General features: G+C 60.7%; 82 protein-coding genes, 1 pseudogene and 1 riboswitch (2 of these 84 running past the window's edge). Of the genes and pseudogenes, 53 read left to right on the top strand and 30 right to left on the bottom strand.

Annotated features, from left to right (window positions below):
- Together selO and JOE29_RS22155 are read right to left on the bottom strand one after the other, a co-directional pair.
- A protein-coding gene (selO, locus tag JOE29_RS22160) for a protein adenylyltransferase SelO (RefSeq protein ID WP_210079868.1) crosses the window boundary here: on the bottom strand, positions 1 to 462 show its start. The gene continues 1,002 nt to the left of window position 1, outside the view; 462 of the gene's 1,464 nt are visible here — the first part of the coding sequence; its start codon is at positions 460 to 462; its stop codon lies beyond the left edge, outside the window.
- Between the two features lie 138 nt (positions 463 to 600).
- Complete coding sequence (locus JOE29_RS22155; protein ID WP_103694232.1) at positions 601 to 1,266, bottom strand: GntR family transcriptional regulator; 666 nt, start codon at positions 1,264 to 1,266, stop codon at positions 601 to 603.
- Between the two features lie 253 nt (positions 1,267 to 1,519).
- Between JOE29_RS22155 and JOE29_RS22150 the strand changes: the two genes are divergently transcribed.
- The 5 genes from JOE29_RS22150 to JOE29_RS22130 are packed head-to-tail and all read left to right on the top strand — an operon-like array spanning position 1,520 to position 7,674.
- Positions 1,520 to 2,752 carry an NRAMP family divalent metal transporter gene (locus JOE29_RS22150; RefSeq protein WP_003345192.1) on the top strand — a complete coding sequence of 411 codons (1,233 nt, stop codon included), beginning with the start codon at positions 1,520 to 1,522 and terminating at the stop codon, positions 2,750 to 2,752.
- A gap of 16 nt (positions 2,753 to 2,768) precedes the next feature.
- Positions 2,769 to 3,533 (top strand): 5-oxoprolinase subunit PxpA, encoded by a 765-nt coding sequence (locus tag JOE29_RS22145; RefSeq protein ID WP_003422431.1) that lies wholly within the window; start codon positions 2,769 to 2,771, stop codon positions 3,531 to 3,533.
- 2 nt (positions 3,534 to 3,535) lie between these two features.
- Positions 3,536 to 4,330 (top strand): putative hydro-lyase, encoded by a 795-nt coding sequence (locus JOE29_RS22140; protein WP_074954017.1) that lies wholly within the window; start codon positions 3,536 to 3,538, stop codon positions 4,328 to 4,330.
- A gap of 9 nt (positions 4,331 to 4,339) precedes the next feature.
- Positions 4,340 to 5,944, top strand: a complete 1,605-nt coding sequence (locus JOE29_RS22135) for a 5-oxoprolinase/urea amidolyase family protein (RefSeq protein WP_210079867.1) — start codon at positions 4,340 to 4,342, stop codon at positions 5,942 to 5,944.
- Complete coding sequence (locus JOE29_RS22130) at positions 5,941 to 7,674, top strand: biotin carboxylase N-terminal domain-containing protein (RefSeq protein WP_044312585.1); 1,734 nt, start codon at positions 5,941 to 5,943, stop codon at positions 7,672 to 7,674. Before JOE29_RS22135 ends, JOE29_RS22130 begins: the two co-directional genes overlap by 4 nt.
- Before the next feature lie 86 nt (positions 7,675 to 7,760).
- Here the strand turns inward: JOE29_RS22130 and mscK are convergent, their stop codons facing one another.
- Positions 7,761 to 11,150 (bottom strand): mechanosensitive channel MscK, encoded by a 3,390-nt coding sequence (mscK, locus tag JOE29_RS22125; protein WP_210080032.1) that lies wholly within the window; start codon positions 11,148 to 11,150, stop codon positions 7,761 to 7,763.
- Between the two features lie 38 nt (positions 11,151 to 11,188).
- Entirely contained in the window at positions 11,189 to 12,931 is a 1,743-nt protein-coding gene (locus tag JOE29_RS22120; RefSeq protein WP_003422423.1) for a potassium/proton antiporter, read from the bottom strand.
- Between the two features lie 249 nt (positions 12,932 to 13,180).
- On the opposite strand from JOE29_RS22120, the gene JOE29_RS22115 reads away from it, so the two are divergent.
- Both JOE29_RS22115 and JOE29_RS22110 read left to right on the top strand, forming a co-directional pair.
- Positions 13,181 to 16,312: a DUF6543 domain-containing protein gene (locus JOE29_RS22115; RefSeq protein ID WP_210079866.1), complete on the top strand. Its 3,132-nt coding sequence runs from the start codon at positions 13,181 to 13,183 to the stop codon at positions 16,310 to 16,312.
- Positions 16,313 to 16,448: 136 nt separating this feature from the next.
- A complete protein-coding gene (locus JOE29_RS22110) occupies positions 16,449 to 19,070 on the top strand; it encodes a DUF6543 domain-containing protein (protein WP_210080031.1) in 2,622 nt (873 codons plus the stop codon).
- Between the two features lie 22 nt (positions 19,071 to 19,092).
- On the opposite strand, the gene JOE29_RS22105 is transcribed toward JOE29_RS22110, so the two are convergent.
- The 3 genes from JOE29_RS22105 to JOE29_RS22095 all read right to left on the bottom strand — a co-directional run bounded on the left by JOE29_RS22105 (position 19,093) and on the right by JOE29_RS22095 (position 25,403).
- Complete coding sequence (locus JOE29_RS22105) at positions 19,093 to 20,895, bottom strand: acyl-CoA dehydrogenase (protein WP_210079865.1); 1,803 nt, start codon at positions 20,893 to 20,895, stop codon at positions 19,093 to 19,095.
- 226 nt (positions 20,896 to 21,121) lie between these two features.
- A complete protein-coding gene (putA, locus tag JOE29_RS22100; RefSeq protein WP_103694241.1) occupies positions 21,122 to 25,075 on the bottom strand; it encodes a trifunctional transcriptional regulator/proline dehydrogenase/L-glutamate gamma-semialdehyde dehydrogenase in 3,954 nt (1,317 codons plus the stop codon).
- 157 nt (positions 25,076 to 25,232) lie between these two features.
- Entirely contained in the window at positions 25,233 to 25,403 is a 171-nt protein-coding gene (locus JOE29_RS22095; RefSeq protein ID WP_154218214.1) for a hypothetical protein, read from the bottom strand.
- A gap of 130 nt (positions 25,404 to 25,533) precedes the next feature.
- Here JOE29_RS22095 and putP point away from each other — a divergent pair, with 130 nt between their 5' ends.
- On the top strand, positions 25,534 to 27,021 hold the full coding sequence (gene putP, locus JOE29_RS22090; RefSeq protein WP_010419844.1) for a sodium/proline symporter PutP: 1,488 nt from the start codon (positions 25,534 to 25,536) through the stop codon (positions 27,019 to 27,021).
- 83 nt (positions 27,022 to 27,104) lie between these two features.
- On the opposite strand, the gene JOE29_RS22085 is transcribed toward putP, so the two are convergent.
- A complete protein-coding gene (locus tag JOE29_RS22085) occupies positions 27,105 to 27,776 on the bottom strand; it encodes a polysaccharide lyase family 7 protein (protein WP_003318160.1) in 672 nt (223 codons plus the stop codon).
- Between the two features lie 318 nt (positions 27,777 to 28,094).
- On the opposite strand from JOE29_RS22085, the gene JOE29_RS22080 reads away from it, so the two are divergent.
- From JOE29_RS22080 to JOE29_RS22070, 3 genes are read left to right on the top strand one after another with little or no spacing between them, the layout of a single operon-like run.
- The gene (locus JOE29_RS22080) at positions 28,095 to 30,233 is read left to right on the top strand and encodes an EAL domain-containing protein (protein WP_044312579.1); all 2,139 of its coding nucleotides are present in this window, start codon (positions 28,095 to 28,097) and stop codon (positions 30,231 to 30,233) included.
- Positions 30,234 to 30,265: 32 nt separating this feature from the next.
- The gene (locus JOE29_RS22075) at positions 30,266 to 30,790 is read left to right on the top strand and encodes a M48 family metallopeptidase (RefSeq protein WP_003392171.1); all 525 of its coding nucleotides are present in this window, start codon (positions 30,266 to 30,268) and stop codon (positions 30,788 to 30,790) included.
- A 26-nt stretch (positions 30,791 to 30,816) separates the two neighbouring features.
- Entirely contained in the window at positions 30,817 to 31,113 is a 297-nt protein-coding gene (locus JOE29_RS22070) for a winged helix-turn-helix domain-containing protein (RefSeq protein ID WP_210080030.1), read from the top strand.
- 7 nt (positions 31,114 to 31,120) lie between these two features.
- Here JOE29_RS22070 and JOE29_RS22065 read toward each other — a convergent pair whose 3' ends face one another.
- Positions 31,121 to 31,579, bottom strand: a complete 459-nt coding sequence (locus JOE29_RS22065; protein ID WP_003305636.1) for a GNAT family N-acetyltransferase — start codon at positions 31,577 to 31,579, stop codon at positions 31,121 to 31,123.
- A 228-nt stretch (positions 31,580 to 31,807) separates the two neighbouring features.
- Between JOE29_RS22065 and JOE29_RS22060 the strand changes: the two genes are divergently transcribed.
- Positions 31,808 to 32,548 carry a transporter substrate-binding domain-containing protein gene (locus tag JOE29_RS22060; RefSeq protein WP_058444653.1) on the top strand — a complete coding sequence of 247 codons (741 nt, stop codon included), beginning with the start codon at positions 31,808 to 31,810 and terminating at the stop codon, positions 32,546 to 32,548.
- Here JOE29_RS22060 and yccS read toward each other — a convergent pair.
- From yccS to aceE, 5 genes are all read right to left on the bottom strand, one after another.
- Entirely contained in the window at positions 32,526 to 34,724 is a 2,199-nt protein-coding gene (gene yccS, locus JOE29_RS22055; protein WP_057445400.1) for a YccS family putative transporter, read from the bottom strand. The genes JOE29_RS22060 and yccS overlap by 23 nt on opposite strands.
- 137 nt (positions 34,725 to 34,861) lie before the next feature.
- On the bottom strand, positions 34,862 to 36,040 hold the full coding sequence (locus JOE29_RS22050) for an NAD(P)/FAD-dependent oxidoreductase (RefSeq protein ID WP_058444657.1): 1,179 nt from the start codon (positions 36,038 to 36,040) through the stop codon (positions 34,862 to 34,864).
- Positions 36,041 to 36,321: 281 nt separating this feature from the next.
- Positions 36,322 to 37,701 (bottom strand): ATP-dependent RNA helicase DbpA, encoded by a 1,380-nt coding sequence (gene dbpA / locus JOE29_RS22045; RefSeq protein WP_004409408.1) that lies wholly within the window; start codon positions 37,699 to 37,701, stop codon positions 36,322 to 36,324.
- 315 nt (positions 37,702 to 38,016) lie between these two features.
- Positions 38,017 to 39,663: a dihydrolipoyllysine-residue acetyltransferase gene (gene aceF / locus JOE29_RS22040; RefSeq protein WP_137983906.1), complete on the bottom strand. Its 1,647-nt coding sequence runs from the start codon at positions 39,661 to 39,663 to the stop codon at positions 38,017 to 38,019.
- Between the two features lie 142 nt (positions 39,664 to 39,805).
- Positions 39,806 to 42,451: a pyruvate dehydrogenase (acetyl-transferring), homodimeric type gene (aceE, locus tag JOE29_RS22035; protein WP_003392156.1), complete on the bottom strand. Its 2,646-nt coding sequence runs from the start codon at positions 42,449 to 42,451 to the stop codon at positions 39,806 to 39,808.
- A gap of 384 nt (positions 42,452 to 42,835) precedes the next feature.
- Here aceE and glnE point away from each other — a divergent pair, with 384 nt between their 5' ends.
- From glnE to JOE29_RS21995, 8 genes are all read left to right on the top strand, one after another.
- Positions 42,836 to 45,793 carry a bifunctional [glutamate--ammonia ligase]-adenylyl-L-tyrosine phosphorylase/[glutamate--ammonia-ligase] adenylyltransferase gene (glnE, locus tag JOE29_RS22030; protein ID WP_116827012.1) on the top strand — a complete coding sequence of 986 codons (2,958 nt, stop codon included), beginning with the start codon at positions 42,836 to 42,838 and terminating at the stop codon, positions 45,791 to 45,793.
- Between the two features lie 129 nt (positions 45,794 to 45,922).
- A complete protein-coding gene (gene waaF, locus JOE29_RS22025; protein ID WP_210079864.1) occupies positions 45,923 to 46,957 on the top strand; it encodes a lipopolysaccharide heptosyltransferase II in 1,035 nt (344 codons plus the stop codon).
- Between the two features lie 2 nt (positions 46,958 to 46,959).
- Entirely contained in the window at positions 46,960 to 48,024 is a 1,065-nt protein-coding gene (gene waaC / locus JOE29_RS22020) for a lipopolysaccharide heptosyltransferase I (RefSeq protein ID WP_003318175.1), read from the top strand.
- Positions 48,024 to 49,145, top strand: a complete 1,122-nt coding sequence (locus JOE29_RS22015) for a glycosyltransferase family 4 protein (RefSeq protein WP_210079863.1) — start codon at positions 48,024 to 48,026, stop codon at positions 49,143 to 49,145. The genes waaC and JOE29_RS22015 overlap by 1 nt, the downstream gene beginning before the upstream one ends.
- Positions 49,145 to 49,951 carry a lipopolysaccharide core heptose(I) kinase RfaP gene (gene rfaP / locus JOE29_RS22010; protein ID WP_003392144.1) on the top strand — a complete coding sequence of 269 codons (807 nt, stop codon included), beginning with the start codon at positions 49,145 to 49,147 and terminating at the stop codon, positions 49,949 to 49,951. Before JOE29_RS22015 ends, rfaP begins: the two co-directional genes overlap by 1 nt.
- Entirely contained in the window at positions 49,951 to 50,685 is a 735-nt protein-coding gene (locus JOE29_RS22005) for a lipopolysaccharide kinase InaA family protein (RefSeq protein ID WP_003346826.1), read from the top strand. Before rfaP ends, JOE29_RS22005 begins: the two co-directional genes overlap by 1 nt.
- Positions 50,682 to 51,461, top strand: coding sequence for a lipopolysaccharide kinase InaA family protein (locus JOE29_RS22000; RefSeq protein WP_003318178.1), 780 nt, complete (start codon positions 50,682 to 50,684; stop codon positions 51,459 to 51,461). Before JOE29_RS22005 ends, JOE29_RS22000 begins: the two co-directional genes overlap by 4 nt.
- Positions 51,461 to 52,906 (top strand): lipopolysaccharide kinase InaA family protein, encoded by a 1,446-nt coding sequence (locus JOE29_RS21995; protein ID WP_210079862.1) that lies wholly within the window; start codon positions 51,461 to 51,463, stop codon positions 52,904 to 52,906. The genes JOE29_RS22000 and JOE29_RS21995 overlap by 1 nt, the downstream gene beginning before the upstream one ends.
- A gap of 186 nt (positions 52,907 to 53,092) precedes the next feature.
- On the opposite strand, the gene JOE29_RS21990 is transcribed toward JOE29_RS21995, so the two are convergent.
- Positions 53,093 to 59,218, bottom strand: a complete 6,126-nt coding sequence (locus tag JOE29_RS21990) for a membrane-targeted effector domain-containing toxin (protein ID WP_210079861.1) — start codon at positions 59,216 to 59,218, stop codon at positions 53,093 to 53,095.
- 301 nt (positions 59,219 to 59,519) lie between these two features.
- Here JOE29_RS21990 and JOE29_RS21985 point away from each other — a divergent pair, with 301 nt between their 5' ends.
- From JOE29_RS21985 to JOE29_RS21955, 7 genes are read left to right on the top strand one after another with little or no spacing between them, the layout of a single operon-like run.
- Entirely contained in the window at positions 59,520 to 61,277 is a 1,758-nt protein-coding gene (locus JOE29_RS21985) for a carbamoyltransferase (RefSeq protein ID WP_003431977.1), read from the top strand.
- Positions 61,261 to 62,391: a glycosyltransferase gene (locus JOE29_RS21980; protein ID WP_210079860.1), complete on the top strand. Its 1,131-nt coding sequence runs from the start codon at positions 61,261 to 61,263 to the stop codon at positions 62,389 to 62,391. The genes JOE29_RS21985 and JOE29_RS21980 overlap by 17 nt, the downstream gene beginning before the upstream one ends.
- A complete protein-coding gene (locus tag JOE29_RS21975; protein ID WP_054994355.1) occupies positions 62,391 to 63,287 on the top strand; it encodes an antimicrobial resistance protein Mig-14 in 897 nt (298 codons plus the stop codon). The genes JOE29_RS21980 and JOE29_RS21975 overlap by 1 nt, the downstream gene beginning before the upstream one ends.
- Positions 63,284 to 64,693 carry a PIG-L family deacetylase gene (locus JOE29_RS21970; protein ID WP_137983911.1) on the top strand — a complete coding sequence of 470 codons (1,410 nt, stop codon included), beginning with the start codon at positions 63,284 to 63,286 and terminating at the stop codon, positions 64,691 to 64,693. Before JOE29_RS21975 ends, JOE29_RS21970 begins: the two co-directional genes overlap by 4 nt.
- A gap of 30 nt (positions 64,694 to 64,723) precedes the next feature.
- The gene (locus tag JOE29_RS21965; protein ID WP_057407581.1) at positions 64,724 to 65,680 is read left to right on the top strand and encodes a glycosyltransferase; all 957 of its coding nucleotides are present in this window, start codon (positions 64,724 to 64,726) and stop codon (positions 65,678 to 65,680) included.
- 31 nt (positions 65,681 to 65,711) lie between these two features.
- Positions 65,712 to 66,485 (top strand): glycosyltransferase family 2 protein, encoded by a 774-nt coding sequence (locus JOE29_RS21960; RefSeq protein WP_003392119.1) that lies wholly within the window; start codon positions 65,712 to 65,714, stop codon positions 66,483 to 66,485.
- Positions 66,475 to 67,644 (top strand): hypothetical protein, encoded by a 1,170-nt coding sequence (locus JOE29_RS21955; RefSeq protein ID WP_004414793.1) that lies wholly within the window; start codon positions 66,475 to 66,477, stop codon positions 67,642 to 67,644. The genes JOE29_RS21960 and JOE29_RS21955 overlap by 11 nt, the downstream gene beginning before the upstream one ends.
- Before the next feature lie 48 nt (positions 67,645 to 67,692).
- On the opposite strand, the gene JOE29_RS21950 is transcribed toward JOE29_RS21955, so the two are convergent.
- Entirely contained in the window at positions 67,693 to 68,331 is a 639-nt protein-coding gene (locus tag JOE29_RS21950) for a toluene tolerance protein (RefSeq protein ID WP_210079859.1), read from the bottom strand.
- 115 nt (positions 68,332 to 68,446) lie between these two features.
- On the opposite strand from JOE29_RS21950, the gene msbA reads away from it, so the two are divergent.
- Together msbA and hldE are read left to right on the top strand one after the other, a co-directional pair.
- Positions 68,447 to 70,249 (top strand): lipid A export permease/ATP-binding protein MsbA, encoded by a 1,803-nt coding sequence (gene msbA, locus JOE29_RS21945; protein WP_010419706.1) that lies wholly within the window; start codon positions 68,447 to 68,449, stop codon positions 70,247 to 70,249.
- Between the two features lie 128 nt (positions 70,250 to 70,377).
- The gene (gene hldE / locus JOE29_RS21940; protein WP_003404685.1) at positions 70,378 to 71,802 is read left to right on the top strand and encodes a bifunctional D-glycero-beta-D-manno-heptose-7-phosphate kinase/D-glycero-beta-D-manno-heptose 1-phosphate adenylyltransferase HldE; all 1,425 of its coding nucleotides are present in this window, start codon (positions 70,378 to 70,380) and stop codon (positions 71,800 to 71,802) included.
- A 142-nt stretch (positions 71,803 to 71,944) separates the two neighbouring features.
- Here hldE and JOE29_RS21935 read toward each other — a convergent pair whose 3' ends face one another.
- The 4 genes from JOE29_RS21935 to JOE29_RS21920 are packed head-to-tail and all read right to left on the bottom strand — an operon-like array spanning position 71,945 to position 75,306.
- A complete protein-coding gene (locus JOE29_RS21935; RefSeq protein WP_074955279.1) occupies positions 71,945 to 72,901 on the bottom strand; it encodes a metal ABC transporter ATPase in 957 nt (318 codons plus the stop codon).
- Positions 72,902 to 72,937: 36 nt separating this feature from the next.
- Complete coding sequence (locus JOE29_RS21930; RefSeq protein WP_017278688.1) at positions 72,938 to 73,753, bottom strand: aldo/keto reductase; 816 nt, start codon at positions 73,751 to 73,753, stop codon at positions 72,938 to 72,940.
- Positions 73,750 to 74,925: an FAD-dependent oxidoreductase gene (locus tag JOE29_RS21925; RefSeq protein ID WP_210079858.1), complete on the bottom strand. Its 1,176-nt coding sequence runs from the start codon at positions 74,923 to 74,925 to the stop codon at positions 73,750 to 73,752. The genes JOE29_RS21930 and JOE29_RS21925 overlap by 4 nt, the downstream gene beginning before the upstream one ends.
- A 48-nt stretch (positions 74,926 to 74,973) precedes the next feature.
- Complete coding sequence (locus JOE29_RS21920; RefSeq protein ID WP_074997461.1) at positions 74,974 to 75,306, bottom strand: SMR family transporter; 333 nt, start codon at positions 75,304 to 75,306, stop codon at positions 74,974 to 74,976.
- A 69-nt stretch (positions 75,307 to 75,375) separates the two neighbouring features.
- Here JOE29_RS21920 and waaA point away from each other — a divergent pair, with 69 nt between their 5' ends.
- Positions 75,376 to 76,656: a lipid IV(A) 3-deoxy-D-manno-octulosonic acid transferase gene (gene waaA, locus JOE29_RS21915; protein WP_210079857.1), complete on the top strand. Its 1,281-nt coding sequence runs from the start codon at positions 75,376 to 75,378 to the stop codon at positions 76,654 to 76,656.
- A 192-nt stretch (positions 76,657 to 76,848) separates the two neighbouring features.
- Here the strand turns inward: waaA and JOE29_RS21910 are convergent, their stop codons facing one another.
- A complete protein-coding gene (locus tag JOE29_RS21910; protein WP_003392099.1) occupies positions 76,849 to 78,288 on the bottom strand; it encodes a TolC family outer membrane protein in 1,440 nt (479 codons plus the stop codon).
- A 167-nt stretch (positions 78,289 to 78,455) separates the two neighbouring features.
- A riboswitch (TPP riboswitch) is annotated at positions 78,456 to 78,560 on the top strand.
- A 154-nt stretch (positions 78,561 to 78,714) separates the two neighbouring features.
- Between JOE29_RS21910 and thiC the strand changes: the two genes are divergently transcribed.
- On the top strand, positions 78,715 to 80,604 hold the full coding sequence (thiC, locus tag JOE29_RS21905) for a phosphomethylpyrimidine synthase ThiC (protein ID WP_010407496.1): 1,890 nt from the start codon (positions 78,715 to 78,717) through the stop codon (positions 80,602 to 80,604).
- 396 nt (positions 80,605 to 81,000) lie between these two features.
- Here thiC and JOE29_RS21900 read toward each other — a convergent pair whose 3' ends face one another.
- Positions 81,001 to 81,948, bottom strand: coding sequence for an IS110 family transposase (locus JOE29_RS21900; protein WP_024648092.1), 948 nt, complete (start codon positions 81,946 to 81,948; stop codon positions 81,001 to 81,003).
- Between the two features lie 396 nt (positions 81,949 to 82,344).
- On the opposite strand from JOE29_RS21900, the gene cytX reads away from it, so the two are divergent.
- Positions 82,345 to 83,634: a putative hydroxymethylpyrimidine transporter CytX gene (gene cytX, locus JOE29_RS21895; RefSeq protein ID WP_210079856.1), complete on the top strand. Its 1,290-nt coding sequence runs from the start codon at positions 82,345 to 82,347 to the stop codon at positions 83,632 to 83,634.
- Here the strand turns inward: cytX and JOE29_RS21890 are convergent.
- Positions 83,603 to 84,349, bottom strand: a complete 747-nt coding sequence (locus JOE29_RS21890) for an RsiV family protein (RefSeq protein WP_003402864.1) — start codon at positions 84,347 to 84,349, stop codon at positions 83,603 to 83,605. The genes cytX and JOE29_RS21890 overlap by 32 nt on opposite strands.
- A 207-nt stretch (positions 84,350 to 84,556) precedes the next feature.
- Between JOE29_RS21890 and JOE29_RS21885 the strand changes: the two genes are divergently transcribed.
- The 9 genes from JOE29_RS21885 (at position 84,557) to JOE29_RS21845 (ending at position 93,893) form a co-directional block, all read left to right on the top strand.
- Positions 84,557 to 85,174, top strand: coding sequence for an NUDIX domain-containing protein (locus JOE29_RS21885; RefSeq protein ID WP_003342963.1), 618 nt, complete (start codon positions 84,557 to 84,559; stop codon positions 85,172 to 85,174).
- On the top strand, positions 85,165 to 85,617 hold the full coding sequence (locus JOE29_RS21880) for a DUF1249 domain-containing protein (RefSeq protein WP_003393560.1): 453 nt from the start codon (positions 85,165 to 85,167) through the stop codon (positions 85,615 to 85,617). The genes JOE29_RS21885 and JOE29_RS21880 overlap by 10 nt, the downstream gene beginning before the upstream one ends.
- Positions 85,618 to 85,762: 145 nt before the next feature.
- Positions 85,763 to 86,569: a 3',5'-cyclic-AMP phosphodiesterase gene (gene cpdA, locus JOE29_RS21875; RefSeq protein ID WP_074955258.1), complete on the top strand. Its 807-nt coding sequence runs from the start codon at positions 85,763 to 85,765 to the stop codon at positions 86,567 to 86,569.
- An 88-nt stretch (positions 86,570 to 86,657) separates the two neighbouring features.
- Positions 86,658 to 87,275 (top strand): YqiA/YcfP family alpha/beta fold hydrolase, encoded by a 618-nt coding sequence (locus JOE29_RS21870; RefSeq protein WP_003366268.1) that lies wholly within the window; start codon positions 86,658 to 86,660, stop codon positions 87,273 to 87,275.
- A gap of 76 nt (positions 87,276 to 87,351) precedes the next feature.
- Complete coding sequence (parE, locus tag JOE29_RS21865; protein WP_003342973.1) at positions 87,352 to 89,256, top strand: DNA topoisomerase IV subunit B; 1,905 nt, start codon at positions 87,352 to 87,354, stop codon at positions 89,254 to 89,256.
- A complete protein-coding gene (locus JOE29_RS21860) occupies positions 89,253 to 90,230 on the top strand; it encodes an esterase-like activity of phytase family protein (RefSeq protein ID WP_058446022.1) in 978 nt (325 codons plus the stop codon). The genes parE and JOE29_RS21860 overlap by 4 nt, the downstream gene beginning before the upstream one ends.
- Before the next feature lie 38 nt (positions 90,231 to 90,268).
- Positions 90,269 to 90,748, top strand: a complete 480-nt coding sequence (locus JOE29_RS21855; protein ID WP_161421471.1) for a TIGR02281 family clan AA aspartic protease — start codon at positions 90,269 to 90,271, stop codon at positions 90,746 to 90,748.
- Positions 90,749 to 90,758: 10 nt separating this feature from the next.
- The gene (gene parC, locus JOE29_RS21850; protein WP_210079855.1) at positions 90,759 to 93,014 is read left to right on the top strand and encodes a DNA topoisomerase IV subunit A; all 2,256 of its coding nucleotides are present in this window, start codon (positions 90,759 to 90,761) and stop codon (positions 93,012 to 93,014) included.
- Between the two features lie 183 nt (positions 93,015 to 93,197).
- Positions 93,198 to 93,893 carry a PqiC family protein gene (locus JOE29_RS21845; RefSeq protein ID WP_016567056.1) on the top strand — a complete coding sequence of 232 codons (696 nt, stop codon included), beginning with the start codon at positions 93,198 to 93,200 and terminating at the stop codon, positions 93,891 to 93,893.
- Between the two features lie 396 nt (positions 93,894 to 94,289).
- On the opposite strand, the gene JOE29_RS21840 is transcribed toward JOE29_RS21845, so the two are convergent.
- Positions 94,290 to 95,834 (bottom strand): HAMP domain-containing protein, encoded by a 1,545-nt coding sequence (locus JOE29_RS21840; RefSeq protein WP_003317180.1) that lies wholly within the window; start codon positions 95,832 to 95,834, stop codon positions 94,290 to 94,292.
- Between the two features lie 130 nt (positions 95,835 to 95,964).
- Here JOE29_RS21840 and serB point away from each other — a divergent pair, with 130 nt between their 5' ends.
- Positions 95,965 to 97,179 carry a phosphoserine phosphatase SerB gene (gene serB, locus JOE29_RS21835; RefSeq protein ID WP_017278683.1) on the top strand — a complete coding sequence of 405 codons (1,215 nt, stop codon included), beginning with the start codon at positions 95,965 to 95,967 and terminating at the stop codon, positions 97,177 to 97,179.
- Positions 97,180 to 97,245: 66 nt separating this feature from the next.
- Here serB and JOE29_RS21830 read toward each other — a convergent pair whose 3' ends face one another.
- The 4 genes and pseudogenes from JOE29_RS21830 to JOE29_RS21820 all read right to left on the bottom strand — a co-directional run bounded on the left by JOE29_RS21830 (position 97,246) and on the right by JOE29_RS21820 (position 102,710).
- Complete coding sequence (locus JOE29_RS21830) at positions 97,246 to 99,030, bottom strand: hypothetical protein (RefSeq protein ID WP_004414828.1); 1,785 nt, start codon at positions 99,028 to 99,030, stop codon at positions 97,246 to 97,248.
- A 254-nt stretch (positions 99,031 to 99,284) separates the two neighbouring features.
- Entirely contained in the window at positions 99,285 to 100,148 is an 864-nt protein-coding gene (gene asd / locus JOE29_RS25525) for an archaetidylserine decarboxylase (protein WP_003317183.1), read from the bottom strand.
- Between the two features lie 168 nt (positions 100,149 to 100,316).
- Positions 100,317 to 101,129, bottom strand: a pseudogene (locus JOE29_RS25520) (rhodanese-like domain-containing protein); the annotation flags it as partial.
- Between the two features lie 45 nt (positions 101,130 to 101,174).
- A complete protein-coding gene (locus tag JOE29_RS21820) occupies positions 101,175 to 102,710 on the bottom strand; it encodes an HDOD domain-containing protein (protein WP_003342990.1) in 1,536 nt (511 codons plus the stop codon).
- A gap of 207 nt (positions 102,711 to 102,917) precedes the next feature.
- Between JOE29_RS21820 and motA the strand changes: the two genes are divergently transcribed.
- Together motA and motB are read left to right on the top strand one after the other, a co-directional pair.
- The gene (gene motA / locus JOE29_RS21815; protein WP_003342993.1) at positions 102,918 to 103,769 is read left to right on the top strand and encodes a flagellar motor stator protein MotA; all 852 of its coding nucleotides are present in this window, start codon (positions 102,918 to 102,920) and stop codon (positions 103,767 to 103,769) included.
- 3 nt (positions 103,770 to 103,772) lie between these two features.
- On the top strand, positions 103,773 to 104,813 hold the full coding sequence (gene motB, locus JOE29_RS21810; RefSeq protein ID WP_003393549.1) for a flagellar motor protein MotB: 1,041 nt from the start codon (positions 103,773 to 103,775) through the stop codon (positions 104,811 to 104,813).
- Positions 104,814 to 104,874: 61 nt separating this feature from the next.
- On the opposite strand, the gene rsgA is transcribed toward motB, so the two are convergent.
- On the bottom strand, positions 104,875 to 105,906 hold the full coding sequence (rsgA, locus tag JOE29_RS21805; protein ID WP_103694268.1) for a small ribosomal subunit biogenesis GTPase RsgA: 1,032 nt from the start codon (positions 105,904 to 105,906) through the stop codon (positions 104,875 to 104,877).
- A gap of 108 nt (positions 105,907 to 106,014) precedes the next feature.
- On the opposite strand from rsgA, the gene orn reads away from it, so the two are divergent.
- Both orn and JOE29_RS21795 read left to right on the top strand, forming a co-directional pair.
- Complete coding sequence (gene orn / locus JOE29_RS21800) at positions 106,015 to 106,551, top strand: oligoribonuclease (RefSeq protein WP_003342999.1); 537 nt, start codon at positions 106,015 to 106,017, stop codon at positions 106,549 to 106,551.
- Positions 106,552 to 106,647: 96 nt separating this feature from the next.
- Positions 106,648 to 107,259 (top strand): trimeric intracellular cation channel family protein, encoded by a 612-nt coding sequence (locus JOE29_RS21795; RefSeq protein ID WP_003343002.1) that lies wholly within the window; start codon positions 106,648 to 106,650, stop codon positions 107,257 to 107,259.
- A gap of 201 nt (positions 107,260 to 107,460) precedes the next feature.
- On the opposite strand, the gene queG is transcribed toward JOE29_RS21795, so the two are convergent.
- Positions 107,461 to 108,549 carry a tRNA epoxyqueuosine(34) reductase QueG gene (gene queG / locus JOE29_RS21790; RefSeq protein WP_003317191.1) on the bottom strand — a complete coding sequence of 363 codons (1,089 nt, stop codon included), beginning with the start codon at positions 108,547 to 108,549 and terminating at the stop codon, positions 107,461 to 107,463.
- A gap of 63 nt (positions 108,550 to 108,612) precedes the next feature.
- Here queG and JOE29_RS21785 point away from each other — a divergent pair, with 63 nt between their 5' ends.
- The 7 genes from JOE29_RS21785 to hflX all read left to right on the top strand — a co-directional run.
- Complete coding sequence (locus JOE29_RS21785; protein WP_074955247.1) at positions 108,613 to 110,103, top strand: bifunctional ADP-dependent NAD(P)H-hydrate dehydratase/NAD(P)H-hydrate epimerase; 1,491 nt, start codon at positions 108,613 to 108,615, stop codon at positions 110,101 to 110,103.
- Positions 110,091 to 110,561 (top strand): tRNA (adenosine(37)-N6)-threonylcarbamoyltransferase complex ATPase subunit type 1 TsaE, encoded by a 471-nt coding sequence (gene tsaE / locus JOE29_RS21780; protein ID WP_024660843.1) that lies wholly within the window; start codon positions 110,091 to 110,093, stop codon positions 110,559 to 110,561. Before JOE29_RS21785 ends, tsaE begins: the two co-directional genes overlap by 13 nt.
- Before the next feature lie 2 nt (positions 110,562 to 110,563).
- Positions 110,564 to 111,991 (top strand): N-acetylmuramoyl-L-alanine amidase, encoded by a 1,428-nt coding sequence (locus JOE29_RS21775; RefSeq protein WP_198710878.1) that lies wholly within the window; start codon positions 110,564 to 110,566, stop codon positions 111,989 to 111,991.
- Positions 111,991 to 113,937 (top strand): DNA mismatch repair endonuclease MutL, encoded by a 1,947-nt coding sequence (mutL, locus tag JOE29_RS21770; protein WP_016567066.1) that lies wholly within the window; start codon positions 111,991 to 111,993, stop codon positions 113,935 to 113,937. The genes JOE29_RS21775 and mutL overlap by 1 nt, the downstream gene beginning before the upstream one ends.
- A complete protein-coding gene (gene miaA, locus JOE29_RS21765; protein WP_003393538.1) occupies positions 113,938 to 114,909 on the top strand; it encodes a tRNA (adenosine(37)-N6)-dimethylallyltransferase MiaA in 972 nt (323 codons plus the stop codon). It begins immediately after the preceding gene.
- Positions 114,910 to 115,002: 93 nt separating this feature from the next.
- Positions 115,003 to 115,263, top strand: coding sequence for an RNA chaperone Hfq (gene hfq, locus JOE29_RS21760; protein ID WP_002551819.1), 261 nt, complete (start codon positions 115,003 to 115,005; stop codon positions 115,261 to 115,263).
- Positions 115,264 to 115,275: 12 nt separating this feature from the next.
- Positions 115,276 to 115,343, top strand: the beginning of a protein-coding gene (gene hflX / locus JOE29_RS21755; protein WP_002551820.1) for a ribosome rescue GTPase HflX. The gene runs 1,234 nt beyond the window's last position; only the first 68 of its 1,302 coding nucleotides appear in the window; it begins with the start codon at positions 115,276 to 115,278; the stop codon falls past the right edge of the window.

The following is a 115,343-nucleotide window of genomic DNA, read 5'->3' as shown; positions in this document are numbered from 1 at the left end:
CCCCGCGCGGCTGCTGGGGATGCCCAGTGCGTGCAGGGCTTCGGAGGCCAGAAACTCGCGGATCGACGAGCGCAGTACGGCACGCCCGTCACCCATCCGTGAGTACGGCGTTCGGCCGGCGCCCTTGAGGTGCAGGTCCCAGTGCTCGCCGGCGTCGTTGTACACCTCGCCGAGCAACAGCCCGCGACCGTCGCCCAGGCGCGGGTTGTAGGAGCCAAACTGATGCCCGGAATACACCATCGCCCGCGGTTCTGCCTCGGACCACAGCTTGTGGCCGCTGAAGATTTCCGCGAACAACGGCAGATCGGCCTGTCCAGGCGCCAGGTCCAGCAGTGCCAGTGCTGACTGGCTGGCAACCACAAGCTGCGGCGCATCAATGGGCTCAGGCAGCACGGAAGTAGAAAACGCATCGCCCAGACGGGCAAAGCGGTTGTCGAAAATGAGTTCGTCGAGTGCTTTCAAAGCGTATCGCCTCCAGAGGGGAATTTCAGGCTTTCAACGAAGCGGCGGCCTGCCTGGCTCGTCGGGCGTGTTGCAACGGTCAGAACCCGTAGACCGGGTCCCTGGGTGGTAGTTCTGGTGATCGGGCCTGCGCCCGGACTACCGGTTCCGGCTTCGCTCGAAGGCGGCCAGAATCGTTCGTTCCGATTGCACCAGATAATCCTCGAGCATGCGCGTCGCCTCATCGGTCTTGCCCGCGTCCAGGCGCCCGAGTACCGCAGCATTCATGTCCAGATAAGGCGAATGCAGCAGCTCCGGATTGTTGAGCAAGCCGAAGGCCAGCCGCAACTCTGCCGATATCTGCGCATAAAACGCCACCAGTCGCGGGCTGTCGGACAGCTCGACGATGGCCTTGTGAAACATCATGTTGGCGGTGCCCACGACAATCCAGTCCTTCGCTTGACGCGCCTGCACGCCGGCCTCGACCGCATTGCGCATGTGCAGCACACCGGGATGCTGTGGATAAGCCTGGGCAATCGCTCCACATTCGATGAAGCGTCGAATGCGGTAGATATCGATGATCGAAGCCATATCAGGCTTGGCCACGGTGACCCCGCGATTGGGCTCGTGGGTCAGCAGCCCTTCGCGGGTCAACACTCTGAAGGCTTCTCTCAGGGTGTTACGGGAAATATCCAGACTCTCGGCGAGAGCGGCTTCCGAGAGGCGCTGACCAGGTACCAGCTCGCCCTCGACCAGCATTCTGCGAAGCTCAGTGGTGATCGATTCTCCGAGGGTGCGAGGGAGGGCAGAGGCAGCGTCGTTCATAAAGGGTCCAGAGAAAGAAAAGCCAGGTCGATATTCCACGACAGCTCATTGGCTGGCAAGGACGAAGGTCAGCAGATGCATCATCAGGTAGCACACCTGAGTCCCTGCGTAACAACATGGTGCATATGGTTGATTCATATCGCATGTATTGTTCAACAATATTATCGTTATGTATCTACAAGTTGGCGTACTTGAATGACCTTTGGCATGGTCATTGCTCTGGCAGAATACCTCTCACCTCAGGAATGCCGCCGTGACACAGACTGCCAATGAGTTCACCAAGGCGCGCCGCGCCTCTTTGATCGCCGCGATCTTCATGATGGCGACGTCTGCCATCGGTCCTGGCTTTCTGACCCAGACAGCTACGTTTACTGCGACGCTGGGGGCAGCGTTCGCTTTCGGCATCCTGGCCTCGATCCTGATCGACTTCGTGGTGCAGCTGAATGTTTGGCGCATCGTCACGTTGACCAAAATGCGCGCGGCCGATCTGGCCAACGCGGCGATTCCGGGCAGCGGTTATCTGCTCGCGGTACTGGTCATCTTCGGCGGCCTGGTGTTCAGTCTGGGCAACATCGCCGGTGCGGGCCTGGGTTTGAATGCGTTGACCGGTCTTGACCCCAAATGGGGTGGCGCCTTGAGCGCGCTGATCGCCATTGCGATCTTCTCGTCGCACCGCGCCGGCATCGCCATGGACCGCATCATGATGGTGCTGGGCACCCTGAAGGTCTGCCTGATTCTGTTCGCTGCCTTTGCCTCGCACCCGCCGCTGGGTGAAGCGCTGCGCCAGACCATCCTGCCGGACATGGTCGATTTCGCGGCCATCACTACCATTGTCGGTGGCACGGTCGGCGGCTATATCACTTACGCCGGTGCTCACCGATTGCTGGATCGCGGCACCGTCGGGGTCGAGAACATCGATGTGGTGTCCAAGGCGGCGCTGACCGGTATTCTGGTCACCGGGGTTGTTCGTTACATACTGTTTCTGGCGATCCTCGGCGTGGTCGCCAGCGGCGTCGTCATCGATGTGTCCGGCAAGGGCGCAAACCCTGCGGCCCAGGCGTTCACCGCTGCCGCTGGCAACTTCGGCCTGATCATGTTCGGCCTGGTGCTCTGGGCGGCCGGCATCAGCAGCGTGATCGGCGCGTCCTATACGTCGATGTCGTTCATCACCGTGTTTTCCAAGCGCATCACCGAACGCGCGCGCAACCTCGCGACTGTCGGCTTTATCCTGATCACCGTGGTCGTATACGTCATGTGGGGCAAACCACCGGCCGCGCTGCTGGTCTTTGCCGGGGGCTTCAACGGCTTGATCTTGCCACTGGGCCTGAGCATTTTCATGTACGTCGGCTGGCGCCGGTCCGACATGATGGACGGCTACCACTACCCGCGCTGGCTATTAGTGCTGGGCGTGCTGACCTGTCTGCTGTCGTGGTACATGGCGTTCAAATCAGTCGGTCCCATCTTTGCCTTCATCAATGCAGCCTGATTTCGGAGAACAAAAAATGCCTGCGATAGACCTCAACAGTGACCTCGGTGAAAGCTTCGGCGCCTGGAGCATGGGCGATGACGAGGCGATTCTCGATGTGGTCAGCAGCGCCAACGTGGCCTGCGGTTTCCATGCCGGTGACCCGGCCGGGATCCTGCGCACCCTCGAGGCCGCTGCGGCACGGGGCGTTGCCATCGGCGCGCATGTGGCCTACCCGGACCTGGTAGGGTTCGGCCGCCGCAACATGGACATCCCGAGCGACCAGCTGACCGCCGATGTCATTTATCAGATCGGCGCACTGCAGGGCCTGGCTCGCAGCGCCGGGACGAGCGTGAGCTACGTCAAGCCTCACGGCGCGCTGTACAACACCATTGCCGGTGATCAGCGTCAGGCCGCGGCGGTCATTCAGGCGCTGCTGCGCATTGATCCCGCGCTGAAGCTGGTGTGCCTGGCCAACTCGCCGCTGCTCGACTGGGCACGCGAAGCCGGGCTTTCCTGCGTTGCCGAAGCATTCGCCGACCGCGCCTATACCGCTGAAGGCACGCTGGTCTCGCGCTCGCGGCCCGGTGCCGTGCTGCACGACGCCGAACGGATCGCCGAGCGCATGCTGCGCCTGGTGCGCGAAGGCGTCATCGAGGCTGAAGATGGCCGCGAAATCAGCCTGCAGGCCGATTCGATCTGCGTGCATGGCGACAGTCCGGGCGCGGTGAACATCGCGCGTATTCTGAAAGACCGTTTGCACGACGCAGGCGTCACTGTCCGCGCATTCAATCGAGGCTGATCATGAATTCACTGCAACTCGCCCGCGAGGCAGCCAGCGCCGCCCGTGCCCGTTATCGCCAGGGATTCGTCGCGCCGACCGCTGGCCAGGCGCCCGGTCTGACCCAGTGCAACATGATCACGCTGCCACGTGAATGGGCGTATGACTTTCTGCTGTTCGCGCAGCGTAACCCGCAAGCCTGCCCGGTGCTGGATGTGACCGAGCCCGGCAGCCACACCACGCTGTTGGCCGAGCAGGCTGATCTGCGCACCGACCTGCCGCTGTACCGGGTCTGGCGCGACGGGCAACTGGCCGAAGAACTGAGTGACGTGAGCCACATCTGGGCGCAGCACACTGATCTGGTCAGCTTTCTGATTGGCTGCAGTTTCACCTTCGAAACCGACCTGATGCACGCCGGCATCGATGTGCGCCACATCAGCGAAGGCTGCAATGTGCCGATGTACCGCAGCAACCGCGTCTGCCGCCCGGCCGGACGCCTGCAGGGCAACATGGTGGTGTCGATGCGCCCGATCGCCGCGGACCGGGTTGCCGAAGCGGCGCGCATCACCGGTCGCTACCCCGGTGTGCACGGCGCGCCGGTACATGTCGGCGAGCCTGGACTGCTCGGCATCACCGACCTGGCGAGCCCTGATTTTGGTGATGCGGTGACGATCAGGCCCGGCGAGATTCCGGTGTTCTGGGCCTGCGGTGTGACCCCGCAGGCAGTAGTCATGGCGTCCCGTGTGCCGTTTGCGGTTTCCCACGCGCCGGGCCACATGTTCATTACCGATATTCCGGACAGCTACTACCACGTATAGGAGAGGCTCATGCGTTTCTACCCGGCCAACCTGGATGCACTCCTGGTTGAACTGTCGAATCTGGACGAGACCCTGGCCCTGTTCGAATCGTTACAGCAGATGCCCATCGCTGGCGTCGAGGAAATCGTCCCGGCCGCCCGAACCTTGCTGGTGCACTTTCGTCCGTCAGCCATCGGTTTCGAAGCGCTCGCCACACAGATCGCCTCGCGCGACATTCGTGGCAAGGCACGCGAGGCGGGCAAGCTGATCGAAATACCTGTGCATTACAACGGCGAAGACCTGGCCGATGTCGCCCGCGAGCTGGACATCAGCGTCGAGGAAGTGATCAAGCGCCATACCGGCAGCGACTACAACGTTGCCTTCTGCGGCTTTGCACCCGGTTTTGCCTACCTCAGCGGCGGTGCCGGGTTCGTGGTGCCACGGCGCAGCACGCCGCGCACGCGTATTCCGGCTGGCGCCGTGGCGCTGGCCGGTGGTTTCAGTGGCATTTATCCACAGGCCAGCCCCGGCGGCTGGCAGATTATCGGGGTGACCACCTCAACCATGTGGGATCTGGGCCGCGACGAGCCCGCCTTGCTCCAGCCTGGCTACCGCGTGCGTTTCCAGGATGCTGGTCCGCTCCCGGAGACCCGTGTGCAGGTTGCTGCACCTGTCCGACCGCAGGCGACGACGGTCAGCGAAGACTATCTGCAGATCGAGACGCCAGGTCTGCAAACCCTGTTTCAGGACCTGGGGCGTCCCGGTCGGGCGGGGCAGGGTGTGTCCGCATCGGGCGCGCTGGATCGCGGCGCCTTGCGCGCTGCCAACCGCGCGGTGGGTAACGATCCGGCGACGGCGTGTCTGGAAATTCTCATGGGCGGCCTGACCTTCACCTGTCAGGGGCAGACCGTTGTGGCGATTACCGGTGCTCAGGCCCGCGTCGAAGTGCAGACCGCCGAAGGGCAAAAGTTGCAGGCGCCCTTGTATGCACCGCTGGCTTTGCAGAGCGGCGATCAGGTGAGCATCGGTTCGCCCAGCGCCGGCCTGCGCAATTATCTGGCGGTTCGTGGCGGTTTCATTCATGAACCGGTGCTTGGCAGCCTGTCCACCGACACGCTGGCCCAGGTCGGACCTGCGCCGCTGGCGGCGGGTGATCGACTTGGTTTTCAACGCAGGTCCGGTGGATCGGCCGTGTCGGTCAGTGAACAGCCTGCCTTCGAAATGCCGCGTGCCGATCAGGTCATCACCCTGGATGTGGTCATGGGCCCGCGCAGTGACTGGTTCAGCGCCGAAGCCCAGCAACTGCTGGCGCAACAGACCTGGCTGGTAACGCCGCAATCCAACCGTATCGGCATTCGCCTGGCAGGCGAGCAATCGCTGCAACGTGCCGTCGATGGCGAGTTGCCCAGCGAGGGCACCACGGTCGGCGCCATTCAGGTGCCGCCCAGTGGCCAGCCGGTGCTGTTTCTGGCCGATCACCCGTTGACCGGCGGTTACCCGGTCATCGGCGCAGTTGCCACCTACCACCTGGACAAGGCCGGGCAGATTCCGGTCAATGCCCGCATTCGCTTCAACCCGCTGAGCGCCTTCGAGCCAGTGCGCCCCGCCACTTCAGACGAGACCAAGAACAGATGAAAAAGGTTCTGATTGCCAATCGTGGCGAAATTGCCGTTCGTATTGCCCGTGCCTGCCGTGACTACGGAGTCGCCTCGGTGGCGGTGTACGCCGATGCCGATATCGACGCGCTGCACGTGCGTCAGGCCGATGAAGCCTATGGCCTGCAGGGTGAGCGCCCGACCGACACCTACCTGAACATCGAAAAGCTGCTGGCGGTTGCCGCGCGCGCCGGTGCCGATGCGGTTCATCCGGGCTACGGCTTCCTCTCGGAGCGCGCCGAATTCGCCCGCGCGGTGATCGACGCCGGTCTGATCTGGATCGGTCCCGATCCTGCGACCATCGACGCACTGGGCGACAAGGTCCAGGCCCGGCGCATTGCCCTGAAAGTTGGCGCACCGCTGGTGGCCGGTACGGAAGACCCGGTAAACGATGCCTCCGAGGTGGTCGCGTTTGCCGAGCAGCACGGCCTGCCGATTGCCATCAAGGCAGCCTTTGGCGGCGGTGGTCGCGGCCTGAAAGTTGCCTGGAAGCTCGATGAAGTCAGCGAGCTGTACGAGTCTGCGGTGCGTGAAGCGGTTTCGGCGTTTGGCCGTGGCGAGTGCTTCGTCGAGCGCTTTCTGGACCGCCCACGGCACATCGAAGCGCAGATCATCGCCGATCGTCATGGCCGGGTGGTTGTGGTCGGCACCCGTGACTGCTCGTTGCAGCGTCGCAACCAGAAGCTGATCGAAGAAGCGCCAGCGCCTTATCTGAATGACGAACTGCGCCAGCGCATTCACGAGTCGGCTCGCGCGGTCTGCGCCGAAGCGGGCTATGTCGGTGCCGGTACGGTGGAGTTCCTGCTCAGCGGCGATGGCACCCTGTCGTTCCTGGAGGTCAACACGCGCTTGCAGGTCGAGCACCCGGTGACGGAAGAAACCAGCGGCGTGGACCTGGTCATCGAACAACTTCGCGTCGCCGACGGCCTGCCGCTGTCGTTCGATGGCACGCCTGTGCCACGCGGCCATAGCTTCGAATTCCGTATCAACGCTGAGGACGCGGGCAACGGCTTTCTGCCGACGCCGGGGTCTATCACTTTATTTCAGCCGCCGTCCGGTCCGGGCGTGCGCCTGGACACCGGCGTTGCAGAAGGCTCAAGGGTCTCACCGAACTTCGACTCGATGATCGCCAAGCTGATCGTCACCGGCGCAACCCGCGAACAGGCTATCAGCCGCGCCCGCCGTGCGCTGGCCGAGTTCAAGGTGGAAGGCGTGGCCACCGTGCTGCCGTTCCACCGGGCGGTCATGGACCATGACGACTTCACCGCGGCCAATACCTTCGCCGTCCACACCCGCTGGATCGAAACCGACTTCGCCGAGCACGTCACCATCGCCCCGCGCAACGCAGAACCGGTCGACCCCGGCGTGCTGCGTACCTTCGTTGAAATCGACGGCAAACGCCACGAACTGGGCCTGCCTGCTGCGCTGCTGGCTGGCATGAGCCTGAACGCTGCCGCCCCGGCTGACGCCAGCCAGCCAGCGGCCGACGCCCCGGACCCGCACGCAGTGCTGACGCCGGTCGCGGGCAACCTGCATGCCTGGGCGGTTGAAGACGGTGCGACGGTAGAGAAGGGACAGGTGATCGCGATCATGGAGGCGATGAAGATGGAAACATCCATACTGGCGCCGTGTGCCGGAACCGTGCAGATCAGCAAGGAGCCTGGGGGGTATCTGGAGGCGAAGGTGGTGATTGGGCGGGTTGAGGCCTGATTTAATCGCTAATCGCTAATCGCTAATCGCTAATCGCTAGCGTGTCGACCGTGCTGTAGCCCGGTCGACACACACTTTCACTCTTCTCAATCCAGCCGCAACTCAGGCGGCTCGGGCGCATCTTTGGTCGCCGGGGTCACTTGGGTATTCACCGGTTGCAGGGTCGTCTGCCCAGCCGGTGCGCCGTGCTTGTCACCGGGCTCTGCGGGCACCAGTTTGTATTCCAGGCCCTGGGTGTTCTTGAGGTAGATCTCCATCTGGCGGAACGAGATGTTGATGTGCTGCTTCTTGAACTCGCGATTGATGAAGCGGTTGATCTCGTCGAGTACCGGGTTGCGGTCGCCCAGGTCACGTACGTGCATGCGCAGTTCGTGGTCGAGGGTGCTTTCGCCGAAGTTCAGGAAGTAGACGATCGGTTCTGGCTCCTTGAGCACCCGAGGGTTTTCCCGGGCGGCTTGCAGCAGCAGGGAGCGCACCAGGTCCAGGTCCGAGCCGTAATCCACGCCCAGCTTGAGGGTTACGCGGGTGACGGTGTCGGTCAGCGACCAGTTGATGAGCTGGCCGGTGATGAACGTCTTGTTCGGGACGATGATGTCCTTGCGGTCGAAGTCGGTGATGGTCGTGGCACGGATGCGGATCTTGCTGACCGTCCCCGACAGGGCGCCGATGGTGATGGTGTCGCCGATCCGCACCGGACGTTCGAAGAGGATCATGATGCCGGAAATGAAGTTGGCGAAGATTTCCTGCATGCCGAAGCCCAGGCCCACCGACAGTGCCGCGACCAGCCACTGCAATTTGTCCCAGCTCACGCCCAGCGTCGACAGCGTGGTGACGAAGCCGACGCCGGCGATGGTGTATGACAGCAGCGTGGTCGTCGCGTAGGCACTGCCCTGCGCGAGGTTCATGCGTGACAGCACCAGCACTTCCAGCAGGCCGGGCAGGTTGCCGGCGAGTACGAAGGTGATGACGATGATCACCCCCGCACCGAGGAAGTCGCTCAGGCTGATCGGCACCATGCTCATGTTGGCCCCGGTGCCACTGGTGTATTCGTAGAGAATGATGTTGTCCAGGTAGGCGAAAACCGTGATCAGCTCGGCCCACACCAGGTACAGCGCGCCGACGAATCCGGCCAGCAGGGCCAGACGGATCAGGCGCAGCGACTGCTGGTTGACCTGTTCGATGTCCAGCTTGGGTTCTTCGACCGGAATGTCGCTGTCGCCGTTTTCTCTGGCTGCCTGACGCTTGGCCAGCGCGCGCTGATAGGCCAGACGCCGGGCGGCCACGCTCAGGCCACGGACGAACGTCGCCTCGACCATCAGCCAGATCATCATCAGGTACAGGGTGTCGATCAGGCGGTCGCTGAGCTTGAGCGCGGTGTAATAGTAGCCAAAGCAAACCGCGAGGAAGAGCGCGACCGGCAATGCCGTGAACACCACGCCGACGGTTTTGCGGAACAGTGAGGCATTGTGATGCGTGGGGCTGGAGATCAGCAGGCGGGCGAGCAGCCAGGTCATCAGGGCGTAACAGGTCAGAACTACGCCGATCCCCAGTACGTCGTCGGCCAGTGCGGCAGGCTGGTGTTCAGCAACGGCCACCACCGCCACCAGGGCCAGAACGACCAGCCCCAGACGCCGTACCCAGCCACGCAGGAACTCGACCTGCGCGGTCTCCCAGCGGAAGTGCAACTGCGCAACGCCTTGCGGTGCAAGTACGCGATAGGCGGTGTAGAACACCAGCCAGGCGAGGGCGATCTGCAGCAATGCTTCGCCGAGGTTGGCGTTTTGACCGCGGGCGTCGATCTGCAGGGCGTAGCCGCACAGGGCCAGTCCCAGTGCGACGGGCATGGCCAGCAGTACGTTGAACAGCAGCGCCAGTGGCGTTTTCCATTGACTGTCACGCTTGAAGTGACCGATATCGGCGTGCAGGCGATTGAGCTTCTGGTACAGCGCCTTGCGTCTCCAGGTCAGTATGCCGATCAACAGCAGTAAGGGCAGGAACAGCAGCGGTCGCTGGGTCAGGCCGTCTGACAGTTCGCTTAGGCTGGACGTCCAGGGCAGGGTGGAGACCTGCTTTTGCAGGCGTGGCCAGATATTCTGAAACCATTCCACGTCCAGCGGCTTGTTGCTGGGGATCCAGAACATTTGCTCGTCGAGTGTGGCGCGCAGCCCCTGAGCGGTGCTGGTCAGCTGCTTCTGGTTCAATTGCAGCGTGATGGATTCGTTGAGCAACGCGCTCAGCTCGCGATTGAGGCGCTCCAGCAAGTCACTGCGGGTGATGGCCAGGTCCAGCAGCGTCCGGCGCAGTTGCGGGGTGACGTTTTCAGGCGGCTGGGTAGCGAGCAGCCGCTCGACGTAAGCGGTCGGCGTGCTCATCTGTTCGCGTTGCTGGTTGATGTCGAACTGATACAGGCGGATGTTGGCGATTTCGTCGGCCAGGCCCTTGTCCAGCTCCAGATGCGGCAACGCCTGCTTCTGCTTGTAGAGAATCTTGGACAGCAGCAGGCTGCCGCTCAGCACATTGATCTGCTCGCTGAGGGCTTGATCGGTCTGGGTCAGGTTGTCGAGTTGCTGCTTGGTCTTGAGGTTCTGCTGAGTTAGCTCGTTGAGGCGATCGGTGCCGCGCAACAGGTAGTCCGACAGCTTGAGGTTGGCGGCGCTCTCGGTGGCCAGCAGGCTGCTGCCGCCGGACTTCTGCGCTTCCAGGGACAGGTCGGCGACCGTTTTTTGCGACTGGGCACGACGCTTGTCGTTGATCAGGGTCTGCAGGTCCTGAATTTCCTGCTCCTGGCGCGCGACCTTCTCGGTCAGCAAGTCATGCTGGCTGTTGCCCAGGTCTTGTAATTGGCTGTTGCCGGCCAGTTCCTGGCGACGCAGCAGGTTGAGGGCGTTGATCAAGGCCAGCTCTGCATTGAGCAGATTGCGCTGGTCGGCGCTCAGGGTCTTGCCGTTGTCCTTGCCATTCTTGAGGATGGCGTTGATCTGCTGGATGCGAGTCTGGTTGGCGCTGATTTCTGTCTGGGCGCGCTCCGGCCGCGTTTGCGCGGTAATGGCCAGGCTGTTGGCGTCGTTGAGTTCGCTCTGCAGATCACTTTGCTGGGTGCTGCGCTGACTGAGCAGTTGCTCCAGCTGCGGTACGTCGAGGCCGCCATAACGCTGGGCCACGGGCACCACTTTGCTTTCTTTCAGGCGGGCCAGTTCACGCTGGTTTTCCGACGTCTGTTTTGGCGCCTGGGCAAGCTGCTGTTTGAGCGCTTCGAGTTTCTGTTCGCTGTCCTTCTTGCTGGCCAGAAAAGCCAGTGTCTGCTCGAGCACTTGTTGCAGTGCCTTTTGCTCGGCGTCTGGCAGCTTGCGGTCGGCAATCTTGTCGAGGCTTTGCTGAACAGCGTCGCTGCTGGGCGGGTCGGCGGCGAGCACCGGGAAGGAAGACAGGCAGAGCGCAAACAGTGCGGCAGCACAAAAGGAACGCAGGGAAAACATAGACACCGGTCGCATGATGATACGTGTGGGTTGGCAGTTTAAAGGAACAGTCCGGGGCCCGGGCGGGTTCCTTCGGGGAATTTGACGCCCACTTTCTGGATCTTGTTCCCGTCCATGACGGCAACTGTCCAAATAGTTCCATTCCATTCAATCTGGTCGCCCACCACCGGCTCGCCACGGTTCTTCTGCACAATGAACTGGCTGAGCGGCATGCCTGGGTCGATGCCGTCGAGTTTCAGGCCATACAGGGCCGCCACTTCACCCAGCCTTGCGTCGCCTTCGAGCACGAAGTCGCCGAAGAAACGCAGGTCCAGCCCACGCTGCGGTGCCTGGCTGAACAATTTGCCCAGCGCTGGAAGGTCATGTTCGTGGCCTATCACGCACAGCAGATCACCCACTTCCAGCGTCGTGCTGCCGGACGGATGGAGCAGTTGCTGGCCGCGGAACAGTGCCGCGATACGCGTGCCTTCCGGCATCTTCAGTTCACGCAGAGCCGCGCCAATGCACCACTTTTCGGCGCCCAGGCGGTAGACGAACAACTCCCATTCGCTGGTGACGTGCACCTCCAGCGCGGCCCGGGAAATCGGCGCGGGATCAGGCGGAACCGTCACTTTGAGCAGTTTGGCCATCCACGGCAGGCTGGTGCCTTGCAGCAACAGCGAAACCAGCACGATAAAGAACGCCAGGTTGAAGTACAGCTGTGCGTTGGGCAGGCCGGCCATCAGCGGGAACACCGCGAGGATGATCGGTACCGCGCCACGCAGGCCGACCCAGGCGATAAAGGCTTTTTCGCGATCATGGAAGGCCTTGAACGGCAGCAGGCCGACCATCACCGACAGTGGACGTGCCACCAGAATCATCCACAGCGCCAGACCCAGCGCCGGTATCGCAATCGGCAGCAGATCGTGCGGCGTGACCAGCAGGCCCAGCACCAGAAACATGCCGATCTGCGCCAGCCAGGCCATGCCGTCGAGCATGTGCAGGATGCCGTGGCGACTACGAATCGGCCGGTTGCCGAGCACCAGACCGCACAGGTAGACCGCGAGAAAGCCGCTGCCGTGGATGGCGTTGGTCAGGGCGAAGATTGCCAGGCCACCGGCAATCACCAGAATCGGGTAGAGGCCGGCGGCCAGATTGATGCGGTTGACCAGCTGCAGCAGGATCCAGCCGCCGCCCAGACCGATAAAGCTGCCGATACCGAATTCCTGGATCAGGTGCCCCAGCAGTCCCCAGTGCAAGCCGGTCTGCCCACTGGCCAGCATGCCGATCAGGGTGACGGTCAGGAATACGGCCATGGGGTCGTTGCTGCCCGACTCGATCTCGAGGCTGGCGGTAACGCGCTCGTTCAAGCCTTTGCCGCCCAGCAGTGAGAACACCGCCGCGGCGTCTGTGGAACCGACGATCGCGCCGATCAACAGGCCCTGAATAACGCTGAGATTGAACAGCCACGCAGCCATCATGCCGGTCAGTACCGTGGTGATGAGCACGCCCACCGTCGCCAGCGACAAGGCCGGCCATAGCGCAACCCGGAAACTGGCCACCCGCGTTCGCAGCCCGCCGTCGAGCAGGATGACCGCCAGCGCAAGGTTGCCGACCAGGTAGGCGGTCGCGTAGTTATCGAAGATGATCCCGCCGCCATCGACGCCTGCGACCATGCCCACTGCGAGGATGATGACCAGGATCGGAATGCCGAGGCGTGACGAAAGAGAACTGACCAGGATGCTCGCGGCTACCAGCAACGCGCCGATCAGGAACAGGCTGTTGATGGTGGTGGCGTCCAAAGGCGGTACTCCGTAGAAAACTGAATTGAAGCGGGAAGGGCGAAAGCTGACCATGCAGTCCGCGTGCCAAGGGATTTAACCTGTTGAATTGCTTGGCTGTCAAAGAGCAATTTCGAGCGATTGACCCAGACCGGCGCTTCCGGGCTCACGATTGGTTGCAATCCAGCGGCTGACACATAGTTATATACCGCAGACCAGGCCTTCTTGCCCCCTACTGTAGGGGCTCCAACCACCAAGAAGGTTTTCATCATGGACGATGAATTTGCAGCACAGTACGACTTCGGCGATGACGACAGGGCTGGCGATGATGACTCTGACGCAGAGTTCTGGGCGCGGGTAGACGAAGACTATTCGGTCAGCGATTACTTCCGCCTCAACCCGATCAGCCTGCAGTCACCTGCTGCCCTTGCTGCGCGGGATGTGGCACAGGAATGCCAGTCAAGGTGGGGTATCGAGATCGATCCGGACGACACTTTGATCGCCACGCTGTATATCGAGGACCCGAAGCTCTATCCCGCTCCTCACCGCGCCAATGTCGCTCACTCGATGACGCTGACCGAGGCGCTGCTGCGCAACTGGCAGCAAAACGGTAATGGTGACTGGTTTGATCACCTCGGGCATTTGCAGCCCCATCATGAGGACGGTCTCGACTGTCAGGTCGTGGATGAAAAACTGCCGTCCTATGACTGCGTCGCTTATGAGGCGGTGTACCGGAAAACCGCTCCGCAGCACTACAATTCGACGACGCAACTGCGCCTGACTGCCGAGGCGTTCAAGCAGTACATCTGGGATCACAACCTGCAAGCCGGCTATCTCGCCTACCTGAAACAGTTCTGGCAGGCGCACGCCGACGACTACAACCTGATGCTCAAGGCCGGTCTGTTCAGGGCGGCCTGGCTGCAAGCCGAGGAAAACACGCTTAAGGCCGAGCACAAGGACATGGTGCTGGAGGCGCTCGGGCTGCCTGCCGATCAGGGTTGGAAACAGCTGAGTTTCGACGCTTTTGTCGCCGCGCCGATTTCCACTCGCGTGACGATTTCCGAGTTGCAGGTGCATGGCTACAGCGCCGCCGACATCATGGTCATACGCAGTGCCGATTCGCCGACCGTGCTGCTCTACATCCCTGGCAACTCGTCACCGATTCATACCTTCGCCAACGCCGACGCGCTCAAGGACTGGATCGCGCTGATGTGCAAGGATCCAGGCAAACGTCGGTCTTTCGAGGGGCATTTCAGTGCTGCGGATGACGTCGATGGCTTTTTCTACAGCGGCGTTGCCACCGCCCTCAGAGGCTTCGCTGTCTACCCCAAACTGCTGGACGCGGCGACCGGCGCGTGGAACCCGCGCAAACTGGTGCAGTTCGGCGAGCCGCTACAGCCCTGGCCGTTCTCGCACTTCAAGCATCGGGTCAAGGCGAAGTCTGAAGCGGACGCGCTGCAAAAAATACGCAGCCATAGCGATTACTGGAAAGAGGAAGCCAGCAGCGGCTTGAGTGAGTGCGTGTCTGTCCTGGGCGGCGTCGCGATCGTCTTTCCTGAACTGATTCCGGTCATCGCGGGGCTGTCTCTCGCGCTGGTCGGGCTGGGCGTCGATGCCGCGGTCAATGGCCGTACGCTGGACGCGCGCCAGACGGGGCTAGGGCGGATTGCCTTCGGGGTATTGAACGCGTTACCGATTATTGCCGAGGGGGGCGCTGCGGTCGAGGCTGGTGCCGAAACCGGGCTGATTGACGAGGCGCGAGGCGGTTATGAGGTTTCTGGCCCCACCACACCGATCGACCCTGTTATCGAGGTCGAGCCGATTCCGGTGTTCAGGGAAGAGCCGCCGGCCTTGCGTTCGCTCGATGCCAAAATGCGCCGCCTGTTGCGCGCGCTCGAAGTGACTCAAGACCTGCCAGGACTGGCCTCGGGCGAAGTGGCGGGTATTTATCCGCTGCAAGGCAAAAGTTACATCGAGCTGCATGATCAGGCGTTTCGGGTCAAGTGGGTGCCACAGGAAAAGCAGTACCGGATTCGCTCTGATTCTGATCCGCGTGTCTGGGGGCCTTACGTGAAGACTATCGACACCGGCTATTGGGATCTGGACCTCAAGCTTGGTTTGCGTGGCGGGGAAAGCTTCGATGGCTCGCGATTACCGCCGGCCAGTGAGGCAGACAGCGCGGTGGTGGCGGTCATACCTGACGAGCCCGCAATCGAGGTGCAGCGCTGGGGCCCCAAGGTACAGATCGAGTTGCCACTGGATCAGATCATGGTCGAGGAGGTACAGAGCCAGGCAAAAGGGACGGTCGTAGAGAAGTACTTCATTCAGATCGGAGGGATCAGGAAGAACGTCTATTACGATGCCGATATTCCATGCTGGCGCACTGACTCGTCTTCAAACGGCCTGGTCTGGCTGGACCGCAACGGTTTCTGGAACAGTGGGTCGGAGGATGCATTCAGGAAGGTAGAGGCAAAACTGCCACAGAGCCGCCGGTTCGAAATCTATTCTTTCCCTCGCGTGCCCAGGTTGCCTGCAGATGCCGAGCCCATCAGCCGAGTGATTCATCACATATGGCTGGGCGAACGCATGCCGGGCGATAACCTGCTGGAAAAGATGCTGGATAACATGCGCACCAGCCCGGACTTGCGCTTCGAACTGCATATCGATATCAACCACCCGACGGCGCATCAGCAGTTGCTGGATTACTTCAGCGAACATCCGCAGATGCGGATTTCCAGGCTCAAGGAAGAAGCGTTTTTCCCCACGTTCCTGAAGGGTGAAAATGGCGAGGCGTTCAACTATTTCATGCACTCGGAGAATCGTAATTATGCGGCGGCGTCGGACATTCTGCGTTATCGACTGATCAACGAATACGGCGGCATTTATCTGGATTGCGATGACACCATTAATGTCCCTTTCGCAGGCACGCCATTGAAAGCAGGGCCCAATGATGTATTGCTGGGCAGGCGTCTGGATGCGCAGCAACTGAGCTACACCGGGCCGGGTAACAGCCATTTTGCCAGCCACCCGGAAAACCCGGTCCTGAAGAGGATCCTGAAGGAAATAAACACGCGTTTCCAGAATGAAAAGCAGACTAACAAGGCGTTTTTCAGTACGCGCAGACCCTTCACTGACCACAGCAGCGAAGCCTCGCGTAGCGCCTCCAGAGACCGAATGACACCGTACATGACGCGCATTTCCGACCTGACCGGTCCCAAACTCATGTCAGACGTCTTGAGAAGGCTGCGACCTGACTATTTCGATCTGCTGGAGCGTTCCTATTTGCCGGTCGATGAGGTCTTGTCCGTGTTGTACATCGAACACCTGAACGAGGCCGTGGACTTTTATTTTCCATTCAAGGGCAGGGCAAAAATTACACCAGGCTCCGAGAATGGTTGGTAAGGCATTCAGGGTTTGCAGCGGTTCGTCGGCTGAGCCGCCACCTGCATTCATGCGTCCGTGAAGGTATAGATAGTTAGCACCACGAACGCCCTGATGAATGATTACGTGCATGACTTCTCTCATACAGGAAGACGTCATGCCACTGAGTTCTCTGAAAACACCTGAAACCGACCAGCAACGGCTGCGCGCCTGTGCGCAGCAGTTCGTTCTCGATTATCCCGATCTTTACGATTTGGCCCATACCGCCGCCAGCAGGATCATTCTTCAGCACACCCACCGCGTGTTCGCCCCGGAGCAGGTGTATTGGCATCGTTTCAGCAGTGCCAGCAGCAGTCCGCGCACGTTTACCGGCTGGCAGCATTCCGGAGCGCCGGTGCAGTCGATGACCTTGATCGAGCTGCTCATGCGGCACTTCAGCGCCCACGATCAGGAAGCCAGCGACGAGCTTTCCCTGTACGGCGGTTTCTACACCGATGGCCCGGATCATGGGGTTTTCGACGAGCGCAATGAGGTGCCCATGCTGCCTCAGGACGTGCTCAAAGACATGTGGACACTTGATTTCAGCACGCTGTACACCCGCCGTATGGAGCGATTCTGGAGCCTGCACAGCGAGAACTTCTGCACCCTGGCCAAGGCGCGCTATCTGGTTGCAGCCAGTCATTGTCTGCGCAAGGGCCAGCTTTCAACCGTCGATTTCAAGCATGTCACGAGCGTCGTCATCGCCGACCCCTTGCAGCCCCCTACGCTGAAAGCCTTGCTGGCCCCGCTTCCTGCAACTCCCGGTGTTACGGTACACACGTTGGATATCGATGGCCTCAAGGCCCATGACATGCTGCGTATCGTCACCGCCGCTGGCCGCGAGATCATCTACTGGCCCGATGCCGAGCAGCCGTTCATGGCGTTCGATAGCGAGCGCGCGGTGTACCGCTGGCTCAAGGCCCGGTTCATGGGCGAGCACGCCGACAAGGCGATAACACGTCAGTTTCTGCGTGGTGAGACGTCCCGTAAAAAGGACGGTGAGCGATTCTTTCGCGCGGTGAGCCAGTTGCTCGCGCACGACTGGCGTGCCGACATCCCACTCGTCAACCTGGGGCAGGCACCTATTGTGGGTGACCCCTTCGTGTATCTGCGAGACGTCGTTCGACAGGGCATGACCGCCGATGCGCGTGAACGGCTGACTTCCAACGCGGATCTGCGCAAGCAGATGTGGATCGGCTACCTGGGCGCGTTCATGCAGGCGTTTGGCGGGCTTGCGGCTTTGGGTTGGCCGATCGCCTTGACGCTGGTTGGCGCAAGTCTCGCCAATACCAGTTTGAACATTGATCAGGCGGTCAATGGCAAGACCGCGGCGCAGCGCAAGGCTGGCGTGTTGGGCGCGATCAACAACATTATTTATCTGCTCTTCAACCTGCCGCTGTTGATGTCCCTGCGTGCCGTCCCTCAGCCTGTGCCGGTGGCCGCAACCGAAGGCCTACCTATCTCCAGCGAGGTGCTGGAAAGCAGCAGCGCGCCGGCCCATCCACTGGAAAATATGGAAGGCAACCTGCTGCTCGACAGCCTGACGCCTTCAGCTGCGGAGGGCAGGTTTCGCGGCATCTACACGCTGGGCAATGGCGAAACCTGGATCAAGCTTGCGCAACTGCCCTATCGCGTGATGTTCAATGAGCAGCAGCAATGCTGGCTTATCGTCAACCCAGACAACCCGTTTGCATTCGCAGGCAGCAAGCCGGTGCGTCTGAGTACCGACGGGGAGTGGGCGTTACTTGACTCGCCCGGTCTGCAGGGCGGTGCCCCGATGGATGTGCCGATGCCGTCAAGCAGCGCATCCACCGCGACGGGCAAGCCTTATGTGACCGTGCACTCGGCCTTTTGGGACAGGTATCTGCAAACGGATCTGTTCAGTGAGCAGCACTATGCCGAAGTGGCCTTGGCCCGGCAGAAAGGCGTCATGAGCATTTGGCAGCCAGACCCTGAAGAGGCTCCCGTGTCGGACTCATCACCTGACGGCGACGAAGTGTACAAAGACCCTTGGCATGGCAAACATCGGGTTTTCAGGCTCGGTGAGGACGACTATTACGGCAGAAATATCATGCTCTATACCCAGGATGACGCTGAATTCAATCAGTTCCTGCGCACGGGCGAGAGCAAAAGGGCCAATCAGGTACAACTCATCGAACGACTGGCCGATGACATCCATGTGGTGGGGTACAACAATGATGTCGAGTTGTACCGCGGCGGCAGCGGTGATCGAGGGACTTCGGGCGCCGTGTTTCGCAACGGGCAGATCAAGGTGGGTGATGTGCTGGTCAATACCGATGTCACCTCGTTCAGCGAAAATCCCTATGTGGTCAGCGCCTTCGCCAGCAGTCGGGCCGGTGCGCCCATTAACGCCATGATTGGCCCGGTAACTTTCGATGACACGTCGGTGGTCTTCGTTTTGCCCAAGGGCCGATACCTGCGGGCCACACCGATTGCACCGTTTTCAGCTTCGCCCGAGGAAGCCGAATCGATCTTTTTGCCCGGCTGCTACTTTCAGATAGACAGCATCGAAGAGGTGAGCGGCGAGTTTTACCGCATCATGAAAATCCAGATGCAGGAGGTCGATCGCCCTCATCCGGGGCGGGCGCTTTACGACATGCGCACGGGCGAGCCCTTCAGCCGAGAGCAGTACGCAGTCAAGCTGGGTAACGATGCCAAGCCACTGGTCGACCGGTTTTTCCCGCAGGAGCCACTGGCTGACCTGTTCGGCTTTCACTGATCAAACGCTAGCCAGGTTTTCATCAGAACCAGTTGTCGCGCATTGCCAGGCAGGTGTCATCACGGTTTTCCAGAATCGCCAGTTCGTGATGGCAGCCCGGTACTTCCCACGTCAGGAAGTACCGGGCTGCCTGCAGTTTGCCGCGATAAAAGTCGCCGTCGGCCTGATTGCCACCAATCAAACCTTCTTCTGCGCGGACCGCCTGTTCGAGCCATCGCCAACCGACTACCGTGTGGCCGAATGCCTTGAGATACAGCGCCGAGTTGGCCAGCGTGCTGGTGATTCTGCCCTGTGCCAGATCGGTCAGCAGCCCGAGGGTGACGGCCTGCACGCGTGCGACCAGTTGCTGCAGGGGCTGGCGCAGTTCGTCGAGTGTCTGATGGGCCTGTGCGCGTTCGCAGGTCGCGGAGATCAGGCGCAGCAGTTGCTTGAGGCCAGTGCCGCCATTCTGCGCCAGCTTGCGGCCAAGCAGGTCGAGCGACTGGATACCGTGAGTGCCTTCATGAATCGCGTTGAGGCGGTTATCCCGGTAATACTGCTCGACCGGGTATTCGCGGGTGTAACCGTGGCCGCCCAGGACCTGGATCGCCAGTTCGTTGGCCTTCAGGCAGAACTCCGACGGCCATGACTTGACCACCGGGGTCAGCAGGTCCAGCAATTCATGCGCGTGCTTGCGATCGTCTTCGCTTTCGCCGGTCTGTGTGTCATCGAACAGCCGCGAGGCGTACAGGCACAGGTCAAACGCGCCTTCCACGTAGGCTTTCTGGGTCAGCAGCATGCGCCGCACATCAGCATGCTCAATGATGGATACCGGTTTGCTGTCCGGGCTTTTGCTATCCGGCAAGCGCCCTTGCGGCCGCTCACGGGCGTACTCCAGTGAATAAAGGTAGCCGGAATAACCCAGCATTGCCGCGCCAAGCCCGACGCCGATGCGCGCTTCGTTCATCATCTGGAACATGTAATTCAGGCCGTGATGAGGCTTGCCCACCAGATAGCCGACACACTCGCCGTTATCGCCGAAATTGAGCGCGGTGGAGGTGGTGCCTTTCCAGCCCATCTTGTGAAACAGACCCGCCAGCAGCACATCATTGCGTTGGCCGAGGCTGCCGTCATCGTTGATCAGAAACTTGGGCACGATGAACAGCGAGATACCTTTGACCCCGGCCGGCGCATCCGGCAGTTTTGCCAGGACCATGTGCACGATGTTCTCCGACAGCGAATGATCCCCGCAGGAAATGAATATCTTGTTGCCACGCAGCCGATAAGTGCCGTCGCCTGCCGGTTCGGCGCGTGTGCGGATATCTGACAGCGACGAACCGGCATGCGGCTCGGTCAGCGCCATGGTGCCGAAGAAGCGGCCTTCGATCATGGGTTGCAGAAAACGCCGCTTCTGCTCGTCGTCGGCAAAACTCTCGATCAGATTGGCCGCGCCCATCGTCAGAAACGGGTACGACGTGGTCCCGACATTGGCCGCCTGAAAGTGGGCAAAACAGGCTTGCGACAGCAGGGTAGGCAACTGCATGCCGCCTGCGTCGAAATCGCGTGATGCATTGAGAAAGCCGGCCTCGAGAAACGCGTCTATCGCGGGTTTGACTTCCGGTATCAGGATGGCTTCGCCATTTTCATAGCGTGGCTCGTTTTCGTCAGCCTTGCGGTTGTGCGGTGCAAAGTACTTTTCCGCAATGGCGCGCGCCGTTCCCAGCGCCGCATCAAAGGTTTCCCGCGAATGCTCGGCAAAGCGCTCGCGACGCGTCAGACCTTCGGCGTCCAGAACTTCATACAGCTCGAAAGCCAGATTTCGGGAACTGAGCAGCGACTCGGACATGATGGCGTACCTGTTCTTGGAATGGCTCAAGTCTAGGTCGGGTTGAGGGGGGAGGGTAGCAAGATTGATTCGGGTGATGGTCGAGCGTGTGCAGGGGGTATCGAGAGCGGACGCGGATAGTCCAGAGCATGGGAGCGGTCGGTGTCTTTCGGACACCTCTCGTTCCGCACGCTCCAGCGTGGGAATGCCGTTCGTGACGCTCCGCGTCATCTGTTACCGAGCGGCATCAGCCGATCGTCATCAGGCTCGCATTGCCACCCGCCGCCGCAGTGTTGACGCTCAATGCCCGCTCGATCACCAGGCGTTCCAGTGGCACGTTGGTTTCGCCGTGGGACAGGCCGTTGACGCCGACGATGGCACCGCTGCGTTGTGCGATCTGCTGGCAGATGGCACGTAGCTGATCGGAGTCGCCGTGGTGCAGGACGGCGTCGAAGGTGACTTCGTCCTTGGCCCAGTCAGGTACCAGCTTGATGCGCGCTTGAACGTCCTTCGGCAGGCGAGCCCGGAGCGGTTTGCTGATGTCGGTTTCCGGCCACACGGCAGAGCTGCCGACCGCCAGTACGGCTGCCAGTTGAATCAGCAGGTCGTTCTCGTCGTCAGCCAGGCAAAGTACGTGTTCACGCGGCAAGATCGCATAGCTGTTGCGTTCGCCGGTCGGGCCCGCCAGCTGGCGGGTGATGCCGCTTTGCGATTGCTCGGCGTATTGACTGCACAGGGCGTCCAGATCGCTTTGCTGGTTGCTGGCAGCCCAGGCCTTGAGTGCCTGCAACGGCTTGCCCAGAACTTCACGCAGGCGTGTATCCGGTGCAGACAGCGCGTCGCTGCGGACGAACGATTTCTCGATAGCGTCCTGCGGGCGCGTCGACAGCAGGCGATACAGGTACAGCGGGCCACCGGCTTTGGGGCCGGTGCCGGACAGGCCTTCGCCGCCGAATGGCTGAACACCCACCACCGCGCCGACGATGTTGCGGTTGACGTAGACGTTGCCGGCATTGACGTTGTCGATGACCTTGGCGATGGTCTCGTCGATGCGGGTGTGCACGCCCAGGGTCAGGCCATAACCGGAAGCGTTGATCTGATCGATCAGCAGGCCAAGCTCCTTGCGCTTGTAGCGCACCACGTGCAGCACCGGACCGAAGATTTCGCGTTGCAGCTCATCGAAGCTTTCCAGTTCGATCAAGGTCGGCATCACATAAGTGCCGCGCTTGAGTTCGGCGCTGTCGGCAATGGCCACCTGATAGACCGTGCGGCCCTTGTCGCGCATGGCCTGGATGTGTTTTTCGATACCTGCCTTGGCCTCTGCGTCGATCACCGGGCCGATGTCCACGGACAGGCGCTCCGGATTGCCGAGGCGGTTCTCGGCCATCGCGCCCTTGAGCATTTCGATGACGCGGTCAGCAGAATCTTCCTGCAGGCACAGCACGCGCAGTGCCGAGCAGCGTTGACCGGCGCTGTCGAACGCCGAAGACACCACGTCGATCACCACCTGTTCGGTCAACGCCGAAGAGTCGACAATCATCGCGTTCTGGCCACCGGTTTCGGCGATCAGCGGAATGGGGCGACCCTGAGAGTCGAGGCGACCTGCCACGTTGCGCTGCAGCAGCCGGGCGACTTCGGTGGAACCGGTAAACATGACGCCTTTGACACGCTCGTCGCCGACCAGACCGGCACCCACGGTTTCGCCGCGACCGGGCAGCAATTGCACCACGCCTTCCGGGATGCCCGCTTCAAGCAGCAGGCGTACGGCCTGTGCGGCGATCAGCGGTGTCTGCTCGGCAGGTTTGGCCAGCACTGGGTTTCCTGCAGCCAGTGCAGCAGCCACCTGACCACTGAAAATCGCCAGCGGGAAGTTCCACGGACTGATGCAGACCACCGGACCCAGCGGACGATGGCCGTCGTTGGTGAAGTCGTTGCGCGCCTGCACGGCGTAGTAACGCAGGAAGTCCACGGCTTCGCGCACTTCGGCGATAGCGTTGGCGAAGGTCTTGCCCGCTTCACGGACCAGCAGGCCCATCAGCGGCTGGATTTCAGCCTCCATCAAGTCAGCGGCACGCTCCAGAATCGCAGCGCGCTCGCCAGGCGGAGTGGCCTGCCAGATCGGACCGGCGCTCAAGGCGCACTGGATGGCGTTATCGACATCTTGCAGGGACGCTTCCTGCACATGACCGACCACGTCGCGCAGATCCGATGGGTTCAGCGCAGCACTCAGCGTGCCAGCGCTGGCCGGGCAGCCCAGCATCGGGGCGGCTTTCCAGTCGTTGTGCGCGGTAGCCAGCAGGGCCGAAGACAGCGAAGCCAGACGATGCTCGTTGGCCATGTCGATGCCGCTGGAGTTGGCGCGTTCGGTTCCGTACAGATCACGCGGCAGCGGAATGCGCGGGTGCGGCAGACCGAAACCGCCTTCCTGGGTCGCCATGCGTTCGATCTGGCTGACTGGATCGGCCACCAGTTCCTGAATGGAGATCGAGTGGTCGGCAATCCGGTTGACGAACGACGTGTTGGCGCCGTTTTCCAGCAGGCGACGCACCAGATAGGCCAGCAGTGTTTCATGAGTGCCGACCGGGGCGTACACGCGGCAAGGGCGATTCAGTTTGCCGTCGGCGACTTTGCCCACGACCTGCTCGTACAACGGCTCGCCCATGCCATGCAGGCACTGGAACTCGTACTGACCGGGGTAATAATTCTGACCGGCAATCTGGTAGATCGCCGCCAAGGTATGGGCGTTGTGCGTGGCGAATTGTGGATAGATGACTTCCGGTGCCGCGAGCAACTTGCGGGCGCAGGCAATGTAGGACACGTCGGTGTACACCTTGCGCGTGTACACCGGATAGCCTTCCAGGCCTTCGACCTGGGCGCGCTTGATTTCGCTGTCCCAGTACGCGCCCTTGACCAGGCGGATCATCAGACGATGGCGGCTGCGGCGTGCCAGGTCGATCACGTAATCGATCACATAAGGGCAGCGCTTCTGATACGCCTGAATGACGAAGCCGATGCCGTTCCAGCCGGTGAGCTGTGGCTCGAAACACAGGCGCTCGAGCAGATCCAGCGACAGCTCCAGGCGATCGGCTTCTTCGGCGTCGATGTTCAGACCGATGTCGTATTGCTTGGCCAGCAGGGTCAGCGACAGCAGGCGCGGGTACAGCTCATCCATCACCCGCTCGTACTGGGCGCGGCTGTAGCGTGGATGCAGTGCCGACAGCTTGATGGAAATCCCCGGACCTTCGTAGATGCCGCGACCGTGGGAGGCTTTGCCGATGGAGTGGATAGCCTGCTCGTAGGACGCGAGGTACTTCTGCGCGTCATGTTCGGTCAGCGCCGCTTCACCCAGCATGTCGTAGGAATAGCGGAAGCCTTTGGCTTCGAAGCGGCTGGCGTTGGCCAGGGCTTCACCGATGGTTTCGCCCGTGACGAACTGCTCGCCCATCAGGCGCATGGCCATGTCGACGCCCTTGCGGATCATCGGTTCGCCGCTTTTGCCGATAATGCGGCTCAACGAGGACGTAAGGCCCGCCTCATTGTGAGTGGCAACCAGCCTGCCGGTAAGCAGCAGGCCCCAGGTGGCGGCGTTGACGAACAGCGACGGGCTGTTGCCCAGGTGCGGCTGCCAGTTGCCGTTGCTGATCTTGTCGCGAATCAAGGCATCGCGGGTGCCCTTGTCCGGAATACGCAGCAGCGCTTCGGCCAGACACATCAGCGCAACGCCCTCCTGAGAGGACAGCGAAAACTCCTGCAACAGGCCTTGAACGATGCCTGCGCGACCGCCCGCGCTTTTCTGGTTACGCAGTTTCTCTGCAATCGACGCGGCCATCTTGTTGGTTGCTTCGGCAACAGGCGCGCTCAGGCGGGCCTGTTCGAGCAGCATCGGCACCACTTCCTGCTCGGGGCGGCGGTAGGCGGAAGTGATGGCTGCACGTAATACGGACTGCGGTTGAATGCTCTCGGCAAAATCCAGAAAGCATTGCAGCCCCGCGTCTTCTGCCAGCTCGCCGCGGTCTTCGTTTTCCTTGCCGGCAGCACCGTCGAGCTCCAACAGGGTTGCACCACTCTCGAGCTTTTCCAGGTAATTGAAGATCGCCTGCTTGATCAACCAGTGCGGTGTACGGTCGATAGAGTGGGCTGCGGCTTTCAATCGCTCGCGGGTCGGGTCGTCAAGTTTGACGCCAAGAGTGGTGGTGGCCATGTGTTGTCCTCTTTATAGGCTTTATAGGCACGCGAAGGTGGCATCGGCTTTGGCGCAGATTAGCCTCGGGACGGGGCGAGGTGCAACCGGGTGCAACCCTATTTGCAGAATATTTTGTGACGTTTCCGGCGAGTGGCCGATAAAACCAGCACGACGCTCAATGCTGGTGCGTGATTTTTTGTAGATTGCGCGGAAAACGCCCTAAAATGGCGCGTAAATGCACCTGCGCCGGGTTTTTTGTAACAGGTGTAACTTGCATGATGAAATGGGTTGCACCTTGTTTGCTTTGTTTAATAGGATTCGTTCCCGCGGTGCAACCGCCAGTCATTGATTGCCAATCCTTGCGGAGCGATCAGTCAACGCGGTGTCGGGTGCAAAAGCAGGGATGTGCCGAATTTTCGGTCGCTATTCCCTTTGGCATCGGGTGCCAACATAAAAATAATGCCAAGGCAGAACTCATGAGTGTCAGCAACCCTACCTTGATCACGTTCGTGATCTATATAGCGGCAATGGTATTGATCGGCCTGATGGCCTATCGCTCTACCAACAACCTTTCGGATTACATCCTCGGCGGACGCAGTCTTGGCAGCGTGGTCACCGCTCTTTCAGCAGGTGCCTCTGACATGAGCGGCTGGCTGTTGATGGGCTTGCCCGGTGCCATCTATATGTCCGGCCTGTCGGAAAGCTGGATCGCCATTGGCCTGATCATCGGCGCCTACCTGAACTGGCTGTTCGTGGCCGGCCGTCTGCGCGTGCAGACAGAGCACAACGGCGACGCACTGACCCTGCCGGATTACTTCAGCAGCCGTTTCGAAGACAACAGCGGCCTGCTGCGCATCATCTCGGCCATCGTGATTCTGGTGTTCTTTACCATCTATTGCGCATCGGGCATCGTTGCGGGTGCGCGTCTGTTTGAAAGTACCTTCGGCATGTCCTATGAAACCGCCCTGTGGGCCGGTGCTGCGGCGACCATCGCCTACACTTTCGTCGGTGGTTTTCTGGCAGTGAGCTGGACAGACACCGTGCAGGCCACGCTGATGATCTTCGCGCTGATCCTTACGCCGATCATCGTTCTGCTGGCAACGGGCGGTGTCGATACCACCTTTCTGGCGATTGAAGCGAAAGATCCGACCAGCTTCGACATGTTCAAGAACACGACTTTCATCGGCATCATTTCCCTGCTCGGCTGGGGCCTGGGTTATTTCGGCCAGCCGCACATCCTGGCGCGTTTCATGGCGGCCGATTCGGTCAAGTCGATTGCCAGCGCCCGACGCATCTCGATGGCCTGGATGATCTTGTGCCTGGGCGGCACCGTGGCGGTGGGTTTCTTCGGCATCGCCTATTTCTCGGCGCACCCGGATGTTGCCGGGCCGGTGACTGAAAACCCGGAGCGGGTGTTCATCGAGCTGGCCAAGCTGCTGTTCAACCCTTGGGTTGCGGGCGTGCTGCTGTCGGCCATTCTGGCTGCGGTGATGAGTACGCTGAGCTGCCAGTTGCTGGTGTGCTCCAGTGCGTTGACCGAGGACTTCTACAAGGCTTATCTGCGCAAAGACGCTTCGCAGGTCGAACTGGTCTGGGTAGGTCGGGCAATGGTACTGCTGATCGCGATCATTGCCATTCTGCTGGCGGCCAATCCTGAAAACCGCGTGCTGGGTCTGGTGAGTTACGCCTGGGCCGGTTTCGGCGCAGCTTTCGGCCCTGTGGTGTTGATTTCGGTACTGTGGAAGGGCATGACCCGTAACGGCGCACTGGCCGGGGTGATTGTGGGGGCGGCCACTGTGGTGCTCTGGAAACAGTTCAGTACGATGGGGCTGTATGAAATCATCCCCGGGTTCATCCTGGCCAGCATCGCTATCGTGGTGTTCAGCCTGATCGGCAAGCCCGCTTCTGCGTCCATGCAGACCCGTTTCCTGGCAGCCGAACAGGATTTCAAAGCTAACCGCTGACAGGTCTGACTGAAACACAAACGGCCCGTTCTTCTTCGTGAAGCGCGGGCCGTTTTGTATGCGGGCTGTGAACAGCGTGCCGATCAGCTCTGGTTGTGATCGATGTCGAGGTTGTAGAACGTCGCCTTGCCGCCCTCCGAGGTGTACCCGGTATTGTCCTGGGTATACACCCCCGCCTTGAAGTACAGAGGCTTGTCCCGCCAGGTCTCGCTGATGCGCGTGCTCCAGTCCTTATCCTTGGCGCTGACGGACAGTTTTCCGCCCTTGCTCAGGTTGATCACGTAATTGAATGTCTCATTCAGCTTCACACCTTCTACGATGGTGTAAACCTTGCTTTCGTCGTCGTCATAGCGGTTGCGGACTTTTGCAACGATATCGCCGGTCTTGGTGTCTTCCTTGTATTGGAACTCGACTTTCAGGAGCGGCTCTGTGCTTTCGTATGCATGTATTTGTCCGATGACAATCTTGCCGCTGGACGGCACCTGGTCGACTTCCAGTTTGGCGTTCAGATAGTTGTCGGCGTCCGGATAGACCCAATTATGCAGAGAGCCGTCTGCCCATGTTTCCCGAAGTTCGCTACGGGAATATTTTGCGTTCTCGGTTTTACTGCCGGTGACGGGCGACCAGAACACAATGGCGTCGGTTTTGGATTTGAAATATTTACCGTCGTAGCCTTTTACTAACTGAGCGGTTTCGATGGTCTTGGGGGGTGACCCCACCGGGATGCTGAGATTCCACGATCCAAGATCTACCATTTTTGTCTCCGTCCCTAAATGTCTTTGTATCGCTCATAGAAAAAGCCTCTGGCGCGAGGCTTCAGCCGACTTTTATACGACTTGTAGGACAATTTGTTAATAAAAAAATGTCGAACGGATGGCGTCAAAGTGCTGTCACTTCTTCTGCAGGGCAGAGCCTGCAAGGGGTGTAGAGAATGACCGTTAGTCGGCTAGATCGAACTTTGACAGTAGGGAAGAGGCGCCTTGCTTCTGCTTTTGGCGAGACGAGGCTAGAGTTATTCCAAAGTATGACGGTCGTCCTGAGTCTCAGGCGTCATGCCCACAAAGAGAAGCAGCATGGAACGCGTGCCAAACCAGCCAGATGATGGCTCTTCAGTTTTACTTGTTGTAGACGATTACCCGGAAAATCTGGTGACGATGTGTGCTGTTCTGCAAAGAACGGACTGGCACATTGTGACTGCAAGTTCCGGAATAGAAGCATTGACCGTACTTCTTGAGCAGGAAGTCGACCTGGTTTTGCTGGATGTGCAGATGCCGGGCATGGACGGCTTCGAGGTCGCGCGACTGATGCGCGGCAGTCAGCGCACCCGTCTTACGCCGATTATCTTTCTCACCGCCAATGAGCAGACCCAGGATGCGGTGCAAAAGGGCTATGCGAATGGTGCGACGGATTATCTGTTCAAACCTTTCGATCCGAATGTGCTCAAGCCCAAGGTGCAGACCCTGCTCGAGCAGCAGCGCAACCGCCGTGCGCTGCAACAGCTGTCGCTGGAGCTGGAGTCGGCCCGTGCGTTCAACGCATCGGTGCTGGCCAATGTCGCCGAAGGCATTCTGGTCGTTGACGAAGCGGGCACCATCAGCTTTGCCAATCCGGCTATCTGTCAGTTATTGAACACTTCAGTCGATCACCTACGCGGCACCCAAGTGCTGGACTACATCATCGAACCGAAGGTGGGGCACTGGCTGGACTCGGGTTTTTATCAGCACTATCGCAAGTCCGACACCTATCGCGTGCACGATGCCATTCTGCGTACGGCGCAAGGCACGCAACTGCCCGTAGCGTTGTCCTGCGCGGCGCTACCTGCCGAACAGAAGGCAATGGTGCTGACGGTTCTCGATATGTCGGTGGTCCGTGATCTTTATCAGCAGCTTGAAAAGCAGGCTGTCACCGATGCATTGACTGGCCTGCTCAATCGCCGAGGGCTTTATCAGGCCGTTGAAAGCATGCTTTTGCGCAACGAGCGTGCCGATAAATACCTGGTCGTGCTGTTCATGGATCTGGATGGCTTCAAGCAAATCAACGACTCACTGGGCCATGAAGCGGGTGATCAGGTATTGCTCTGGGTCGCCGAGCAGTTCAAGGACAGCATGCGCCCCTATGATGTGCTGGCACGCATCGGCGGCGATGAATTCACTGTCGTGATCGACGGGCTGGATTACCCCGAACAGGCGGCCAAGATCGCCGAAAAGCTCATTGAGCGGGTATCCGGAAGACGCCAGGTCGACGGCGTCGAGATCACGCTGGGTGCCAGCGTCGGTATTGCAACCTTTCCGGACTGCGGCTCGAATCTGGACGGTCTTCTGCGCGCGGCAGATATCGCCATGTACGAAGCCAAGCGTGCCGGGCGGCAGCAATATCGATTCTATGATCAGAACATGAACGGGCGCGCCCGCTCGCGCCTGATGCTTGAGGAAAGCGTGCGTACGGCCATCGACGGTCGGGATTTTTCAGTGGTGTACCAGCCCCAGATTCACGTGGCGGATGGTCGCTTGCGTGGTTTCGAGGCCTTGCTGCGCTGGCAGCATCCTGCGGTCGGAGAGGTCCCGCCTGCGCTGTTCATTCCGCTGCTGGAAGAGACCAGGCTAATCAACCGGCTCGGCAGCTGGATCTTTGATCAGGGCGCCGAGCAGCGTCAGGCATGGAGCCACATCTTCGCGCCCGACATGGTGCTGAGTGTCTGCGTCAGTCCCACGCAATTCTGTCTGCCCAATCTGGCTTCGGAATTAAAACGCGCCATGGATCGCTTCGAGCTGAAACCTGGGCAAATAGAGGTGGAAATCACTGAAACCGCGTTGGTCAACAACCTGACACACAGCCACAAACAGCTGAAGTTGCTGCATGAGGCCGGTGTGCGCATTGCGCTCGACGACTTTGGTACGGGCGAATGCTCGTTGTCGCACCTGCGCAATCTGCAACTCGACACCTTGAAGCTGGACAGGCGTTTTGTGGCCAACATCGTCGGGTCAAAGCGCGAGGCGGCGATGGCCAGCAGTATCATCGACCTGAGCCGCAACCTCGACATGCTGGTTATTGCCGAAGGCGTCGAGACAGCCGAGCAGTATCAGTGGCTGGCCGACAACGGCTGTCAGGTCATACAGGGCTTTCTGATCGCTCATCCGATGGTGCCGGAGGACGCGTTGCGCTTTCCCGGGCACTTTGACGTGGCGGGCTTGAGGCAGAGCGGATTGTTGTAGAATGGCGTTTTTCGATCTCACGCAAAGGCCCTATGACTGCATCCAGCCATGCTCCGCTCAAATACCTGCAGGCCTATCCGCAGGCCCTGCAGGATCAGGTGCAGCAGCTGATTGCCGAGGATCGCCTGGCGGATTATCTACAGCAGCGCTACCCCGCGCGGCATCAGGTCCAGAGCGACAAGGCCCTTTACGCCTATGCGCTGGCGCTCAAGCAGGATCACCTGCGCAACGCGCCAGCCATCAAGAAGGTGCTTTTCGACAATCGCCTGGACCTGACCCATCGCGCGCTGGGCCTGCATACCAAGATATCCAGAGTGCAGGGCGGCAAGCTCAAGGCCAGTAACGAAATTCGTGTGGCCGCGCTGTTCAAGGAAGCACCGCCGGAATTTCTGAAAATGATCGTTGTGCACGAGCTTGCACATTTTCGTGAGTCGGACCACAACAAGGCGTTCTACCAGTTGTGCGAGTACATGTTGCCCGGTTATCACCAACTGGAGTTCGATTTGCGCGTTTACCTGACGTACCGTGATCTGCAGGCCGCACGAGCGCCATGCTGAGCCAGGCACTGAAAAAGGATTCGAAGATGCAGGTCAGCAAGACCAAAAGCAGTTTCTATCGCCGCCTGTACGTGGCTTACCTGATCGATTCACAGATCGCCAGCAGCGTTCCGGAGCTGATGGCGGCAACCGGCATGCCGCGTCGTACCGCGCAGGACACCATCAGTGCGCTCGCCGATCTGGATATTGTGTGTGACTTCGAGCAGCTCGAAGGCGGCCGCAATCACGCCGGCAGCTACCGGGTCCGTGACTGGGGCGCCGTTGACAAGGGCTGGATTGCCGACAATCTGCTGCGCATCAAGGCTGTGCTGGAGTACCCCTGAGCGGTTTTCAGTCCAGATCGCGACGCATGCCGATATGCGGAATGTCGTCTTCCAGGTAGACCTCGCCCACCGGATTGAAGCCGTAGCGGCTGTAATAGCCTTGCAGATGCGCCTGGGCCGATAGATAGATGGGCTGGTCGGGCCATTTGCGTTCGGCGTTTTCCAGGGCCTGCTCCATCAGCTCATGGCCGATGCCCCTGCTGCGAATCGAAGGCGCTGTCACCACCCGGCCGATGGTCACGTCGCCGCCTTGCTGGATGGGGTCGAGCAAACGCAGGTAGGCGACCAGCTTGTCTTCCTGCCAGGCCATCAGGTGGCAGGTATCGCCCGTCAGGTCCTGTCCGTCGACGTCCAGATACACGCATTGCTGCTCGACCACAAACACTTCGGCACGCAGTTGCAGCACGGCATAGAGTTGCTCGATGCTTAGCTCGGTGTGATGTTTGCAGATCCATTTGATAGACATGTCGCAGACTCGCAGGGAAACCAGAAGCGAAGTCTAAACGTATCCGGCGACATTCCCAATAAACGCCGTCAACGTTCTAAAGGGTGCGCCGGTTGATCATGTTGCTTGCCCGGCTTGTCTACTGCCTGCTTGAGGTCTTCAATTAAAAACGGCAGGCGCCTTAACGCGCGAGCGTTTCCCTGCCGATAGGATTAAATTGGGTATGCCGCCCCTTTCAGGAACCTGAGCATGTCGCAGTCGCTTCGAGCGGTGGGGTTGCTGGTCGTTCTGCTGATGGCGCAGGCCAACGCAGCTGAAAAGCTGCGTCTTGTCGCCGACCCCTGGCCTCCCTTTACCGACGCGCTGCTGCTCAACGGCGGGCTGGCGACCGATATCGTCAATACGGCGCTGCGCCGTGCTGGATACACCACGCTGTACGAGCAAGTGCCATGGGCGCGAGCGATGTTGGGCTTGAGTGAAGGGCGTCACGATGTGCTGATCAATGCCTGGTTCAGCGAGGAGCGTACGAAAGTTGGCCAGTTTTCTGCGCAATACCTGCTCAATCGGGTGCGCTTCATCAAGCGCAAGGAATCGCCGATTGGTGCCCTGACCCATGAGCAATTGCACAAGTACGTCATCGCTGTGGTGCGCGGTTACGCTTATACCCCTTCTTTTGACAGCGACACCCAGTTGCAGAAAGTCCCTGTGCAAAACTTCTCCACCGCCATACGCATGCTTGCTGCCGAGCGTGTCGACCTGACCCTGGAAGACGAATACGTCGCCCGTTACAACCTGGCGATGGAACCGGACGAGGTTCGTGACCGGGTCGAGTTTCTACCGGGCTCGCTGAGCGAGAACAGCCTGCATATTCTGGTCAGCCTGAAAAATCCCCACCACGACAAGATCGTCGCCGACTTCGATCGCGAAATTACCGCCATGAAAGCGGATGGCACCTATGATGAACTGCTCAGACTGCATGGGTTGCAGTAGCCTCCGGAGCTTTGATCAAGTGCGCGGCGAGGGTGCGCAGCGGGGCCAGCTGGCGGCAGATCAGCGCCAGTTGGGCTTGCACCAGTCGCTGACTTTCGTCCATGTCTTCGGGCAGTTGCTCCAGTTGCGCGGCTAACCCTTCCTCGACATCGCTCTGCACCGCAACCGGCTTTTTCTCGGCCAGCCCTGCAGCGATCTCGTCGATGCTGGCGGCCAGCGTGGCACCGACGTGATCGATCAGGTGTTCGCGCACATCACTCGGCAATTGCGTATCACGATGCGCGCCGAGGCCTGAAAGGTAGCTGAGCAGCGTGTGCGACAGCACCAGAAAGCGAAAGCCCACGTCGGCCTCTTTGCGGAAGTGACCGGGCTCCATGAGCATGTTGGCCAGCGTGGTCGACAGCGCGGCGTCGGCGTTGTGGGCATTGCGCCGCGCCAGTCGGTAGGCCAGATCGTCACTCTTGCCCTTGGCGTACTGTTGCATGATCTGCCGCAGGTAGATGCTGTTGCAGGTCAGGGTGTTGGCCAGCACCTTGTTCAGGCGCCGCCCCTGCCAGTCCGGCAGAAACAGGAACACTGCCAGGCCAGCAATAAGGCTGCCCAGCAACGTATCGAACAGCCGGGGCAGGAACAGGCCGTAACCGTCGCCGACCTGGTTGAAGCAGAACAGCACCATCACCGTGATGGCGGCAGTCGACAGGGTGTAGCGCGTGGTCCGATTGACGAAGAACACCACCCCGGCCAGCACGGCGCACATCGATTGCAGAATCGGGCTGGTGACCAGATCGAACAGCACCCAGCCGACCGTCAGGCCAATCGCGGTGCCGATGATCCGCTGGCCGAGCTTGAGCCGGGTAGCACCGTAGCTGGGCTGGCAGACGAACACCGTGGTCAGGATGATCCAGTAGCCCTGTGACGGGTGAATCAGGTGCACCATCGCGTAACCGATGGTCAATGCCAGCGGCAGGCGTAGCGCGTGACGAAACAGCAGCGAAGTCGGGGTCATCTGCAGGCGCAGGCGTGTCCAGACATCCTTGAGGTTGCGCGGCGAGCGGTCCAGCAGGCTGCTGTCGGTGGCATCGGCCACGGCGTCCGGGTTGCTGGCGTCGCTGATCAGACGATCCAGAGTGCCAAGGTTGGCGGCCAGCGCGCGCAGCGAACGCAGCAGGCCGCGCCACGCAGGGTTGCTCTGGATGCGCAGGTGCTCAAGGGACGCGTGCAGGTCTTCCATGGCTTCGGCGAAGCTTGGGTCATACACGAACGGCTGCCGCAGCTGGATGGATTCCGACAGCGCCTGGCAGGCAACGCCCTGTTGACGCAGCAGGCGCTGGCAGCGGAACAGCACGTCGCTGTGGAAAAACGCATCGGCCAGTGAGTTGTAGGGGTAATGCGACGAGCTGGCGCGCTCGTGGATGTCCTGGGCGATGAAGTACAGCTTCAGGTAGCGGCTGACTTTGGAGCCGGGACGGCCGCTGCCGACGCGGTGCAGGATGATTTCCTTGGTGGAGTTCAGCGCGGCGACCACTTTGCCGTTCTGCTGCGCCAGTTCCAGGCGACGGGCCTCCACGTTGAGTGTGCGAATCGGTTCAAACAGGGTCGACTTGAGTTTCAGATACTGGCCCAGCTCGCGAAACAGTCGCGCCAGCGCCTGTTGCACCGGCTGGTTGGAAAACAGCATCTGCCACAGCACCGACAGCAGGCCGTACCAGGCTGCGCCCGCCACCAGCAGCATCGGTTCATGCCAGAAGTCCAGCACTTCACCGCCACGCTGATCGACGCCGATCATGGTGTAGACCGAAAGGATCAACGTGCCGTAGGCAATCGCGCCATAGCGTTCACCCAGCGCACCCAGCATGGTCAGGCAGAAGCTGGCCAGCGCCAGTGAACAGACAAACAGGATGGGGTAGGGGAAGAGCAATTCGACGGCGAGGGCGGCGATGCTGAAACACACCAGTGTCACGGCCAGTGCGTTGAGTCGGCCCTGCCAGCTGTCGTCGGTCTCGGCCAGGGCGCAGGCGATAATCCCCAGAAACAGCGGGATCAGTAACGCCATTTCGTTTTGATACCAGCACAGCGCCATGCTGCCGGTCAGTGCGATAAAGACTCGAACGCTATAGCTGAATTTATCCAGCGCCCACAATCGACGGAATGTATGACGGAGAGATTTCGATGCCATGGGTTAGCTTGACGGCCCTGTTCGCAATTGATCGATCGTGCAGGAGGATATGTACAGACCAAATGACTGGCTGTACATCCGCCGCGCAAAATTTATACCGGTTTGTAGTGTGGTGATGTTGCGTATCAGCGACTACGTCACACGTAGTGTGCGGCAGCATAGGCCGAGGCCCACGCCCACTGAAAGTTGAAGCCGCCCAGATGACCGCTCACGTCCAGCACTTCGCCCACGAAATATAGGCCAGGGGATTTCAGCGATTCCATGGTCTTGGACGACACTTCGCGGGTGTCGATACCGCCCAGCGTCACTTCGGCCGTGCGATAACCCTCGGTGCCCGCCGGGACCACCTGCCAGCTCGCCAGCTTTTCGGCGATTTCGGCCAGTTCGGCGTGGGTGTACTGCTTCATCGGTTTGGAAACGAACCAGTGTTCGGCGATCAGGTTGGCCATCTTCTTGGTGAACATCTCGCCCAGCAGGGTTTTCAGTTCACTGTTGGGGCGCTCGGCCTGCTGCTGGTTGAGCCAGGCGGGCACGTCATGATCGGGCAGCAGGTTGATCTCCACGGTGTCACCGGGCTGCCAGAACGAGGAGATCTGCAGGATCGCCGGGCCACTGAGGCCGCGGTGGGTGAACAGGATGTTTTCGCGGAAGCTGGTGTCGTTGCAGCTCACCAGACAATCCACCGAGGTGCCTGACAGTTCGGTGCACAGCTCCTTGAGCTGATCGGTGATGGTGAACGGCACCAGCCCGGCGCGGGTCGGCAGCAGCGTGTGGCCGAACTGCTTGCCGACCTGATAGCCAAAGCCGGTGGCGCCCAGCGTCGGAATCGACAGCCCGCCCGTGGCAATCACCAGCGACTGGCAGTTCAGGGTGCCCAGCGTGGTCTGCAGGCTGTAGCCGGCGTCGGTTTTTTCGATCTGCTGCACGGAGGTGTCCATGTGCAGGCTGACACCGGCCTGGCGGCACTCTTCCAGAAGCATTTCCAGAATGTCGCTGGACTTGTTGTCGCAAAACAGTTGGCCGAGCTTTTTCTCGTGATAAGGCACGCCATGTTTGGCGACCATCGCGATGAAATCCCATTGGGTGTAGCGGGCCAGGGCCGATTTGCAGAAATGCGGGTTCTGCGACAGGAAGTTGGCCGGTTCGGTGTACATATTGGTGAAGTTGCACCGCCCGCCACCGGACATCAGGATCTTCTTGCCGGGTTTGTTGGCGTGGTCGATCAACATCACCTTGCGCCCGCGAGCGGCAGCGGTGAACGCACACATCAGACCGGCAGCGCCGGCGCCAATGATTACAACGTCAGTAACGGGCACAGCGTGGTTCCTCGATCTTCAGGTCACGATCGTTCCCATGCTCCGCGCCAAGCTATGCACAAGCCTGTTTTTGATTCTAGCCGAAGGCCGTGGGAGCGAACGTGTTCGCGAAAGGGCCGGTAGGTTCTCCGAAGATTTATCGTCTGAACTACCGTCTTCGCGAACAAGTTCGCTCCTACGCCCTGCGGGCAGAAGCCTGAAAACCGCGTTTTCAGGACCTTCGGGGCCTGTATATGACGCTCGGCGCGGCGTGTAGGGACTATCAGGGTCAACGATAAACTTTACAAAATCCGCACGCGCAACGACTTGCCCTTGATCTTGCCATTGTTCAAACGTTCCAGGGCCTGTTTGGCCATGCTGCGCTCGACGGCAACGTAGGCCTGGAAGTCGAAAATCGCGATCTTGCCGACCTGAGTGCCCGGAATGCCTGCCTCGCCGGTCAATGCGCCGAGGATGTCGCCTGGACGCAGCTTGTCCTTGCGGCCCGAGCCGATGCACAGGGTGGTCATGGCGGGCAGCAGCTTGCCGCCTTCCTTGATGCTCAGTCTGTCGTATTGCTGCCAGTTCAACGGCGCTTTCTGCAACTCTTCGATGGCACGGGCGCGCTGGCTTTCCGACGGGGCCACCAGGCTGACCGCGATGCCTTTCTCGCCTGCACGACCGGTACGGCCGACACGGTGGATGTGGATTTCCGAATCACGCGCCAGCTCGACGTTGATCACCATGTCCAGCGCGTCGATATCCAGACCGCGCGCGGCCACATCAGTGGCGACCAACACCGAAGTGCTGCGGTTGGCGAACATCGCCAGCACTTGATCACGGTCACGCTGTTCCAGATCGCCATGCAGGCCGACGGCAGACATGCCCTTGGCGGTCAGGTGATCGACCACTTCCTGCACCTGCTGCTTGGTGAAGCAGAACGCCACGCAGGAGGCAGGACGGAAATGGCCGAGTACCTTGACCACGGCTTCCAGGCGCTGCTCCGGGGAGATCTCGTAGAAAATCTGCTCGATCTGGCTGTCGGCGTGCAGTGCCTCGACTTTTACGGTCTGTGGATCACGCATGAATTTCGAGGACAACTGCTTGATGCCAACCGGGTAGGTCGCCGAGAACAGCAGGGTCTGACGGCGCTGCGGGGTCTGCTCGATGATGTCGGCGATGGCGTCGTAGAAACCCATGTCCAGCATGCGATCGGCTTCATCGAGAATCAGCGTGTTCAGGCCGTCCAGGACCAGCGAGCCCTTGCGCAAATGCTGCTGTATGCGACCCGGAGTACCGACGATGATGTGCGCGCCATGCTCCAGCGAGCCGATCTGCGGGCCGAACGAAACGCCGCCACACAGGGTCAGGACCTTGATGTTGTCCTCGGAGCGCGCCAGGCGGCGGATTTCCTTGGCCACCTGGTCCGCCAGTTCGCGGGTCGGGCACATGACCAGTGCCTGGCAACCGAAGAAACGCGGGTTGATCGGGTTGAGCAGGCCGATGCCGAACGCAGCGGTCTTGCCGCTGCCGGTCTTGGCTTGCGCGATCAGGTCCATGCCCTTGAGGATCACCGGCAGGCTCTGCGCCTGAATCGGTGTCATTTCGGCATAACCAAGCGACTCCAGGTTAGCCAGCATGGCAGCGGACAGAGGCAGAGAATTGAAAGCGGTGTTAGTCACGACGGTGAACCTGCAAAACAAAAATGTCGCGTAGTGTATCACCCGCCAGTCAGACCTGGCACCGCGATAAAGGGCGTGGGAACGAGCTTGCTCGCGAAGGGGCCCGTACAGCCCCAGAAGATGGGGCGTCTGGACCATGGTCTTCTTGAGCAATGCGGATCGCCGCCCCGGTCACACAGGATCCAACAATGAGCGCGGAGCATGGGCGCGATATCCAGGGCAAAAAAATCCCCGCTGGAGGGCGGGGTTGAGGTTCGAGCGTGGCAGCTCGCAAAGGTGTACAGCAAGGCCCGTCCGGGGACGGGCCTGCAGGGCTTACAGCAGGATTGTGCGGATATCCGCCAGCAATTCGCTCAAGCGCTTGGTGAAGCGGGCAGCAGCTGCGCCGTTGATCACGCGGTGATCGTAGGACAGCGACAGCGGCAGCATCAGTTTCGGCTGGAAGGCTTTACCGTCCCAGACGGGCTGGATGGTTGCCTTGGACACACCGAGGATCGCCACTTCCGGCGCGTTGACGATCGGCGTGAAGCCGGTGCCGCCAATGTGGCCGAGGCTGGAGATGGTGAAGCACGCGCCCTGCATGTCGTTCGCAGTCAGTTTCTTGTTGCGCGCCTTTTCCGCCAGTGCGGCGGCTTCGGCAGCCAGTTGCAACAGGCTCTTCTGGTCGACGTCGCGGATGACCGGGACCAGCAGGCCGTCCGGGGTGTCCACGGCAAAGCCGATGTGCACGTACTTCTTGCGAATCACTGCCTTGCCGCTAGGTGCCAGCGATGCGTTGAAGTCCGGCAGCTCCTTGAGCAGGTGGGCGCAGGATTTGAGCAGCAGCGGCAGAACGGTCAGCTTGACGCCAGCCTTCTCGGCAGCGCCTTTCTGCGCCACACGGAAAGCTTCCAGGTCGGTAATGTCGGCCTGGTCGAATTGCGTGACGTGAGGAATGTTCAGCCAGCTGCGGTGCAGACCGGAAGCGCCGAGTTGCATCAGTCGCGTCATCGGTACTTCTTCGATCTCGCCGAAACGGCTGAAATCGACTTCCGGAATCGGCGGGATGCCCGAGCCGCCGCTTGCGCCGCCTGCTGGAGCTTCCTTGGCCTTCTGCATCATGGTTTTGACGTAAGCCTGAACGTCTTCTTTCAGCACGCGGCCGTGCGGGCCGGTGGCGCTGACTGCGCTCAGCTCGACGCCGAATTCGCGAGCCAACTGACGAACGGCCGGGCCTGCATGAACCTTGGTACCGTCTTTTGCCGGAGCCGCTGGAGCGGCCGGCGCAGGTGCTGCCTCTGCCTTGGGAGCAGGAGCTGCGGCCTCAGCCTTGGCCGGGGCAGCAGCGGGTGCGCTGGCGGCATGGGCCGGAGCTGCGGCAGGCGCGGCGCCTTCGACTTTCAGTTTCAGAATCAGATCGCCGGTACCGACTTCCTGGTCCAGCTTGACTTCGATGCTCTCGACAACGCCTGCTGCCGGAGAAGGGATCTCCATGCTGGCCTTGTCGGATTCCAGGGTGATCAGCGACTGATCGGCCTGGATGCTGTCACCAACCTTGACCATCAGTTCGATGATCTTGGCCTTGCCCGACGAGCCGATGTCCGGCACGTGGATGTCCTGAACGCTGGCGCTGGCTGCCGGAGCAGGCTCGGCGGCGGCCGCAGGTGCAGGTGCCGCTTCAGCCGGCTTTTCCGCAGCAGCAGGGGCTGCGGCAGGTTCGGCAGCAGGCGCCGGGGCCGCAGCCGCTTCGCCTTCCACTTCCAGTTCGAACAGCTCGTCGCCTTCTTTCAGGCGGTCGCCCAGCTTGACCTTCATGGTCTTGATGACGCCAGCCTTGGGCGCAGGGATTTCCATGCTCGCCTTGTCCGACTCAAGCGTCAGAACGCTCTGGTCGGCTTCGATGCGATCACCGACCTTGACCATCAATTCAATGACTTCGCCTTCACCGTTGCCGATGTCGGGTACACGAATTAACTCACTCACTATGTCTCTCCTTAGGAGAACCTGTTCACTCACGAATACGCTGGTTCAGTTACAACGAAACAGCGTTGGATGCTCATTTACGTCGAGTAAATTCCGCATCCTCGGCTGTTTACGCTCTGATCAGCGCTCTTGAAGCAGACTCTTAGCAGTCCAGTGGATTGCGTTTTTCAGGATCGATGCCGAACTTGGCGATGGCTTCAGCCACGACTTTAGGTTCGATATCGCCACGATCAGCCAAGGCTTCCAGGGCTGCCAGCACCACGAAGTGACGATCGACTTCAAAGAAGTGACGCAGCTTCTTGCGGCTGTCGCTACGGCCGAAACCGTCGGTGCCCAGGACTTTGTATTCCTTGGTTGGAACCCACTGACGAATCTGATCAGCGAACAGCTTCATGTAATCCGTGGATGCGATGACCGGACCTTTGCGACCGTTCAGGCATTCCTCGACATAGCTCAGTTGCGGCTTCTGGCCAGGGTGCAGGCGGTTGTTGCGCTCTGCAGCCAGACCGTCGCGACGCAGCTCGTTGAAGCTGGTGACGCTCCACACGTCGGCACCGATGTTGAACTCGTCACGGAGAATCTTCGCCGCTTCGCGAACTTCACGCAGGATGGTGCCCGAGCCCAGCAACTGGACGTGGTGCGCCGCTTCCTTGGTGTCTTCTTCGAGCAGGTACATGCCCTTGACGATGCCTTCTTCCACACCGGCCGGCATGGCTGGCTGGGCGTAGGACTCGTTCATCACGGTCAGGTAGTAGAAAACGTCCTGCTGCTCTTCGAACATCCGGCGCATGCCGTCCTGGATGATCACTGCCAGTTCGTAACCGTAAGTCGGGTCGAAGGTGCGGCAGTTCGGGATGGTCGATGCCAGGATGTGGCTGTGACCGTCTTCGTGCTGCAGGCCTTCACCGTTCAGCGTGGTACGGCCGGCGGTGCCGCCAACCAGGAAGCCACGGGTGCGGCTGTCGCCAGCGGCCCAGGCCAGGTCGCCAATACGCTGGAAACCGAACATCGAGTAGAAGATGTAGAACGGAATCATCGGCTGGTTGTGGCTGGAATACGAAGTACCGGCAGCGATGAAGGAGGACATGGCGCCCGCTTCGTTGATGCCTTCTTCGAGGATCTGGCCTTTCTTGTCTTCGCGATAGAACATCACTTGTTCTTTATCGACTGGCTCGTAGAGCTGGCCGACCGATGAGTAGATGCCCAGCTGGCGGAACATGCCTTCCATACCGAAGGTACGCGCTTCGTCCGGGATGATCGGCACGATGCGCTGACCGATTTCCTTGTCCTTGACCAGTTGCGTCAGGATGCGCACGAAGGCCATGGTGGTGGAGATTTCGCGATCGCCCGAGCCATCCAGGATGGCCTTGAGGGTTTCGAGTGGCGGGGTCGGCAGGCTGAAGCTCTGCGCACGACGCTGCGGTACGAAACCACCCAGCGCAGCACGACGCTCGCTCAGGTAACGGGCTTCGGCGCTGCCTTCTTCCGGCTTGTAGAACGGCAGGGCTTCGAGTTCGGAGTCCTTGACCGGGATGTCGAAACGGTCACGGAAGTGACGCAGGCTGTCGACATCGACCTTTTTGGTGTTGTGCGCAGTGTTTTTCGCTTCGCCGGCGCCGGTGCCATAACCCTTGATGGTCTTGGCCAGAACCACGGTCGGTTGACCCTTGTGGTTGACGGCTTCGTGATAGGCCGCATAGACCTTGTACGGGTCGTGGCCGCCACGGTTGAGTTTCCAGATCTCGTCGTCGGACAGATCGGCAACCATGGCCTTGAGTTCAGGCGAGTTGAAGAAGTGCTCGCGGACGAACGCGCCGTCCTTGGCCTTGTAGTTCTGGTATTCGCCGTCGATGACTTCGTCCATACGACGTTGCAGGATACCGTCGACGTCCTTGGCCAGCAGTGGGTCCCAGAAACGGCCCCAGATGACTTTGGTGACGTTCCATTGGGCGCCACGGAACACGCCTTCGAGTTCCTGGATGATCTTGGCGTTGCCGCGAACCGGACCGTCGAGGCGCTGCAGATTGCAGTTGACGACGAAGATCAGGTTGTCGAGCTTCTCGCGACCGGCCAGGGCAATGGCGCCCAGGGATTCCGGCTCGTCGGTCTCGCCGTCACCCAGGAAGCACCAGACTTTCTGCTTGCCTTCCGGGATGTAACCGCGGTGCTCCAGGTACTTCATGAAGCGCGCCTGGTAGATTGCCTGGATCGGGCCAAGGCCCATCGATACAGTCGGGAACTGCCAGAAATCTTTCATCAGCCACGGGTGTGGGTAAGACGACAGGCCATTGCCGTCGACTTCCTGACGGAAGTTGGTCATTTGCTCTTCGGTGATGCGGCCTTCCATGAATGCACGGGCGTAAACGCCTGGCGATGCATGCCCCTGGAAGTAGATCAGGTCGCCGCCGTGTTCGTCGGTCGGGGCCTGGAAGAAATAGTTGAAGCCGATGTCGTACAGCGTGGCGCTGGAGGCGAAGCTGGAGATGTGGCCGCCCAGATCCGGGTCGCCGATGTTGGTTTTGACAACCATGGCCAATGCGTTCCAGCGCACCAGCGAGCGAATGCGGCGTTCCATGAACAGGTCGCCAGGCATGCGTGCTTCGTGGGTGACAGGAATGGTGTTGCGATATGGCGTGGTGATGGCGTACGGCAGCTGCGAACCACTACGGGTGGCCAGCTCGCCCAAACGGGTCATCAGGTAGTGAGCGCGGTCTTCGCCTTCTTTGTCGAGAACCGATTCCAGGGCGTCCAGCCATTCCTGGGTTTCGACGGGATCGAGGTCTTGCATGGCTTGCTCCAGGGCGGAAAGGCTTCCAGAATCGGTTGCCTGAGTTTGCGACTGGCCTTGTGGGCAGACGACATAAATTCTTGGATTTCCGGAGGGTGGGATCCGGCGGCGTGTAGTTTTACTACAAATCGACGACGATTTCAGCCCTCCGAGTATCGGACCCAGTAGTAAAACTACAGAGAAGCGACTCAATCGCTCCTGTTGTCGTGTAGCTTAAAACGTTACTGTTGATCGCTATTGAATATCTTGCAGGTAAAAAGCGGATTTTTATGCTTCTAATTTGATTTTTCCAGCAATTTATAACCTTTGTTCGACAAGCGGTGCTGGCAGACGCGTCTCGCCGTAACGACGGACGGGCGTCTGCACGCCGATCAAGGATAGACCATGAGCCTACCTTTACTGGCCGAATTTCCGGCCATTCTACTGCCATCGATCAGCCGCGCCCGCCAGATGTTTCAGGCTGCGCTGACTGCCCTGTCCGAGGACGCGCGGGCTTCTTTCAACGCTTGGCCCGAGGCGCGACAGGCAGCCTTCGACCGGGTCTGCGCCGCCAGTGATTTTGTAACCGAACAAGTCTGCCGTGATCCGCAGATGCTTCTGCAGCTGGCCGATTCGGGCGAGCTGGAGCGTAGCTTCTCTGCCGGCCAATTGCGCGGTCAGCTTGCCGACGCGCTGTCGAGCGCCGCCAGCGAGGATGAACTGGGGCGTAATCTACGTCGACAGCGCGCACGCCAGCAAGTACGGATTATCTGGCGCGACCTGACCCGTCAGGCGAACCTCATCGAAACCTGCCGTGACCTGTCGGACATGGCCGATGCGTCGATCGATCTGGCTTACCAATGGTTGTACCCCCGGCATTGCCAGCAGTTCGGCACCCCGACCGGTCGTCATTCCGGAAAGCCGCAGCACATGGTCATTCTGGGCATGGGCAAGCTTGGCGCGGTCGAACTGAACCTGTCCTCGGACATTGACCTGATCTTCGGCTACCCGGAGGGCGGCGAAACCGTCGGCACCAAGCGTGCGCTGGACAATCAGGAATTTTTCATTCGCCTGGGCCAGCGGCTGATCAAGGCGCTCGACCCGGTGACCGTCGACGGTTTCGTGTTCCGGGTCGACATGCGCCTGCGCCCTTACGGTTCTTCCGGGGCACTGGTGCTCAGCTTCAATGCGCTGGAGCAGTATTACCAGGACCAGGGCCGGGACTGGGAACGTTACGCGATGATCAAGGCGCGCGTGGTCGGGGGCGATCAGGCGGCCGGTGCCGAATTGCTGGCGATGCTGCGTCCGTTCGTGTATCGCCGCTATCTGGACTTCTCGGCCATCGAAGCGCTGCGCACCATGAAGCAGCTCATTCAGCAGGAAGTGAAGCGCAAGGGCATGGCGGAAAACATCAAGCTGGGTGCCGGCGGCATTCGCGAGGTGGAGTTCATCGCCCAGGCCTTTCAACTGATTCACGGCGGCCGCGACCTGAGTCTGCAGCAGCGGCCGCTGTTCAAAGTGCTGAAAACCCTCGAGGGGCAGGGTTATCTGCCCTCGGCCGTGACCGAAGAGCTGCGCGAGGGCTACGAGTTTCTGCGTTATACCGAGCACGCCATTCAGGCGATTGCCGACCGTCAGACGCAGATGCTGCCGGATAACGAACAGGATCAGGCGCGCGTTGCGCTGATCATGGGCTTCGCTGACTGGGCTGCCTTTCACGAAAGGCTGATGTACTGGCGTGGCCGTGTGGCCTGGCACTTCCGCCAGGTCATTGCTGACCCCGACGCCGATCCGGACGACGAGCAAGATGAAGATGACGAAGTGGTGGTGGGAGGCGAATGGCTGCCGCTGTGGGAAGAGTCCCAGGACGAAGAAGCCGCGGGTCGCCAACTGTTGCAGGCCGGCTTCGTCGATGCCGAAAGGGCGCTGAAACATCTGGCCAACCTGCGCAGCAGTCCAAACCTGCGTTCGATGCAGCGTCTGAGCCGTGAGCGGCTGGACGCATTCATCCCCCGTCTGCTGGCTCAGGCGGTGGAACATGAGAAGCCCGACCTCGTATTGGAGCGCGTGCTGCCCTTGGTCGAGGCCGTCGCGCGTCGCTCGGCGTACCTGGTGCTGCTCACGGAAAACCCCGACGCGCTGCGACAGCTGCTGACCCTGTGTGCCGCCAGCCCGTGGATTGCCGAACAGATCGCGCGTTTCCCGTTGCTGCTCGATGAGTTGCTTAACGAGGGGCGCCTGTTCAATCCTCCGCTGGCCCCGGAACTGGCGGCCGAGCTGCGCGAGCGGCTGATTCGTATCCCCGAGGACGATCTCGAGCAACAGATGGAGGCCCTGCGGCATTTCAAGCTGGCGCACAGCCTGCGCGTCGCGGCGTCCGAGATATCCGGCAGCCTGCCGTTGATGAAAGTCAGTGATTACCTGACCTGGCTGGCCGAGGCGATTCTCGATCAGGTGCTCGCGCTGGCCTGGCGCTACAGCGTGGCCCGCCACGGTACGCCTTTGCGTCCGGACGGCACGTTGTGCGATCCGGGCTTCGTGATCGTCGGCTACGGCAAGGTCGGCGGTATCGAGCTGGGGCACGGCTCCGATCTGGATCTGGTGTTCATTCATGATGGCGATCTGGAGGCCGAGACCGACGGTGCCAAACCGATCGACACTGCGCAGTTCTTCACCCGGCTGGGGCAGCGGGTGATCCATTTGCTGACCACACAAACCAACTCCGGTCAGCTGTATGACGTCGACATGCGCCTGCGGCCTTCGGGGGCGTCTGGCCTTTTGGTCAGCTCTCTGGGCGCTTTCGCCCGTTATCAGGCCAATGAAGCCTGGACCTGGGAGCATCAGGCACTGGTCCGTGCGCGGGTCATGACCGGCAGCCGGGATGTCGGCGAGCAATTCGAGAAGGTCCGTGCCGATGTGCTGGGGCGCGAACGCGATCTGGACAAGCTGCGCGCCGAAGTCAGCGAAATGCGCGCCAAGATGCGTGACAACCTCGGGACCCGCGCGACAGCGGCCGGCAGGGCGGCCAATGCCTTCGAGGCGGCGGTGCCATTCGACCTCAAGCAGGACGCCGGAGGTATCGTCGATATCGAATTTATGGTGCAATACGCCGCCTTGGCGTGGTCCAGAGAGCATCCCGCGCTGCTGCAATACACCGACAACATCCGGATTCTCGAAGGGCTGGAAGAGGCCGGGCTGCTGCCGGATACGGATGCCGGCCTGCTGCGCGAAGCCTATAAGGCGTATCGCTCGGCGGCACATCGACAGGCCTTGCAGAAGCAGGCGGGCGTGGTCAGCGGCGATCAGTTTCATGCCCAGCGGCGTGAGGTGATGCGGATCTGGACGCAGATGGGGTTGAGCTGAGCCTCACGGCAACGCCACATTCCGCTGCAACACTCTATAAAGCTATGACAGGGAGGCGACAGGTTGTGTGGGAACGTCACGCAGTCTGATCGGCCTCCCTGATCGTTTCTGGTCGTTTTTGGATAGAACATGAAAATTCTGATCGTTGGGCCTAGCTGGGTCGGTGACATGGTGATGGCACAAACGCTGTTCCAGTGTCTGAAACAGCGTCATCCCGAGTGCGAAATCGACGTGCTGGCCCCTGAATGGAGCCGTCCGATACTGGAGCGCATGCCGCAGGTTCGTGCTGCGCTCAGTTTTCCGCTGGGTCACGGTGCCCTGGAACTGGCGACCCGTCGCCGGATCGGCAAATCTCTGGCTGGCCAATACGATCAGGCTATCCTGCTGCCCAATTCGCTGAAATCGGCGCTGGTGCCGTTTTTTGCCGGTATCCCGAAGCGCACCGGCTGGCGCGGGGAGTTTCGCTACGGCCTGCTCAACGACGTACGAACCCTCGACAAGCAGCGTTACCCGCTGATGATCGAGCGTTTCATGGCCCTGGCCTTCGACAAGGGCGCCGAGTTGCCGCGTCCTTACCCGCAACCGAGCCTGCGCATCGACCCGACCACGCGCGATGCCGCACTGAGCAAATTCGGCCTCACGCTGGATCGCCCGGTACTGGCGCTGTGCCCCGGCGCGGAGTTCGGCGAGTCCAAGCGCTGGCCCGCCGAACATTACGCACAGGTTGCCGACGCGAGCATTCGCGAAGGCTGGCAGGTCTGGCTGTTCGGCTCGAAAAAGGATCACCCGGTCGGTGAGAGCATTCGCCAGGAACTGATTCCCGGCCTGCGTGAGGAGTCCGTCAACCTCAGTGGCGAGACCTCGCTGGCCGAAGCCATTGACCTGCTGTCGTGCGCCGACGCTGTGGTGTCCAACGATTCCGGCCTGATGCACGTGGCCGCAGCGTTGAACCGTCCGCTGGTGGCTGTCTACGGCTCGACCTCGCCGGGCTTCACGCCGCCGCTGGCCGACGAGATCGAGGTGGTGCGACTCGGCATCGAGTGCAGCCCGTGCTTCGAGCGCACCTGCCGTTTCGGCCATTACAACTGCATGCGTCTGCTTGAGCCGGACGCCGTGATTCAGGCGCTCAGCCGCCTGAGTAGCACGCCGGTGGAGGTTGCCTGATTTTGCGGGTACTGCTGATCAAGACGTCTTCACTGGGTGACGTGATCCATGCCTTGCCCGCGCTGACCGATGCGGCGCGCGCGCTGCCCGGCATTCGCTTCGACTGGGTGGTCGAGGAAGGCTTCGCGGAAATTCCCGCCTGGCATCCGGCGGTCGACAGGGTCATCCCGGTGGCGATTCGTCGCTGGCGCAAGCACCTCTGGCAGACCTTCAGGTCCGGGGAATGGCGGCGCTTCAAACAGCAGGTGCGCGAACAGCGTTATGATCTGGTGATCGATGCGCAGGGCCTGTTCAAAAGTGCCTGGCTGACACGCTATGTCGATGCGCCGGTGGCCGGTCTGGACCGCGATTCGGCACGCGAGCCGGTTGCCAGTCGCTTTTATGATCGCGCTTTTCCAGTGGCGCGCGGGCAGCATGCGGTCGAGCGGCTGCGTCAGCTGTTCGCTCAGGCGTTGGGTTATCCACAGCCGTCCGGCATGGGCGATTACGGTCTCAAGCCACTGGCGACCCTGGATGACAGTTTGCAGGCCCCGTTCGTGCTGTTCCTGCATGGCACGACCTGGGACACCAAGCACTGGCCCGAGCTGTACTGGCGGCAACTGGCCGAATTGATGGCAGCGCGCGGTCTGCAAGTGCAGTTGCCGTGGGGCAATCCGGCAGAGAAAGCTCGCGCCGAGCGTATTGCCGAGGGTCTGAGCAGTGCGCACGTGCTGCCGAAGCTCAATCTGGCAGGGGTTGCGCGGGTACTGGCCAGCGCGCAGGCGTGCGTCGCGGTAGACACTGGCATCGGCCACCTGGCTGCTGCACTGGATGTGCCGACCATTTCCCTGTTCGGCCCGACCAATCCGGGCCTGACCGGGGCCTACGGCAAGTCGCAGGTGCATCTGGCCAGCGACTACCCCGGCTGTACGCCGTGCCTGCAAAAGAAATGCACGTACCAACCGAGCGCCGACGATCAGCGCCGGTTCGACCTTAAGCGCGAGTGGCCGATGTGCTTCACTCGCTTGAATCCCGAGCGAGTAGCGAGCCAATTGGGCGCGCTGTTGCTGGCAAAGGAACCTGGCTGATGCAACTGGCTTTTGTACTCTACAAATACTTTCCGTTCGGCGGCCTGCAACGCGACTTCATGCGCATCGCGCTGGAGTGCCAGCAGCGCGGCCATCAGATCCGCGTCTATACCCTGATCTGGGAAGGCGATGTGCCTCCCGGTTTCGAGGTGCTGGTGGCGCCGGTCAAGGCGTTCTTCAATCATCGGCGCAACGAAAAGCTCAGCGCCTGGATGGAAGCAGACCTGGCCAAACGCCCGGTGGACCGCCTGATCGGTTTCAACAAGATGCCCGGCCTGGATGTGTATTACGCCGCCGACGGCTGTTTCGAGGACAAGGCGCAGAACCTGCGCAGCCCGCTGTATCGCAAGTGGGGCCGTTATCGCCACTTTGCCGACTACGAGCGCGCAGTGTTCGCCAGGGACTCGAAAACCCAGGTGCTGATGATTTCCGAAGTGCAGCAGCCGCTGTTCATCAAGCATTACGACACCCCGCCGTCGCGCTTCCATTTGCTGCCGCCGGGCATTTCCCAAGATCGTCGCGCGCCGCCGGATGCACCTGACATCCGTGCAGGCTTTCGCAAGGAATTCGGCCTTGCCGACGATGACCTGTTATTGGTGCAGATCGGCTCCGGTTTCAAGACCAAGGGCGTGGATCGAAGCTTGAAGGCGCTCGCGGCTCTGCCCGCCGGGCTGAAGAAACGCACGCGACTGTTTGTAATCGGGCAGGACGACCCCAAAGTATTCCAACTGCAGAGCTCGGCGCTCGGCCTGGGTGATCAGGTGACCTTCATGAAAGGGCGCAGCGATATTCCGCGTTTTCTGCTGGGCGCCGACCTGCTGATTCATCCGGCCTACAACGAAAACACCGGGACCGTGCTGCTCGAAGCGCTGGTTGCCGGTTTGCCGGTCCTGGTCAGCGCGGTCTGTGGTTACGCTCACTATATTGCCGAGGCCGATTGCGGGCGGGTGCTGGATGAGCCGTTCGAGCAGGCGCAGCTCAATCGCTACCTGGCGCAGATGCTTCAGGACGATGCCGCACGCAGCGCGTGGTCGCGCAATGGCCTGACCTTTGCCGACACGGCAGACCTTTACAGCATGCCGCAACACGCTGCGGATGTGATTCTGGCGGAGCACTATTGATGAAGCTGTTCCTTGCTGAGCCGTTCAAGAGCCTGTGGGCGGGGCGCGATGCGTTCGTCGAGGTCGAAGGCCTGAGCGGTGAGGTCTACCGCGAGCTGGAAGGGCGCCGCACACTGCGCACCGAGGTCGATGGGCGCGGTTACTTCGTCAAGATCCACCGTGGCATTGGCTGGGGCGAGATCGCCAAGAACCTGGCGACCGCCAAGCTGCCGGTACTCGGCGCGGGCAAGGAATGGGACGCCATCGAGCGCCTGCATGAAGTCGGCGTCCCGACCATGACCGCCGTGGCCTATGGCGAGCGTGGCAGCAACCCTGCCGCGCAGCACTCGTTCATCGTCACCGAAGAACTGGCACCGACCACCAGCCTCGAAGACGTCAGCCTCAACTGGCGCAACGAGCCGCCCGAGCCGCGTCTGAAGAGAGCCTTCATTGCCGAAGTCGCCCGCCTGGTCGGCATGATGCACCGCGCAGGCGTCAATCATCGCGACTGCTACATCTGCCATTTTTTGCTGCACACCGACAAGCCGGTGACCGCTGACGATTTCAAACTCTCGGTCATCGACCTGCACCGTGCCCAGACCCGCCGTGCGATCACGCCACGCTGGCGCAACAAGGACCTGGCCGCGCTGTATTTTTCAGCGTTGGACATCGGCCTGACCCGCCGCGACAAACTGCGTTTTCTCCAGGGCTATTTCCAGAAGCCGTTGCGCGAAATCCTGCTCAAGGAAGCGACGTTGCTGACCTGGCTGGATAAAAAAGCCGACAAGTTGTATCAGCGTAAAGTGCGCTACGGAGACGCACTCTGATGGCGGGCTGGAAGCTCGAGCCCGAGTACGCGTTCCTGGAACCGGAATTTGGCAGCCTGGATGCCGTATTTGCCTTGCAGGGACAGCAGTTGACCCGCGATCCGCTGTCCGACGTCATCCGCGTCGAGCGCGCCGGGGTTTACTACTACGTCAAACGCTACGTGGGCGCGGGCAAGGGTCTGCGTCGCTACATGGGCAAGCCAAGGGTCAAGTCCGAATGGCAGAACCTCAAGCGCTTTGCTAAATGGGGCATCCCCACCGCAGAAGTCGTGGCCTGGGGCCTGGAGCGCAACGGCGCGGCGTATGATCGCGGCGCACTGATCACACGTGGCTTGCCGAACACCGAAGACTTGTCGGCGCTTGCGCAACGCAAGGATCCGCGACTGGCCGATCGCCACTGGGTTGACGCGCTCAGCCGCCAGCTGGCTGCCTTTACCCGGATCATGCACGACAACCATTTCACACATAACGATTTGAAATGGCGCAACCTGTTGGTCGATAACGAGGGCAAGCTGTTTTTCATCGACTGCCCCAATGGTGCATTCTGGTGGAGCTTCATGCTGCGCTATCGGATCACCAAGGATCTGGCCTGCCTGGACAAGGTCGCCAAGTATCACCTATCGGCCACCCAGCGCCTGCGCTTCTACCTGCAATACCGCCAGCGAACGCGTTTGAACGCCTCCGACAAAAAACGTATTCGACATATCGTCAGCTTTTTCGAGGGCCGTGAATGAGCGTTTTTATTGCCAGTGCCGACCAGCCTTTACTGGCGCGTCACAACCTGGCTGATTTTGAATCGCTTTGGAACATCCGACTCGATGCGGTCGATGAGCCCAATACCGGGCGCGGCGGCTGGAGCAGTGTGTTCCGCCTCGACCTGGACGGTCAGGGGTTTTACCTCAAGCGTCAGAGCAACTACCTGACTCACACGTTGCATCACCCGTTTGGCGAACCGTCGTTCTCGCGCGAGTTTCGTAACATCAGTCGCTATCGCAAACTGGGCATCCCGGCATTGCAGGCGGTGTTCTATGGCGAGCGCAAGGTCGACGGCGAACGCCGGGCGATCCTGATGACGCGTGCGCTGGACGGCTGGACCGATCTTGACGAACTGTTGCAGCAGTGGAACCAGATGGAGGCCCCTCAGCGTCAGGCAATACTGCACGCCTGCGGCCAGCTGGCGCGCACGCTGCACGGCGCCGGACAGGTGCATGGCTGCTTCTACCCCAAGCATATTTTTCTTCAGGCAGCCGGTACGGGGTATCAGGCGCAACTGATCGACCTGGAAAAAACCCGCCCGGTGATCTTCGGCAAGCGTGACCTTGCCCGCGACCTCGAACCGCTGCTGCGCCGCGCGCCCATGTGGAATGAGGCCGATCGGCGCGAGCTGTTGGCGGCTTATCTGCAAGCCACGCCGAACAGCCTGCTGGTCGACGCCTGGAGTGCGCGCCTGGGCAAGCGCGGCGCTCACAAACGAGACCTTCAACACCGCGATGATAAAGAGACCCGTTGATGCGCCTGTCTGAACTCAAGACCGCCGGACGTACCCCCGAGTTGCCGATGAGCCTGACGCTGGCCGATGCTGCCGGATCGGCTGAACTGCAATTGCTGACCCTGCTGCGGGTATTGCCGGGGCAGCGCTATGTCGGCGCCGGTGTCTGGCGAGGCCGAATGGTGCTGGCAAAACTGCTGGTGGGCGACAAGGCGGCCCGACACTTTCAGCGTGAGCTGGCCGGCGTAAGGCTGCTTGCCGAACAGGGCCTGACCACACCGCTTTTGCTGGCCGACGGTTTGCAGGACGGTGAGGGTGGCTGGCTGTTGTTCGAGTTTCTGGAACAGGCACCCAGCCTGGGCGATGCCTGGACTGCTGTTAAGCACCTGCCACCGCTGGCAGACGAGCAGCAAGCGGTGCTCGGTGAGGCGCTATCGGCCATTGCCCGGCAGCACGCAAAAGGCCTGTGGCAGGAAGACCTGCACCTGGACAACCTGCTGCGCCACAAGGGGCAGTTGTACCTGATCGATGGCGCCGGCATTCGTGCTGAACAGGCCGGTACGCCGTTGTCCCGGCAAAAAGTGCTGGAAAATCTCGGCGTGTTCTTTGCCCAGTTGCCCAGGTCTTTCGAACCGTTTACTGAAGAGCTGTTGGTGCATTACCTGTTGAGCAATGCCGAGCATGGTTTGCCGATGGAAGCGCTGCAAAAGCAGATCGACAAGGTTCGCAGCTGGCGGCTCAAGGACTTCATGAGCAAGACCGTGCGCGACTGCAGTCTGTTCAGTGTCGAGGACAGCGCTTCGGTGTTCCGCGCCATTCGTCGCGAAGAAGAGTCTGCGATGCTGCCGGTGCTGAGTCAGGCGGATGCCTTGCTCGACAAGGGCCATCTGTACAAGACCGGTGGCGCGGCGAGTGTCGGGCGGGTTGAGATCAATGGTCGTCCGCTGGTCATCAAGCGCTACAACATCAAGAATTTCAGCCATTGGCTCAAGCGCTTCTGGCGCCCCAGCCGGGCCTGGCATTCGTGGCGCGAAGGCAATCGGCTGATGTTCCTCGATATCGCCACACCCAAACCGCTGGCCGTGCAGGAAAAGCGCTTTCTTGGCTTGCGCAGCAAGGCCTGGCTGGTGACCGAGTTCATTGATGGGCCGGACATCATCGAACGCTTCGCTCCGTATGTGGAAAACGGTGATGCGCCAGAGGTCGAACTGCTGGCGCTGGATCGGCTTTTTGCGCAGCTTATCCAGGCGCGCATCAGCCATGGTGATTTCAAGGGGCATAACCTGTTCTGGCACGTCGATCGCTGGGCAATGATCGACCTGGACGCCATGCAGCAGCACAACTCGCAGTCGTCATTCGCTGCGGCCTACGCCCGAGACCGGGCCCGCTTCATGCGCAACTGGCCAACGCAGAGCGCGCTGCACCAGTTGCTGGAGCAGCGCTTGCCGAAGCTTGTGACGGACTGAGCCCGGCTGACCCTCGTGCCAGCGCGGAGCGCTCATCCGTAGTGGCTGACTCTCGTGCCAATGCTCCGCGTTGGCATGCCGTTCCGGACGCTCCGCGTCCTCTGTGCGACGCGGAGCGTCACGAAAGGCATTCCCACGCGGAGCATGGGAACGATCATCGGTAGTGGCTGACTCTCGCGCCAATGCTCAGATAATGCGCGTAAGGTTCATCGCTTCGAGTGCTGCCACCAGTGCATCGATGTCGTCGAAGGGTTTGAGGTGGATGCGCGGCCAGCGCAGGCGTTCGATGTACAGCTTGCCTTCGGCATTGCGCAGCACCGGTGTGTGGTGAATCCAGGTGTCGCGTGCGCGATGAATGATGGTTGGCAGATTGCCTTCACCCTCCTGCACCAGAAACATTCCCGGCCTGGAAAGGCGGTTTTCGATGCTTGGCGGCCTGACCGGCTGTGACCGCAGCACCTCCATCTCCACTCGATAATCAGCTTTGATGTAGACCTTGTCATCCGCTATGCCGCCCGAGACGAGCTCCCCCGGATCCAGCGTTATTCCCCTCGAATGCCCCGGTGTCACATCGACGACCCGCAGGCCGATCCCGCCTTGCAGTTCGGCAACGCCAGGCACAACGCCCTGATAGGTATTGGAATGGCTGTTACCGACCAGCGCGATCCACTTGTGCGAGCCCATCACCTCCTGGTGCCTGCGGATCGTGCGCGAGGCAAAGTAATTCATCATTTGCTGGCGGGTAATGGACTGTTCCTCGGCAATGCCTTTGAGGTGGTAACTGCTTGCGCAATCGATGGCACGAATTTCCAGACCCTGCTGCCGCGCCCCGATAATCAGCCGCTCGAAGGTGTAGATGCCGTCCGGATCGGTATGATGCCCGCGGTCCAGGGTTTTCAGGTCATGCAGCAAGGTTTTACTCATTTGCCCGGTTTCGAGGAAACGATCCAGATCTGCCTGATGCAGGTCGCTCAACAGGTGCTCCATGTACAGCGTTTTGATGTTCTGCTGTGACAGCAACGGCAGGTTGTCGATGATCAGCTTTTTGCTGGCGACCGAAGCGTGTGACTCGCCAATGACCAGGCCTTCGGTATGGCGATACAGGGTTTCTAGCAGTCCGGCAGTGCTTGTCTGCGGTGCGATGGCTGGTAACGTCGGGCGAGGCGGCAGTTGAGCTGAGCTGATCCGGGCAGCGTCCTGTTGTAGATTCTTGCGCAGCAGGTCGAATGTATTGCGTACAGTGTCGAGTTCGATGTCTTCAAAAAAATACTCCATATCAAGGCCCTTCTTTTCGAAGTTCGCCAGGTTATGCAGCGTTGCTCTGGTCTCCAGCGGCATTTCATAGGTGGCATCGGTCAGCGATTGCTGAATGGCCGTCATCGGCCTGTCAACGCTCCAGTCATCGGGGTCGACGCGCAGCCAGGTATCGTTTTCGTCCAGAACAAACCCGTACTCGCCCGCCCAGCGCTCACCCTCGGCAACCGCGGCCGGATCGCCCAGCTCGCGGATCAACAGGTTATCCAGAGCGGTAGCAGGGGGCAGTGGCTTGGCGGGCAGCGTCGGGTCGGCAAACGCTATGCTGAAGTCGCAGCGCGTCGGTGTGTGTTCATGCGCCCCACCCGCGCCTTGCCTGATGCGGGTCGGACGTCCGGCGGGAATGTCCTTGACGTGAACACTGACGGCTCCCTGCATTTCGGCGATGCCGGGCACCTGATCGTGAGTCGTGGCCAGCTTCTGGTCGAGCAGCGCTACCCAGCGCCTGGCAGAGGCCGGCTGGATATCGTGGCTGATGAGCCTGTGCCCGAAGAAGTTGCTCATTTTCATGGCCGCTGTCGGGTCATCGGCAGCCGCCAGCACGTTGTGGCCGAGAAACGGATAGCTGATCGACGAACTGAACGGGCGCACTTCGATCCCGTAGAGGTGGGCTGCCTTGATCAGGTGGTAGTAATCGAATTCGCTACTTGCGTTGTTCAGGGCGCCGCGATTGGCCTCTTGCAGGTAATACTTGAGTTCATGAGAGCCGGAGCGACTTTTTTTACCGAGTTGGCGATACCGGGCCAGCTTGCGCAGGTGTTTGTCGGTCAGCAGGTGCTCGATGTACAGCACCTCGACACGCTGCTCGGCGAGCAAGGGCATGTTGAGCAGCAGTAGACGCTTGCTGGCCACCGATTTCGGGGCTTCGCTGAACACCAGCCCGTTATTGTGACTGAAGATGTGTTTGATGAGCGTATCGACGCTGCCGGGCAGACTATAAGTTGGCAGGGGCGGCTTGAGTGGCGGCGTGAATCGGGCAAAAAAGGCCTGGGCATCCTGATAGAGATTTTCCCGACGCGCCGTAAAGGTCTGGCGCACCTCGGTGAAATACGTTTCGAAATAGACTTCAAGACCAGCACCGGTCGGATCGAAGACCTCCTTGTTGATAACGATGTCCAGGTGCGCGCGCATGCCGCTCGGCATCTCATAGTCGCTCAAGGTGTTCAGCGAGCTTGAGCTTGCGCTGGCTTCCTCTGGTAGCGGTCGATAAGTGCCCGGAGTGTCCAGCCCGCCGCCGCGCAGGCGCTGCCGTTCGACGAGCAGCCACTGGCCCTGATCATTCAGGCGAACGGGCTGCTTGCCGAAGAAGGCGAACAGATTGGCCGGGTCGATGATTTGCCAGCACCGCCAGTAGGCGTCGTACTGAACCTCAAAGGCCCGGTCTGACAGCTGGATGTAATGTTTTCCATTGATTGCATGCACGCCTTTTGCGTGACCATCGGCGATACGTGGCAGGTTCTCCAGCGAAATGTCGACGGCCAGATCGATGCGCAACCCTGATGGCGCCTGCTGTGCGACTGGTGGTAGCGGGAGCAGCGGCTGCCAGGCGCCATCGCCCCTGCGCGCTGCAAACTGACCGGTTGCCAGCGGGGGTGCCGAGGCGACATGAGGTGCCTGGAACACCGCCGCATGCCCGTGCACATTGGGCTTGCCGAGCAGAAACACCTGCTCTTGCAGCTCTACCGGGTACAGGTCCTCGTAACGCGGCAGGGAAGGCTGGCGCTGGAACGAGCGCAACACCGGGGTCGAATGCTGGCCGTTCTCAAGCTGGTGCAAAACGCCCAGTCCTTTCAGACCCACCAGCAAATCGCTGCCTGCACCGAGGCCGTTGAACAGTGCCGACAGCATGTAGTTCGTGGCGCGCTCCCGGTCGCCTGCGCTCAGCGCTGCCAGTGCCTGCCCGCTGTCATGCAATGAAACCAGACTGCCCACCGCAAAGCTTGCCGGTGGAAAGGGCAGGGTCAGGGCCGTGGCAATGATTTCGACACTGATCCAGATCAGCTTGGCCAGCATGTCGTGGCGGCCGCTGTTGGTTTCTTCCACATCGCGCAACCTGCGCTCCAGCGGCCGGTTGAAGCAGGTATCGGCAACGTCTGAAATGAATGCCCTGGGGATGGCCGGAGGCTTGTTGGCGTTGCCCTTCTGCATGTCCCGCAGGAAGAACGACAGGGTGCGGCGTGCCTTGATGCGGCAGCGATCCTTGTAGTAATCGATCATCCCTTCACTATCCAGCGAGCTCACGAAATCGCTGAACAAACGGAATTCGATACCGTCAGGTGCCTGCGGCGTATAGAGCAGCGCGGCGTGACGGATCTGCGTCGGCAAAATGACCAGGCAGCCCTGAACGGTTTCGATGTGGGTCAGCAGCGGGCTGGGGATAACCAGTTGATCGACATCGGTCAGTCCCGAGGCGATCAGGGGTTTATCCACGTGTATTTGCAGGGGGTAAAGGGGGAAACGCTCCCGTGAGGCCGAGTCGCTCAGGTGCGCGTTATCCAGTGATTGCTTGAGCCAGACATACTGCTCAGGCTCGACATGACCTTTCAGCAGGCTGCGCAGCGCAGCCGCCTTCATCTGCAGTTGGGTGATCATTACGCTGTACTGGCGACGGTAGGCATAGCCATCGTTTTCGCGGTTCAGCAGGGTGTTTCTGATCAGCGCAATGTACTCGTCCGCCAGCCACTGGCCACGCACCGAGCCTGCAACAGCTGCGGGTGACAGCGCGCTCAGGTCGATACCCTCCGGGCCGCTGAACGTGGCGTCGGTGGCTGCTGACGTGCGCAAGGGGTCGATGCTGTCGTTGTAGCCTTTGAGCAGCATGTCGGTGTAGGTCAGCGTTTCGCGCTCGCTGGTGATCACGATCAGGTCAGGGTCTACCGTGCCGGCAGGGACACCCAGCAGTTTGCCGATCTGCTGGCTGGCACGCTGGTGTGCGTAGTCCTGGAACGACTGAACCCTGGTGTGCGGTTGGGCCTGATAGTTGCCGAGCGCGCCCTCGATGGCGTGTTCAACGGCGAGTAATTCCCGGCGCTGTGCGCGGCTGGCGCGCAGGTACCAGTCCGGGGTATGGCGGGCCTGTTCGGAGAGCAATACGCGAGTCTGTTCGTCGGTAAAACTGCGCAATGCTGTCTCGCAATCGGGGTGATCGATGAACTGCAGAAATTCCTTTGCAGGCTGGGGTTTCTCGCGGAGGGCCGTCAGTTGCGCGTCCAGTTCCGGGCGCGCAGTGACCTCTACCTGATCGAGCAGCCAGGTAGTCATTGTGGGCGATGCGGTCCAGCCAATCACCTCATGCAGCAGTTGGGTTTGGGTGTCGAAAGCCTTGAAATACTGGTGTCCGGGCGCCTCGCTGGTGAACATGATCAGCCGTTGCGTCTGGCCTTGAGCATCCTGCTTGCGAAACACCAGCAATCTGGCCATCACGTTGCAGTCGTTCAGTTTGATCTGCTGCACGCGCATCGTGGGATCAGGCGCACTCGCTGGCGTGCTGGTCAGCGCTGCGACAATGGCAAAATCCTCGGGCTGGATATGCCCCTGCATCTTCGCCGCCCAGCCCAGCTTAGTCAGTCGGGTCCGCGCCAGTGCGCGCAGCATCTGTTGATTGTGTTCCTGCTGATAGGTCTCGCGTTGAAACGTGGCAAACACCGCGCGCAGGTTGAGCTCATCAATCACGCCGGCAAGGTAGGCCGGGGTCAAGGCCGAGTAGGCGGCGTCCAGCGGCTGTCCATCGAGGGTGATGAGCGTCTGGTCGAGGAAGTCCGAGCCTGCTGTCTCGTCACCCGGATGCAGGCCATAGAGCGCCAGTTTGGTCAGCGGCAGCGTCACGCGGTAGGTCTCGCTCGTCGCTGGCAGCGTGCGACGGGTGTCGATGGTCAAGGCCCGCGGGTCCAGATCCTCGCCCAGATCATTGGCCAGGCGCGTGCGCAACTGCATGTCGGCAAACTGCTCCGGGGAAGCTGCGCCGCCCAGTACGCTCAGCATCGCAGCATGTGCCGCGTCGTAGCGTTGCAGGTGCAAGGCATAGGTCTGCAGGTCAGCCGCGCTGGCGATCTTCATCCACTCGGGCAGGTTACGCTGGTACTGACGTCGTCTGTTGCTCAGTTCACGCAGCTCGAGCATGGCAGCCGGGCCGAACAGGCCAGGCATGTCGATGGCCTGCTGGATCAGCGATTGACGCTTGAGCCGATCCGCCGTGCCCGGCTGTTCGCAGGCGTAACGGATGTCGTTGCGCTGCTTGTTCAGCAGCCGGTCGAAAGCGTGCTTGAACGGTGCCGTGGTAACGGGCTGCAGTTGCACGTCGGCAGCGGTGAAGGGCTCCAGGTACAGGTCGGCGTCCTGAACTATCTCGGCCAGCCGCTCCTGATGCTGTCGTTGCGCGTTGCCGAGCAGCGTATCGCGCAACGTTGGCGTGTTGAGCCACTGCGCAAGGGTTTCGAGCAGCATGGCCTGCGTGGCAAAACCGGTGATGCCGAGACCTGGCAGCATCAATAACGTGCGCCCCTGATCCTGGGAAATCACCAGTACACCGGCCATTTCAATCTGTTCGTCATCATGCAGTTGTACCCACAGCGTCGAGCAGGCGAGCGCCGGGCCTTGCGCCTGCTCGGGTGACTCGGGCAAACAGGCCAGGTAGCCACTGTCGAGATCGCGCTCGTGAACCCTGACGCGGGCTTCGTCAAGCATGGCCCGTTGCAAGGCCGGTACCAGGCGGTCGCGACGGCTTTCACCGGTTTCGCCCGGGTCCGTCCAGTAGTCGTCGATCTGTTGCAACAGTCTGAAGATTTCCAGTTCGCGCTCGGACACGTCAGCGCCGGTGAGTGCGCTTAGCAAGGCTTCGCCAGCCTGGGGCAATGCGTTTAGCTCCCTGGCCAGAAGGGTGCGCAGTTCGTCGAGCCTTTTCAGCGCTGCGGACGCGTCAGGCCAGGTATCGCCGGGCGTCATCGGCACAGGGCTCGGCGTTGAAAGGGTGAAATCCAGAGAGAGTGGTGTATGTGTCATGACAGGCTTTCCATTGCGCCAGGCGCTGAGGTTTGATCGACGGCCTTGGGGGCTGTGACTAAAGGCCTCAATTAATCAGATGCAACGGGCAGCAACGCCGTAGATAAATATGCTGCGTGGCGAAAGAGACGTTTCGTACACCGTCTGGCGGGCCGCCTTGGGTGACATTTCAGCGCGTCGAGCCAATCGTTGGTCATTACGCTATAATCCCGCCCTTTAGCTGCCCTCAGCCCGCTGTGCGGGGGCACACCTTTTCTCGGGCGCCCTGCGCCTGCATGCAGACTAAAGAGGCTAGACACTAGTGGCATTGACGATCCTTGGCCTGTCCGGCGCCCTTAGCCATGATCCTTCCGCAGCGCTTTACATCGACGGCAAGCTGATTGCCGCGGCCGAAGAAGAGCGCTTCGTTCGTGACAAGCACGCAAAGAACCGCATGCCCTACGAGTCGGCGAAGTTCTGTCTGGAACAGGCAGGCATCAAGCCTTCGGACGTCGACGTGGTCGCGATTCCGTTCGCCCCGATCAGCCTGTTCGGCAAGGCCCGCTGGCATTACGCCAAGCGTTACTGGTACGCGCCGGATCGCGCCCTCGATGCGCTGCTGATGGGCAACCGCCGTTACAAGCGCTACCGCAACAAGATTGTCTGGTGCCTCGAACAACTGGGCTTCGATCCGAAGAAGATCAAGATCGAGCCGGTCGAGCACCACCTGGCCCACGCTTCCAGCGCCTACCACTGCTCCGGTTTCACCGAGAAAACCGCGATCATGGGCATCGACGGCAAGGGTGAGTACGCCACGACCTTCTTCGGCTATGGCGAAAACGGCAAGATCCACAAGATCAAGGAATTCTTCGATCCGGACTCGCTGGGCGGCCTGTACGGCGCGATTACCGAGTTCCTCGGTTTCGAGATGCTCGACGGCGAATTCAAAGTCATGGGCATGGCGCCGTACGGCGATGCCAGCAAGTATGACTTTTCGCGTCTGGCGACCTTCGAGAATGGCGAGCTGGTCATCAATACCGAGCTGGCCAACGTCATCGGCCTGCGTCGCTACAAAGAGAACGGCAAGGGCTTCTACTTCTCGCCGAAGCTGATCGAATGGCTCGGCCCGAAACGCGTTGGCGACGTGGCCGACGAACCCTATATTCACTACGCGGCGAGCATGCAGGCGCTGTTCGAAAAGCTCGCGCTGCAGATGATGGATCACTACCTGGGCGACATCCTCAAGGAGACCGGCAAGATCGCTTTCGCCGGTGGTTGTGCGCTGAACGTCAAACTCAACCAGCGCATCATCGCCCGTCCTGAAGTCAAGGAGCTGTTCGTGCAGCCTGCGTCCGGCGATGCGGGTACGGCGGTGGGTGCTGCGGCTTATGTATCGCACGCCCGCGGTGTGCCGGTCGAGAAGATGGAACACGTCTACCTCGGCCCTGCGTACAGCAACGAAGACGTGATCGCGGCCTGTGCCCGTCACCCGAGCAAGCCGGTCTGGCGCCAGATCGACAACACGCCGGAGCGGATTGCCGAGATCATGGTCAAGGGCAACCCGGTTGCCTGGTTCCAGGGGCGCATGGAGTTCGGTCCGCGCGCGCTGGGCGGTCGTTCCATCATCGGTTGCCCGAGCGTCACCGGCGTGGCCGACCGCATCAACCATCAGATCAAGTTCCGCGAGCGCTGGAGGCCTTTCTGCCCGTCGATGCTCGACACCGTCGCCCCGCAGATGATCAAGATCGATCACCCGGCGCCGTTCATGACCTTTACCTTCGAAGTGGCCGAAGAGTGGAAAACCCGCGTTCCGGAAGTCGTCCATGAAGATGGCACTTCCCGTGCCCAGGTGCTCAAGCGCGAATACAACCCGCGTTACTACGACATGATGAAAGCGCTGGAAAACCTGACCGGCAATGGCGTGTCCCTGAACACCTCGCTGAACCGCCGTGGCGAACCGATGATCTGCTCGCCGACCGATGCGCTGAACATGTTCTTCGGCTCGGACCTCGAGTACCTGATCATGGAAGACATCCTGGTGGTCAAAGAGGGCGTCGAGGCTTATGACACGCTCGGTTGAACGACACGTACTGCAGTTCTGTCACGGCTATGACGGGCCGTTTCTGGACTGCGCGCGGCAATACGCCAGCCTGTTCGCCGGCAAGGGCTATCGCGTAACGACAGTGTTTCTGACCGGTGCCGCCGATCCGGATGTCGTGGCTGACTGCGGTTCGGACGAAGTGCTGTTCATGGAGTACAGCTCCAGTGCCATTCGTGGCCTGAAGCTGGGCGCCATCCGCGACCTGCGCAAGATCGCCGCGACCCGCTCGTTCAGCTTTTGCATCGCGCACCGCTTCAAGCCGGTGCACATCGCCCTGCTGGCGACGAAACTGCCGGTGATCGGCGTGCACCATGCGTTCGGCGATTACCACCGGCGCAGTCGCAAGCTGTTCGCCAACCTGTTTCGTAAGCGCCTGAGCCTGCTGGGTGTTTCCGACGCGGTTCGCGACGACATGCGCAGCAGCCTGCCCAAGTGGCCGGCCGAGCGCATTCAGACCCTGTACAACCGGATCGATGTCGAGCAACTGCAGGGCAGTCAGTTTTCCGCTGAAGATGCCCGCGCAGAGCTGGGCCTGTCGGCATCGGCCTGGATTGTCGCCAATGTCGGTCGCCTGCATCCCGACAAGGATCAGGCCACGCTGTTGCGCGGTTTTGCCGAAGCGCTGCCCGATCTTCCCGAGAACAGCCAACTGGTGATTCTCGGCAAGGGTCGCCTGGAAGAAGACCTCAAGGCACTGGCGCTGGAGCTGGGCATCGGCCCGCAGGTGCTGTTCCTTGGGCAAGTGCCTGACGCGCGCCGCTACTTCAAGGCCTTCGACGTGTTCGCCCTGAGCTCGGACCACGAACCGTTCGGCATGGTCCTGCTGGAAGCGATGGTCGCCGGTGTGCCGCTGGTTGCAACCTCATGCGGCGGCGCCAAGGAAGTGGTCGAAGACGTTGGCCTGCTGTTCCCGCTCGGTGATGTGCACAGCCTGGCACACGGCCTGGTGCACATGGCCGGCCTCGATGCCGAACAACGTCAGGATTGTGCCGAGCGCATGCTGTTGCGCTTGCGCGAACGTTTTTCCGATCACGCTGTGCGTAATGTCTTCTGGCGTCTGCCGCAAGTCTCCAGCCTGACAGCGGGGGCCTGATGCTCAATCGATTCAAGGGCTGGCGCGAGCGTGGCTGGGTGCAGATCGACGCGGCTGCCTACGAGCAGGCCTGGCAGCGGTTTGGCGGCAGCGTCGCCACTCATCCGCTGGTGGTCGCGCGTCTGTCGGCATTTTCCGGCATCGCTGTGCGTTACCTGGCCTGGGAGCAGGGCGGTGAAGTGAAGGCGGCGATTGCCACCTGGGGGCGCTCGCTGGCGCTGTCCAAGGACGAGCTCAAGCGCCACGGCAAGAAAGGGTTGTTCGACCTGGGTAATGCCGAGCTGATTCTGCCGGTGGCCGATGATATCGAGGTGCCGGTCCGGCACCGGGCCCGCTATGTGTCGTCGCTCAACGAAGGCCGCATCAGTACCTTCAAGCCACAGACCGAATCCTTGGCGATGGCGCGTACGCCTGAAGAACTGTCCAAGAAATTTCGTTACAACCAGCGTCGTGAGCTTCGCTTGCTGGAAGAGGCCGGCGGGACGGTAAGGCCTGTCAGCGAGTTCAGTAGCGCCGAGCTGGCAAGTATGTACTGCGATCTGTTTCAGCGGCGCTGGGGCTTCGAGGCGACCGGTGCCCGGCACAAGGCCGAGGTCATTGAGCTGTTGCGCGAGCTGCTGATCGGTTCGGTGGTGTTTCTCAACGATGCGCCGATTGCCATTCAACTGGTGTATCGCGTCGAAGCGCCGCAGTGGGTCAGCATCGAGTACGTCAACGGCGGTGTCGATCCCGAAACCCGTGATTTCAGTCCGGGCAGCGTGCTCAGCTTCGTCAATACCCAGTCCGCCTGGGAGAACGCCCGCGCGCTGGGCAAATCACTGCGTTTTTCCTTCGGTCGTGCCGACCGCGAGTACAAGGACCGATGGTGCAACCCCGTTCCGGTGTTCCAGATTTGAGTCGCAAGCAGCAATTGCTCAAACGCCATCGCCGTAACAAGCGGCTGGCGTTGCTGGGTGGGCTGCTCCTGTTGATCGCGGTGGGCGTGCTGGTGGCTTGGTGGCTGGCCCCGCTGCTGGCCGTGTGTGCCTGGGTCGCTCATGAGGCCTGGTTCGCCGATCATCTGTTCTATTCGCCGTCTGACGACTATCAGTACACCTTTGCTGCCGAAAGCGAAGTGCCGGGTGTACGCCTTGACGGCGGCACGTTGCTGATCGACCCCGCTGTGCAACTGAACGGCGACGAGACGCTGATACTGGCGCTGACGGTCAAAAGTACCTGGCTCGGGCGTTTTCTCGACCCTGTGGTCGAGCTGCAAGGCCAGGGCCTGAACGACCAGCAGGCATTCGAGCGTGGCGTCTGCGGCGTGCGCTATCTGAACCTCACCGGGCTGGGCGAGCCGCTGGCCGCAGGTGTGCTGAAACTGCGCGGGCGTTGCTGCCGTCTGGCCGGCACGCCGCGGCTCTGGCTGTTTCGTCAGCCGGATGCGCGAAAACAGCGTGTCATGGTCATCGCACCGCACGCCGACGATGCCGAGCTGGCCGCTTTCGGGCTTTACAGCCAGGCCGAGGAAGCGTGGATCATCACACTAACCGCCGGTGAGATAGAGGCCGAGCATTATCAGCAGATGGGCATGGAGCGCGCCGAAGCTGCGCGCATGAAAGGCCGCTTGCGGGCCTGGGACAGTATCGCCGTGGCGCGCTGGGGCGGGGTGCCCGAGTCGCAGTGTGTTCAATTGGGCTATTTCTGCCTGCAACTGCCTGCCATGCAGGCTGCGCCGGATACGCCGATTGGTTCGCGTGAGGCGGATCTGACCGATACCCGCCTGTTCCGTCAGTTCAATACCCTGCCATTGCCCGGCGACGACGGCCAGCCGACCTGGAACAACCTGCTCGCCGACCTGCGCGCGCTGATTCTCAAGGCCCGGCCGCAGGTTGTGGTGATGCCGCACCCTGCCATCGACCCTCATCCCGATCACATCTGCGCCCAGGCTGCGGTGCGTGAAGCCCTGCTCGGGCTCGAATGGCAGCCGGACGTGGTGCTCGGTTATGCCAATCACCTGCACGACAACGACCGCTGGCCGATGGGCGATGCCTACAGCGGCATCAGCCTGCCGCCGGTATTCGATGCCGCGCTGGCGCTGGTGCCGTACAGCCTTCAATTGTCGGTCGCCGCGCAACGCGACAAGGCAATGGCGCTGGGGATGATGCATGACCTGCTGCCGCCGATGCCGTTCAAGCGCCGTGTGCGCCGTGCGCTGCAGCGGGTTCTGGCCGGTCGTCACTGGCCGGCCGAGGGCGAAAACGAATTCTTCCGCAAGGCGGTGCGACGACACGAGTTGTTCTGGTGCAGCCGTGATCTCTGATTCAGCAGGCGCAGTACTGCAAGGAAAACCATGAAAGTTCTACTGCTGGTCCAGAAAGAGCAGCGTGCGATTCTGGACCGTCTCTATGACGGCATCGCTGCACATTGTGAATGCGAAGTGCGCTGGCTGAGCTCTGCGGAGCAACGCAACCTGCGTGGTTATTTCCGCCGTGAGGTGGACGTCAGCCGCTATGACCGGATCGTGTTTTTCCTGCGTTTCAAGCAGGAAGTGCGTCAGGTCGGCTTCATCCGCACGATTCCCAATCTGGTCATCCTCGAACACGATGCCTACCAGAACTACATTCCGTGCAAATACACCGGCAAGTTCAGCGCGCACTATCGCAAGCTGCCTTGGGCGCGAGTGATCTGCTCGGGGTTCACGGTCAGTGAACGGCTGCGCCAGGAAGGCTTCGATGCGGTGTTCGTGCCCAAGGGCTATGACCAGAGCCTGCTGCAGTTGCAGGCACGCGAGCGTGACATCGAACTGGCTTTCGTGGGCAGCACCAACAGCGTGGCCTACAGCGGTCGCAAGGCGTTGCTGGATGAGTTGGGCCAGGTCGAGAATCTGCTCGTCACGCGGACCAAGTCCGGCGAAGAGTATTGCGACACCCTGAACCGCATCCGTTTTTTCGTCAGTGCCGACGTGGGCATGGGCGAGTACATGATCAAGAATTTCGAGGCCATGGCGTGCGGCTGCGTGCTGCTCGCCTTCGATCAGGGCGCTGAAGAAAACCGCGCGCTGGGCTTTGTCGACATGCACAACATCGTGCTCTATCGCGACATTCCCGAACTTCGCGAAAAGCTGGCGAAATTGCGCGATAACGTCACACTGGCTGGCGAAATATCTTGTAATGGGCAGACTTTGGTCGAGGAACGCTTTACATTCCATGCCCTTGGAAAAGCCATCGTGGACGCCATGCATGCGCCACTGCGCAGCATGCCGGCGGCGAGCTGGATCGATCGCCTGCGGTCACGATTGGGATGGTAGGGAATTATGAATATTCAATGATTGGGAACGAATGATGGTATTCAGCGAAAACAGCGACATTACGCTGGTCGTCACCAGTTGTGGTCGATTCGACCTGTTGAAGCGCACCCTGGAAACGTTCGACCATTTCAACACTGCGCCCATACGCCATGTGCTGATTACCGAAGACTCCGGTGATGACCGGGTTCAGGCCTGCATTCCCGAGCACTGGCACCCGCATACGCGCTTCATCATCAACAACCCCAAGCTGGGGCAGATGCGCTCTGTCGACGCGGCCTATTCGCTGATCGAAACGTCCTGGGTGTTCCATTGCGAAGACGATTGGGATTTCTACCGTCCGCACTTCATCGAAGAGTCGATGACGCTGCTGAAACACGATCCGCAAGCCTTACAGGTCTGGTTGCGCAGCTACAATCACGATCTGCGTATCCACAGCCCTTACGTTTACCTCAACGAGCGTGAAGTGGTCGAGGGTATTGCGTTTTACAAGCTGGGCTCGCACAAGCCTGAATGGCAGGGGTTTTCCTTCAATCCGGGGCTGCGCCGCCTGGCTGATTACCTGCAGCATGCGCCTTATGCCGGGCACGGTGGCGAGAAGAAACTTTCACAATTATTCGCTGCGCAAAACCGTTACGCTCTGATTCTGGAAAATGATGCCGTGTTGCACACCGGGTTTGGTGAGCACGTGGAGTTGCCGCAGGAGCGGCTTGACAAACAGCGTCGCAAACGTCGGGATCGCGTCAAGCTGATCGTCGCTGTGCTCGCTGGCCTAGTAGCAGGTTGGTTGCTTAATAATGTCAGTTGACCCGATAAGAATGCCCGGCAGCAAAGTACAGCAGTATTTTACGGCTGCCATCGTCATCTTCCTGCTGAGTTTCATCCTCAACCCCTCAGCCAAGATCACCAACAATCTGTTTTATGCATTCACGGCGCTGCCGGGCTTGTTCTTCTTGATCAAGTACCGCGGCGCTGGCGTGTTTGCCAAGCCTCTGGGCATTGCCTGGGCGGTGTTCATGGCCTGCTTTCTGGTCCCCGCGCTACAGGCGCAGGAGTTCCAGTATTACAAGCACATCATCTACGTCAGCCTGTTTGTCTTTGTCGTCGCCGGGATTACCGACAACGGCTTCTTCAGACGCGGGGTCTTCGTGCGCAGCATGTTCTGGGCGCTGTGCCTGTACATTCTGCTGAGCAGTATTCACAGCTGGGTGACCGGGCAGTTCGAGTTCGGCCAGCGTGTGGCGATTCTGCCTGGGCGAATGGAGAACGTGATCTACGCCAGTGCCTGGCTGGTCTGCAGCCTCGCGTTGGCCATGCCGTTGTGGGCAAAAGAGCGTCGCTGGGTCGAGGCCGTCTGCGCCGTTCTTGTCACGCTGGTGATAACCGCCTTTATCGTGCAGACACGTACTGCGCTGGTGGGTTGCGCCGTTCTGTTTGCTGTCTGCACCGCCTATGCGCTCTACCGTTTCCCGCTGCGCACGACAGTGGTCTTGCTGGCGCTGGGCGTCGTGGCGGCAGCCGCCTTCTGGTTCGTCAAGGATGAACAGTGGGTCGCCCTACTGATGGTCAGAGGTGATTCCTATCGCATCGAGCTGTTTGAAATCATGACCGGTGAATGGCGTCGCTGTGGCTGGATGCTGGGCTGCGGTGTGGATTTCTACACGACCCAGACCCTGACGGGCGGCATACCGATCCAGCACCCGCACAATATTTTCGTGTCGCTGGGGCTGTACACCGGCGCCGCTTCGCTGGTGATGTTTCTGGTCGTGATGGCGATAACGCTGTGGGACTCCGTGCGCAATGGCGATGCCTGGGGTCTTTACCTTGTGTGCGCGTTGGTCATGCTTAACTTCGACGGAGCCCAGTTGGTCGGCAATCCAGACGAGCTCTGGGTGCTGGTGCTGTTACCGGCGTCCATGGTGTTGGGGCGAGTGGTGCAGACGCATCGGCTCAGGCAGCAGCAATAGCCTCAAAAAAATGGCCGCTTCGAAAGCGGCCATTTTTCATGGGGCAGGTTATTGAACAGCCTGGGCCAGTTCAGAGGTGTCGCAGAGGGTCTGAGCGCTCATGTAACCATCGAGAAAGGCCGGGTTGCCGTTGTCCAGCAGCCATTGACGGTCTTCCTGATAGCGCAGCATGTGCTTGAAGTTGCGCAGGCGAAGGCTTTTGCGCAAGGCGCGGCGATAGGTTTTCATGTCGGCGATGTCAATCAGGCCGAGGCTGCCTTCGGGCGTGAGGATCACGTTGCCAAGATGGGCCGAGCGAAAGTAGATGCCTTTTTCGTGCAGCCCGGCAATAAAGCTTCCCAGTTGCCTGCGCAGCTTGTCGTCGGCCACCGCACTGCCCAGTAGCTGGCGCAGGGTGAAGCCAGCCAGCGGATCATAATGCACGGCATCGCGCTTGATCTCGGCGATGCGGCTGACCGAGCGTATGCGCGGGCAGGGAATGTCGCGTTTGGCCAGCGTTTCACAGTTGTCTGCGAAGCGCTGCGCGTAGGGGTACCAGGCTGCTGAGCTGACAAGGCGTTTGCGCCGAAACAGTTTCAGCATGGAGCCGTCACGCAGGCGGAGTACCTTGTCGCCCGTGCCGTCGGCTTCAAGTACTTCGGCACCTTGAACCTGTTCAAGGTAATGGGCGTGGTCAAGCGCTTGCATCGATACTCCGGTTTTTACGCCCTTGGTAATGGACGAGCCACCTATGTTACCGCAGCAGGCAGCCGCGAAAACCGCTGTGATACAATTCGGCCTCTTTTTAACACGACGGATTCTCATGACAACCTCCGAATCGTCCGCAACCTCCAGCGTGAAAATCTATTTCCGCCTGTTGTCTTATGTGCGTCCGTATGTGGGCATTTTCCTGCTCAGCATCATTGGTTTCGTGATCTTCGCCTCGACCCAGCCGATGCTCGCCGGCATCCTGAAATATTTCGTCGATGGCCTGACCAATCCTGAAGCGGTGCTGTTTCCCAATGTTCCTTACCTGCGCGAGTTGCAGCTGTTGCAGGCCGTGCCGCTGCTGATCGTGCTGATCGCCGCATGGCAGGGGCTGGGCTCGTTTCTGGGCAACTATTTCCTGGCAAAGGTTTCCCTCGGGCTGGTGCATGACCTGCGCGTAGAGCTGTTCAACAAGCTGCTGGTGTTGCCCAATCGCTACTTCGATACGACCAATTCCGGCCATCTGATCTCGCGCATCACCTTCAACGTCACGATGGTGACCGGTGCAGCCACCGATGCCATCAAGGTGGTGATTCGCGAAGGCCTGACCGTGGTGTTCCTGTTCATCTATCTGCTGATGATGAACTGGAAGCTGACGCTGGTGATGCTCGCGATTTTGCCGTTGATTGCCGTCATGGTCGGCACCGCGAGCAAGAAATTCCGCAAGCAGAGCAAGAAGATCCAGGTGGCGATGGGCGATGTCACGCATGTTGCCTCTGAAACCATTCAGGGCTATCGCGTAGTCCGCAGCTTCGGTGGCGAGTCCTACGAGCAGGCGCGCTTTGCCCAGGCCAGCAACAGCAACACCAAAAAGCAGCTGCGCATGACCAAGACCGGCGCCATCTACACGCCGATGCTGCAACTGGTGATCTACAGCGCCATGGCGGTGCTGATGTTCCTCGTGCTGTTCCTGCGTGGTGAAGCGACTGCGGGTGATCTGGTCGCCTATATCACCGCTGCGGGCCTGCTGCCCAAGCCGATTCGTCAGCTGTCGGAAGTCAGTTCGACGATCCAGAAAGGCGTCGCCGGTGCCGAAAGCATCTTCGAACAGCTGGATGTGGAAGAGGAAGTCGACACCGGCACCATCGAGCGCGATCGTGTGACCGGCCACCTCGAGGTGAAGAACCTCAGCTTCTTCTACCCGCAGACGGCGCGTCAGGTGTTGAACGACATCAGTTTCTCCGCCGCGCCGGGACAGATGATTGCCCTGGTAGGACGCTCCGGCAGCGGCAAGTCGACCCTGGCCAACCTGATTCCGCGTTTCTACGGGCACGACATGGGCAACATCCTGCTCGATGGCGTCGAGATCAACGATTATCGCTTGCGTAACCTGCGCAGGCACATCGCTCAGGTCAATCAGAACGTCACGCTGTTCAACGACACGATTGCCAACAACATTGCCTACGGCGATCTGGCCGGCGCGCCGCGTGCCGACATCGAAGCGGCCGCCGCTGATGCGTACGCCAAGGAGTTCATCGACCAGTTGCCGCAGGGTTTCGATACCCAGGTGGGCGAAAACGGTGTGCTGCTGTCAGGCGGTCAACGCCAGCGTCTGGCCATTGCCCGCGCGCTGCTCAAGAACGCCCCGTTGCTGATTCTCGACGAAGCCACCTCGGCGCTGGACACCGAGTCCGAGCGGCACATTCAGGCGGCGCTGGATCACGTCATGAAGGGCCGTACCACGCTGGTCATCGCCCACCGCCTTTCGACCATCGAGAAGGCCGACCTGATTCTGGTCATGGACGCCGGGCAGATCGTCGAACGCGGTACGCACTCGGAGCTGCTGGCGCAGAACGGCTATTACGCCCGCCTGCATGCCATGGGGCTGGACGAGCCGGCTCCGGTCGGCGCTGTCTGACCTGACTTTCACCGGGCGGACCCAGGCGGTCCGCCTGCCTTTTGAGCGGCGTGATTCAACAGCCTGTCGGTTGCAAACCCCTGTGCTAAGATTCCGCCCCTGTCCATTTTTCAAGTACGGGTTGTTCCATGAAGCTATCCATGCCGCGCTTTGATCAGGCCCCTGTCCTGGTGGTGGGCGATGTCATGCTCGACAGATACTGGCATGGTGGTACCTCGCGTATTTCCCCTGAAGCGCCAGTGCCTGTGGTCAAGGTCGATCAGATCGAGGACCGTCCGGGTGGCGCTGCCAACGTGGCCTTGAACATCGCTGCGCTGGGCGCACCCGCTTCGCTGGTCGGCGTGACGGGGGATGACGAAGCTGCCGAGAGTCTGACCAACAGCCTCAAGGCTGCTGGTGTGCTGGCGCGCTTTCAGCGCATCGCCGATCAGCCGACCATCGTCAAACTGCGTGTCATGAGTCGCCACCAGCAATTGTTGCGTATCGATTTCGAAGAACCGTTCAGGACTGATCCGCTGGCCCTGAGCGCAGAGGTCTACAGCCTGCTGGATGGCATCAAGGTGCTGGTCCTGTCGGATTACGGCAAGGGCGCACTGAAAAACCATCAGGCGCTGATTCAGGCCGCCCGCAAGCGCGGCATTCCGGTGCTGGCCGACCCCAAGGGCAAGGACTTCGCGATCTATCGCGGTGCCAGCCTGATCACGCCGAACCTCAGCGAATTCGAGGCCATCGTCGGTCATTGCGTCGATGAGGCGCAACTGGTCACCAAGGGTGCGCAGTTGATGCAGGAGCTCGATCTCGGCGCGCTGCTGGTGACCCGTGGCGAACATGGCATGACCCTGCTGCGTCCTGATCAGCAGGCGCTGCATTTGCCGGCCCGTGCCCGCGAAGTGTTCGATGTGACCGGTGCTGGTGATACGGTGATCTCTACCCTGGCGGCAGCGATTGCTGCCGGCGAAGAGTTGCCGCATGCGGTGGCGCTGGCCAACCTGGCGGCGGGCATTGTGGTCGGCAAGCTGGGTACCGCGGCCATCAGTGCCCCTGAATTGCGCCGGGCCATTCAGCGTGAAGAGGGCTCCGAGCGCGGTGTACTGGGCCTGGAGCAACTGCTGCTGGCGGTCGATGACGCACGCGCGCACAAGGAAAGGATCGTTTTCACCAACGGCTGCTTCGACATTCTCCACGCCGGTCATGTGACCTACCTGGAGCAGGCGCGCGCCCTGGGTGATCGCCTGATCGTTGCCGTCAACGACGATGCGTCCGTCAGCCGCTTGAAAGGGCCAGGCCGACCGATCAACAGCGTTGAGCGGCGCATGGCGGTGCTGGCAGGTCTGGGGGCCGTGGACTGGGTCATCAGCTTCCCGGAAGGAACCCCTGAAAACCTGCTGACCCACGTCAAGCCCGACGTGCTGGTCAAGGGCGGTGATTATGGTGTCGATCAGGTGGTCGGTGCCGATATCGTTCAGGCGTACGGCGGCGAAGTGCGTGTGCTGGGGCTGGTGGAAAACAGCTCTACCACCGCGATCGTCGAAAAGATTCGAGGGCAGGGGTAGGGGTAGGGGTTAGCTGCAAGCTGCAAGCTGCAAGCCAAAGCAGATCAAATCAAAAGGCTTGAGGCTTGAGGCTTGAGGCTTGAGGCTTGAGGCTTGAGGCTTGAGGCTTGAGGCTTGAGGCTTGAGGCTTGAGGCTTGAGGCTTACAGCTTGCCACTAATGGAGTGCAACAGCTCTCGGGCCTTGCCGGTCAGGCGTTTCAGCCCTGACTTCTTCGCTGGCGGGGCCATGCCCTGCTGACGCAGCCAGTCTTTCCAGCGAATCCGCTCTTCACGCACCACCCAGCCATCCTGCGCGGCGAAACTCTCGGCCAGGTACAGCCCTCTTGTACCGGCCGGAATCAGCTTGTCGCGCTTGAGCGTATACAGCTCAGGCAGAGGCGCGCCATTCTCCAGCGGCATCAGGTACAGGTCAGGTTTGCTGCGGTTGAGGCGGGCGACCAGTTGATCGTTTTCCAGAGCTTCGTCGACATGGAAAAGGCTGACCGGGCGCGCTTCCTTGGGGATTTCCAGGCGCATGTCGTAAATCAGCTGCAAGGACGCTGTGGGCAGATGCACATAGGCCCGTGGACGTTCCAGCAGGGTCAGACTGCCGGTTCGCACCGGTCTCGCGGCGCCAGAGAGGGGGCTCAGGCGAAAGGGCATGGCCTCGCGATAATGCAGCGCGGCGGCATAGGGCGCAGGCAGCCAGGTCTCCTTGAACAGCCCGCTGAGCCAACCCTGCGGTGTTTCGATCAGGCACTCTTCGGCCACTTCCTGAATCGCGGTGTGCAGCGGCAGTGTCAGCTCATGGGCCGGGACGTAACCCGAGATCAGCTTGAGCACGACGTCGCCGCGGTCCTGACGACGTTGGCGGACCAGCACCCAGTAATCGCGGTTCTGCCAATTGACGGTCAGGCGAACGGACACCCCCAGATTGGCCAGTTCGGTGGCGAAGTGTTCGGTGTCCGGCACGTCGATCTTGCGCCGCCGCTGCAAGGTCTGCGCGAAGTTCATCGGCATGCCGACGCTCTGGTAGCTCAGGCTTTCCGCAGAGGCCTCGACAAACAGCGGCAGGGTCTTGAAGTTGCTGGGATTCTTCCGGATCAGTGTTCGCGGCATAACGGCTCCTTCTTGCGTTGGGGTCGGCCGCCTCAATCAGGCTTGACGGCAAATCACGGCAGCGGCAGTTGCAACGTTGTGTGCCAGGTGCAACGGGTTGATGGTGCCGACAATAGCACTGGCAACCGCCGGATGTTCAAACAGTAGCTGGAAACTGGCGTGGACCGGGTCGATGCCGGGTGTCAGGCAGACATGACCACTGGCCAGTGCTTTCTTGACCAGAATGCCTTTGCCATGAGCCTGCGCGTAATCCAGTACCGGTTTTTCATCCTGCTCGTTGAGGTTGTAAGTGACCATTGCGCAGTCACCCTCGCGCAGCGCTAGCAGGCCGCCTTCGACGGTCTTGCCGGAAAAGCCGAAGCCGCGAATCTTGCCTTCGCGCTTGAGGTCGGCGAGCGTTTGATATACCCCGGCGTCGTTGAGGATCGCCAGATCGTTGCCGTCCGAATGCACCAGAACCAGATCGAGAAAGTCAGTTTCAAGACGTTTCAGGCTGCGCTCGACCGATGTGCGTGTATGGGCGGCGCTGAAGTCATGGCTCGACTGGCCGTTGACGAACTCCTCGCCAACCTTGCTGACGATTACCCAGTCCTGGCGCTGACCGCGCAGCAGCGGCCCCAGGCGCTCTTCGCTGGTACCGTAGGCGGGTGCCGTGTCGATCAGGTTGATGCCCATGTCGCGGGCCATGCGCAGCAGCATCTGCGCCTGCTGGTCATCGGGAATCTTGAAGCCGCTGGGGTATTTGACGCCCTGGTCGCGCCCCAGTTTGACGGTGCCCAGCCCCAGCGGCGATACGTTCAGGCCGGTACTGCCAAGCGGGCGATGCAGATTGTGCAGGGTTTTCAGGCTCATGGCAGCAGTTCATCCCAGACAGGTATGGCCATCGGAGGCCGTGGCACATCGCTCAGCGCAGCTTGCGGGGTTGGGTGGATGCCGTCTCTGGACAGCTGCGACAGGACCCGGTCGGCGAAGTCCGGTGCCAGCGCCAGCTTGGTCGGCCAGCCGATCATCAGACGTTGCTGGCTGTCGAGGAAGGCGTTGTCCGGGCGCACCAGCCCTGATTGAGCCGGCTCGGCACGATCAACACGCAGGGTCGCCCACTGCGCCTGACTCAGGTCGACCCACGGCAGCAGCGCCTCAAGCTCTTTGCGCGCGACGGCGATCTGCGCGTCCGGTTGGCGCGCCACGCCATCGGCTTCGGCCAGATCGCCACCCAGATACCAAACCCACTGGCCATCTGCGGCCGGGTGCGTGGTCATGGTGATGCGTGGCTTGGGCCCGCCACCCAGGCAATGAGCGTACAGCGGCTTCAAGGTCGGCCCCTTGACCAGCACCATGTGCAACGGACGGCGCTGCATCTGCGGTTGCGACACGCCCAGTGCGTTCAGCAGATCGGCATTGCCGCCACCGGCACTGAGCACGATGCGCTGCGCATGGATATCGCGACCATCGACGCGCAGACCGATCAGCTCATCGCCCTCGAAGAGCGGCTCGATGTGCTGACCGGCCAGCATGCTGTCACCGGCCAGCTCGGCAAGCCGCCCGATCAGGCTGGGTACATCGACCACCAGCTCGGCCAGTCGATAGACCTTGCCTTTGAATTTGGGGTTTTGCAGGGCTGGCGGCAGTTGCTCGCCCTTGACCTGATCCACACGGCCGCGCACGGCCTTGCTGGCGAAGAAACTGGTGAGGTTGCCGGCGATGGTGCCTGGCGACCACAGGTAATGGGCCTCGGACAGCAGGCGTACACCGGACAGGTCCAGCTCGCCCTTGCCATCGAGGGCCTCACGCCAGCGACGCGGCATGTCGGCAATGGCTTCGGAGGCACCTGACAGCGCGCCGTGCAGCGCGTACTTGGCGCCGCCGTGGATGATCCCCTGAGACTTGAGGCTTTGCCCGCCACCCAGGCTGGCGCTTTCTACCAGCACTGTCGAGAACCCTTGACGACGCAACCGGGCATTGAGCCAGAGACCGGCGACGCCAGCCCCGACAATCAGCACGTCAGTGGAAATAACCGATGGCATGAGCACCTCAGTGAGCGAAAAGTACCAGCATTATAAAGGATCGGGTTTTCAATGCCCGGCGGTTTTCGAGAACAGCTGAATGACTGCCACGCCTGCCACGATCATGCCCATGCCCAGCAGCGCGGGCAGGTCGAGTTTCTGGCCGTAGATGAAGAACGCCGCGATGCTCACCAGTACGATGCCCATGCCCGACCAGATGGCGTAAGTGATGCCCACCGGGATCGTGCGCATCACCAGAATCAGCATCCAGAACGCGATCGCATAGCCGGTAATCAGCAGCATCAGGGGCAGCGGGGTGCTGAATCCCTTCACCGCTTTCATGGACGTGGTGGCGATGACTTCCGCGCAAACGGCGATAGCCAACAGGTAATAAGCGTTCATGGTGCATTCCTTTTCGTCAGGCTGCGCATTCTAGCGACTTGTGATGGCGGGCTGATAAACTCCGCGCCCATGAATAGAACTCTTTATACCGTACTGTTTCATCTCGGCCTGCCGCTGGTTGCCCTGCGTCTGTGGTTGCGTGCGCGCAAGGCCCCGGCGTATCGCCAGCGCATCGGCGAGCGCTTCGCCCGCGGCTTGCCGGTCATGCAGCGGGGCGGCATCTGGGTGCATGCGGTGTCAGTGGGGGAAAGCATCGCCGCCGCGCCGATGATTCGCTCGCTGCTGGTGCAATATCCGCAATTGCCGATCACTGTGACTTGCATGACGCCCACAGGTTCGGAGCGAATCAAGGCGCTGTTCGCCAGCGAGCCGCGGATTCAGCATTGCTACCTGCCCTACGACCTGCCGTGGGCGGCCGCGGGTTTTCTTGATCAGGTACAGCCACGGCTGGGGATCATCATGGAAACCGAGCTGTGGCCCAACCACATCCATCAGTGTTCTCTGCGCGGGATCCCTGTGGTGCTCGCCAATGCCCGGCTGTCGGAGCGTTCGGCGCGGGGGTACGCGCGCTTTGCCGGGCTGACGCGACCGATGCTCGCGGAAATGGCCTGGTTCGCGGTGCAGACTGAAGCTGAGGCGCAGCGCTTTCGTGATTTGGGCGCACGTCCCGAGTGCGTGGCGGTGACCGGCTCGATCAAGTTCGACCTGAGCATCGACCAGCAGCTTCTGCAGCGTGCCGCCCAGCAGCGTGAACAATGGCAGACCACGCAGCGTCCGGTCTGGATCGCGGCCAGCACGCATGCGGGCGAGGATGAAAGCGTGCTGGCGGCTCATCGCACGTTACTGACCAGTCACCCCGACGCGCTGCTTATTCTGGTGCCGCGCCACCCCGAACGTTTCGACAGCGTGCATGCGTTGTGTCAGCAACAGGGTTTTGCGACGGTAAGACGCTCAACCGCGCAGGCTGTCACGGCGGATGTCTCGGTGCTGATGGGCGATACCATGGGGGAATTGCTGTTTCTCTATGCGCTGGCTGACATCGCTTTCGTTGGCGGCAGCCTGGTGCCCAACGGCGGGCACAACCTGTTGGAGCCTGCAGCACTGGCCATGCCGGTACTCAGCGGCCCGCACCTGTTCAACTTTCTTGAGATTGCCGCAATGCTGCGCAAGGCCGGTGCATTGCAAGAGGTCAACGATGCAGCAGCGCTGGCCGCCGCCGTGCAGGGCCTTTTCGACCAGCCGCAGCAGGCGCGCAACATGGCCGATGCCGGGCTTGCGGTGATGAAAGCCAATCAGGGCGCACTGCAACGCCTGCTCGACGGGATCGGGCGATTGATGAGCAAACGCTGAATCGGGAGGGCGCAGAGCGTCCGGAACGGCATACCCACGCGGAGCATGGGCACGATAGTTGAGCTCGTCCAGACGCCTATCGTTCCTCACGCTCCAGCGTGGGAATGCCTTGGGTGACGCTCCGCGTCACAAATCTGCGTCGCGCTGCATGACTCGAAGTCGGGCGTAGAGCATCCAGAGCGGTCAGCAATCTCAGCGCTTTGCAGGTCGCTCGAAGTTCTTCTGCGCGGCAGTCGCCAGGTCCGGCGGCAGGAAGTCCTTGTCCGGGTTGTAGTCGGCCTTCAGGTAGCGCGACAGGTCCTGCAGGTCGCCCGGGTTCAGGGTGCCTGCTGCCTGCTTGAGGCGCAGGTTGTCGAGGATGTAGTCGTAACGCGTGTTGTTGTAGTCCCGCACCGAGGCATACAGCTGGCGTTGCGCATCCAGCACGTCGACGATGTTGCGGGTGCCGACCTGATAACCGATTTCAGTGGCTTCCAGCGCGCTCTGGTTGGAAATGATCGATTGTTTGCGGGCCTGGACCTGCTCCACATCGGTATTCACCGCGCGATGCAGGTTGCGCGTATTTTCCACCACCTGACGACGCAGGCTTTCACGGCGTTGCTCGCTCTGGCTCAGGCGCGCATAGGCTTCGCGTACCTGTGAGCTGGTCAGCCCGCCGCTGTAGATCGGGATATTCAACTGCACGCCAATGCTGCGCTGCTCGACGTCGCCGCCGTAGTTGCGGCCGGTGTAGTTGGGGTTGCTGAAACCCAGTGCATCGTTATCGCCACGCTGATAGGTCGCCACGGCATCGAGCGTCGGCGCGTGTCCGGCCTTGCGCTGACGCAGGGTTTCTTCGGCGGCATTGACTGCGTAGTTGCTGGCCAGCAGATTGAGGTTCTGCTGCGCGGCGGTATCGACCCAGGCCTTGGCGTCATTGGGCGTCGGTGCCAGCACCGGCAGGGTATGCACGATGCCTTCGATCGAGTTGTATTCGCGGTTGGTCAGCGTCACCAGCGCCTGAAAGGCATCGTCGACCTGGCGTTGGGCAATGAGTCGGCTGGCGCGTGACGTGTCAAAGCTGGCCTGCGCCTGCAGTACATCGGTCTTGTCCGACAGGCCGACATCGAAGCGCTCGTTGGCCTGATCCAGCTGGCGCTTGAAGGCCGCTTCCTCGGCCTTGGTCGAGGCCAGATTGTCCTGTGCACGCAGTACGCTGAAATAGCTTTGCGCCGATTGCAGGATCAGATTCTGCTCGGTAGCCGATAGCTCGAGTGCCGCCTGTTCGTTGCTCGCTTCGGCAGCCTGCAGCTGGAACCAGCGGTCGGCGCGGAAGATTGGCTGGCTCAGCGTGGCCTGGTAGAGGTTGCCGCTGCGGGTGGCCACGGCTCTGGGCTGATCGATGCTGGTACGGGTGCTGCTGTTCTGGGCGCTGCCGGAAATGTTCGGCAGCAAACCGGCGCGGGCCTGCGGCACGGCTTCCTTGCGCGCATCGTAATCGGCGCGAGAGGCTGCGAGGTCGGCGTTGTTGTCCACGGCCTGCTGATAAACGCTCAACAGCCCTGTCTGCGTTGGCCTTGGCAATTCGGCTGCCCAGGTCAACCCGCTGGACGCAAACGAAACAGCCACGACCAACGAAAGTTTGCGCAACATGAGGCATTCCCTGTTCATGAAGAAAGTAATTACAGTTCGGGTTGAAGAGAAACCGGGCTAGGGAGTGTAGAGCCAGACGCTTTTGGCAACAATCGTCGATTTGCGCCATTTATCGAGCCCCGTGCAAATAGGCTGGCGTTGCGACGGCACCCCGTCATAGACTGGCGGCGTTCTTGTCGGGGTGCCTTGCTATGAGGCTGAGATCGGTTAAACCGGATCCCGTTGAACCTGATCAGGTTAGCGCCTGCGTAGGGAACAAGATTTCTCGTCTCCCGGCGAGTCCTCTTGAGTGCCGTCCGGGGTCGATTGTTCAAATAATGAACAGTTTCGCCTCCTTTCGATACTCAGCACCAGCATTGGTGCACCCGTCCGTCATGTCAGGTCACTCCGACAATAAATCCGCAACTGGATGTCTGGAGAGCCGTGATGAGTATAAAAGCAAAAAACGCAGCCCATTTGAGTGAGTCGGCGCAGGTCGATTCCGGATCGGTACAGCCGTTTACCCGTTCGCAGAAAATCTACGTTCAGGGCTCGCGCCCGGACATCCGCGTGCCGATGCGCGAAATCACCCTGGACGTCACCCCGACTGACTTTGGCGGCGAGATTAACGCCCCGGTCACGGTCTATGACACCTCCGGCCCCTACACCGACCCCAATGTGATCATCGACGTGCGCAAAGGCCTGGCTGACGTGCGTTCGCCATGGATCGACTCGCGCAATGACACCGAGCGTCTGCCGGGCCTGAGCTCCAACTTCGGCCAGCAACGCCTGAGCGATGCCGAACTCACCGCGCTGCGCTTTGCTCATGTACGCAACCCGCGCCGGGCCAAGGCCGGCGCCAACGTCAGCCAGATGCACTACGCGCGTCAGGGCATCATTACTGCCGAGATGGAATACGTCGCCATCCGCGAGAACATGAAGCTCCAGGAAGCCCGCGCCGCAGGTCTGCTGACCCAGCAACATGCCGGGCACAGCTTTGGCGCGAGCATCCCGAAGGAAATCACTGCCGAGTTCGTGCGAGAAGAGATTGCCCGGGGCCGCGCGATCATCCCGGCCAACATCAACCACGTCGAGCTTGAACCGATGATCATCGGCCGCAACTTCCTGGTGAAGATCAACGGCAACATCGGCAACAGCGCACTGGGCTCTTCCATCGAAGAGGAAGTCGCCAAGCTGACCTGGGGCATCCGCTGGGGCTCGGACACGGTCATGGACCTGTCCACCGGCAAGCACATTCACGAAACCCGCGAGTGGATCATCCGCAATTCGCCGGTGCCGATCGGTACGGTGCCGATCTATCAGGCGCTGGAAAAAGTGGGGGGTGCAGCCGAGGACCTGACCTGGGAGCTGTTCCGCGACACGCTGATCGAGCAGGCCGAGCAGGGAGTCGATTACTTCACCATCCATGCCGGTGTGTTGCTGCGTTATGTGCCGCTGACCGCCAAGCGTGTGACCGGTATCGTCAGCCGTGGCGGTTCGATCATGGCCAAATGGTGCCTGGCGCACCACAAGGAAAACTTCCTTTACACGCATTTCGAAGACATCTGCGAAATCATGAAGGCCTACGACGTCAGCTTCTCGCTGGGCGACGGCCTGCGACCGGGTTCGATTGCCGACGCCAACGATGCGGCGCAGTTCGGTGAACTGGAAACGCTGGGCGAACTGACCAAGATTGCCTGGAAGCATGATGTGCAGACCATGATCGAAGGCCCTGGCCATGTGCCGATGCAGTTGATCAAGGAGAACATGGACAAGCAACTGGAATGCTGCGACGAAGCGCCGTTCTACACCCTTGGCCCGCTGACCACCGACATCGCGCCGGGTTACGACCACATCACCTCGGGCATCGGGGCGGCCATGATCGGCTGGTTCGGCTGCGCCATGCTGTGTTACGTCACGCCCAAGGAACATCTGGGGTTGCCGAACAAGGATGATGTCAAAACCGGGATCATCACCTACAAGATCGCAGCCCATGCGGCGGACCTTGCCAAAGGCCATCCGGGTGCGCAGATCCGCGATAACGCCTTGAGCAAGGCGCGTTTCGAGTTCCGCTGGGAAGATCAGTTCAACCTCGGCCTGGACCCGGACACTGCGCGTTCGTACCACGACGAAACCCTGCCCAAGGATTCGGCCAAGGTCGCGCATTTCTGCTCCATGTGCGGGCCGAAATTCTGCTCGATGAAGATCACTCAGGAAGTCCGCGAGTACGCCGCCAATCAGCGCATCGAAGCGGTAGACGTCGACGTCGCCAAGGGACTGGCCGAACAGGCCGAGCGCTTCAAGCAGGAAGGCAGCCAGTTGTACAAGAAGGTGTAAAGGGCGATAGCCCGTCGTTATACACAGTTCCGCTTTGATTCTGCCCGAAGGGCGTAGGAGCGACCGGGGCGGCGATCCCGCATTGTTCGCGAAAGCTTTATTCCGGGCGATACATCTTCAGCGGATGTAACGCCCCTTTCGCGAACAAGTTCGCTCCCACGGCCTTCGGCCAGAATCAGAAGCGGACTTGTGCATAGCGATGCATCGGACGCAGAGCACGCTTCTGCCCGAAGGGCGTAGGAGCGACCGGGGCGGCGATCCAGCATTGTTCGCGAAAGGGCTTGGCTTCTGCCCGAAGGGCGTAGGAGCGACCGGGGCGGCGATCCAGCATTGTTCGCGAAAGGGCTTGGCTTCTGCCCGAAGGGCGTAGGAGATTCTATGGTTTTGGGAAAGCCCTCAAGCCACTTTTGTTTGATATTCGCTCTGGTTCTTTAACAGAGCGAAGACTACTCGAGCCAACTTTCGGGAGAGCATGACCAGCGCTTGAGTTGTACTAAAGCCACGCTTTCTCTGCTCTTCATAAAAAGGCTTCCAGGCCGGCGTACGGCTCCCGGACATAGCCGCGTTGTGCAGCAACCGTCGGGCTTCTGGATCGCCGCGTTTGGTCAATCGACGAGGTCCATCACTTTGCCCTGATTTGGATACTCTCAGGTCCAGCCCAAGAAACGCGATAAAGGCGTTCGCTGCGCTGAACTCGCCTCGCTGAAAAGAAGTGACCAAACGAGCTGCAGTCAGAAAGCCGATCCCTTCTACTTTCATACAGCGGTTGACCTGCCTCATCAGCCCGGCTTCCTGCAGTACATCGCGAATCTTCTTTTCAACGAGCGCCTCAAATCGTTTCATCGAGTTGACCTGATTGGCGAACGCTGTTCTCAGAAAAGGCTCGTTGGTCCAGCTTTGTACCAGGCCAGTACGAGCCTGAACCAAGGCTGCACGACGTCGGAACAGGCTCAGAAGCTGCCGATAAAGCGGGCTCGCAGGTATCCAGGGCCGCAACTCATCAAGCTCGTTTTTCAGGTATCGGGCCAACAAACGAGCATCTTGGGCATCGGTTTTGGCGCGTATGTTGACGCCTTTACGGTAATGACTGAGCTGATAGCCATCCACCATATAAACGTCACAGCCTGCTTCGTGGGCCGCATCCGCGAACAGGACGTGATAGACGTTAGTGGCTTCGATGGCGATGGCGCAGCTGCTCGCCAAGGCCTTCAGCCATTGGGTGATGGCGACTTTGGTATTGGGGATTGCCTCAAGTCGATCATATTGATCGTGGTAGATCACCAGCTCATTCTTGGCGACATCTACACCGATGATCGGTTTTTCCAGAGTAACCCGCATTGCCATAACGCCTCCTCGGGGATAAGGTTTACAGACTTGAAGGGGCCACCCAGAGGCGCAGGCTTGTTTCTATCGTAGGTTGTGAGCCTTAAGCATTCTTTATCGGCGCTTGGGTGAAAGGAGGAGGGGTGAAATCTCCTACGGGTCTGTACTGCGCGAACAGTCAGAAGCGAACTAAGTCCCTCCTCCTCCCTTCAAGTCTTACCATACAAGCGAACTTGTTCGCGAAAGCTTTATTCCGGGCGATACATCTTCAGCGGATGTAACGACCCTTTCGCGAACAATGCGGATCGCCGCCCCGGTCGCTCCTACGGCCTACGGCCAGAAGCCCGCTCTGCGTCCGATTCTGAAGGTGCAGTGCGTCTGCACCCGGTTCCTAGACTTTCCACACGAGACACCCCTGTGAATACACCCGGCACCTATTCTCCCGATACCCCAGTCCCCGCCAGCCAGCGCGTGTTCGGCGGGCGGGATCTGTTTTCCCTGTGGTTTTCCCTCGGCATTGGCCTGATGGTGTTGCAGACCGGGGCCTTGCTGGCGCCGGGGCTGGGCATGTCCGGCTCGATGCTGGCGATTTTCCTCGGCACGCTGGTGGGCGTCTTGCTGCTCGCCAGCGTCGGCGTGATCGGCAGCGATACCGGCCTGTCGTCCATGGCTGCGCTCAAGCTCAGCCTGGGCAGCAAGGGCGCGTCGCTGCCCGCGGTATTGAACCTGCTGCAACTGATCGGTTGGGGCTCGTTCGAGATCATCGTCATGCGCGACGCAGCCAGTCTGCTCGGCGCTCGGGCCTTTGCAGAGGGCAGCCTGTGGAGCAGTCCGTTGCTCTGGACGCTATTGTTCGGCGCACTGGCCACGCTGTTGGCCGTCAGCGGACCCTTGACCTTCGTGCGCCGGTTTCTGCGCAAGTGGGGCCTGTGGATACTCTTGACGGCGTGTGCATGGCTGACCTGGAACCTGCTGGCCAAGGCTGATCTGCCCGCGCTGTGGGCAACCTCCGGCGATGGTTCGCTGCCGTTTGCCTCGGGGTTCGACATTGCCATCGCCATGCCGCTGTCGTGGCTGCCGCTGATTGCCGACTACTCACGCTTCGGGCAACGCGCGAAAAGTGTCTTCGGCGGCACGGCTGCCGGCTTTTTCATCGGCAACTTCTGGCTGATGAGCCTGGGCGTCGCCTACACCCTGGCGTTCGCCCCAAGCGGCGAGATCAATGCCTTGCTGCTGGCACTGGCCGGCGCAGGTCTGGGTATCCCGCTGCTCCTGATTCTGCTGGACGAGACGGAAAATGCGTTCGCCGATATTCACTCGGCTGCGGTCTCCAGTGCTCTGCTGTCACGCATCAAGGTCGAGCATCTGGCATTGGTGATTGGCGTGATCTGTACGCTGATCGCCTGTCTGGCACCGTTGGCGCAGTATCAGAACTTTCTGTTATTGATCGGCTCGGTATTCGCGCCGCTGTTCGGCGTCGTGCTGGTTGACCATTTCGTTCTGCGTGGTCGCAGTGGTCAGGCGGCGGAGGGCGGTTTGCGCTGGATGAGCCTGCTGGCGTGGCTCGGCGGGCTCAGCACCTATCATCTGCTGGCCAATCTTTATCCTGAAGTGGGCGCAACACTGCCAGCGCTCATTGTCGCTGGCGTGTTGCAACTGCTGATCGGCGGTGCGATCAACCGCGGCCGGGGAACAGTTCCGGCTTGAGGATGCCATTGAGCTGCGGATAAGGAATCTTCAGCTCGATGTGACCCATCGAATACGGCGCGATGGTATCGACCGAGTACTTGAGGATCACTGCACCGTAGGTCAGCGCAATGTGGGGCGTGCGCTTGAACGGCCAGGTCTTCATGAACTCGCTGTCTTCATTCATCTTGGTCGATACCAGCCAGCCCTGGTGGGCCAGTTGGGCTTTCTGCCAGAACTCGCTTTCCTTGCCCGGGATGATCATGTCAGCCAGGGTCAGGACTTTCTGCTGCTGACGCGAATAGTTGATGAACGCCCGACCCGGGTTGCCGTGGGCACCGCCTGTCTCCAGATAGCTGGACAGCTCGACCACTACGATACCGTCATGCTGCTCGCGTACCTTGGCCTGCAGATAGCTGGCGTTGCGACCCTGGGCCTGGCTCAGAAACTGTTCCTGATAGGCTTTGATCGACGCAGGCGGCGATGCGCTGCTGTCGGCAACGGTCAGTTGCAGCAACGTCTTCTGAACGATGGCGTCCAGGCGCGGCTCATCGGGGAAGTGCACGGTATCGATGTTCACCAACGGGCAGTCGGCCGTGGTGCAGCCCGGCTTGATCAGCTCGGAAGCATCGCGCTGGACTTGCAGCGGTGTGCGCATGTTGGGCGTGAAGAGGCTTTGGCAGGCGCCGAGCAACAGGGCCAGGCAAGCCAGTGAAGTGATCCTCAATAACGACATGTTGATCCTTGGCAGTGTCAGTAAAGGCGGTTGCGTTGTACGTATGCAGGCTGGTTGGACTGTAAACAACGTCTTCGGTTCGATCATGGCAGATTAGAATTGTTTTAAGTCCCGGCCGTCTACCCTGCATCTTCAAGGGGGCTGCATCTGACTGCCGATGCGCGTTAGGATGGCCCGATGTCAAACACGGCGGCAAGCGAGAAACCCATGACCCAGACCACACGATCTGCACCAAGCGCTTTTGAAACCATAAAGCGTGAAAACTGCTTCAAGGGCTTCTATAAGCTGGACAAGCTGCATGTGCGCCACGAATTGTTCGCGGGCGGGATGAGCAAGGAAATCAGCCGCGAACTGTTCGTTCGCCACGACGCCGTCTGCGTGCTGCCTTATGACGCCAAACGTGACGAAGTCGTGCTCATTGAGCAGTTTCGCGTAGGCGCCATGAAAAAGACCAACAACCCCTGGCTGGTCGAACTGGTCGCAGGTCTGATCGACAAGGACGAGCAGCCGGAAGAAGTTGCTCATCGCGAGGCGGAGGAGGAAGCTGGGCTGAAGTTCGAAGCGTTGTGGCCGATCACCAAATACTTCCCTTCGCCGGGTGGCAGCGACGAGTATGTTCACCTGTTTCTGGGGCGCTGCACGAGCGAAGGCGCGGGCGGCTTGCACGGGCTGGAATCTGAAGGCGAAGACATCCGGGTCACGGTCTGGTCATTCGATGACGCCATGCAGGCGATGAAAGACGGAATAATCAAGAACGCATCGACGATCATCGCCTTGCAATGGCTGGCGCTGAATCGTGCAGAGATAAGGGGTTTATGGTCGTGAGTCCAGTGCGCGAACGCTACCGTGTCGATCTTGCCGGACTGCAGGCCGCGTGCGAGGCCAACTACGCGCGCCTGATGCGCCTGCTGCCCGACATGCGCAACGAACAGCGCTCACGCCGCGTCGCCGTTACCCAGGGTGATCAGATGCTCGGCGTGCTGGCAGTCGAAGTACTGCTCGACTGCCCGTACACCACCACCTTGCAGGTCTGCCAGGAACACAGCCTGCCCTGGCTACCGGTGCCCAAGCTCGAAGTACAGGTCTATCACGACGCACGCATGGCCGAAGTCATCGGCGCCGAACATGCACGACGCTTCCGGGGCATCTATCCCTACCCCAACGCCGACATGCACCAACCAGACGAAAAGGCCCAGCTCAACCTGTTTCTGGGCGAATGGCTGAGTCATTGCCTGGCGTGTGGGCATGAGTTTGAGGCGGTGCGCTGATCGCTTCTCGACACACTGATGGTTCTTGCCACCCAAGACCGTGAATCAGCAAATGTGACCAAATGCTCGTCCGCACGCACATTCCCGGTTTACCCGCCCGTTGCCGCATCACATAATCGCGCTGAATCCTCTCTGGGAGACGGTCTTGCCGAGCGCAGCCCTTTCATCGTCAGTTTTGCTGGTGCAGATATCCGATAGCCACTTGTTCGCCGAGGCGGACGAGGCGTTGTTGGGCATGAGTACGCGGGACAGTCTGGAAAAAGTCGTTGATCGGGTGCTGGCCGAGCAGCCGCACATCGATCTTGTGGTCGCCAGCGGCGATATCTCCCAGGACGGCAGTGTCGAGTCTTACGAAGCGTTTCGTCAGATAAGCGGGCGGATCAATGCGCCAGCGCGCTGGTTCGCCGGTAATCACGACGAACTGCCGCAGATGGAACAGGTTGCGCAGCATCATGGGCTGCTCGACCCTGTGGTGGATATCGGTCAATGGCGGGTGACGCTGCTGGATTCAGCGGTGCCCGGTTCGGTGCCGGGTTTTCTCGCGGCTGCGCAATTGCAGTTGCTGGAACAGTCGCTGAGCGAAGCGCCTGACCGGCATCACCTGGTTTGCCTGCACCATCACCCGGTGGCGATTGGTTGTGAGTGGATGGCGCCGATCGGCTTGCGCAATGCCGATGCGTTGTTTGCCGTGCTCGATCGTTTTCCGCAGGTTCGCGCCATACTGTGGGGGCATGTGCATCAAGAGTTCGACCAGATGCGTAACGGCGTGCGCCTGCTGGCGTCGCCTTCGACCTGCATTCAGTTCGCCCCGGGCAGTGTGGATTTCAAGGTGGACACTACGGCGCCGGGCTATCGCTGGCTGCGACTGCATGACGATGGACGGCTGGAAACGGCTGTTTCCCGAGTGGTCGGCCTGGAATTCGAGGTTGATTACGGCGGCACCGGCTATTGATCGGGCAGGCGGATACGTTTCCGGTGAGGTGCTGTAGCGTAAGTCCCTGTAAACTACACGGCTTTGCCTTGCACCCGGGAGCGACAGCGTGACGAGCGACACACCTTCACTGCTATACATCCATGGCTTGAACAGCTCGGCCTTGTCGAGAAAGGCCTGTCAATTAAGCGCGCTGATGAAATCCCTGGGTCTGGCTGATCGTTTGCAAGTCCCTGAACTGCATCACCATCCGCGTCAGGCCATGCTCCAGCTTGAAGCGGCTATCACGGCGCTGGGACGGCCATTACTGGTCGGCAGCTCCCTCGGCGGCTACTATGCGACTCATTTGGCGCAGCGGCACGGCCTCAAGGCGGTGCTGATCAACCCGGCAGTCAATCCGCATCAGCTGTTCGACGGGTTTCTCGGCGTGCAACAGAACCTGTACACCGGCGAGCAGTGGCAGTTGACCGAAGACCATATCCGGGCGCTGGCCGAGCTCGAAGTACCCGCGCCGCAGGACCCGCAGCAGTTTCAGGTGTGGCTGCAGACCGGTGACGAGACGCTCGATTATCGTCGCGCCGAGAAGTTTTACCGGGCCTGTGCCTTGCGCATTCAGGCGGGCGGCGACCACAGTTTTCAGGGTTTTGCCGAGCGCATGCCGGCACTGCTGACGTTTGCCGGATTTGCCCCCGATCTGTTGCAGAAGATCGATCTGTCGGCGCTGTAGGTGATCGATGCCCGGTCACATGAATGCAAGAACATTGAACCCCCGAAATTCCATGAAAGATTGATAACGAGAACCCATGGCCACTCCCAGCGCTAGCTCTTATAACGCAGACGCCATCGAAGTCCTCTCGGGCCTCGATCCGGTTCGCAAACGTCCGGGCATGTACACCGACACCTCGCGGCCCAACCACTTGGCTCAGGAAGTCATCGACAACAGCGTCGACGAAGCCCTGGCCGGGCACGCGCGTTCGGTACAGGTCATCCTTCATGCCGACAATTCGCTCGAAGTCTCCGACGACGGCCGCGGCATGCCGGTGGACATCCACCCGGAAGAAGGCGTGTCCGGCGTCGAGCTGATCCTCACCAAGCTTCACGCAGGCGGCAAGTTTTCCAACAAGAACTATCAGTTCTCCGGCGGCCTGCACGGCGTGGGCATTTCCGTGGTCAACGCGCTGTCCACTCAGGTTCGGGTGCGGGTCAAGCGTGATGGCAACGAATATGAAATGACCTTCGCTGACGGCTACAAGGCCACCGAACTGGCGGTCGTCGGCACCGTTGGCAAGCGCAACACCGGGACCAGCGTCTATTTCGCCCCCGATCCGAAGTATTTCGATACACCGAAGTTTTCTGTCAGCCGTCTCAAGCATGTGCTCAAGGCCAAGGCGGTTCTGTGCCCGGGTCTGCTGGTCAGCTTCGAAGACAAATCCAGCGGCGAGAAAGTCGAGTGGCATTACGAAGACGGCCTGCGTTCCTACCTGCAGGACTCGGTCACCGAATTCCTGCGCCTGCCGGACGAGCCGTTCTGCGGCAGCTTTACCGGTAACAAGGAAGCGGTCGACTGGGCGTTGCTCTGGCTGCCCGAAGGGGGCGACAGCGTTCAGGAAAGCTACGTCAACCTGATCCCGACGGCGCAGGGCGGCACCCACGTGAACGGTTTGCGCCAGGGCTTGCTGGATGCCATGCGCGAGTTCTGCGAGTTCCGCAACCTGTTGCCGCGTGGTGTGAAGCTGGCCCCGGAAGACGTCTGGGAACGCATTGCCTTCGTCCTGTCGATGAAAATGCAGGAGCCGCAGTTCTCCGGGCAGACCAAAGAACGTCTGTCGTCCCGTGAAGCGGCGGCCTTCGTCTCCGGTGTGGTCAAGGATGCGTTCAGCCTGTGGCTCAACACGCACTCCGAGCTAGGCCTGCAACTGGCCGATCTGGCGATCAACAACGCCGGTCGGCGCCTCAAGGCAAGCAAAAAGGTCGAGCGCAAGCGCATCACCCAAGGGCCGGCGTTGCCGGGCAAATTGGCCGACTGTGCCGGACAGGATCCGGCGCGCTCCGAGCTCTTCCTGGTCGAGGGTGACTCTGCCGGCGGTTCCGCCAAGCAGGCTCGCGACAAGGAATTCCAGGCGATCCTGCCGCTGCGCGGCAAAATCCTCAACACCTGGGAAGTGGACGGCGGCGAAGTGCTCGCCAGTCAGGAAGTCCACAACATTGCCGTGGCCATCGGGGTTGACCCGGGCGCAGCCGATATCAGCCAGTTGCGTTACGGCAAAATCTGCATCCTGGCTGACGCCGACTCGGACGGTTTGCACATTGCGACGCTGCTGTGTGCCTTGTTCGTGCAGCACTTCCGCCCGCTGGTCGACGCCGGGCATGTGTACGTCGCCATGCCGCCGCTGTACCGGATCGACCTGGGCAAGGAAATCTACTACGCGCTGGACGAAGCCGAGCGTGACGGGATCCTTGACCGCCTGGTCGCTGAAAAGAAACGTGGCAAGCCGCAGGTCACCCGATTCAAGGGGCTGGGTGAGATGAACCCGCCGCAGTTGCGCGAAACCACCATGGACCCGAACACCCGGCGCCTGGTGCAGCTCACGCTGGACGATTTCGCCGCCACCTCGGAAATGATGGACATGCTGCTGGCGAAGAAGCGTGCAGGTGATCGCAAGTCCTGGCTCGAGTCGAAGGGCAACCTTGCCGAGGTCCTGACTTGATACGAGCCTGGCTCGCCGCCCTGATCCTGATTGCCGCGCCGGTTGTCGCTGCGCCACTCGAGGCCCTGAAGCTGCAATCCGAGCACCCGGTAGATGACATGGCCGGTGGCAATCTGTCAGGTCTGGCAATGTGCAACGGCCAGTTGTGGACCGTGTCCGACCGTGACGACGATGTGCTGTACAGCCTGGATGTGTCGCAAGACACCTGGAAGGCTCAGTCACACCACATTGACGCACCGGCACCACAAAGCTATCTGCCGCTTAAGCTGCGTTTCATGGCGGGTCTTTCCGCGCTGATACGCGGCGGCAGTCTGGATTTCGAGGGTGTCAGCTGTGATGCAGCCGGCAATCGCTATCTGGTCAGCGAGGCTTACGGCGCAGTGCTGAAGGTTCCAGTCAGCGGTAAACCGTTCTGGCTGGATTTGCCGCAAGCGCTGGTGGATCAGGCGCAGGCTCAGGGCATGTTGCAGCGCTTTAACGCGATTTTCGAAGGGATTGCCGTGAATCCTGCGGGCGACCGTCTGTGGCTGGCGGCCGAACGCGAGAAGCGCGGCTTGCTGGTGGTGCAACGCGACAAGGAGCAGTGGACCTGCGGGCAAAGCTGCGTGCTGCTGTCCGAGTCCGGTCTGGACGCGTTGCCGCCAGAGCAGGGCAGCAAAAAGGTGTCGACGGATTTTTCTGATGTGTCGTTGTACAACGGCAAGCTGTTCACGCTGGAACGCGCGGTGTATCGCATCTGTCGGCGTGATCTCGAAACCGGGCAGGTCGAGCGTTGCTGGTCGTTTGCCAAGGAAGCCATGGTGCCGTCGCGTCGTTACGATCAACCCTACGGGCTGACCGAGGCACTGGTGGTGGACGAGAAGGGCGCGTGGATCGGCATCGATAATAACTTCGGTGTGCGTGCCGACGGTGAGAAACGCCCGATTGTCTGGCGTTTCGCTGCACCTGAGGCGGGCTGGAGCGCTGAGCAGTGAGCGAGGTGCAGCCAGGCAAGCGCGCTGGCAAGGTGCTGATGATCGTGGCCTGGGCGGCCGGTCTGTTTCTCGCGACGCGCTTTTTCGGCGATTGGGAAGACCGGCAGCAGAACCCCAACGCCGTGGTCACCTCGCAACACGGTGACGGCTATATAGAGGTGCAGCTGGCAGGCAATCGTCAGGGGCACTTCGTCACCACCGGCCAGATCAACGGCCGGACAGTGGAGTTCATGATCGACACCGGGGCGACCGATGTGGCCGTACCCGGTGATATGGCTGACCGCCTGGGGCTCAAGCGTGGCTTTCCCGTCACGGTCAGCACGGCCAACGGCAGCAGTCAGGGTTTTCGGACCACGCTTGACCGCTTGCAACTGGGCGATATCGTCCTGACCAATGTGCGTGCCCTGGTGGCACCCGGTCTGGACGGTGAACAGGTGCTGCTGGGTATGAGCGCAATGAAACAACTCGAATTCACACAGCGTGGCGGCAATTTGCTGTTGCGCCAGTCAACGAAATAATGAGGCCCGCATGAGCGACTCCCTTGACCTCAGCCTGGATGGTGTAGAACGCCGATCATTGGCGGACTTCACCGAACAGGCCTACCTCAACTACTCCATGTACGTGATCATGGACCGTGCTTTGCCGCATATCGGTGACGGCCTGAAGCCTGTTCAGCGACGCATCATCTACGCCATGAGCGAACTGGGCCTGGGTGCCGACGCCAAGCACAAGAAGTCGGCGCGTACCGTCGGCGACGTGCTCGGCAAGTTCCACCCGCACGGCGACTCGGCCTGTTACGAAGCGATGGTGCTGATGGCTCAGCCGTTCAGCTACCGCTACACGCTGGTGGACGGGCAGGGCAACTGGGGTGCGCCGGATGATCCCAAATCCTTTGCGGCCATGCGCTACACCGAGGCGCGTCTGTCGCGTTACTCGGAAGTCCTGCTCAGCGAGCTGGGCCAAGGCACCGCTGACTGGGTGCCGAACTTTGACGGCACCCTGGACGAACCTGCGGTGTTGCCGGCACGTTTGCCGAACATCCTGCTCAATGGCACCACCGGTATCGCCGTCGGTATGGCGACCGATGTGCCGCCGCATAACCTGCGCGAAGTCGCCAGTGCCTGCGTTCGCCTGCTGGACGATCCCAAGGCCACGGTTGCCGAGCTGTGCGAGCACATTCTGGGGCCGGATTATCCGACCGAAGCGGAAATCATCACGCCAAGTGCCGACCTGCTGAAAATCTACGAGACCGGACGTGGCTCGGTGCGCATGCGTGCGGTTTATCGCATCGAAGATGGCGACATTATCGTCACCTCACTGCCGCACCAGGTATCCGGTGCCAAGGTGCTGGAACAGATCGCCGCGCAGATGCAGGCCAAGAAGCTGCCGATGGTTGCCGACCTGCGCGACGAGTCGGACCACGAGAACCCTTGCCGTATCGTGATCATCCCGCGCTCCAACCGGGTTGAGCTGGACGAGCTGATGCAGCATCTGTTCGCGACCACCGAGCTGGAATCCAGTTATCGGGTGAACATCAACATCATCGGTCTGGATGGCAAGCCGCAGCTCAAGAACCTCAAGACACTGCTAGGCGAATGGCTGACGTTCCGTATCGGTACGGTGCGTCGCCGCCTGCAATTCCGCCTGGACAAGGTCGAGCATCGTCTGCACCTGTTGGACGGTTTGCTCACGGCTTACCTGAACCTCGATGAAGTGATTCACATCATCCGTACCGCCGAGCATCCGAAGGCGGAGCTGATTGCGCGTTTCGATCTGTCGGAAATTCAGGCCGATTACATCCTCGACACCCGTCTGCGTCAGTTGGCGCGTCTGGAAGAGATGAAACTGCGCAGCGAGCAGGACGCCTTGCGCAAGGAGCAGGCCAAGCTTCAGGCGTTGCTGGGCAGCGAGTCCAAGCTGCGCAAACTGGTGCGTGCCGAGCTGATTGCCGACGCGGAAACCTATGGCGACGACCGTCGTTCGCCCATCGTTGCCCGTGCCGAAGCCAAGGCGCTGTCTGAAAACGAATTGATGCCCACTGAGCCGGTGACTGTCGTCCTGTCGGAAAAAGGCTGGGTACGCTGCGCCAAGGGCCACGACATCGATGCTACCGGGCTTTCCTATAAAGCCGGGGACGGTTTCAAGACCTCGTCCATCGGCCGCTCCAATCAGTTCGCCGTGTTCATCGACTCGACCGGGCGCAGCTATTCGGTTGCGGCCCACACCCTGCCATCAGCGCGAGGCCAGGGCGAGCCGCTGACGGGCAAGCTGCAACCGCCACCGGGTGCGACCTTCGAGTGCGTATTGCTGCCGGAAGATGATGCGTTGTACGTGATCGCGTCGGATGCCGGTTATGGTTTTGTCGTCAAAGGCGAAGACTTGCAAGCCAAGAACAAGGCGGGCAAGGCGCTGCTGAGCCTGCCGGCCGGGGCGAAAGTCATCCTGCCTCGCCCCGTGCCTGATCGTGAGCAGAACTGGCTGGCTGCGGTGACCACCGAAGGCCGCCTGCTGGTGTTCAAGATCAGCGATTTGCCGCAGTTGGGCAAAGGCAAGGGCAACAAGATCATCGGTATTCCGGGTGAGCGGGTAGCCAGCCGTGAAGAGTATGTGACTGATCTTGCGGTGATCGGACAAGGCGCTACGCTGGTACTTCAGGCGGGCAAAAGAACGCTGTCGCTGAAACCTGAAGACCTCGAACATTACAAGGGGGAACGTGGCCGACGAGGCAATAAACTGCCAAGGGGCTTCCAGAGGGTCGATGCATTATTGGTGGAAAATAGCTGAAAACATTGATCTGGCACCAAGGTTCTTCGTTTTGCCATGAAGTACGATGCATAATCGCTGGAGTCATGGTGCATATTCACGGATGATATGGGGTCTTGGGGTGCATGCGTGGCTCAGTGCCTGCATGGGTCTTGAAAGTACTTATACTGTGGCTTGTCTCTGGACGGCCACCTGGATGGGATGATGAATTTTCTACGCCTTCCCTTGATCCTGCTGATGACTGGCGTTCTGGGTCTGGCTGGTTGCAGTGTGCACCAGCCGACCGCGCTTTATCAGCTCGATAGTGGTGAGCCTGGTCAGCCGAAACAGAGTAGTGGTCTGGCAGTACTGCTGGGTCCTGTTTCGGTGGCCGACTATCTGCAACGCGAAACCCTGCTGCAACGCCAGCCTGACGGTACCCTGACCGCCTCGTCCGATGGGCGCTGGGCAGGTAACCTGTCTTCGGATATCGACCAGTTGCTCTTGCGTCAGCTGGCCTGGAAGCTGGACAGCCAGCGCGTCGTCATGGCGCCCGCAACGGCCAGCTTCACGCCCGATGTTCAGGTCGTGCTGTCCATCACTCGCCTGGACTCCGGTGCCAAACAGCCCGCAGTACTGGACGCACAATGGCGACTTGTGGACCGCAAAGGCCATGTGCGTGACAGCCGACTGGTCCACCTGGAACAAGTCCATGCCGGCAGCTCTGCCGATCAGGTCAAGGCCCAGGGTATGCTGCTGCAGCGCCTGGCTGATCAGGTCAGCACGGCCATCAAGCCGATTTCCTGGCAGGCGCTCGAAGAGCCGAAAAAAACACCTGTCGCCAAGGCCAAAGAGCCTGACAAGCCAAGAATTCCACTGGCGTCCCCTATACGCACTGATCTTGAAGTGTTCCGCTTCTAGGATCGGCCCAACAAAAAGCCCGCAGCGATGCGGGCTTTTTGTTGGGCGCTCATCTCTGGTTCCCACACCTCGGCGTTCCTGGCGCGCCGCACCGTCAGGATAGGACGCAGAGCGTCCAGAACGGCATGCCCACGCTGGAGCATGGGCACGATAGTGATCTTGCGGACACCTGTCCTTCCTCACGCCCCAGTGCGGCATGCCCACGCTGGAGCACGGGCACGACGGTGATCTTGTGGACACCTATCGTTCCTAACGCTCCGCGTGGGAATGCAGTTCTTGACGCTCTGCGTCAACTGTTTGCGCCGGGCCAGGTTGATCAGGATCTGACGCCGAGCGCCCAGAGCGGCGTGCCCATGCAGAGCATGGGCACGAGGGAGGAGTCAGCGGAGGAGGCGATCAGGCCTTGTTGGATTCGTGCATGCGCGCCAACTGGCGTTCGAGCATCGACGGGTAGGGCTCCATCAGGCGTTCTACGCAGCAGGCACCTTCCGGACTGGCAATCGGGCGGATGCGGGCGCGTTGGCGGATCAGCGGGTCGTCGTTGATGCGGCGCTCGACCAGCAGCAGGTTGCGACTGTGCTGAGACAGTGCCAGTGCATCCTGCGCGGTTTCGGTCAGCAACAGATCGATCTGGCTCAAACCACTCAAGCCTTCGCCCAGCGTCAGGCCCAATTGCAGTTGCAAGGTAATGCCGCTGTCGGCCACCTCGATCTGCAAGGCATGGCTGAGTGCGCGCAACAGCTCACCGCAGCAGATTGCGTTGGTCAGGTAGTCATCACCGCTTTCGTGACTGTGGAACAGCATCAGCGTGCTGCCGTCATTCAGCGTATGCAGCTCGCTTTCATACAGCGAAGCGGCCTGATCGAGGCAGTCGCGGTAGCGTTGCAGCAATTCGGTCAGGCGTGCGCGGGGCAGGCGGCGCAATTGATCCTGCGCACCGAGCTGCACGGCCAGCACTGCGCTGTTGTGCGGTTCGACCGGCGCTGCCGAGGCAGCCACCGGGCGAACGGCTGGCGAGTTGTCCGACTGGTCGCGCAGATCGGCGAACGGATCCTCATCATCGTCGTCTTCATCTTCTTCGGCAACGATGCGGCGCTGCACAGGTGGTGCCGGCAAGCGCGGTTTTGCTTCGCTGCTGCGTGCCGAAACCTTTGGCGCGGGCTTCTCTTCCGGCTCCAGATAAGGATCTTCGCTGTCGTCTTCCTCGCCTTCATATTCGGGCTCGGGCAGCGGTTCTGGCTCCGGTACAGGCGGCGCGAACGAGGTACGCAACTGCCGCGCCAGATCGCCGATTTCATCCTGGCGATCTGTGGCTGGTGTGTACGGGTCAATATTCCGTAGCCAGATACGCATCTGCATCAGTGGCGTGGAGATATGGCGACCAAGGCGCAGGCTCAGGGCCAGCGCAAGGGCCAGCAGGATGCCGGCCAGAATGCCCATGCTCTGCAGACTGATGGTCAGCGGCTGCTGGAACTGTGACATGTCGAGGCTGATGCGCAGATGGCCCGCCATCACGTCCTGGAACGTGATCTTGATTTCATACAGGCCCTGAGCTTCCCCCAGTAGCCCGTTTTTCGGGCGCTGGCCGGCCTCCGCGAGGATGCGGTTATCCACACTGTAGATAGCGGCATGCGCTACCAGCGGATTCTTGACCAGATTACCCAGCAGCACGTTGAGACTGAGGATGTCGTTGGACACCAACAGCTCGGTAGCCGAGGTGGCGGTCTGGGTGGTCAGGGCCTGCCCCAGCGCATCAGCCTGTTCATGCATGGCCTGCTTGAACTGCAGGCCCATGACACCGGCGTAGATCACCAGCGCCAAAGCGACCAGGATCACGTTATGGCTGGCAATGCGCAAAGCGATCGGTACACGGCGATGACGCAGGGCACGAAAGATCAGCAGGAAGAAATTATCGGTTTTAACGGGCGTGGGCCGGTTCACAGAGCACGGCTCTTTCGGTGAAGTTGTCGCGCAGTATAACGAGCGACCCAGTGGCGGCAAAGCGCTGCCTGTGCCCGGTGGTCACTGAATGTGGTTAGAATGCGGTTTTTTTCCACTGCGGGGGTGCGCCTTGCGCGAAATCGTCCTGATTAACATCACTGGTGTCGACCGTCCCGGTCTCACTGCGGCCATCACCGGCGTCCTCGCCCAGGGTGGCGTGAACATTCTCGATATTGGTCAGGCGGTGATCCACGACACCCTGTCGTTCGGCATCCTGGTTGAAATTCCGGATACCGTGCAGGGATCCTCGGTGCTCAAGGACATCCTGTTCACCGCCTACGAACTGGATCAGCAAGTCCGTTTCACGGCGGTGTCCGAAACCGACTATCAACACTGGGTCGACGGCCAGGGCAAGGCGCGTCACATCGTTACGCTGCTGACCCGCAAGGTCACGGCCGAGCAACTGCAGTGCGTCAGCGCCATCACTGCCAAGTATGGGCTGAATATCGATCAGATCGATCGGTTGTCCGGTCGCATGCCGCTCGACACTCCGGCCGACAAGGGCAAGGGCTGCATTGAGTTCACCGTGCGCGGCGAGCCTGCCGACCCGAAAGCCATGCAGGCCGAATTCCTCGCGGTTGCCCAGGATCTCAACGTCGATATCGCGTTCCAGCAGGATTCGCTGTTCCGTCGTAACCGACGCCTGGCGGTGTTCGACATGGATTCGACCCTCATCGAGGCCGAAGTCATCGATGAACTGGCCAAGGCTGCGGGCGTCGGCGAGCAGGTTTCCGAGATTACCGAGCGTGCCATGCGCGGCGAACTGGATTTCAGCGAAAGCTTCAAAGAGCGTCTGGCCCTGCTCAAGGGGCTCGATGTGAGCGTGCTGGATGAAATCGGCGCGTCTCTGCGCCTGACCGAAGGCGCTGAAACGCTGTTCTCCGAGCTCAAGCGGCTGGGTTACAAGACGGCGATTCTGTCGGGTGGCTTCACCTATTTTGCCAAGCAACTGCAAGCGAAGCTGGGCATCGATTACGTCTTTGCCAATGAACTGGAAGTGGTTGACGGCAAGGTGACCGGCGTAGCCGTCGAGCCGATCGTCAATGCGCAGCGCAAGGCCGATCTGTTGCGCGAACTGGCCCACAAGGAAGGGTTGAGCCTGGAGCAGACCATCGCGGTCGGCGACGGTGCCAATGACTTGCCGATGCTGGCGATTGCCGGACTGGGTGTAGCGTTCCGCGCCAAGCCTTTGGTCAAACAATCGGCCAAACAGGCCATTTCGACGCTGGGACTCGATGGCGTGCTGTACCTGCTGGGTTTCCGCGACCGCGAAGGACAGCACTGACGCTCGGACCGTCGTGGTCTGCCCCTGATGGCGATGGGGCAATCGCGACGGCTGCCGCAGTGATCGCTACAGCGTGCCCCACAAGGAATCGAATTCCTGATCCGGCCTGGCCTTTTCGATCTCGGCGGCTTTCGGGGCGTCGTACATCTGATACTCGAACTGATTGTAACTGGCGCTGCTGACCTGCCGATTGCTCAGTGATGCGCGGCGTTCCTCACCGTTGACGTTGATCATCACCTTGTTGCCCTCCTGAAACGGCAGGCGCGGAGCAAGCACGGTGGGCGGTTTTCCCATGGCACGTACTTCGGGCAGCATCAGGGTTCGCAGATACTGGCTGTTCTGCTGTTCGCGAATCAGCTGCATACCGCACGGCAGGGCAAACGGGGCGATCAGTTCGATCCCCATCTGTGTGCCGCCGCTGCGTACCTGACGGATCCAGCGCACCATGGCAATGCTCCAGCCCTGGCCTGCGTCATCCTGAATACCCACCAGCTCGCCAGCCTGCAATTGCTGAGGCACGTCCTTCTGCCACGCCAGGCAGTAACCGCCCGGGCTGTGGTTGACAATATTCAGGTCAAAGGTCGGAAACGTGTGCTGGTTGTTGGAAAGCGATTCGCTGTCGCCGTCATTTTTCGGGTATTCGATCTCTTCGTAGGGCAGCAGAACGGATGAGCTCTTGCCGCGCTGCGTATCAAACGCCGAGGCCCACGGATCGTCCACGTCATCATTGGCCATCTTCAACGAAAAGCTCGCTGCACTGGTGGCGCTGTTCAACTGCAACAGCTCGCTGAACGACTTCTGGCCCGCGACATAGAAATGCAGCGCGCTCATGCCGATGCACAGTCTCAGCGTGCCCTTACCAGGCGTGCGTTGAAAGGTGCGTTCGGCCACATCGCCCCAGGCGACCGCCAGATGTTGCAGCAGGTCGGTGTTGATGCCAGTTGGAATCAGCAGCGGCGAGGGCGTGCGTTGGTCATCCGGCAGGGCCAGGTACTGATTGATCGCTTCCGCCAGCGCGAAGGTATTGATACCCAGCAGCCGAGGCGATTGTTCGTCGCTGAACAGTGTGCGATACAGCGGCGGTTTGTCGACCGTCGGGTCCAGGGCGAAGAGGCTGCTTTGCGTGGCAGGCGACTGCAGCTTTACCAGCGGGCTCCAGGCCTCCAGCGCATCGGCCAGTTTGCCGATGTTCAGTTGGCGCATCTGATTGCAGCGCGAGCAGCCCATCAGCAGCGCGATCACGTAGGTCTGTTCCACGCTCAGCACCTTGCTGTGATGGGCCAGGGGTTCTTCGACCGGCGTGTTGTGTAGCTGGTACTGACGGGCAATCTGGTAGATCTGGTGCAGTTCGAGCCACAGGCCGTCCTGAACGGGACAGTAAAGCTGGTTGGCGCGAATCAGCGGCCCGTTTAGCCCGTGCAGTGCGCGTTGCAGCGCCATGCTGAACAGCCCGGCCTGGTCTCGCGTGTAGCGCGAGGCGACCTGCTGAATGATTTGCTTGTAACCGGTCGCCAGATGGTTTTGCAGTGCCTGGCAGAGGTTGGCAACCTTGCGTGGTCGCTCGTCCAGCACAATGGCCTGATTGAGAAAGTGACGTTCGAGGTGCTTGCAGACGAAGTACACCTCGGGCCGCAGTAGCTCGAGCAGTTGCAGGCGGTTTTCGCTCGGGGTGATCAACTGGTTCAGCTCGGTCAGCCCTTGATAGAGCTGGCGCGCCATTTCTCCGAGGTTTGCCTTGGGCAATCTGGAGATCCAGCGTTTGAGGTCGCGGGGGTTGGCTTCACTGAATGTCAGGCTCGACTGCGTTGGCGTGGGGGCACGCAATAGCAGAGGGAGGCTAAAATTACTCATGTGACAGGCAAGCTCCAACAACTCACTGGCGCGGACGATGGCTTCATAGGGGGCCGAGGTTATCGCGCACCCGCGATGTGCCGAGCATACGCCCATGAAAGTGCGAAGTATCCTACAGTATCAATCGGACGACTTTACCAGTATCGACATCGCTTCGCAGCAGTTATGGCTCTAAGCCATTACCGTCCGGCGGCACGTTGCATGAGCGCCACTGTCCATCATCGGACACTCATGCATCGAGGCTCAGGCCGCCATCATGCCTGGGCCGGAACAGCCAGTGCCTGGCCCATTTGAACCTTGGAGCCAGCGGTCAGTTGTTCGGCCCATTTCACCTGACCTGGACCGAACAGCACGATGGCGGTAGAGCCCAGCTTGAACCGACCCATTTCGGCACCTTTTTCCAGGTGGATCGGTGCACGCGCCGCTTCGTCGTAGCTGAACGTCTTCAGTTCACGCTTGGGCGGCGTGACCAGCCCGGCCCATACCGTTTCGACAGACGCCACAATCATCGCGCCCACCAGTACCACTGCCATTGGCCCGCGCTCGGTGTCGAACAGACAGACCACTCGCTCGTTACGGGCGAACAGCTCGGGTACGTTTTCGGCCGTGGTCTGGTTGACCGAGAAGATGCGGCCCGGTACGTAGACCATCTCACGCAGCGTGCCAGCCAGTGGCATGTGTACGCGGTGATAGTCCTTCGGCGACAGGTAAACGGTCGCGAACTCGCCGCCCATGAACGGCGCTGACAGCTTGGGATCACCGCCGAGCAGTTCGAGCACGCTGAAACTGTGGCCCTTGGCCTGGAAGATCCGGCCGTGGTCGATGGAGCCCAACTGGCTGACGGCACCGTCGGCTGGCGAAAGAATCGCGCCCGGAGTGGTATCGAGCGGGCGGGCGTCGGCTTTCAATGCGCGGGTGAAGAACGCGTTGAAGTGCTCGTAGGACGTCAGGTCTTCGACCAGTGCCTGCGACATGTCTACCTGATAACGGCGCGCAAACCACGCGGTGAAAGCGTTTTTGAACCAGCGTACGCGGCACTCGGCAACGCAGCCTGCCAGTCGTGACAGCAGGTGGTGCGGCAGCAGGTACTGGCTGATGATGAACAAGCGGTCTTTCATTGAAGGTCCTGAGGATGAGTGTCCTGAATATTTCTGTGAGGTCCGTCCCGGTTCGGTGGCGCGGACCGGTTCGACGCGTTCGGCTGGTGCTGGTGCTGGTGCTGGCTGCGCAGGCGCGACGGGTTGCGCAAGCTCGACTGCCTCGACGGGCGCGGCGGCCACGTCCGGCAGTTCTACCGGTGTCTCCGGGTGATTGCCCCATTCGCCCCACGAGCCGGCATAGGCCTTGACCCTTGGATAGCCTAGCGCCTTGGCCACCAGATAGGTGAAGCCCGAACGGTGATGGGTCTGACAGTGCGTGATGATTTCCTTGTCAGGCGTGATGCCCAGGTCGCGTAGGATCTCTGGCATGTCCTGGCGAATACGCAGGTTGCGCGCCTTGTCCATGCCCGCCGTCCACTCGAAATTGACGGCGCCGGGTATATGCCCGCCTTTGGCCGCGACCACTTTTTCGCCCGAATACTCGGTCGGCGCGCGAGCATCCCAGATCGCCAGGTCGGCGGCGCCCAGACGGCTTTGCAGGTACTCACGCGTGGCGGTAGGTTCGTCGTGCAGCGTCAGCGTTACCGGGGCCTCGGCAGCAGGCGGAACGTCGGTGCTCAGCGGCAGCAATTGCGCTTCCCAGGCCAGCAGTCCACCGTCCAGATAGTGATAACGGCTGTGGCCGATGACATCCAGCAGCCAGATGAAACGCCCGGCCCAGCCGCCGCCTTCGTCATCGTAGACGACATACACGGCGTCGGGATTGTGGCCTAGCTCGCCGAACAGTTGCTCAAGGCTGGCAGTGTCGGGCAGCAGGCCGGGGGCAGGAGGCTTGCCCAGTTGTGTACGTTTCGGATCGACGAAGCGGGCACCGCGAATGTGCCCGGCTTCGTAGCGAGCGCTGCTGGTCAGATCCACGAGGATCAGTTCCGGGGCGTCTAGACGCTCAAGCAGATCGTTGGGTTCGATGACCAGCGACAAGCCAGTGAATGCGGACATTTGCAGCCTCCGATGAAAGGAAAGGGGCGAATTGTACGCCAGGCCTCAGGCTTTGCGATGACTAAAGATGCCCAGTGCCCGTTCAATACATTGCGCGGTTTTTCCGAATGCCTGAACGGAAATTTCCGACAAGGCCCCGCCGCCTTGGTCGGCGACCACCAGCAGCATGACTTTGCCGTTGTTGCTCAGCGAGCGGATCAGCCAGTGCTGGCCGCTGAACAGGGTTTTCAGCTGCGGGGGCAGCAGCGCGGCAAATTGCGCACTGTTGGCGGGTGTCATGCGTAACTGCGTCGGCTGGGTCAGCAGGCGTTGCAGCACTGTGCTTTCCTTGATGAACAGCTGCAAGGTTGCGGCGTCCTTCGGCAGTCCGGCAGTCTGATTGACGCGCAGCACCGTCGACGTCTTGTCCAGCATCAGCAGCATGACCCGCTCCATGCCACACGAGATAAACGCATCGCGCGCCGAGGTGGTCAGGTGCATGGCATTGATGAACGGGCTGGGATCCTGCAGCAGCTCGGCGCATTGCTTGCGCCACAGTTGCAGGGCGTCGGCCGATGGCGGCGGTGCAGGTTCATTGTCGCGCCTTACGCGGCGTGCGTCCCACGGCCAGATCAGCGATTCAGCCGGGTGCCAGAGGTCTTTTTCCGCGTGGATGCGGGCGCTGCTGGCGGCATTCTGGTGCGCCTGTTGCTGTACTTCGCTCATCGACTGTTGCAGGTACAGGCTGGTGAGCCGTTCCCAGCGCAGGCAGTGCGGGCTGTTCCAGGCCTGTTGTGCAGCCAGCGCCAGGCCGTTGCCCAGCAACACGGTATTGGCGGGCTGATTCAGCCAGCGCCGCAGGTTGGGGTCGTCGTCCATCAGTTGTTGCTGCTGCAGCGGGCTATTGTCTTCGCGGGCGATACGCAGCGCCTTGGCCAGATCGCGTCGCTCGTTGATCAACAGTTTATAGCCGCGCGTGACCCAGATCGGCAGACGCCAGAACTCGGCGAGTGCCAGGCACAATTCCAGCAGGTTGACGCCGAACAGCTCTTTTTCCACTGCAGCGCTGGAATGGCCCTTGTGGATAACCCGCAGTTCCAGTTCTTCGAGCAGCTTCGGATAGGCCAGCGCCATTGGCCAGAGCGGCGACAGAAACAGCAGGCTGCCCATGTGGATGTCCTGCCAGAGTCGCGCAAGGCGGCTGGCAAACAGACCGTTGGCCTGTTGCGTGGCGTGCTGGCTGACCAGAATCAGCTGGCGATAGGCCGCAGGAATTTCTTCGGGCGGCTTGGCCGGCAAACGGCCCAGAAGGACTTCGGTACGCGCCAGCCCCAGGCGGTTGATCGCAATTTCGAGGCTCTCGGCCTGCTCGGTCAAACCGTGGGTGTGATGGTTGGCTTCGCGCATCACGCTGAGCACCAGCGCAGGACTTTCCTGCATCATTTCGGCAATTTCACGCAGCGACCGACGACTGTCGTTCAGTGCTGCGCGGACGTGTCCATGATTGACGGCAGGGACCGGCAACGCGATGCCGTCAAGCAGTTTGACCCAGGCATCCAGCGTCTTCGGAACGAGGTGATGTGCTGCGTGTACTGTCGGCATTCGAGGGCCTGTGCGGCTGATTATCTGAGCTGGGAAACCGCCAGTGTACGGGGTGCTGAGGCCATTTTCCTCCTTTTATGGAGGCGCATAAATGGGTTTTTCAAAAGAACCGGCTATAGTCTGGCCCAGTTAGGCCGATAAGGAGAAGAAGAGATTCAACAACTTCCGGACTGTCCCTGAACCCGACTCAGTAAAGTATTTTTTCCTATGGCTAAAATCATCGGCATCATTGTCGTTCTCGCAAGTGTCATCGGCGGATATGTGCTGTCCCATGGCAAGGTCATGGCGCTGTTCCAACCGTACGAGGTCTTGATTATCGGCGGTGCTGCACTGGGCGCGTTCCTCCAGGCCAACCCTGGCTACATGTTCATGCACGTGTTCAAGAAGTCGCTGAAGATGTTCGGTTCGCGCTTCACACATGCCTATTACCTCGAAGTGCTGGGGCTGGTGTACGAAATCCTCAACAAGAGCCGCCGTGAAGGCATGATGGCGATCGAAGGGGATATCGAAGACGCTGCCTCCAGCCCAATCTTCGCCAAATACCCGGGTGTGCTCAAGGATGAGCGCATGACTGCGTACATCTGCGACTACCTGCGCATCATGTCGTCCGGCAACATGGCTCCCCATGAGCTGGAAGGTCTGTTCGACATGGAACTGCTGAGCATGAAAGAAGACCTCGAGCATCCATCCCACGCCATTACCGGTATCGCCGACGGTATGCCCGGCTTCGGTATCGTGGCTGCGGTACTGGGTATCGTGGTGACCATGGCGTCGCTGGGTTCGGGCGACAAGGCTGCGATCGGTATGCACGTAGGTGCGGCGCTGGTCGGTACGTTCTTCGGTATTCTCGCGGCTTACGGTTTCTTCGGTCCTCTGGCCACCAGCCTTGCGCATGATGCCAAGGAAGAAATGAACGTCTACGAGGCCATCAAGGCGTCTCTGGTTGCCTCGGCCTCCGGCATGCCGCCTTCGCTGGCTGTCGAGTTCGGCCGCAAGGTTCTCTATCCGCTGCATCGCCCCAGCTTCAGCGAGCTGGAACAAGCGGTTCGCGGTCGCTAAGTCATGGAAAATAATCAGCCGATTATCATCAAGCGCGTAAAGCGCTTCGGTGGCGGACATCACGGCGGTGCCTGGAAAATCGCGTTTGCCGACTTCGCGACCGCGATGATGGCGTTCTTTCTGGTGCTGTGGCTGATGTCGTCTGCCACCCCCGAGCAATTGCTCGCGGTCGCCGGTTATTTCAAAGACCCGGTCGGCTTCTCGGACAGCGGTTCGCCGTATGTGATCGATCTGGGCGGTTCGCCGGAGATGTCGCCAAACCAGACGCTGAATCCTGAGGTTCAGACCACGCCGTCGCCGGATACGGTGCCGATCGAAGCGGAAAATGCCGAGACCAAGGCTGAAGCAGTGGAGCAAGAGCGTCTGGAGATGCTGCTCCAGGAACTGCAGAACAAGGTCCAGGAAAATCCGCAACTGCAGAAGTTCAAGGATCAGATTCTGTTCGAGATCACTCAGGACGGTTTGCGTATCCAGATCATGGATGCCGAAAACCGGCCAATGTTCGACTCGGGCAGCGCGCGCCTCAAGCCTTATTTCGAAGACATCCTGCTGGCCTTGGCTGACACCATTAAAAGCGTGCCAAACAAGGTCAGTATCAGCGGCCACACCGATGCAACTCCTTTTGTGGGGAGTGGCGGGTTCGGCAACTGGGAGCTTTCGGCCAACCGTGCGAACGCTGCACGCCGTGCGCTGGTAGCCGGCACGTATCCGGACTCGCAAGTGGCCAGGGTAGTGGGGTACGCGTCGTCTGCTCTTTATGACCACCAGAACCCGACCAACCCGATCAATCGCCGCATCGATATCGTGGTGCTGACCAAAAAGGCCCAACACCGCATCGAGGGCGATCAGAACTCCGGTGGTGCGCCAGTCACACCTGCCGCGCCTGCGCCTGCGACACCCGCGGCTCCGGCGGTACCTGCTGCTCCGGGGGCTTCGACAGCGGCGCCGCCCGATCCGCAGGCCTACGCCCAGCCGCACGAGATCCGCCAGAAGCTGAACATCTTTGACGATGGCAAGTTGCGGGTCGAGCCGGCCCAGAACTGAGCTGTAACCGATACAAAAACGCCGCGATCATCGCGGCGTTTTTGCGTGCGGCGTTCGGTCTTCAGTAACTGTCTTGCGGCAGGCTGGCAATGATCGAGCGGTAGCTGTTCATGCGCTGCTGTTGCACACGGCCGTCCTCAAGACCCTTGAGCAAGGCGCAGCCCGGTTCGCGGTCATGCTTGCAGTCACGAAAGCGGCAGGTACCGATCAGGTCGTTGAACTCGATGAAACCTGCCTCTACGTCGGCACGACTGACGTGCCCCAAGCCGAACTCCCGGATGCCCGGCGAGTCGATCAGATCGCCGCCGCGCGGGAAGTGGAACAGACGGGCGGTGGTCGTGGTGTGTGTGCCCTGACCGGAAACTTCGGACAGCGGACCGACCCGAGTGTCCGTTTCCGGCAACAGGCCGTTGACCAGCGAGGACTTGCCGACGCCGGACTGGCCGACGAACACGCTGATGTGCCCATCAAGTTGGCTTTGCAGGCTCTGCATGCCATCACCGTGGTGTGCGGACACTTCCAGCACCGGGTAACCCAGCGTGCGGTAGACCGCCAGCAGCGCATTGAGCGCGGGCGCATTCTGTTCGTCGATCAGGTCGGCCTTGTTGAGCAGCAGCAACGGACGAATCCCGGCATGCTCGGCGGCCACCAGATAGCGGTCGATCAGGTTGGCGTGCGGCTCGGGCATCGGCGCGAAGACGATCACGATCAGGTCGACGTTGGCAGCCACAGGCTTGAGCTGGCCGCGTGAATCCGGGCGGCGCAGTTCGGTGGTGCGAGGCAATTGCGCGACGATGACGCCAATGCCCTGATTGCCGGCGCGCCATACCACGCGATCACCGGTTACCAGCGCAGGCAGGTTGGCGCGCAGGTGGCAGCGAAAGACCTGACCGGTCGCTTCGCCTTCCTGGGCCTCGACTTCGACTTGCACACCGAAGTGAGCGATCACCAGGCCCGTCTGTTCCGGGCCGAGGTCGCCACCCTCGAGTGTTTCAAGCGTAGCGGACTCGCGTTTTGCCGCGCGGGCAGCACGCTCGCCCTGAATTTTTTCGATGCGCCAGTTCTGACGACGATTGAGTTGGCGTTTGGCCATGGGTGTTCCGATGTGATGTAACCGATGAATTAGGCAGTACGATGGATCGGCAGGAGTCTAGCACGGCAGGGTGAGCTAAACTGCGCGCCTACGCTGAGGAGTCGACACATGCAGAACAAGCAGAACCTGATCTGGATCGATCTGGAAATGACCGGTCTGGACCCTGATACCGATGTCATTATCGAAATGGCCACGATCATCACCGATAGCGAGCTGAACACCCTGGCCGAAGGTCCGGTGATCGCTGTGCATCAGAGCGACGAGACGCTGGCGAAAATGGACGAGTGGAACACTCGCCAGCACGGCGGTTCGGGCCTGACCCAGCGCGTGCGGGAAAGTACCGTCAGCATGGCTGAAGCCGAGGCGCAGACCCTTGAGTTCATCAAACTGTGGGTGCCAGAGCGCAGTTCGCCGATCTGTGGCAACAGCATCTGCCAGGATCGCCGCTTCCTGTATCGCCACATGCCGACGCTGGAAAACTACTTCCACTACCGCAACCTGGATGTCTCGACCCTCAAGGAACTGGCTGCGCGCTGGTCTCCCGAGCTGAAATTCAAGAAAGGCAGCACCCACCTGGCGCTCGACGACATCCGCGAGTCGATTGCCGAGCTGCGCTTTTATCGTGAGCACTTCATCAAGGCCTGATCGAGACTCGCGCGTGCAGTGAATAATCTTCGCTGCACTCTTTCAGTGCGTTGGTCGGCTGGTTAGACTGCGCGCCTTTGTCGCAGAGTCGCCGCCATGTTGCTGATGCTTTATCTGATCGCTATCACTGCTGAAGCCATGACGGGAGCCCTGTCTGCAGGGCGTCGCGGGATGGACTGGTTCGGCGTGGTGCTGATCGCCTGCGTCACGGCGCTGGGGGGCGGGTCGGTGCGCGACGTGCTGATCGGTCATTACCCGCTGACCTGGGTCAAGCACCCGGAGTATCTGGTTCTGACCAGTGTGGCGGCGCTGGTGACGATCTTCATCGCGCCATTGATGCGTCACCTGCGCTCACTGTTTCTGGTGCTCGACGCACTGGGGCTGGTGGCCTTTACCCTGATCGGCTGCATGACCGCGCTGGAGGCCGGGCACGGTCTGCTGATCGCGTCAGTCTGCGGCGTGATCACCGGGGTTTTCGGTGGCATCCTGCGCGACATCTTCTGCAACGACATCCCGCTGATCTTCCGGCGCGAGCTGTACGCCAGCGTGTCTTTTCTGGCTGCATGGTGTTTTCTGCTGTGCCAGTACCTGCAGTTGCCCAACGAGCAAGCGGTGCTGATCACCCTGTTCGGCGGCCTGCTGCTGCGTCTCCTGGCGATTCGCTTCCGCTGGGAAATGCCCAAGTTTGTCTATAAAGACGAGCCTTGAAGAGGGGGGGGGAAGGCCACGAGCGGCATGCCCAAGCTAGTCTTGTGGGAGGCAATGTTGTTCAGTCATAACCATGTAGGAGCGAGCCGGGCCACGCGTCGCTTGCGCGCGAAGGCTGACTGACAGAGGCATAAATCTCCGGCGATTGTCCCTGCCTCTTCGCGAGCAGTTGGCTCCCACAGGAATATCCAGGGGGTACCTTTAAAGCGGCGCCACGCCGTGCCTCTGCAGCGCCCATTCCACGTGTTCCCTGACCAGTTCCGAAGGATAGTCGCGCCGTGCTTGCAGGGCCTCGATCACCGGGATGGTAGAGGGCGCATTGCCCAGCCCCACGGCCAGATTGCGTAGCCAGCGCTCATAACCCGCCCGGCGCAGTGGTGAGCCTTCGGTGCTGCCGAGGAATTTCTCTTCATCCCACAGAAACAGCTCGGCCAGCCCGGCGTTGTCCAGATTATGGCGCGGCTGAAAGTCGCTCTGCTCGGTTGGCCGGGCGAAGCGGTTCCACGGGCAGACGATCTGGCAATCATCGCACCCGAACACCCGGTTGCCGATCAGTGGCCGCAGCTCTTCGGGGATCGCCGTCTTCAGCTCGATGGTCAGATAGGAAATGCAGCGCCGCGCGTCCAGCACGTAAGGGCCGATAAACGCGGCGGTCGGGCAGATGTCCAGGCAGGCTGTACAGCGCCCGCAGTGTTCGGTCGCATGGGGCGCATCCACCGGCAACGGGATATCGACAAACAGCTCGCCGAGAAAGAAGAAGCTACCCGCCTTGCGATTGAGCACCAGCGTGTTCTTGCCGATCCAGCCCAGCCCGGCCTGTTCGGCGATGGCCTTTTCCAGCACCGGCGCGCTGTCCACGAAGGCCCTAAAGCCAAACGGTCCGATGGCTTGCTGAATACGCTCGGCCAGTTGCTGCAGGCGCTTGCGGATGAGTTTGTGATAATCACGGCCCAGCGCGTAGCGTGAGACATAGGCTTTTTCCGGCTCGGTCAGGCGCTGCGCCATCTCGGTGTCGCCCGGCAGATAATCCATGCGCAGCGACACCACGCGCAGCGTTCCCGGCACCAGCTCATCGGGGTGGGAACGTTTGCTGCCATGGGCTGCCATATAGTCCATTTCCCCGTGATAGCCTGCATCGAGCCAGCGTTGCAGATGCTGCTCGTGCTCTGCCAGGTCCAGGCCGCTGATCCCGACTTCCTGAAAGCCCAACTCACGCCCCCACGCCTTGATTGAAACGGCAAGGGCGGCAAGATCATCGGAAGTGGGAACTACAGCAGTAATAGCGGACATGCGCAGAGAGAAACCGGGGCCAAGGTGCGTATAATTCTGCCAGACATCGGAGCCCATAGACGCATGTTCGACACTAAACCTCATTTACCCGACGCGCTGTACAGCGCTGCGCAGGTCCGCGACCTCGACGCACGGCTGATTGCGGCCGGCACACCCGGCCTGGAATTGATGCTGCGCGCTGCGCAGGCGTTGTGGCACACCTTGCTTCGGCGCTGGCCGGAGGCCAACGAGCTGACCGTATTGACCGGGCGTGGCAACAACGCCGGTGACGGGTATCTGGTGGCTGCCATGGCGCACAAGGCCGGCTGGCAGGTCAGGGTGCTGGCCGTCGGCGATCCGGCCGCACTGACGGGGGATGCCGCGGCGGCGCATGCTGCGGCTTTCGGTATTGATATTCAGGCATGGGCCGGGCAGCCGCTGGCCGGTGTGGTGCTGGATGCCTTGCTCGGCACCGGGCTCGAAGGCAAGGTGCGCGAGCCCTATGTCTCGGCCATCAACGCTATCAACGACAGTGGTCTGCCCGTCGTGGCGGTGGATATTCCGTCTGGCTTGAGCGCAGATACCGGCCAGACGCTGGGTGTCGCGGTGCGTGCCGATGTGACCGTTACGTTTATCGGCCTCAAAGTGGGGTTGTTGACGGGCGATGCGGCGGATCTGGTAGGTGAGCTGATTTTCGACGACCTGCGTACAGACCCGGCGTTGGTGGCGCAGGCGCCGTTCAGTGCGAAGCGCCTCGATAAACACAACCTGCCGCAACTGGCAGCACGCCCGCGAACCGCCCATAAAGGCCTGTTTGGCCGGGTGCTGGTCATCGGTGGCGATCACGGTTTTGGCGGCGCAGCGTTGCTCAGCGCCGAAAGCGCCCTGCGCAGCGGTGCAGGCATGCTGACGCTGGCGACAAGGCCCGAGCATGTTCCGGCCGCCCTGACGCGCATGCCGGAAATCATGAGCGCGGCGATTCATTCGGCCAACCAGCTGATGGGCTTGATCGAGCCGGCCAGCGTGTTGGTGGTCGGTCCCGGACTGGGGCAGGCGGCCTGGGGGCGCAGCCTGCTGTCGGCGGCTGCCAATGCGGATCGTCCGCAGGTGTGGGACGCCGATGCGCTGAACATGCTGGCCGCCGGGCTGGTCAGCCTGCCCAAAGGCAGTGTCATCACCCCGCATCCGGGCGAGGCGGCGCGGTTGCTGGGCGTGGGCATCAAGGACGTTCAGGCTGACCGGGCTGCTGCGGTGCGGGCGCTGGCGCGTAAATTCGATACGGTTTGTGTGCTCAAAGGCTCCGGCAGCCTGATTGCCGATGCCAGCGGGCAACTGGCGCTGTGCGACCGCGGTCATCCGGCCATGGCCACCGCGGGGCTGGGTGACGTGCTGGCCGGATTGACCGGCGCGCTAATGGCGCAGCATCTCAAGCCTTTCGACGCGGCCTGTCTGGCCGTGTGGCTCCACGCAAGCGCCGGTCAGACAGTCGGTGAGTGCGGTCGAGGGCTGGCCGCCAGCGATATTATTCCTGCCATTCGTCAGTTATTGGAGGAGCTGCAACCGTGTCTGATTTAACGCTGCATGTGGTGGGCGAAGAGGCAATGATGGATTTTGGTGCACGTCTGGCCAAGGTCACTGAAGGCCTTGGCGTCATCTTTCTGGATGGCGATCTGGGCGCTGGAAAAACCACGCTTTCGCGGGGATTGATTCGCGGCTTCGGGCATGCCGGGGCTGTCAAGAGCCCTACTTTCACGCTGGTCGAGCCGTACGAAATCGGTGCGATAAAGGTCTTCCACTTTGATCTTTACCGGCTGGTCGATCCTGAAGAACTCGAGTTCATGGGCGTGCGTGATTATTTCGACGGCGATGCACTTTGTCTGATTGAATGGCCCCAACGCGGTGCAGGCTTTTTGCCAAAGCCCGACCTGACCATTACCATTGTGCCGCACGGTGAAGGTCGGTCCGTGATATTGAGCCCGCTGGGCTCGCGTGGCGAACAGTGGTGTGCCACTTTGGCTTTGGAATTCAAATAGATATGGGGTTAGGTATGCGCATGCGCGCGCTGGTTACTGTAGTGGGTCTGCTGTTGATGGCCATGGCTGTCGAGGCGGTTGCCGCTACGCAAGTACGAAGTGTCCGCTTATGGCGAGCGCCGGATAACACACGTCTGGTCTTCGACCTGACGGGGCCGGTTCAGCACAGCCTGTTTACCCTGACTTCGCCTGACCGTCTGGTGATCGATATCAATGGTGCGACGCTCGGCGGACCCTTGAACGTACCCACGGCCAATACGCCGATCAGCAGCATGCGTTCTGCGCAGCGCACACCTACCGACCTGCGCGTGGTCATCGACCTGAAAAAGGGTGTGACCCCGAAGAGCTTCACGCTGGCGCCCAACCAGCAATACGGCAACCGTCTGGTGGTCGACCTGTACGACAACGCCGCCGATGCCAACCCCACGCCGGTGATTCCCGACACCGCTGCCAACACCGCACCCGCAGTTCCGGTCAGCCCGGCCAAGCCTGAAATCAAGCTGACCCCGGTGCCGAATGGCAAGCGCGATATCGTTGTGGTGATCGATGCCGGGCACGGCGGGGAAGACCCTGGTGCCTCGGGCGGCGCCGGTCAGAAAGAGAAAAACGTGGTGCTGTCGATTGCCAAGGAGTTGCAGCGCCAGGTGAATGCCGAGAAAGGTTACCGTGCCGAACTGACGCGGACCGGTGACTACTTTATTCCGCTGCGCAAACGTACCGAGATCGCCCGCTCCAAGGGCGCTGACCTGTTTGTGTCGATCCACGCCGACGCCGCGCCGTCCTCCGCTGCGTTCGGCGCATCGGTGTTCGCCCTGTCTGATCGTGGCGCCACTTCCGAAACCGCCCGCTGGCTGGCGGACAGTGAAAACCGTTCTGACCTGATCGGTGGGGCCGGCGCAGTCAGTCTCGATGACAAGGACCGCATGCTCGCGGGTGTGTTGCTGGACTTGTCCATGACTGCGTCGCTGTCTTCGAGCCTGAACGTTGGCCAGAAGGTATTGAGCAATATTGGCCGCGTGACCTCGCTGCACAAGTCACGTGTCGAGCAGGCGGGCTTCATGGTGCTCAAGTCGCCGGATATTCCGTCGATTCTGGTGGAAACCGGCTTTATCTCCAACGCCAATGAGGCCAACAAGCTCGGTTCTGCGTCGCATCAACAGGCGCTGGCGCGTTCGATCACGTCGGGCGTCAAACAGTTCTTCCAGCAGAACCCGCCGCAGGGCACCTATATCGCCTGGCTGCGTGATAACGGCAAGCTGGCCCAGGGGCCGCGCAATCACGTCGTTCGTTCCGGCGAAACCCTGGCCATGCTCGCCGCGCGCTACGACATGAACATCGCCACTTTGCGCAGCGCCAACAATCTGAAGTCCGATGAATTGAAGATCGGCCAGGATCTGCGTATTCCAAGTTCCGAGGTGGCGACTCAGTAATGACCGATCTCCTGCTCGACGGCGCCGAAGCCGATAACGCTCAAACTGCCCTGAACGCAGCACGCATCGAACTGCTCAGTCCGCGTCTGGCCAACCAGATTGCGGCGGGCGAAGTTGTCGAGCGGCCGGCTTCGGTGATCAAGGAGCTGCTGGAAAACAGCCTCGATTCCGGCGCGCGGCGCATCGATGTTGACGTCGAGCAGGCCGGTATCAAACTGTTGAAAGTGCGTGACGATGGCGGCGGTATCTCTTCGGACGATCTGCCATTGGCGCTGGCACGCCACGCGACCAGCAAGATTCGCGACCTGGAAGACCTCGAGCGGGTCATGAGCCTGGGGTTTCGCGGCGAAGCGCTGGCTTCGATCAGCTCCGTGGCGCGTCTGACCCTGACCTCGCGCACTCGCGACGCCGATCAGGCGTGGCAGGTCGAAACCGAAGGTCGTGACATGGCGCCACGCGTGCAGCCAGCCGCGCATCCGGTAGGCACCTCCGTTGAAGTGCGCGACCTGTTCTTCAACACGCCGGCCCGACGCAAGTTTCTGAAAGCCGAAAAAACCGAATTCGATCATTTGCAGGAAGTCATCAAGCGCATGGCGCTGGCGCGTTTCGACGTGGCCTTCCACCTGCGTCATAACGGCAAGACCGTGCTGAGCCTGCATGAAGCGCATGACGACACCGCCAGAGCGCGACGTGTCTCGGCAATCTGCGGGCCGGGCTTTCTGGAGCAGGCGCTGCCCATCGAGATCGAGCGCAATGGCCTGCATCTGTGGGGCTGGGTCGGGTTGCCGACTTTCTCGCGCAGCCAGGCCGACCTGCAATACTTCTTCGTGAATGGCCGGGCAGTGCGCGACAAGCTGGTCGCCCACGCGGTGCGTCAGGCGTATCGCGACGTGCTGTTCAATGGCCGTCATCCGACCTTTGTGCTGTTCTTCGAGGTCGATCCGGCCGCTGTGGACGTCAACGTTCACCCGACCAAGCATGAAGTGCGCTTCCGCGACGGGCGCATGGTGCATGACTTCCTGTATGGCACCCTCTACCGTGCGCTGGGCGATGTGCGCCCTGAAAATCAGCTGGGTGGCAGTGTGCCGGTTGTCGCCGAGACCCGCCCGAGCGGACCTGAAGCGGGTGAATTCGGGCCGCAGGGTGAAATGCGTCTGGCCAACAATGTGCTGGAGCAGCCCCAGGGCGAGCCGTTTTCCCGGCCTGCTGCCGGTGGCGGCGCTGGCAGCGGTTATCAGTATCAATACACGCCTCGGCCCACCGCTGGCGTGCCGGTGGCCGAAGCGCAAAGCGCTTACCGTGAATTCTTCGCGCCGCTGCCCAGTGCCGCGCCCGCGTCGCTGCCTGAATCGCCCGGTGACATTCCGCCGCTGGGTTATGCGCTGGCGCAGCTCAAGGGTATCTACATTCTTGCTGAAAACGCTCACGGCCTGGTGCTGGTGGACATGCATGCCGCTCACGAGCGGATCATGTACGAGCGCCTTAAAATAGCCATGGCCAACGAAGGCCTGAGCGGCCAGCCATTGCTGGTGCCCGAATCCATCGCGGTCAGCCAGCGTGAAGCGGATTGTGCCGAAGAGCACCTTGCGACTTTCCAGCGCCTGGGCTTCGAACTGCAGCGGCTCGGCCCGGAAACCCTGGCAATCCGCCAGATCCCCGCGTTGCTCAAACAGGCCGAAGCCAATCGGCTGGTCAGCGACGTACTGGCCGACCTCATGGAATACGGCACCAGCGACCGGGTGCAGGCGCACATGAACGAGCTGCTCGGCACCATGGCCTGCCACGGCGCGATTCGTGCCAATCGGCGTCTGGCCATCCCGGAAATGAACGGCCTGCTGCGTGACATGGAAAACACCGAGCGCAGCGGGCAATGCAACCACGGTCGTCCTACCTGGACCCAGATGGGTCTCAATGACCTGGATAAATTATTCCTGCGCGGTCAATGAATGAACGCTTTACCTCCGGCCATCTTTCTCATGGGGCCTACTGCTGCAGGCAAGACCGACCTTGCGATAGAACTGACTAAAGTGCTGCCCTGCGAGTTGATCAGCGTCGATTCTGCGCTGGTCTATCGCGGCATGGACATCGGCACCGCCAAGCCGTCGAAGACGCAGCTGGCTGAACATCCTCACCGTCTGATCGATATTCTCGACCCGGCGCAAAGCTACTCCGCAGCCGATTTTCGCAGTGACGCCCTGGCGGCCATGGCGGAAATTACCGCACGCGGAAATATTCCTTTGCTGGTCGGCGGCACTATGTTGTATTTCAAGGCTCTATTGGACGGGCTGGCGGACATGCCGGCGGCCGATGCACAGGTCAGGGCGCAGCTTGAGGCCGATGCACAGGCCTTCGGCTGGCAGGCATTGCACGATCAATTGGCGGTGGTCGATCCCGTTTCGGCGGCACGTATTCACCCCAACGATCCGCAACGGCTGATCAGGGCGCTCGAGGTGTATCGCGTCAGCGGAATGAGCATGACGGCACATCGCGAGCAACAAACTGCGCAAAGTACCGAAGCAGCCGCATCAGGGCGCCAGCAATTGCCCTATACTGTCGCGAACCTTGCCATCGCTCCGGCTGATCGCAAGGTGCTGCACCAACGCATCGCGCTACGTTTCGAGCAAATGCTGGATCAGGGGTTTCTGGACGAAGTACTGGCATTGCGCTCAAGAGGTGACCTGCATTCGGGGTTGCCATCGATAAGAGCCGTCGGTTATCGCCAGGTCTGGGATCACCTGGATGGGAAGCTGACGCGGGATGAAATGCAGGAGCGCGGCATCATTGCAACGCGCCAGCTGGCCAAAAGGCAGTTCACCTGGCTACGCAGCTGGGAGGACTTGCACTGGCTGGACAGCCTGGCCAGCGACAATCTGTCGCGCGCCTTGAAATACCTGGGATCGGTCTCCATATTGAGCTGAGTCCCTGCAATAGCCGTCTATCCTTGGGGGGTGGTCGGTCAAGCTAATCGAATTCGATTTTTTATTTTATTGATCCTTAAAGGAGTGCGGCACATGTCAAAAGGGCATTCGCTACAAGACCCTTACCTGAATACCTTGCGTAAAGAGAAGGTCGGGGTATCGATCTATCTGGTCAACGGTATCAAGCTGCAGGGTACGATCGAGTCTTTCGACCAGTTCGTCATTTTGCTGAAGAACACGGTCAGCCAGATGGTCTACAAACACGCTATTTCCACCGTCGTACCGGTTCGCCCGATTCGCCTGCCAAGCGCTACAGACGCTGACGGTGCGGACGCCGAGCCAGGTAACGCCTGATAGGAGTCTGCCTTGTTCTTTGAGCGCCACAGTGGTGGTGAACGTGCAATTCTCGTTCATCTGGATGGTCAGGACCCTGA

It is taken from the genome of Pseudomonas sp. PvP009 (assembly GCF_017832995.1).
Classification (GTDB): Bacteria; Pseudomonadota; Gammaproteobacteria; order Pseudomonadales; family Pseudomonadaceae; genus Aquipseudomonas; species Aquipseudomonas syringae.
The sequence above is the reverse complement of the archived record's forward strand: the minus strand, read 5'-3'. Positions and strand labels throughout refer to the sequence as shown.

What these genes read in the sequence shown, in the direction of transcription:
- JOE29_RS22070 (WP_210080030.1), top strand. Translation starts at nt 30,817, where the DNA reads ATGCAGGTCAGCAAGACCAAAAGCAGTTTCTATCGCCGCCTGTACGTG.
- JOE29_RS22065 (WP_003305636.1), bottom strand. Translation starts at nt 31,579, where the DNA reads ATGTCTATCAAATGGATCTGCAAACATCACACCGAGCTAAGCATCGAG.
- waaA (WP_210079857.1), top strand. Translation starts at nt 75,376, where the DNA reads ATGAATAGAACTCTTTATACCGTACTGTTTCATCTCGGCCTGCCGCTG.
- motB (WP_003393549.1), top strand. Translation starts at nt 103,773, where the DNA reads ATGGAAAATAATCAGCCGATTATCATCAAGCGCGTAAAGCGCTTCGGT.
- hfq (WP_002551819.1), top strand. Translation starts at nt 115,003, where the DNA reads ATGTCAAAAGGGCATTCGCTACAAGACCCTTACCTGAATACCTTGCGT.
- hldE (WP_003404685.1), top strand. Translation starts at nt 70,378, where the DNA reads ATGAAGCTATCCATGCCGCGCTTTGATCAGGCCCCTGTCCTGGTGGTG.
- JOE29_RS21920 (WP_074997461.1), bottom strand. Translation starts at nt 75,306, where the DNA reads ATGAACGCTTATTACCTGTTGGCTATCGCCGTTTGCGCGGAAGTCATC.
- JOE29_RS21910 (WP_003392099.1), bottom strand. Translation starts at nt 78,288, where the DNA reads ATGTTGCGCAAACTTTCGTTGGTCGTGGCTGTTTCGTTTGCGTCCAGC.
- JOE29_RS22060 (WP_058444653.1), top strand. Translation starts at nt 31,808, where the DNA reads ATGTCGCAGTCGCTTCGAGCGGTGGGGTTGCTGGTCGTTCTGCTGATG.
- JOE29_RS22015 (WP_210079863.1), top strand. Translation starts at nt 48,024, where the DNA reads ATGCAACTGGCTTTTGTACTCTACAAATACTTTCCGTTCGGCGGCCTG.
- JOE29_RS21935 (WP_074955279.1), bottom strand. Translation starts at nt 72,901, where the DNA reads ATGCCGCGAACACTGATCCGGAAGAATCCCAGCAACTTCAAGACCCTG.
- rsgA (WP_103694268.1), bottom strand. Translation starts at nt 105,906, where the DNA reads ATGGCCAAACGCCAACTCAATCGTCGTCAGAACTGGCGCATCGAAAAA.
- glnE (WP_116827012.1), top strand. Translation starts at nt 42,836, where the DNA reads ATGAGCCTACCTTTACTGGCCGAATTTCCGGCCATTCTACTGCCATCG.
- asd (WP_003317183.1), bottom strand. Translation starts at nt 100,148, where the DNA reads ATGAAAGACCGCTTGTTCATCATCAGCCAGTACCTGCTGCCGCACCAC.
- mutL (WP_016567066.1), top strand. Translation starts at nt 111,991, where the DNA reads ATGACCGATCTCCTGCTCGACGGCGCCGAAGCCGATAACGCTCAAACT.
- putA (WP_103694241.1), bottom strand. Translation starts at nt 25,075, where the DNA reads ATGGCCACCACCACTCTTGGCGTCAAACTTGACGACCCGACCCGCGAG.
- JOE29_RS21930 (WP_017278688.1), bottom strand. Translation starts at nt 73,753, where the DNA reads ATGAGCCTGAAAACCCTGCACAATCTGCATCGCCCGCTTGGCAGTACC.
- JOE29_RS21820 (WP_003342990.1), bottom strand. Translation starts at nt 102,710, where the DNA reads ATGCCGACAGTACACGCAGCACATCACCTCGTTCCGAAGACGCTGGAT.
- JOE29_RS21990 (WP_210079861.1), bottom strand. Translation starts at nt 59,218, where the DNA reads ATGACACATACACCACTCTCTCTGGATTTCACCCTTTCAACGCCGAGC.
- aceE (WP_003392156.1), bottom strand. Translation starts at nt 42,451, where the DNA reads ATGCAAGACCTCGATCCCGTCGAAACCCAGGAATGGCTGGACGCCCTG.
- JOE29_RS21775 (WP_198710878.1), top strand. Translation starts at nt 110,564, where the DNA reads ATGGGGTTAGGTATGCGCATGCGCGCGCTGGTTACTGTAGTGGGTCTG.
- mscK (WP_210080032.1), bottom strand. Translation starts at nt 11,150, where the DNA reads ATGTTTTCCCTGCGTTCCTTTTGTGCTGCCGCACTGTTTGCGCTCTGC.
- msbA (WP_010419706.1), top strand. Translation starts at nt 68,447, where the DNA reads ATGACAACCTCCGAATCGTCCGCAACCTCCAGCGTGAAAATCTATTTC.
- JOE29_RS21830 (WP_004414828.1), bottom strand. Translation starts at nt 99,030, where the DNA reads ATGAGTAATTTTAGCCTCCCTCTGCTATTGCGTGCCCCCACGCCAACG.
- JOE29_RS21925 (WP_210079858.1), bottom strand. Translation starts at nt 74,925, where the DNA reads ATGCCATCGGTTATTTCCACTGACGTGCTGATTGTCGGGGCTGGCGTC.
- JOE29_RS22095 (WP_154218214.1), bottom strand. Translation starts at nt 25,403, where the DNA reads ATGACTGGCGGTTGCACCGCGGGAACGAATCCTATTAAACAAAGCAAA.
- miaA (WP_003393538.1), top strand. Translation starts at nt 113,938, where the DNA reads ATGAACGCTTTACCTCCGGCCATCTTTCTCATGGGGCCTACTGCTGCA.
- JOE29_RS22085 (WP_003318160.1), bottom strand. Translation starts at nt 27,776, where the DNA reads ATGGTAGATCTTGGATCGTGGAATCTCAGCATCCCGGTGGGGTCACCC.
- JOE29_RS21885 (WP_003342963.1), top strand. Translation starts at nt 84,557, where the DNA reads ATGACCCAGACCACACGATCTGCACCAAGCGCTTTTGAAACCATAAAG.
- waaF (WP_210079864.1), top strand. Translation starts at nt 45,923, where the DNA reads ATGAAAATTCTGATCGTTGGGCCTAGCTGGGTCGGTGACATGGTGATG.
- JOE29_RS21995 (WP_210079862.1), top strand. Translation starts at nt 51,461, where the DNA reads ATGCGCCTGTCTGAACTCAAGACCGCCGGACGTACCCCCGAGTTGCCG.
- JOE29_RS22080 (WP_044312579.1), top strand. Translation starts at nt 28,095, where the DNA reads ATGGAACGCGTGCCAAACCAGCCAGATGATGGCTCTTCAGTTTTACTT.
- JOE29_RS21785 (WP_074955247.1), top strand. Translation starts at nt 108,613, where the DNA reads ATGTTCGACACTAAACCTCATTTACCCGACGCGCTGTACAGCGCTGCG.
- JOE29_RS22110 (WP_210080031.1), top strand. Translation starts at nt 16,449, where the DNA reads ATGCCACTGAGTTCTCTGAAAACACCTGAAACCGACCAGCAACGGCTG.
- JOE29_RS21975 (WP_054994355.1), top strand. Translation starts at nt 62,391, where the DNA reads ATGCTCAATCGATTCAAGGGCTGGCGCGAGCGTGGCTGGGTGCAGATC.
- JOE29_RS22000 (WP_003318178.1), top strand. Translation starts at nt 50,682, where the DNA reads ATGAGCGTTTTTATTGCCAGTGCCGACCAGCCTTTACTGGCGCGTCAC.
- JOE29_RS21845 (WP_016567056.1), top strand. Translation starts at nt 93,198, where the DNA reads ATGAATTTTCTACGCCTTCCCTTGATCCTGCTGATGACTGGCGTTCTG.
- JOE29_RS22155 (WP_103694232.1), bottom strand. Translation starts at nt 1,266, where the DNA reads ATGAACGACGCTGCCTCTGCCCTCCCTCGCACCCTCGGAGAATCGATC.
- JOE29_RS22005 (WP_003346826.1), top strand. Translation starts at nt 49,951, where the DNA reads ATGGCGGGCTGGAAGCTCGAGCCCGAGTACGCGTTCCTGGAACCGGAA.
- yccS (WP_057445400.1), bottom strand. Translation starts at nt 34,724, where the DNA reads ATGGCATCGAAATCTCTCCGTCATACATTCCGTCGATTGTGGGCGCTG.
- JOE29_RS22115 (WP_210079866.1), top strand. Translation starts at nt 13,181, where the DNA reads ATGGACGATGAATTTGCAGCACAGTACGACTTCGGCGATGACGACAGG.
- JOE29_RS21965 (WP_057407581.1), top strand. Translation starts at nt 64,724, where the DNA reads ATGAAAGTTCTACTGCTGGTCCAGAAAGAGCAGCGTGCGATTCTGGAC.
- JOE29_RS21855 (WP_161421471.1), top strand. Translation starts at nt 90,269, where the DNA reads ATGATCGTGGCCTGGGCGGCCGGTCTGTTTCTCGCGACGCGCTTTTTC.
- rfaP (WP_003392144.1), top strand. Translation starts at nt 49,145, where the DNA reads ATGAAGCTGTTCCTTGCTGAGCCGTTCAAGAGCCTGTGGGCGGGGCGC.
- parE (WP_003342973.1), top strand. Translation starts at nt 87,352, where the DNA reads ATGGCCACTCCCAGCGCTAGCTCTTATAACGCAGACGCCATCGAAGTC.
- JOE29_RS21960 (WP_003392119.1), top strand. Translation starts at nt 65,712, where the DNA reads ATGATGGTATTCAGCGAAAACAGCGACATTACGCTGGTCGTCACCAGT.
- JOE29_RS21795 (WP_003343002.1), top strand. Translation starts at nt 106,648, where the DNA reads ATGTTGCTGATGCTTTATCTGATCGCTATCACTGCTGAAGCCATGACG.
- JOE29_RS22075 (WP_003392171.1), top strand. Translation starts at nt 30,266, where the DNA reads ATGACTGCATCCAGCCATGCTCCGCTCAAATACCTGCAGGCCTATCCG.
- JOE29_RS21980 (WP_210079860.1), top strand. Translation starts at nt 61,261, where the DNA reads ATGACACGCTCGGTTGAACGACACGTACTGCAGTTCTGTCACGGCTAT.
- JOE29_RS22105 (WP_210079865.1), bottom strand. Translation starts at nt 20,895, where the DNA reads ATGTCCGAGTCGCTGCTCAGTTCCCGAAATCTGGCTTTCGAGCTGTAT.
- parC (WP_210079855.1), top strand. Translation starts at nt 90,759, where the DNA reads ATGAGCGACTCCCTTGACCTCAGCCTGGATGGTGTAGAACGCCGATCA.
- putP (WP_010419844.1), top strand. Translation starts at nt 25,534, where the DNA reads ATGAGTGTCAGCAACCCTACCTTGATCACGTTCGTGATCTATATAGCG.
- queG (WP_003317191.1), bottom strand. Translation starts at nt 108,549, where the DNA reads ATGTCCGCTATTACTGCTGTAGTTCCCACTTCCGATGATCTTGCCGCC.
- JOE29_RS22140 (WP_074954017.1), top strand. Translation starts at nt 3,536, where the DNA reads ATGAATTCACTGCAACTCGCCCGCGAGGCAGCCAGCGCCGCCCGTGCC.
- motA (WP_003342993.1), top strand. Translation starts at nt 102,918, where the DNA reads ATGGCTAAAATCATCGGCATCATTGTCGTTCTCGCAAGTGTCATCGGC.
- JOE29_RS22145 (WP_003422431.1), top strand. Translation starts at nt 2,769, where the DNA reads ATGCCTGCGATAGACCTCAACAGTGACCTCGGTGAAAGCTTCGGCGCC.
- orn (WP_003342999.1), top strand. Translation starts at nt 106,015, where the DNA reads ATGCAGAACAAGCAGAACCTGATCTGGATCGATCTGGAAATGACCGGT.
- JOE29_RS21880 (WP_003393560.1), top strand. Translation starts at nt 85,165, where the DNA reads ATGGTCGTGAGTCCAGTGCGCGAACGCTACCGTGTCGATCTTGCCGGA.
- JOE29_RS22135 (WP_210079867.1), top strand. Translation starts at nt 4,340, where the DNA reads ATGCGTTTCTACCCGGCCAACCTGGATGCACTCCTGGTTGAACTGTCG.
- JOE29_RS22130 (WP_044312585.1), top strand. Translation starts at nt 5,941, where the DNA reads ATGAAAAAGGTTCTGATTGCCAATCGTGGCGAAATTGCCGTTCGTATT.
- thiC (WP_010407496.1), top strand. Translation starts at nt 78,715, where the DNA reads ATGAGTATAAAAGCAAAAAACGCAGCCCATTTGAGTGAGTCGGCGCAG.
- JOE29_RS21955 (WP_004414793.1), top strand. Translation starts at nt 66,475, where the DNA reads ATGTCAGTTGACCCGATAAGAATGCCCGGCAGCAAAGTACAGCAGTAT.
- JOE29_RS21890 (WP_003402864.1), bottom strand. Translation starts at nt 84,349, where the DNA reads ATGTCGTTATTGAGGATCACTTCACTGGCTTGCCTGGCCCTGTTGCTC.
- JOE29_RS21950 (WP_210079859.1), bottom strand. Translation starts at nt 68,331, where the DNA reads ATGCAAGCGCTTGACCACGCCCATTACCTTGAACAGGTTCAAGGTGCC.
- JOE29_RS21900 (WP_024648092.1), bottom strand. Translation starts at nt 81,948, where the DNA reads ATGGCAATGCGGGTTACTCTGGAAAAACCGATCATCGGTGTAGATGTC.